Source organism: Actinoallomurus vinaceus (assembly GCF_039542055.1).
Classification (GTDB): Bacteria; Actinomycetota; Actinomycetes; order Streptosporangiales; family Streptosporangiaceae; genus Actinoallomurus; species Actinoallomurus vinaceus.
Map to the genome: position 1 here is coordinate 115,344 of NZ_BAABHK010000009.1, position 114,268 is coordinate 229,611.

Annotated in this window: 106 protein-coding genes and 1 pseudogene (2 of these 107 only partly in view); 71 read left to right on the forward strand and 36 right to left on the reverse strand. The window is 69.8% G+C overall.

The genetic code is table 11. From position 1 onward, the window contains the following. Positions 1-920 carry the 5' portion of a hypothetical protein gene (locus ABEA24_RS29420; protein WP_345434407.1) on the reverse strand. Its footprint begins 637 nt before the window's first position, so 920 of the gene's 1,557 nt are visible here — the first part of the coding sequence; its start codon is at positions 918-920; its stop codon lies beyond the left edge, outside the window. 377 nt (positions 921-1,297) lie between these two features. Between ABEA24_RS29420 and ABEA24_RS29425 the strand changes: the two genes are divergently transcribed. Beyond that, positions 1,298-2,329: a hypothetical protein gene (locus ABEA24_RS29425; protein ID WP_345434408.1), complete on the forward strand. Its 1,032-nt coding sequence runs from the start codon at positions 1,298-1,300 to the stop codon at positions 2,327-2,329. 85 nt (positions 2,330-2,414) lie between these two features. On the opposite strand, the gene ABEA24_RS29430 is transcribed toward ABEA24_RS29425, so the two are convergent. Further along, positions 2,415-2,792 (reverse strand): hypothetical protein, encoded by a 378-nt coding sequence (locus ABEA24_RS29430; RefSeq protein WP_345434409.1) that lies wholly within the window; start codon positions 2,790-2,792, stop codon positions 2,415-2,417. A gap of 166 nt (positions 2,793-2,958) precedes the next feature. Next, positions 2,959-3,369, reverse strand: a complete 411-nt coding sequence (locus ABEA24_RS29435; RefSeq protein WP_345434410.1) for a hypothetical protein — start codon at positions 3,367-3,369, stop codon at positions 2,959-2,961. Between the two features lie 454 nt (positions 3,370-3,823). On the opposite strand from ABEA24_RS29435, the gene ABEA24_RS29440 reads away from it, so the two are divergent. From ABEA24_RS29440 to ABEA24_RS29450, 3 genes are all read left to right on the forward strand, one after another. Further along, positions 3,824-4,810, forward strand: coding sequence for an SDR family NAD(P)-dependent oxidoreductase (locus tag ABEA24_RS29440; protein WP_345434411.1), 987 nt, complete (start codon positions 3,824-3,826; stop codon positions 4,808-4,810). Between the two features lie 76 nt (positions 4,811-4,886). Next, positions 4,887-6,872 (forward strand): thioredoxin domain-containing protein, encoded by a 1,986-nt coding sequence (locus ABEA24_RS29445; protein ID WP_345434412.1) that lies wholly within the window; start codon positions 4,887-4,889, stop codon positions 6,870-6,872. A gap of 279 nt (positions 6,873-7,151) precedes the next feature. After that, on the forward strand, positions 7,152-8,303 hold the full coding sequence (locus ABEA24_RS29450) for a C40 family peptidase (protein WP_345434413.1): 1,152 nt from the start codon (positions 7,152-7,154) through the stop codon (positions 8,301-8,303). Positions 8,304-8,357: 54 nt separating this feature from the next. On the opposite strand, the gene ABEA24_RS29455 is transcribed toward ABEA24_RS29450, so the two are convergent. Together ABEA24_RS29455 and ABEA24_RS29460 are read right to left on the reverse strand one after the other, a co-directional pair. Then, complete coding sequence (locus tag ABEA24_RS29455) at positions 8,358-8,975, reverse strand: acyl-CoA-like ligand-binding transcription factor (RefSeq protein WP_345434414.1); 618 nt, start codon at positions 8,973-8,975, stop codon at positions 8,358-8,360. Then, positions 8,956-10,485, reverse strand: a complete 1,530-nt coding sequence (locus tag ABEA24_RS29460; protein ID WP_345434415.1) for a DHA2 family efflux MFS transporter permease subunit — start codon at positions 10,483-10,485, stop codon at positions 8,956-8,958. Before ABEA24_RS29460 ends, ABEA24_RS29455 begins: the two co-directional genes overlap by 20 nt. Before the next feature lie 114 nt (positions 10,486-10,599). Here ABEA24_RS29460 and ABEA24_RS29465 point away from each other — a divergent pair, with 114 nt between their 5' ends. The 8 genes from ABEA24_RS29465 to ABEA24_RS29500 all read left to right on the forward strand — a co-directional run bounded on the left by ABEA24_RS29465 (position 10,600) and on the right by ABEA24_RS29500 (position 19,062). Continuing rightward, positions 10,600-11,124, forward strand: a complete 525-nt coding sequence (locus ABEA24_RS29465) for a hypothetical protein (RefSeq protein ID WP_345434416.1) — start codon at positions 10,600-10,602, stop codon at positions 11,122-11,124. A gap of 412 nt (positions 11,125-11,536) precedes the next feature. Then, complete coding sequence (locus tag ABEA24_RS29470; protein WP_345434417.1) at positions 11,537-13,072, forward strand: phosphoenolpyruvate carboxykinase; 1,536 nt, start codon at positions 11,537-11,539, stop codon at positions 13,070-13,072. Between the two features lie 181 nt (positions 13,073-13,253). Beyond that, positions 13,254-13,877: a hypothetical protein gene (locus ABEA24_RS29475; protein ID WP_345434418.1), complete on the forward strand. Its 624-nt coding sequence runs from the start codon at positions 13,254-13,256 to the stop codon at positions 13,875-13,877. 34 nt (positions 13,878-13,911) lie between these two features. Continuing rightward, positions 13,912-14,673: an isoprenyl transferase gene (locus tag ABEA24_RS29480; RefSeq protein WP_345434419.1), complete on the forward strand. Its 762-nt coding sequence runs from the start codon at positions 13,912-13,914 to the stop codon at positions 14,671-14,673. Positions 14,674-14,835: 162 nt separating this feature from the next. Beyond that, the gene (gene phoH2 / locus ABEA24_RS29485) at positions 14,836-16,143 is read left to right on the forward strand and encodes an RNA 5'-3' helicase PhoH2 (RefSeq protein WP_345434420.1); all 1,308 of its coding nucleotides are present in this window, start codon (positions 14,836-14,838) and stop codon (positions 16,141-16,143) included. 603 nt (positions 16,144-16,746) lie between these two features. After that, positions 16,747-17,547 carry an aggregation-promoting factor C-terminal-like domain-containing protein gene (locus tag ABEA24_RS29490; protein ID WP_345434421.1) on the forward strand — a complete coding sequence of 267 codons (801 nt, stop codon included), beginning with the start codon at positions 16,747-16,749 and terminating at the stop codon, positions 17,545-17,547. A gap of 258 nt (positions 17,548-17,805) precedes the next feature. Continuing rightward, positions 17,806-18,294 (forward strand): aggregation-promoting factor C-terminal-like domain-containing protein, encoded by a 489-nt coding sequence (locus ABEA24_RS29495; protein WP_345434422.1) that lies wholly within the window; start codon positions 17,806-17,808, stop codon positions 18,292-18,294. A gap of 303 nt (positions 18,295-18,597) precedes the next feature. Next, a complete protein-coding gene (locus ABEA24_RS29500; protein ID WP_345434423.1) occupies positions 18,598-19,062 on the forward strand; it encodes an aggregation-promoting factor C-terminal-like domain-containing protein in 465 nt (154 codons plus the stop codon). Positions 19,063-19,114: 52 nt separating this feature from the next. On the opposite strand, the gene ABEA24_RS29505 is transcribed toward ABEA24_RS29500, so the two are convergent. After that, the gene (locus tag ABEA24_RS29505; protein WP_345434424.1) at positions 19,115-20,518 is read right to left on the reverse strand and encodes a class II fumarate hydratase; all 1,404 of its coding nucleotides are present in this window, start codon (positions 20,516-20,518) and stop codon (positions 19,115-19,117) included. A 533-nt stretch (positions 20,519-21,051) separates the two neighbouring features. Continuing rightward, positions 21,052-22,971: a serine/threonine-protein kinase gene (locus ABEA24_RS29510; protein WP_345434425.1), complete on the reverse strand. Its 1,920-nt coding sequence runs from the start codon at positions 22,969-22,971 to the stop codon at positions 21,052-21,054. Positions 22,972-23,105: 134 nt separating this feature from the next. Between ABEA24_RS29510 and ABEA24_RS29515 the strand changes: the two genes are divergently transcribed. Both ABEA24_RS29515 and ABEA24_RS29520 read left to right on the forward strand, forming a co-directional pair. After that, positions 23,106-24,362: a serine/threonine-protein kinase gene (locus tag ABEA24_RS29515; RefSeq protein WP_345434426.1), complete on the forward strand. Its 1,257-nt coding sequence runs from the start codon at positions 23,106-23,108 to the stop codon at positions 24,360-24,362. A gap of 268 nt (positions 24,363-24,630) precedes the next feature. Beyond that, positions 24,631-25,146 (forward strand): hypothetical protein, encoded by a 516-nt coding sequence (locus ABEA24_RS29520; protein ID WP_345434427.1) that lies wholly within the window; start codon positions 24,631-24,633, stop codon positions 25,144-25,146. A gap of 110 nt (positions 25,147-25,256) precedes the next feature. Here ABEA24_RS29520 and ABEA24_RS29525 read toward each other — a convergent pair whose 3' ends face one another. Beyond that, positions 25,257-26,897: a fumarate hydratase gene (locus tag ABEA24_RS29525; RefSeq protein WP_345434428.1), complete on the reverse strand. Its 1,641-nt coding sequence runs from the start codon at positions 26,895-26,897 to the stop codon at positions 25,257-25,259. Positions 26,898-27,037: 140 nt separating this feature from the next. On the opposite strand from ABEA24_RS29525, the gene ABEA24_RS29530 reads away from it, so the two are divergent. Continuing rightward, on the forward strand, positions 27,038-27,199 hold the full coding sequence (locus ABEA24_RS29530; protein ID WP_345434429.1) for a hypothetical protein: 162 nt from the start codon (positions 27,038-27,040) through the stop codon (positions 27,197-27,199). Between the two features lie 82 nt (positions 27,200-27,281). Here the strand turns inward: ABEA24_RS29530 and ABEA24_RS29535 are convergent, their stop codons facing one another. Both ABEA24_RS29535 and ABEA24_RS29540 read right to left on the reverse strand, forming a co-directional pair. Next, positions 27,282-28,226, reverse strand: coding sequence for a DMT family transporter (locus ABEA24_RS29535; protein ID WP_345434430.1), 945 nt, complete (start codon positions 28,224-28,226; stop codon positions 27,282-27,284). A gap of 252 nt (positions 28,227-28,478) precedes the next feature. Next, complete coding sequence (locus tag ABEA24_RS29540; RefSeq protein WP_345434431.1) at positions 28,479-29,813, reverse strand: DMT family transporter; 1,335 nt, start codon at positions 29,811-29,813, stop codon at positions 28,479-28,481. An 86-nt stretch (positions 29,814-29,899) separates the two neighbouring features. Between ABEA24_RS29540 and pdxR the strand changes: the two genes are divergently transcribed. From pdxR to ABEA24_RS29560, 4 genes are all read left to right on the forward strand, one after another. Beyond that, complete coding sequence (pdxR, locus tag ABEA24_RS29545; RefSeq protein WP_345434432.1) at positions 29,900-31,366, forward strand: MocR-like pyridoxine biosynthesis transcription factor PdxR; 1,467 nt, start codon at positions 29,900-29,902, stop codon at positions 31,364-31,366. Between the two features lie 236 nt (positions 31,367-31,602). Next, a complete protein-coding gene (locus ABEA24_RS29550) occupies positions 31,603-31,860 on the forward strand; it encodes a hypothetical protein (RefSeq protein WP_345434433.1) in 258 nt (85 codons plus the stop codon). A gap of 270 nt (positions 31,861-32,130) precedes the next feature. Then, positions 32,131-32,955: a helix-turn-helix domain-containing protein gene (locus ABEA24_RS29555; protein WP_345434434.1), complete on the forward strand. Its 825-nt coding sequence runs from the start codon at positions 32,131-32,133 to the stop codon at positions 32,953-32,955. A 78-nt stretch (positions 32,956-33,033) separates the two neighbouring features. Next, a complete protein-coding gene (locus ABEA24_RS29560; RefSeq protein WP_345434435.1) occupies positions 33,034-33,465 on the forward strand; it encodes a VOC family protein in 432 nt (143 codons plus the stop codon). Between the two features lie 333 nt (positions 33,466-33,798). Here the strand turns inward: ABEA24_RS29560 and ABEA24_RS29565 are convergent, their stop codons facing one another. Then, positions 33,799-34,161: a hypothetical protein gene (locus tag ABEA24_RS29565; protein ID WP_345434436.1), complete on the reverse strand. Its 363-nt coding sequence runs from the start codon at positions 34,159-34,161 to the stop codon at positions 33,799-33,801. Between the two features lie 177 nt (positions 34,162-34,338). Between ABEA24_RS29565 and ABEA24_RS29570 the strand changes: the two genes are divergently transcribed. Next, positions 34,339-35,148 carry a helix-turn-helix domain-containing protein gene (locus ABEA24_RS29570; RefSeq protein WP_345434437.1) on the forward strand — a complete coding sequence of 270 codons (810 nt, stop codon included), beginning with the start codon at positions 34,339-34,341 and terminating at the stop codon, positions 35,146-35,148. Beyond that, positions 35,145-35,243: a DUF397 domain-containing protein gene (locus tag ABEA24_RS29575; protein WP_345434438.1), complete on the forward strand. Its 99-nt coding sequence runs from the start codon at positions 35,145-35,147 to the stop codon at positions 35,241-35,243. Before ABEA24_RS29570 ends, ABEA24_RS29575 begins: the two co-directional genes overlap by 4 nt. Positions 35,244-35,309: 66 nt before the next feature. Here the strand turns inward: ABEA24_RS29575 and ABEA24_RS29580 are convergent, their stop codons facing one another. Then, positions 35,310-36,521 (reverse strand): MFS transporter, encoded by a 1,212-nt coding sequence (locus ABEA24_RS29580; RefSeq protein ID WP_345434439.1) that lies wholly within the window; start codon positions 36,519-36,521, stop codon positions 35,310-35,312. Positions 36,522-36,666: 145 nt separating this feature from the next. On the opposite strand from ABEA24_RS29580, the gene ABEA24_RS29585 reads away from it, so the two are divergent. Both ABEA24_RS29585 and ABEA24_RS29590 read left to right on the forward strand, forming a co-directional pair. After that, the gene (locus ABEA24_RS29585; protein WP_345434440.1) at positions 36,667-37,314 is read left to right on the forward strand and encodes an RNA polymerase sigma factor; all 648 of its coding nucleotides are present in this window, start codon (positions 36,667-36,669) and stop codon (positions 37,312-37,314) included. After that, complete coding sequence (locus tag ABEA24_RS29590; protein WP_345434441.1) at positions 37,311-38,336, forward strand: CU044_5270 family protein; 1,026 nt, start codon at positions 37,311-37,313, stop codon at positions 38,334-38,336. The genes ABEA24_RS29585 and ABEA24_RS29590 overlap by 4 nt, the downstream gene beginning before the upstream one ends. Positions 38,337-38,400: 64 nt before the next feature. On the opposite strand, the gene ABEA24_RS29595 is transcribed toward ABEA24_RS29590, so the two are convergent. Beyond that, positions 38,401-39,183 (reverse strand): ABC transporter permease, encoded by a 783-nt coding sequence (locus ABEA24_RS29595; RefSeq protein WP_345434442.1) that lies wholly within the window; start codon positions 39,181-39,183, stop codon positions 38,401-38,403. Beyond that, the gene (locus ABEA24_RS29600) at positions 39,176-40,111 is read right to left on the reverse strand and encodes an ABC transporter ATP-binding protein (protein WP_345434443.1); all 936 of its coding nucleotides are present in this window, start codon (positions 40,109-40,111) and stop codon (positions 39,176-39,178) included. Before ABEA24_RS29600 ends, ABEA24_RS29595 begins: the two co-directional genes overlap by 8 nt. Positions 40,112-40,165: 54 nt before the next feature. On the opposite strand from ABEA24_RS29600, the gene ABEA24_RS29605 reads away from it, so the two are divergent. From ABEA24_RS29605 to ABEA24_RS29620, 4 genes are all read left to right on the forward strand, one after another. Continuing rightward, positions 40,166-40,771 carry a DUF1707 SHOCT-like domain-containing protein gene (locus ABEA24_RS29605; protein ID WP_345434444.1) on the forward strand — a complete coding sequence of 202 codons (606 nt, stop codon included), beginning with the start codon at positions 40,166-40,168 and terminating at the stop codon, positions 40,769-40,771. A 336-nt stretch (positions 40,772-41,107) separates the two neighbouring features. Then, entirely contained in the window at positions 41,108-42,361 is a 1,254-nt protein-coding gene (locus ABEA24_RS29610; RefSeq protein ID WP_345434445.1) for an extracellular solute-binding protein, read from the forward strand. A 10-nt stretch (positions 42,362-42,371) separates the two neighbouring features. Continuing rightward, complete coding sequence (locus tag ABEA24_RS29615; RefSeq protein ID WP_345434446.1) at positions 42,372-43,331, forward strand: carbohydrate ABC transporter permease; 960 nt, start codon at positions 42,372-42,374, stop codon at positions 43,329-43,331. Continuing rightward, a complete protein-coding gene (locus ABEA24_RS29620; protein WP_345434447.1) occupies positions 43,328-44,245 on the forward strand; it encodes a carbohydrate ABC transporter permease in 918 nt (305 codons plus the stop codon). The genes ABEA24_RS29615 and ABEA24_RS29620 overlap by 4 nt, the downstream gene beginning before the upstream one ends. Positions 44,246-44,292: 47 nt before the next feature. Here the strand turns inward: ABEA24_RS29620 and glpX are convergent, their stop codons facing one another. Further along, entirely contained in the window at positions 44,293-45,327 is a 1,035-nt protein-coding gene (gene glpX / locus ABEA24_RS29625) for a class II fructose-bisphosphatase (protein ID WP_345434448.1), read from the reverse strand. Positions 45,328-45,427: 100 nt separating this feature from the next. On the opposite strand from glpX, the gene ABEA24_RS29630 reads away from it, so the two are divergent. The 6 genes from ABEA24_RS29630 (at position 45,428) to ABEA24_RS29655 (ending at position 50,493) form a co-directional block, all read left to right on the forward strand. Then, complete coding sequence (locus tag ABEA24_RS29630; protein WP_345434449.1) at positions 45,428-45,553, forward strand: hypothetical protein; 126 nt, start codon at positions 45,428-45,430, stop codon at positions 45,551-45,553. 20 nt (positions 45,554-45,573) lie between these two features. Further along, positions 45,574-46,161, forward strand: coding sequence for a TetR/AcrR family transcriptional regulator (locus ABEA24_RS29635; RefSeq protein ID WP_345434807.1), 588 nt, complete (start codon positions 45,574-45,576; stop codon positions 46,159-46,161). Beyond that, positions 46,145-46,891, forward strand: coding sequence for a DUF4245 domain-containing protein (locus ABEA24_RS29640; protein ID WP_345434450.1), 747 nt, complete (start codon positions 46,145-46,147; stop codon positions 46,889-46,891). Before ABEA24_RS29635 ends, ABEA24_RS29640 begins: the two co-directional genes overlap by 17 nt. Positions 46,892-47,041: 150 nt before the next feature. Continuing rightward, the gene (locus tag ABEA24_RS29645; RefSeq protein ID WP_345434451.1) at positions 47,042-48,673 is read left to right on the forward strand and encodes a substrate-binding and VWA domain-containing protein; all 1,632 of its coding nucleotides are present in this window, start codon (positions 47,042-47,044) and stop codon (positions 48,671-48,673) included. A 3-nt stretch (positions 48,674-48,676) separates the two neighbouring features. Continuing rightward, positions 48,677-49,858 carry a sensor histidine kinase gene (locus ABEA24_RS29650; protein ID WP_345434452.1) on the forward strand — a complete coding sequence of 394 codons (1,182 nt, stop codon included), beginning with the start codon at positions 48,677-48,679 and terminating at the stop codon, positions 49,856-49,858. Beyond that, entirely contained in the window at positions 49,855-50,493 is a 639-nt protein-coding gene (locus tag ABEA24_RS29655) for a response regulator (protein ID WP_345434453.1), read from the forward strand. Before ABEA24_RS29650 ends, ABEA24_RS29655 begins: the two co-directional genes overlap by 4 nt. 22 nt (positions 50,494-50,515) lie before the next feature. Here ABEA24_RS29655 and ABEA24_RS29660 read toward each other — a convergent pair whose 3' ends face one another. Further along, positions 50,516-50,752 (reverse strand): exodeoxyribonuclease VII small subunit, encoded by a 237-nt coding sequence (locus ABEA24_RS29660; RefSeq protein WP_345434454.1) that lies wholly within the window; start codon positions 50,750-50,752, stop codon positions 50,516-50,518. A gap of 38 nt (positions 50,753-50,790) precedes the next feature. Here ABEA24_RS29660 and ABEA24_RS29665 point away from each other — a divergent pair, with 38 nt between their 5' ends. Then, positions 50,791-51,261 carry a GNAT family N-acetyltransferase gene (locus tag ABEA24_RS29665; protein ID WP_345434455.1) on the forward strand — a complete coding sequence of 157 codons (471 nt, stop codon included), beginning with the start codon at positions 50,791-50,793 and terminating at the stop codon, positions 51,259-51,261. A gap of 12 nt (positions 51,262-51,273) precedes the next feature. On the opposite strand, the gene ABEA24_RS29670 is transcribed toward ABEA24_RS29665, so the two are convergent. Both ABEA24_RS29670 and xseA read right to left on the reverse strand, forming a co-directional pair. Next, on the reverse strand, positions 51,274-52,020 hold the full coding sequence (locus ABEA24_RS29670) for a hypothetical protein (RefSeq protein ID WP_345434456.1): 747 nt from the start codon (positions 52,018-52,020) through the stop codon (positions 51,274-51,276). A gap of 138 nt (positions 52,021-52,158) precedes the next feature. Then, positions 52,159-53,364: an exodeoxyribonuclease VII large subunit gene (xseA, locus tag ABEA24_RS29675; protein ID WP_345434457.1), complete on the reverse strand. Its 1,206-nt coding sequence runs from the start codon at positions 53,362-53,364 to the stop codon at positions 52,159-52,161. A gap of 57 nt (positions 53,365-53,421) precedes the next feature. Between xseA and ABEA24_RS29680 the strand changes: the two genes are divergently transcribed. From ABEA24_RS29680 to ABEA24_RS29700, 5 genes are all read left to right on the forward strand, one after another. Then, positions 53,422-53,733: a PadR family transcriptional regulator gene (locus ABEA24_RS29680; protein ID WP_345434458.1), complete on the forward strand. Its 312-nt coding sequence runs from the start codon at positions 53,422-53,424 to the stop codon at positions 53,731-53,733. Beyond that, entirely contained in the window at positions 53,730-54,716 is a 987-nt protein-coding gene (locus tag ABEA24_RS29685; protein WP_345434459.1) for a hypothetical protein, read from the forward strand. The genes ABEA24_RS29680 and ABEA24_RS29685 overlap by 4 nt, the downstream gene beginning before the upstream one ends. A 242-nt stretch (positions 54,717-54,958) precedes the next feature. After that, the gene (locus tag ABEA24_RS29690) at positions 54,959-55,189 is read left to right on the forward strand and encodes a hypothetical protein (protein ID WP_345434460.1); all 231 of its coding nucleotides are present in this window, start codon (positions 54,959-54,961) and stop codon (positions 55,187-55,189) included. Positions 55,190-55,733: 544 nt separating this feature from the next. Beyond that, positions 55,734-55,973, forward strand: a complete 240-nt coding sequence (locus ABEA24_RS29695) for a hypothetical protein (protein ID WP_345434461.1) — start codon at positions 55,734-55,736, stop codon at positions 55,971-55,973. Between the two features lie 2 nt (positions 55,974-55,975). After that, a complete protein-coding gene (locus ABEA24_RS29700) occupies positions 55,976-56,917 on the forward strand; it encodes a hypothetical protein (RefSeq protein ID WP_345434462.1) in 942 nt (313 codons plus the stop codon). 141 nt (positions 56,918-57,058) lie between these two features. Here ABEA24_RS29700 and ABEA24_RS29705 read toward each other — a convergent pair whose 3' ends face one another. Then, positions 57,059-57,946 carry a hypothetical protein gene (locus ABEA24_RS29705; RefSeq protein WP_345434463.1) on the reverse strand — a complete coding sequence of 296 codons (888 nt, stop codon included), beginning with the start codon at positions 57,944-57,946 and terminating at the stop codon, positions 57,059-57,061. Positions 57,947-58,106: 160 nt separating this feature from the next. On the opposite strand from ABEA24_RS29705, the gene ABEA24_RS29710 reads away from it, so the two are divergent. Beyond that, on the forward strand, positions 58,107-59,054 hold the full coding sequence (locus ABEA24_RS29710; protein WP_345434464.1) for a 4-hydroxy-3-methylbut-2-enyl diphosphate reductase: 948 nt from the start codon (positions 58,107-58,109) through the stop codon (positions 59,052-59,054). 71 nt (positions 59,055-59,125) lie between these two features. Here ABEA24_RS29710 and ABEA24_RS29715 read toward each other — a convergent pair whose 3' ends face one another. After that, positions 59,126-59,776 carry a DUF6542 domain-containing protein gene (locus ABEA24_RS29715; RefSeq protein ID WP_345434465.1) on the reverse strand — a complete coding sequence of 217 codons (651 nt, stop codon included), beginning with the start codon at positions 59,774-59,776 and terminating at the stop codon, positions 59,126-59,128. Positions 59,777-59,850: 74 nt separating this feature from the next. Next, positions 59,851-61,065: a DNA recombination protein RmuC gene (locus ABEA24_RS29720; protein ID WP_345434466.1), complete on the reverse strand. Its 1,215-nt coding sequence runs from the start codon at positions 61,063-61,065 to the stop codon at positions 59,851-59,853. A 311-nt stretch (positions 61,066-61,376) separates the two neighbouring features. Between ABEA24_RS29720 and ychF the strand changes: the two genes are divergently transcribed. From ychF to ABEA24_RS29770, 10 genes are all read left to right on the forward strand, one after another. After that, positions 61,377-62,456: a redox-regulated ATPase YchF gene (gene ychF / locus ABEA24_RS29725; protein ID WP_345434467.1), complete on the forward strand. Its 1,080-nt coding sequence runs from the start codon at positions 61,377-61,379 to the stop codon at positions 62,454-62,456. Positions 62,457-62,646: 190 nt separating this feature from the next. Beyond that, positions 62,647-63,657: a conjugal transfer protein gene (locus ABEA24_RS29730; RefSeq protein WP_345434468.1), complete on the forward strand. Its 1,011-nt coding sequence runs from the start codon at positions 62,647-62,649 to the stop codon at positions 63,655-63,657. A gap of 82 nt (positions 63,658-63,739) precedes the next feature. Beyond that, positions 63,740-64,015, forward strand: a complete 276-nt coding sequence (locus ABEA24_RS29735; RefSeq protein WP_425551252.1) for a hypothetical protein — start codon at positions 63,740-63,742, stop codon at positions 64,013-64,015. A 61-nt stretch (positions 64,016-64,076) separates the two neighbouring features. After that, the gene (locus ABEA24_RS29740) at positions 64,077-67,364 is read left to right on the forward strand and encodes a TcpE family conjugal transfer membrane protein (RefSeq protein ID WP_345434470.1); all 3,288 of its coding nucleotides are present in this window, start codon (positions 64,077-64,079) and stop codon (positions 67,362-67,364) included. 163 nt (positions 67,365-67,527) lie between these two features. After that, the gene (locus ABEA24_RS29745) at positions 67,528-70,065 is read left to right on the forward strand and encodes an ATP-binding protein (protein WP_345434471.1); all 2,538 of its coding nucleotides are present in this window, start codon (positions 67,528-67,530) and stop codon (positions 70,063-70,065) included. An 83-nt stretch (positions 70,066-70,148) separates the two neighbouring features. Continuing rightward, a complete protein-coding gene (locus ABEA24_RS29750) occupies positions 70,149-72,443 on the forward strand; it encodes a type IV secretion system protein (protein WP_345434472.1) in 2,295 nt (764 codons plus the stop codon). 7 nt (positions 72,444-72,450) lie between these two features. Then, complete coding sequence (locus ABEA24_RS29755) at positions 72,451-73,071, forward strand: hypothetical protein (RefSeq protein ID WP_345434473.1); 621 nt, start codon at positions 72,451-72,453, stop codon at positions 73,069-73,071. 11 nt (positions 73,072-73,082) lie between these two features. After that, a complete protein-coding gene (locus tag ABEA24_RS29760; RefSeq protein WP_345434474.1) occupies positions 73,083-74,222 on the forward strand; it encodes a C40 family peptidase in 1,140 nt (379 codons plus the stop codon). Then, entirely contained in the window at positions 74,223-74,636 is a 414-nt protein-coding gene (locus tag ABEA24_RS29765; RefSeq protein WP_345434475.1) for a (deoxy)nucleoside triphosphate pyrophosphohydrolase, read from the forward strand. After that, entirely contained in the window at positions 74,633-74,932 is a 300-nt protein-coding gene (locus ABEA24_RS29770) for an MTH1187 family thiamine-binding protein (protein ID WP_345434476.1), read from the forward strand. Before ABEA24_RS29765 ends, ABEA24_RS29770 begins: the two co-directional genes overlap by 4 nt. 30 nt (positions 74,933-74,962) lie before the next feature. Here the strand turns inward: ABEA24_RS29770 and ABEA24_RS29775 are convergent, their stop codons facing one another. Continuing rightward, positions 74,963-76,807: a serine/threonine-protein kinase gene (locus ABEA24_RS29775; RefSeq protein WP_345434477.1), complete on the reverse strand. Its 1,845-nt coding sequence runs from the start codon at positions 76,805-76,807 to the stop codon at positions 74,963-74,965. Between the two features lie 275 nt (positions 76,808-77,082). Between ABEA24_RS29775 and typA the strand changes: the two genes are divergently transcribed. Beyond that, a complete protein-coding gene (gene typA / locus ABEA24_RS29780; protein ID WP_345434478.1) occupies positions 77,083-78,939 on the forward strand; it encodes a translational GTPase TypA in 1,857 nt (618 codons plus the stop codon). A 139-nt stretch (positions 78,940-79,078) separates the two neighbouring features. On the opposite strand, the gene ABEA24_RS53725 is transcribed toward typA, so the two are convergent. Then, positions 79,079-79,219 carry a DUF397 domain-containing protein gene (locus ABEA24_RS53725; protein WP_425551246.1) on the reverse strand — a complete coding sequence of 47 codons (141 nt, stop codon included), beginning with the start codon at positions 79,217-79,219 and terminating at the stop codon, positions 79,079-79,081. Between the two features lie 8 nt (positions 79,220-79,227). Continuing rightward, positions 79,228-80,088 carry a helix-turn-helix domain-containing protein gene (locus tag ABEA24_RS29785; protein WP_345434479.1) on the reverse strand — a complete coding sequence of 287 codons (861 nt, stop codon included), beginning with the start codon at positions 80,086-80,088 and terminating at the stop codon, positions 79,228-79,230. A gap of 109 nt (positions 80,089-80,197) precedes the next feature. Here ABEA24_RS29785 and ABEA24_RS29790 point away from each other — a divergent pair, with 109 nt between their 5' ends. Beyond that, positions 80,198-80,485 (forward strand): hypothetical protein, encoded by a 288-nt coding sequence (locus tag ABEA24_RS29790; protein ID WP_345434480.1) that lies wholly within the window; start codon positions 80,198-80,200, stop codon positions 80,483-80,485. Between the two features lie 46 nt (positions 80,486-80,531). Here ABEA24_RS29790 and ABEA24_RS29795 read toward each other — a convergent pair whose 3' ends face one another. Then, a complete protein-coding gene (locus ABEA24_RS29795) occupies positions 80,532-80,918 on the reverse strand; it encodes a hypothetical protein (protein ID WP_345434481.1) in 387 nt (128 codons plus the stop codon). Positions 80,919-81,321: 403 nt separating this feature from the next. On the opposite strand from ABEA24_RS29795, the gene ABEA24_RS29800 reads away from it, so the two are divergent. Beyond that, positions 81,322-81,846, forward strand: a complete 525-nt coding sequence (locus ABEA24_RS29800) for a hypothetical protein (protein WP_345434483.1) — start codon at positions 81,322-81,324, stop codon at positions 81,844-81,846. Positions 81,847-81,901: 55 nt separating this feature from the next. Next, a complete protein-coding gene (locus ABEA24_RS29805; protein ID WP_345434484.1) occupies positions 81,902-82,228 on the forward strand; it encodes a DUF4282 domain-containing protein in 327 nt (108 codons plus the stop codon). A 155-nt stretch (positions 82,229-82,383) separates the two neighbouring features. Here the strand turns inward: ABEA24_RS29805 and ABEA24_RS29810 are convergent, their stop codons facing one another. From ABEA24_RS29810 to ABEA24_RS29820, 3 genes are all read right to left on the reverse strand, one after another. Beyond that, positions 82,384-83,616: a coiled-coil domain-containing protein gene (locus ABEA24_RS29810; protein ID WP_345434485.1), complete on the reverse strand. Its 1,233-nt coding sequence runs from the start codon at positions 83,614-83,616 to the stop codon at positions 82,384-82,386. Continuing rightward, positions 83,613-85,985: a protein kinase domain-containing protein gene (locus ABEA24_RS29815; protein WP_345434486.1), complete on the reverse strand. Its 2,373-nt coding sequence runs from the start codon at positions 85,983-85,985 to the stop codon at positions 83,613-83,615. Before ABEA24_RS29815 ends, ABEA24_RS29810 begins: the two co-directional genes overlap by 4 nt. A 70-nt stretch (positions 85,986-86,055) precedes the next feature. Continuing rightward, positions 86,056-86,352, reverse strand: a complete 297-nt coding sequence (locus ABEA24_RS29820; protein WP_345434487.1) for a DUF4282 domain-containing protein — start codon at positions 86,350-86,352, stop codon at positions 86,056-86,058. An 802-nt stretch (positions 86,353-87,154) separates the two neighbouring features. Between ABEA24_RS29820 and ABEA24_RS29825 the strand changes: the two genes are divergently transcribed. The 5 genes from ABEA24_RS29825 to ABEA24_RS29845 all read left to right on the forward strand — a co-directional run bounded on the left by ABEA24_RS29825 (position 87,155) and on the right by ABEA24_RS29845 (position 90,695). Further along, positions 87,155-87,907 carry a hypothetical protein gene (locus ABEA24_RS29825; RefSeq protein WP_345434488.1) on the forward strand — a complete coding sequence of 251 codons (753 nt, stop codon included), beginning with the start codon at positions 87,155-87,157 and terminating at the stop codon, positions 87,905-87,907. 390 nt (positions 87,908-88,297) lie between these two features. Further along, a complete protein-coding gene (locus ABEA24_RS29830; protein ID WP_345434489.1) occupies positions 88,298-88,579 on the forward strand; it encodes a WXG100 family type VII secretion target in 282 nt (93 codons plus the stop codon). A 50-nt stretch (positions 88,580-88,629) separates the two neighbouring features. Then, positions 88,630-89,916 (forward strand): WXG100-like domain-containing protein, encoded by a 1,287-nt coding sequence (locus tag ABEA24_RS29835; RefSeq protein WP_345434490.1) that lies wholly within the window; start codon positions 88,630-88,632, stop codon positions 89,914-89,916. 10 nt (positions 89,917-89,926) lie between these two features. Further along, positions 89,927-90,343 carry a DUF6188 family protein gene (locus ABEA24_RS29840; RefSeq protein WP_345434491.1) on the forward strand — a complete coding sequence of 139 codons (417 nt, stop codon included), beginning with the start codon at positions 89,927-89,929 and terminating at the stop codon, positions 90,341-90,343. Positions 90,344-90,461: 118 nt separating this feature from the next. Beyond that, positions 90,462-90,695, forward strand: a complete 234-nt coding sequence (locus tag ABEA24_RS29845) for a hypothetical protein (protein ID WP_345434492.1) — start codon at positions 90,462-90,464, stop codon at positions 90,693-90,695. A 324-nt stretch (positions 90,696-91,019) separates the two neighbouring features. Here ABEA24_RS29845 and ABEA24_RS29850 read toward each other — a convergent pair whose 3' ends face one another. Genes ABEA24_RS29850 through ABEA24_RS29860 form a run of 3 tightly spaced genes read right to left on the reverse strand, consistent with a single transcriptional unit; the run spans position 91,020 to position 94,546 of the window. Beyond that, the gene (locus tag ABEA24_RS29850) at positions 91,020-91,790 is read right to left on the reverse strand and encodes a succinate dehydrogenase/fumarate reductase iron-sulfur subunit (RefSeq protein WP_345434494.1); all 771 of its coding nucleotides are present in this window, start codon (positions 91,788-91,790) and stop codon (positions 91,020-91,022) included. A 1-nt stretch (position 91,791) separates the two neighbouring features. Next, positions 91,792-93,702, reverse strand: a complete 1,911-nt coding sequence (locus tag ABEA24_RS29855) for a fumarate reductase/succinate dehydrogenase flavoprotein subunit (protein ID WP_345434495.1) — start codon at positions 93,700-93,702, stop codon at positions 91,792-91,794. Positions 93,703-93,715: 13 nt separating this feature from the next. Next, complete coding sequence (locus tag ABEA24_RS29860; RefSeq protein ID WP_345434496.1) at positions 93,716-94,546, reverse strand: hypothetical protein; 831 nt, start codon at positions 94,544-94,546, stop codon at positions 93,716-93,718. A 264-nt stretch (positions 94,547-94,810) separates the two neighbouring features. Here ABEA24_RS29860 and ABEA24_RS29865 point away from each other — a divergent pair, with 264 nt between their 5' ends. Continuing rightward, complete coding sequence (locus tag ABEA24_RS29865; protein WP_345434497.1) at positions 94,811-95,380, forward strand: hypothetical protein; 570 nt, start codon at positions 94,811-94,813, stop codon at positions 95,378-95,380. 62 nt (positions 95,381-95,442) lie between these two features. Here the strand turns inward: ABEA24_RS29865 and ABEA24_RS29870 are convergent, their stop codons facing one another. Continuing rightward, positions 95,443-96,369: a LysR substrate-binding domain-containing protein gene (locus tag ABEA24_RS29870; protein ID WP_345434498.1), complete on the reverse strand. Its 927-nt coding sequence runs from the start codon at positions 96,367-96,369 to the stop codon at positions 95,443-95,445. A gap of 88 nt (positions 96,370-96,457) precedes the next feature. On the opposite strand from ABEA24_RS29870, the gene ABEA24_RS29875 reads away from it, so the two are divergent. Genes ABEA24_RS29875 through ABEA24_RS29885 form a run of 3 tightly spaced genes read left to right on the forward strand, consistent with a single transcriptional unit; the run spans position 96,458 to position 99,875 of the window. Then, positions 96,458-97,198, forward strand: coding sequence for a succinate dehydrogenase cytochrome b subunit (locus ABEA24_RS29875; RefSeq protein WP_345434500.1), 741 nt, complete (start codon positions 96,458-96,460; stop codon positions 97,196-97,198). A gap of 2 nt (positions 97,199-97,200) precedes the next feature. Further along, complete coding sequence (locus tag ABEA24_RS29880) at positions 97,201-99,135, forward strand: fumarate reductase/succinate dehydrogenase flavoprotein subunit (RefSeq protein WP_345434501.1); 1,935 nt, start codon at positions 97,201-97,203, stop codon at positions 99,133-99,135. Then, complete coding sequence (locus ABEA24_RS29885; RefSeq protein ID WP_345434502.1) at positions 99,135-99,875, forward strand: succinate dehydrogenase/fumarate reductase iron-sulfur subunit; 741 nt, start codon at positions 99,135-99,137, stop codon at positions 99,873-99,875. The genes ABEA24_RS29880 and ABEA24_RS29885 overlap by 1 nt, the downstream gene beginning before the upstream one ends. A gap of 73 nt (positions 99,876-99,948) precedes the next feature. Here ABEA24_RS29885 and ABEA24_RS29890 read toward each other — a convergent pair whose 3' ends face one another. Further along, positions 99,949-101,322, reverse strand: a complete 1,374-nt coding sequence (locus ABEA24_RS29890) for a GH39 family glycosyl hydrolase (RefSeq protein WP_345434503.1) — start codon at positions 101,320-101,322, stop codon at positions 99,949-99,951. 290 nt (positions 101,323-101,612) lie between these two features. Here ABEA24_RS29890 and ABEA24_RS29895 point away from each other — a divergent pair, with 290 nt between their 5' ends. From ABEA24_RS29895 to ABEA24_RS29925, 7 genes are read left to right on the forward strand one after another with little or no spacing between them, the layout of a single operon-like run. Next, entirely contained in the window at positions 101,613-103,205 is a 1,593-nt protein-coding gene (locus tag ABEA24_RS29895) for a peptide ABC transporter substrate-binding protein (protein WP_345434504.1), read from the forward strand. Between the two features lies 1 nt (position 103,206). Continuing rightward, positions 103,207-104,133, forward strand: a complete 927-nt coding sequence (locus ABEA24_RS29900; RefSeq protein ID WP_345434505.1) for an ABC transporter permease — start codon at positions 103,207-103,209, stop codon at positions 104,131-104,133. Beyond that, entirely contained in the window at positions 104,126-105,052 is a 927-nt protein-coding gene (locus tag ABEA24_RS29905) for an ABC transporter permease (RefSeq protein WP_345434506.1), read from the forward strand. Before ABEA24_RS29900 ends, ABEA24_RS29905 begins: the two co-directional genes overlap by 8 nt. Further along, positions 105,052-106,062, forward strand: a complete 1,011-nt coding sequence (locus ABEA24_RS29910) for an ABC transporter ATP-binding protein (RefSeq protein ID WP_345434507.1) — start codon at positions 105,052-105,054, stop codon at positions 106,060-106,062. The genes ABEA24_RS29905 and ABEA24_RS29910 overlap by 1 nt, the downstream gene beginning before the upstream one ends. Further along, positions 106,055-107,089 (forward strand): ABC transporter ATP-binding protein, encoded by a 1,035-nt coding sequence (locus ABEA24_RS29915; protein WP_345434508.1) that lies wholly within the window; start codon positions 106,055-106,057, stop codon positions 107,087-107,089. Before ABEA24_RS29910 ends, ABEA24_RS29915 begins: the two co-directional genes overlap by 8 nt. 48 nt (positions 107,090-107,137) lie before the next feature. Beyond that, positions 107,138-108,832, forward strand: a complete 1,695-nt coding sequence (locus ABEA24_RS29920; protein ID WP_345434509.1) for an ABC transporter ATP-binding protein — start codon at positions 107,138-107,140, stop codon at positions 108,830-108,832. Further along, the gene (locus ABEA24_RS29925; protein WP_345434510.1) at positions 108,829-110,661 is read left to right on the forward strand and encodes an ABC transporter ATP-binding protein; all 1,833 of its coding nucleotides are present in this window, start codon (positions 108,829-108,831) and stop codon (positions 110,659-110,661) included. The genes ABEA24_RS29920 and ABEA24_RS29925 overlap by 4 nt, the downstream gene beginning before the upstream one ends. Before the next feature lie 522 nt (positions 110,662-111,183). Here ABEA24_RS29925 and ABEA24_RS29930 read toward each other — a convergent pair. After that, positions 111,184-111,888 (reverse strand): hypothetical protein, encoded by a 705-nt coding sequence (locus ABEA24_RS29930; protein WP_345434511.1) that lies wholly within the window; start codon positions 111,886-111,888, stop codon positions 111,184-111,186. Positions 111,889-112,101: 213 nt separating this feature from the next. On the opposite strand from ABEA24_RS29930, the pseudogene ABEA24_RS29935 reads away from it, so the two are divergent. Continuing rightward, positions 112,102-112,206 (forward strand): annotated as a pseudogene (locus ABEA24_RS29935) (IS5/IS1182 family transposase); the annotation flags it as partial. Between the two features lie 345 nt (positions 112,207-112,551). Here the strand turns inward: ABEA24_RS29935 and ABEA24_RS29940 are convergent. Then, on the reverse strand, positions 112,552-112,995 hold the full coding sequence (locus ABEA24_RS29940; protein ID WP_345434512.1) for a response regulator: 444 nt from the start codon (positions 112,993-112,995) through the stop codon (positions 112,552-112,554). Next, a protein-coding gene (locus ABEA24_RS29945; protein WP_345434513.1) for a sensor histidine kinase crosses the window boundary here: on the reverse strand, positions 112,995-114,268 show its 3' portion. Its footprint extends 322 nt past the window's final position; the window shows 1,274 of its 1,596 coding nt (coding positions 323-1,596); its start codon lies beyond the right edge, outside the window; the stop codon is at positions 112,995-112,997. The genes ABEA24_RS29940 and ABEA24_RS29945 overlap by 1 nt, the downstream gene beginning before the upstream one ends.

A 114,268-nucleotide genomic window follows, 5' to 3' on the forward strand; every position in this document is an offset into this window, starting at 1 on the left:
AGCGCCTTCCCCACCGACACGAATCTGAGGTCCAGGGACAGGCCGGGACCCGCGACCCCACCCTCATCGCAGACGAGATGCCCGCCGACCCGCGCGCCGATCAGGGACACCGTCGCGTCCGGCCCGGCACGGCCGGCGCGCAGTCCGGAAAGGATGACGTCGTCATCAGTCTGAAGTCCGTCGGCGACGAGGCCGTCAATCTCGGCGTTCTTGCAGTTCAACTGGCCGCGCACCGACGCCCTTTGGAGGATGACGTCGCCTCGGGACCGTATCGACCGGAGGATGATGTTGCCGCCTACGCGGGCGCGTTCGCCGTCGAACGCCGCTGCCTGGGCGGAGTTGAACACGGCCCTCTCGCAGTCCAGGTTGCCACCGATCTCGGCGGCCAGCAGACGCACCGCTCCGTCCTTGTCTCCCCGCGCGACGAAGGGACGCCCCGATGGCGCCTGTCGGAGCAGAGCGTCCCCGCCGACCCGCATGCCATCGGCGAGCAGACCGGAGTGGCCGTCTCCGATGATCGTGGCCCCGGCCAGGTTGAGCTGGCCTTCGATCGTCGAGCCGATCAGCCGGAATGCCCCCTCGCAGTGGACGTCCTGAGCGTTGATCCCTTTCTGGACCTGAACACCGTCCGCTCTCAGGTCGCGGATGCGGGAGCCCTGGAGGATGAGACGGATGAGCTGGGCCCCCTGCAGGCAAAGCGAGCCGGTCAGTTCGCAGCGGATCAGATGAAGCCCGACCGGCAGGGTCACGTCGACCAGATCGAGATCGCCGGTTAGGCGCGCGCCGGTGATCTCTATCCCGCGAGGATCGATCTTGTTCTTATCGAGTTCCAGGAGCAGCTCACGGAGGATCGAATTACGGATTGTCCGCTTTTCGGCCGGAAGACTGTCCGAAAAGTGGATGACCTCACGTGTAGCCATACGTGCGCGCAGTTCGGCTTCAGCTACGCTATCGTTACTCACGGTGACGCAGTTTATCCATGTGAATGGGGAGAAGTCGGCCTTTTGGGGTGGGGAGGAGTTGACTCATCACCTTCGGGTGACGGCAGGGTGCGTGCCCGGAGCGATTGGCAGGGGCATCGATGGTCAATGTGCCGTACCGTCCTGATTGGCCGGGCGTGGGGGGCCATAGTGGGGCGACATGGGACTATAACCGTCTCATCGCTGGAGCCGGAGAGTTGGCAGGCCTCGTCGCCCACCTTCGGTCGTCGGATCCGGGGGCTCTCGCTTCGGTTCAAGCCGCTTCTTTCGCCTTCGACCGTCCCGATGTGAGAAATCGCGCATTCGGCGATTGGTGTATGGCATCCGCCCTCTGGATCGCATACCGACAGTCTCTAGAACATGCTTCCGCGGTCTTTATGGCGGTGGCGGGAAACCTGGCGACTGCGGCGGGCCGTCTTGAGGAGAACGCCGCGAACTATCGTGATCACGAGCGAGTGATCGAGGCGGCGATCGCCGAACTCGGCCGGGACTTCGCCCAGGGATGGGGCGGCCGCGAGATGCATGAGTGGCAAAAGGTGACAAGTACGGAAAGGTGGGTGCCTCGGTCTGGCGATCCGGCGGAGAGTACCATTCCGGACCTCCCACTGCCCGGCTCGGATGTCGCGCTGCCGTCTCGACATATGCGAGGAATTCTCACCTCATCCGTCGCGCTGCCCGGCAGCGAGCCCCCATTCCTCCACGTCGAAGAGATCGCAGAGCGCCTGCGCGTACTGCAGCGGACCCCGGCATGGGCCGAGCATTATTCGCTCAGCATGATGTCGCGCGGTATGGCCGATCACCTCGATTCGCTGGGTTTGGAGATCTACCGGGTAGCGGTCGAGCTGAGCAGATCATGGAGCGGCACCGCCGCGGCGGCGGCACAGACGGCTTTGTGGCGAATCGAGGGCACCGTGCGGAGCCTAGGGGGTTTCGCCCGCTCGCTCTCGACCACCGCTGAGGAATCAGGGAAGGCGATCGAGGAGATCGTTGCGCCGATCCAGCTGAAAGGTCTCCTCAAGCTGTTCCCCAGCGGCCGCGCCAACGCCGTGACGGACGCCTTCGACCGACTGAACGAGCGGTACCGCCAGGTCGACCATCGGCGTCCTCGGACGCTGGCGTACGACCTGCCCTTCGGCGGACTTCCCGTTCGGCTTCTGGGCGGATCTCCTCCGGTCTCCCCGCGCCGACCGACGCCTGAGACGTCGAGGCCGGCGTCCCCGCCGTTCGCCGACGGGCAGACCACACTTACACCGCCGGTGATCGGCGGATCGCTCCAGGGCCCGGGGACCGAGAACTGGCGTTCGGATCCGTGGTTTGACGACGGGGCGGTTCCAGGCGTCATCGGCTAGCCAGGCCGACTTGGCGACGGCCACTCGTTGACGCGGGTGCGGCCTTGCTCTGTGCGCGGCGAGCGTGTCCCGGTGGACGTTCCGGTCAGAACGTGATGTCGCCGTGGATGTCGCGGGTACCGACGACGTTGCGGCGGGCGTCGTCGACGGTGGTTTCGCCGAAGGCGTCGTCGTCGACCAGCGTGCGCTCGGCCCGGGCCACCCAGTGGCGGACCTGAACCGCTCCCTGCGGGTCGCGGGCCGAGTCGGCGATCAGGGCCTCGGCCAGGGCCCTGATCGAGTCGGCGTCGCCGGGGCGCTCCCCGAGGCGCTTGGCGGCCTCGACGGACGTGCTGCGGCGGCCGAACGCGCGTCGTACGACCGAGGTCAGGTTGTCCCAGAGCTGCTCACCGACCTTGCCGGTCGTCCCGTCGAAGATCTTCGACAGGAGAGTGACGAGCGCCGATACCGATAGCGGATCCACTGCGCACCCTCCGACGCTGATGAGACGCTCCTGACAGGTTAAACCGCCGAAGTGGGCGATGTGCGGATTCCGGTCCCCGTCACCGGTGGACGTGGTGCCGGCGCCGTGGGCTGCTCCGGACGCACGTGGCGTGCGTCCGGGGCAGCCCCCCTGGTCGGGTCGAGAATCAGCGGTAGGCGCGGATGTTGAGGCCGTCCAGGTGCCTCACGAACCGCCACGCGCCGTCGCGCCAGTAGTACAGCCGGTGTCCGCTGAGGCGGTAAAGCCGACCGTGGTCGACGAAGTACCGGATGCCGTCGTGCTTCCAGTGGCGGTGACCGTACCAGCGGCGACCCCCGAGATCGCCGTGGTGCCGGTCGTCGCCGCGGTAGCGGTCGCCGGATCGGTCATCGTCGTGTCGGCCACCGGCCCTGTAGCCGTGCTCGACCGTGACCGTCGATCGGGACACGACCGTGGTGGGGTGCGTGTCCTTGATCGGTGCCGCCGACGCGGTGCCGCTGATCGCGAACACGGCGGCGCCCGTGGCGGCGAGAGCGGCGGCCGCGGTGGCGACGCGCCGTCCGAAGGCGTGATTCATGATCATTCCTCCTATGTCGACCCGAAGCCCTCTTGTGGTGGGCCCGGGGCTCGTGTCCCGGGGTGGCGGGACGAAAAGCGACAGTAGGCGACATCTAGTTTAAATTTCAAAATCTTGATAGGTGAGCTATCCCACATCGGATACGGCTCTGACCTGGGAATACTCGTCGTTCTCGACGGTCTGGGCCATCCCAATAGCTGCGAGCGGGATGCGTCCGCGACCGGCGCAGGGTGTGTGAGGGGCGGGGGTCAGGGACATCGGTTGCAGAGGCGGTAATGCACGAGACTTTGCATTAACCTCCTCCCGGGCCTATGCTGCCCATAACGCACAGATTCTGGCCTTAGGTGGCTTTGAGGTGCGGACAGCGCGATCCTGCATCGGTCCGCCGGACCGAGCGTCCCTCGCCCATTCAGGTGAGGGACGGGCAGCCGCCAAGAGACGAACACTTGAGGCCATGACATCCACCCAACGCATTCAAACCCCATTCGGAGAAGAGTCGACGGCCGCCGAGGTGATCGAAGGCGTCGACCTTTCCGGCAAGCACGCGGTCGTCACCGGCGCCTCGTCGGGGCTCGGTGCCGAGACCGCCCGCGCCCTCGCGAGCGCCGGTGCCTCGGTCACGCTCGCGGTCCGCAACACGGACGCCGGCGAGCGCACCGCGACCGACATCCGTAAGGCGACCGGCAATGACGCCGTCCATGTCAGACCACTCGACCTCGTCGATCAGGCGTCGATCGCCGCCTTCACGAGCGCCTGGGCCGGGCCACTGCACATCCTGGTCAACAACGCCGGCGTGATGGCGCTGCCCGCGCTCGACCGCACTCCGGACGGCTGGGAGCTCCAGTTCGCGTCCAACCATCTCGGCCACTTCGCGCTCGCGCTCGGCCTCCACGACGCGCTCGCGGCAGCCGGCAACGCGCGAATCGTGTCGCTGAGCTCCCGCGGCCACCACGCCTCGCCGGTCGAGTTCGACGACATCAACTTCACCTCCCGCCCGTACGACCCGTGGCTCGCCTACGGGCAGTCGAAGACCGCCAACGTTCTCTTCGCGGTCGGAGCGACCGGCCACTGGGCCGCCGACGGGATCACCGCCAACGCCGTCCACCCCGGCGTGATCATGCGGACGAACCTGTCTCGCCACATGGATCCGGAACAAGCCGCACAGCTGCGCGCCGCCGAGGCGGCCGGGGAACTCGGCTCGATCCAAGGCGCGCCGTTCCGGTTCAAGACGATCGCCCAGGGCGCCGCGACGAGCGTGGTCGTCGCGACCTCCCCCCAACTGGAGGGCATCGGCGGTCGCTACTTCGAGGACAACAACGAGGCGGAGACGCTGAAGCCCGAGGCAGTGGGAAGCTCCTCCGGCGGAGTAGCCCCATACGCGCTCGACCCAGACGCCGCCGAGCGCCTTTGGGCGCTGTCGCTCGCCGCAGTGGGCGCGTGATCAGACGGCGTGCCATCGATGGCCGTTGGAGGGCGGACCCCGCGATCGACATGTCCTCGTATGGCACGCTGGGCTTATGAATCGCCTGGCGCGGGCAACGTCGCCGTACCTGCTGCAGCACGCGGACAACCCCGTTCACTGGTTCCCGTGGGGCGATGAGGCATTTGAGGAGGCGCGGCGCAGGGACGTGCCCATCCTGCTGAGCGTCGGTTACTCCGCCTGTCACTGGTGTCACGTGATGGCGCACGAGTCCTTCGAGGACGAGGAGACGGCGCAGCTGATGAACGAGCTGTTCGTCAGCGTCAAGGTGGACCGCGAGGAGCGCCCCGACGTCGACGCGGTGTACATGGAGGCCACCCAGGCGATGACGGGTCAGGGCGGCTGGCCGATGACCGTCTTCATGACGCCCGGCGGCGAGCCGTTCTACTGCGGCACCTACTTCCCCCGGCCGCACTTCCAGCAACTCCTGCGCGCGGTCGACGAGGCCTGGCGGGACAAGCGTGACGACGTGATCGCCCAGGGGCGGAAGGTCGTCGGAGCGCTCGCCGGCCAAGACGTCATCGGGGGCGAGGGCGCCCCGGAGCCGGAGGTGCTCGACGCCGCGGTGCGCGACCTGGCGCGGTCGTACGACGAGGCGGACGGCGGGTTCGGCGCGGCGCCGAAGTTCCCGCCGTCGATGGCCTTGGAGTTCCTGCTCCGCCACGCCGCCCGGGGCGGCGACGGCCTGCCGATGGCCGAGGGCACGCTCGAGGCGATGGCGCGGGGCGGCATGTACGACCAGCTCGGCGGAGGGTTCGCCCGCTACTCGGTGGACGCCCACTGGGCCGTGCCGCACTTCGAGAAGATGCTGTACGACAACGCCCTGCTGGCGCGCGTGTACGCGCACTGGTGGCGGCTGTCCGGTGGCCCGCTCGCCCGCCGCGTCGCCCTGGAGACGTGCGACTGGATGCTGCGGGACCTGCGTACGCCGGAGGGCGGGTTCGCCAGTGCCCTCGACGCGGACAGCGAGAACGCCGAGGGCCGCCACGAGGAGGGCGCGTACTACGTCTGGACGCCGGCGGAGCTGACGGAGATCCTCGGCGAGGAGGACGGGGCGTTCGCGGCGGTGCTGTTCCAGGTGACCGGCGCCGGCACGTTCGAGCACGGCACGTCCGTCCTGCAGCTGCGCGCGAACCCCGATGACGAGGAGCGGTACGCGCGGATCCGGGCCACGCTGCTGGACGCGCGGTCCCGGCGGGTCCCGCCGGGCCGCGACGACAAGGTGGTCGCCGCCTGGAACGGCCTGGCGATCGCGGCGCTGGCGGAGTGCGGCGCGTACTTCGAGCGGCCGGATCTCGTGGCCGCGGCGGAGGACGCGGTCCGGCTGCTGCGGGAGACGCACTGGCGGGACGGGCGGCTGCTGCGCACCTCGCGCGCCGGCCAGGCCGGGACCAACGCGGGCGTCCTCGAGGACTACGCGGACCTGGCCGAGGGGCTGATCGCGCTGTACGGCGTGACGGGCGAGGCGGCCCACGCGCGGTTCGCCGGGGAGCTGCTGGACGTCGTCCTGGAGCGGTTCGCCGACGGGCACGGCGGCTTCTACGACACCGCCGACGACGCCGAGCGCCTGTGGAAACGCCCGCAGGACCCCACCGACAACGCCACGCCTTCCGGCCGGTTCGCGGCTGCGGGCGCGCTGCTGTCGTACGCCGCGCTCACCGGTTCGGCCCGGCACCGGGAGGCCGCCCTCGCCGCCCTCGGCCCCGTGGCGCCGCTCGCCCAGCGCCACTCGCGCTTCGCCGGGTGGGGGCTCGCCGTGGCGGAGGCGGTCGTCGCCGGACCGCTGGAGATCGCGATCGCAGGCCCGGCGGACGATCCGCGCACGCGCGACCTGCACCGGGCGGCGCTGCTCGGCCCGCTGCCCGCGGTCGTCGCCGCCGGAACCGGCGTGCCGCTGCTGGAGGGCCGGACGCCCGTCGACGGGAGGCCCGCCGCGTACGTCTGCCGCGACTTCACGTGCCGGCTTCCGGTCACGGAGGTCGGCGCCCTGCAGGAGCAGATCCGGGCCGCCGCGAAGCACTGAACCACGACGGGCGGCTACCGATATCGCGCAGGGGTGGATCCGGACGGCCCATAACGCCGCGATCCGTCCATTCCGCGGGCGGACTCATTGGAATCTCTGTCAATATTGATCCGCTGCGGGCTTGATCTTTCCGTTACGGCAGTGTTACCTCAGAACGAGCGCCCGCACGGCGTGCCGAACGGGCGGACACCAGTGGCCGATGAGGCGCGTGGGCATCTGGACGACCATCGCCGTCGTAGGTCATAGTCGTACAACGCACTGGGGACGAGGGAGGGCGCCGTGCGCTGGGCGAGCCGCCGCATGCTGCCGACGGTCGTTGGCGTTTCACTGGCCACTACCATCGCCGCCGATTTCGCGATGGTGCTGGCCGGGCCGTTCAAGCCACCGGCGCAGCTCATCGGCGGGCGCTACGTCGCCGCGGCGGAGAGCACGAGCTACCGGGTGGCCGCGCTCCAGAAGACCATCACCCCGCACCTCCTGATCGCCTCCCCGCAGACCCTTCCCGCGGACGCCGTCGAGAAGGTGCGCCAGGCCAAGGGCGTCAAGGCCGCCGAGGTCGTCGACGCGGCGCGCGCGCTCGTGGGCGGAAAGCGCGTGGGCGTTCTGGGCGTCGAGCCGTCGACGTTCCGTGCCTACACCCCTGAGGCGAGCGCCAGGTCCGACGCCCTGTGGAACAACGTCGCGAGCGGTGACGTCGCGATCTCCTTCACGATGGGCCAGGACGGCGGCATCCCGCTGGCGTCCCAGACGCAGATCGGCGGCCAGAGCCACCAGACGTCCGTACGCGTCGGCGCCTACGCCACGATGGGCATCGACCAGGTCGACGCGGTGGTCTCGCACTACACCGCGCAGACGATCGGCATGCCGTCCGGCAACGCCCTGCTCGTCAGCGCTCCGCACGCGAACCTCGTCAAGCTCCGCAAGCAGCTGGCCAAGCTCCTTCCCAAGGGCACGAAGATGGCCACGCTCGAGTCGCGGTTCGACGCCCCGACCGTTCCCGGCGGCACGGCCGGCGCCCCGGGCCGGGTGATGACCGCCGACCAGGTCAACACGGTCATCCGGGCCGCCGAGTCCAAGATCGGCATGCCGTACGTCTGGGGTGGCGAGTCGGACCGCGAAGGCGGCTACGACTGCTCCGGCCTCGTGCAGTACGCCTTCGCCCAGGCCGGCATCAAGATGCCGCGCACGGCCGACATCCAGGCGTTCACCGGCTGGCGGCTGCCGTACGACCAGGCCCAGCCGGGCGACCTGCTGACGTGGAAGAACGACCCGACCTTCAACGGCGTCTCGCACATCGCGATCTACCTCGGCAACAACAAGATGGTCGTCGCGCGGCACACCGGCACCCTGATCCAGATCCAGGACGTCTACCTGAACAACTTCTGGGGTGCCATCCGCGTCAACCCCCAGCTCTCCGCCACCAAGGCCTGACCCTCCCCGGGCCGGCGCGACCTGCCGCACGCCGCGTGAGCGGCGCACGGCGGATCACAGGGGGCAGCCCGCGATGAGGAAGTCGACCCCGCGGTCGAGCAGCTCGACGATGTCGGTCTTGCCGTCGGCCTCCACCCAGCCGAGCACGGCCGTCTCCCAGACGGCGATGACGGCCGCGGCGAACGCCTGAAGCTCGAAGTCGCTCGCCGGTCGGCCGACCCGGTCGGCGAGCGACTCGAGGATCGCCTGCTGGGTGACCTTCGTCTGGTCCCACTGCCGGGACCGCAGAGCCGGGACGGACATCATCAGCCGCGTCCGGTCGAGCATCCGCTTCCGGTCGGCCGCCACCATGTCGCTCACCATCTCGCGCATGACGTTGCGCAGCGCCTCCATGGGGGGCAGCTCCGGCGGCTGCGCGCGGATGGCGTCGACGATCAACGCGTCGTACTCGTCGGTGAGCACGGTGTCTTCTTTGGTGGGGAAGTACCGGAAGAACGTGCTCGGTGAGACCTCCGCCGCCTCGGCGATCTGCTCGACGGTCGTCGCGTCGTATCCCTGTTCCTGAAAGAGCCGGAGCGCGTGCTCCTGGATGGAACGCCGGGTCTTCAGCTTCTTCCGCTCGCGCAGGCCGAGGCGTTGTTCGAGCGACCGTTCAAGCGGAGGCGTACTCATGAGTCGATTGTCCGTTACCCAGCGGGTCGGTGGCACCTCGACGCGGCAGGAGGATGACGGCGAGGACCGCCGCGGCCGCCATGATCCCCGCTCCTGCCAGGAGGGTGAGGTCCATGCCGTGCGTGAACGCCGCCCGCGCCGAGTGGAGCAGGTGCGGGTCGTGCAGGCGCCCGGCCACCGCGAGCCCGCCGCCGACCCCGCCCCGCGCCGCCTCGGCGGCCGCGGGAGGCAGCCCGGCCACGTCCACGTGCCCGCGGTAGCCGGCGGACAGCAGGCTGCCCAGGATCGCGGCTCCGAACGCCCCGCCGACGAGACGGACGGTCATGAGAACGGCGGAGCCGACGCCCGCCCGTTCGGCCGACAGTGCGCCCATGGCCGCCGTCATCGAGGCGGGCAGCATCAGGCCCATGCCGAGGCCCGCGACGGTCAGCCAGGCGGCGGCCAGGCCGTACCCCGATCCGGCGTTGGTGGTGGCACCGGCGACCATCGCCCCGGCCATCACCAGCCCGCCGGCGGCGATGGTGACGCGGGCGCCGAGCCGCTTGACGAGCAGCGCGCTCAGCCGGGAGGCCACCAGCAGACCGCCGATGAGGGGCAGAAGGCGGACCCCGGATCCCAGCGGGCCCGTCCCGAGGACGGCCTGGAAGTACTGCGGGCCGACGAAGAGCACGCCGAACATAGCGAAGGTCATCAGCGTGGCCGGGACGAGGCCTCCGGTGAAGCTCCGGTCGGCGAACAGGCGCAGGTCGATCAGGGGATGGCGCACGCGCCGGGTCCAGACCACGAAGGCCACGAGGGCGACGGCGCCGGCGGTCATCACGCCCCACACGCCAGGGCTCGACCAGCCGTAGTCCTCCTCCTGGATGGTGCCGTACACGAGGGCGATCAGGCCGCCGGTCGACAGCAGGAGGCCGGCGAAGTCCGGCCGGGGCGCCGTGGCGGACCGGGACTCGGGGATCAGGACGAGACCGAGCACCAGGGCCACCGCCGAGACGGGGATGTTGATGAAGAAGATCGAACCCCACCAGAAGTGATCGAGCAGCCAGCCGCCGATGATCGGGCCGAGCGGCAGGCCCAGGAAGGACGCGCCGGTCCAGGCGGCGAGCGCCTTCGGCCGCTCCTCGGGCGGGAAGACGACGAGCAGCACCGACATGGCCAGCGGCGTGATGGCCGCCGAGCCGACGCCCATGAGCGTACGGGCGGTGATCAGGCCGGCGGGGCTGGAGACGAGCGTGGCGAGCACCGAGCCGGCCAGGAACAGCGCCAGACCGCCGAGCAGCGTCTTCTTGCGGCCGTACCGGTCGCCGATCAGGCCTGCGGGGATGAGGAGGGTCGCGGAGACCAGGGTGTACGACGCGACGATCCACTGGAGGGCGCTGGTGCCGGCGTCCAGCTGGGCGGCGAGGGTCGGGAGGGCGACGTTGAGCGCGGTCAGGTCGAGGCTGACGGCGAGGAGGATGACGACGAGGGCGCCGAGCACCCACCACCGCCGGGATCCGAGGGAGGTCATGACAGTTTCTCCTCAATGAGTGTTCCCATGAAAAGAAAGTAACTATCAAAAACGAGTCGTTGTCAACCTCTCGCACCTCTTGGCGCAGCTCCGATACCGTGTAATCATGATTACATGACTACGACAGAAGCTGCGGAGGAGAAGCTCCGCGGATGGTTCACCGGCCGTCTGCCCGAGGATTGGTTCGACGGCCCGCCCCACGTCGTCCTCGACCGGGAGGAGATCAGCGTCGTCGGCCGGCTCGCCGAGCCGGAGCTCGCCGAGGGCGCGTCCGACGCCGAGCGGGCCGAGGCCGTCGCCGGGCAGATCCAGCGCTTCCGCGAGGAGACTCGTGAGCAGCGGATCGGCATCGCGCGTGAGGCCGAGCACCGCTTCGCCCGCAAGGTGTCCTGGGGCGTCGAGTGCGGCGACGAGAAGCTCATGTTCACCACGCTGTCCGTGCCCGTGATGACCCGGCTCCGCCAGCCCGAGCGCCGCGTCCTTGACACGCTGGTCGACGCCGGGGTGGCGCGCAGCCGCAGCGACGCGCTCGCCTGGTGCGTCCGTCTCGTCGGGAAGAACGCCGACGAGTGGCTGGCCGAGTTGCGTGACGCGCTGCTGCACGTGGAGCGGGCGAGGGCCGCCGGCCCTCAGGTCTGACGTGCCGCCGACGGGGGTCGCCGATCTCGGGCCTGACGCCGGGCGCGCACGGGTCGCCGGCGCCGGGCCTGAACCGAGCGCGCACGGGGCGCGAGGTCCGGGCCTGAGCGCGGACGGCGGGCCTCGATCTGAGACTGCCGAGGCTCGCCCATCGGCCCTCGCATTCGAGAAAGTCCGAAACACACGTGAAACAACGAGGAATTGTCGAGTCGGCCGATCAAGAGACGCCGATCGGTCCAGACCAAAGGTCTAATCCAGTGGTCTAATCCAATGGTCTACACCAATTCGCCATAAACGACCTTCCTTCCGCTGACAAGTGCTTGACGGGGGGATGTTCAAAATGCCGTACGTGGGTACACTCACGAAATCCCGACCAACAACCCATCGGGTGTCCCCGTGCGAAGGAGCGATCGTGGCGTACGAGGTCAAGGCCAGGTCCGTCGAGTGGAATCCGACCGCGGCCCGACTGCGTGAACTCACCGAGAAGATGCCCAACTCCCGGCTGACGGAGTTCGGCAACGTCGTAGTGAAGGCCCGGGTGGACAGCCGGAGCGCCAAGTCCACCTACATCGTCGAGGACTCCACCAACACCACCAAGCAGACGATCACCCGGGCCGAGTACGACCGCGTCGCGACCGCCCAGGACGCCCACCTCGCCGGGCAGGACGTGGTCGTGGTGGACGGCTACATCGGCAGTGACCCCGCCTTCCGCACGAAGGCGCGGCTGGTCATCGAGGCCGCGAACGCCAACATCGCCGGGATGCAGAAGCAGCTCTACTACCCGGCCGGGGAGGACTACGACCCGGCGACCTGGGACCCCGACACCACCGTCGTGTACACCCCGAACCTCCCGATGGGGGGCTACCCCAACGACCGGCTCATCGCGGTCGATCTCAATGCGAACATCACGCGGGTCTTCAATTCGGACTACTTCGGTGAGTCCAAGAAGGGCGGCCTGCGGATGTGGAACAACATCGTTTATGAGCGTGGCGGCCTTTCCCTGCACGCCGGCTGCAAAGTGATCCCGGTGGGCGGTGACAACAAGACGGTCCTCATCGTGGGCCTGTCCGGTACGGGCAAGACGACGACGACTTTCACCACCCAGCTCGGCAGTAAGCCGGTCCAGGACGACTTCCTCGCGTTGATGCCGGAAGGTCGTGTCTACACCACCGAGAACGGTTGTTTCGCCAAGACATTCGGCCTGGACCCGAAATTCGAGCCGACGATCTACAACGCCACGGTGAAGCCCGACGCCTATCTTGAGAATGTCTCGGTCGACGCCGACGGCAAGGTCGACTTCTTCGACACCTCCTACACCAAGAACGGGCGGACGACCTGGCCGTTCAAGTACGTCGACCCGTGGCCGGCCGACCAGGTGGAGCCCGCCGAGTTCCTGCTGATCCTCAACCGCAACGAGAACATCGTTCCGGGCGTGGCCCGGCTCGACCGGGCGCAGGCGGCCGCGTACTTCATGCTCGGCGAGACGACGGGCACGAGCGCCGGCGGCAAGGACGAGGAGGGCAGGTTCCTGCGGGTGCCCGGCACCAACCCGTTCTTCCCGCGCGACATGGCCGACATGGGCAACCGGATGCTCGAGCTGCTCGACAGCCGCGAGCTGAAGGTGTTCGTGCTCAACACCGGCCGTGTCGGCGGCGGTGAGGGCGACGACCGCGCCAAGAAGGTCACGATCCCCCATTCGTCGGCGATCGTGCAGGCCATCGTGGAGGACACGATCGAGTGGGAGGACGACCCCGACTTCGGGTACGAGATCGCGTCGTCCCTGCCCGGCATCGACGACCTCGAGATCCTCCAGCCCCGGCGGCTGTACGAACGGCAGGGCCGGATGAAGGAGTACGACGCCATGGTCGAGCGTTTGAAAGCCGAGCGGCGGGAATACCTTTCGTCCTTCGCCGGCCTGGACGAGGCGATCGTCAAATCGATCGGCTGACCAATCTCGGGGATGGGTACGCCCCGGTGGCGGAGCACCGCCACCGGGGCGTTTCACGACCGGCGGCGGACCGTCACCAGACGTTTCACAACCGCTGATGGCGCGAGGTCAGTTTGAACGTCCGGTCAAGTATCCCGTGAGCTCTCGATTTGCTCCAAAACAGCAATCTACGCTTACCCATGTGGCAGAGCTACGCTGCGTCGACGGATCGCGGCTCGAGGTGATCATGGTCCCGGCCCGGGACAGGGGCGGCACCCCGTACGAGGTGACGCTCGAGCTCCGGCGCGACGGGCGGTCGTTCGGCGCGGTGGGCGAGCGCTGCGGGTACTTCCTGGCCACGCTCACCCGCCGGGTGAGCGCCGCGCGCGTCGACGGCTCGCCGGAGGCCCGCTCCTGGCCCGACGAGTCCGACCGCTTCCCCGATCCGGTCCCCGCGGACGCGGGCATGCCGGGGCGGGTTCCGCTCGTCTCCCGCGAGCCCGAGCTCTTCGCGTTCCGGCGCCGTGAGCGTACGGACACGGCCGGTGCGGGCGAGCTCCGGTGCACCCTGCGCACGTCCTGTATCTGGCTGTCCGGCCCGGGGGACCGCGGCGGAGAGTGGCGGCGGTCCCGCAGAGCCGTCGTGGAGGCCTGGGGTTCGGACGGCCACGGCGTGCGCGCGGTACTGACCTCCGGGGAGCTCGCGGACTTCCTGGCGACCCTGGTGCGCGAGGCGCGCCGGGTGGGCGCCGATTACCGAGACGTCCTCACGAGTTCACCGGTACGCGCCCGGCATGCGCCCTCCGGGGCGATAATTGACTGCTGATCCCCCCTTGGCGTCGATGAAGAAGGTGCGGCATATGGGCTTGCGAGACCTGGTCTACAAGCTTTACGAGCGACGGCTCGAGACGAGGCTCAGCCCCGACACCACGCCGCGTCACATCGGCGTCATCCTCGACGGCAACCGCCGATGGGCGCGGTCGATGGGCCTCGCCGACGTCGCCACGGGCCACCAGCGGGGCGCCGACAAGATCTCCGAACTCGTCCAGTGGTCGCAGGAGACGGGCGTCGAGGTGGTCACCCTGTGGCTGCTGTCGACGGACAACCTCTCCCGCCCGGCGGAGGAGCTGGAGCCCCTGCTGCAGATCATCGAGAACACCGTGGAGGGCCTGGCCGGCCAGGGCTGGCGCGTCCAGCCCGTCGGCGCGCTCGACCTCCTGCCCGACAAAACCGCACGTGTGCTGAAGCAGGCCGCCGAAAGCACATCTGACGCTCCTGGTCTGATTGTGAACGTCGCGGTTGGGTATGGAGGTAGACGTGAGATCGCTGATGCGGTGCGCTCACTCCTGCACGAGCACGCCAGCAGGGGCACCAGCATCGAGGAACTGGCCGAGATCCTCGATGTCGAGCACATCGCGGAGCATCTGTACACCCGCGGCCAGCCCGACCCGGATCTCGTCATCCGTACGTCGGGAGAGCAACGCCTGTCCGGCTTCATGCTCTGGCAGAGCGCCCACTCGGAGTTCTACTTCTGCGAGGCCTTCTGGCCTAACTTCCGCAAAGTCGACTTCCTGCGGGCGATTCGTTCCTATGCCGCGCGGCATCGGCGCTACGGCTCCTGAACCGTCTGTTACGCGTCTCCGAGCGGCCGGTAACGGCCGTGTAAGCAATCGGTGCGCATCTGTTCTCGGGCGGTTCCTTCGGCCTAGCGTCGTACCAGGTCCCCCCGAGGAAAGGGCGCTTTCCCAGGCGACCCGCCTGGGCAGGTGCCCGAAGGAGAACGAGTGGCCACACCTTCCGCCACCCGGCGCACGTACGTCCTCGACACCAGCGTTCTGCTCGCGGACCCGGGGGCGTTGACCCGGTTCGCCGAGCACGAGGTCGTACTCCCGATCGTCGTGATCACCGAACTCGAGGCCAAGCGCCACCACCCGGAGCTCGGCTACTTCGCGCGGAACGCCCTACGCACGCTGGACGACCTCCGGGTCGCCCACGGCCGCCTGGACGAGCCGCTCCCCGTCGGTGATCAGGGTGGAACGGTCCGAGTCGAGCTCAACCACTCCGACCCGTCCGTCCTGCCGGCCGGATTCCGGCTCGGGGACAACGACACCCGGATCCTCTCGGTGGCGCTGTCGCTGTCCCACGAGGGCCACGACGTGGTGCTCGTGTCCAAGGACCTGCCGCTGCGGGTCAAGGCGGCGTCGGTCGGCCTCGCGGCCGAGGAGTACCGCGCCGAGTCGGTCGTCGAGACCGGCCACACGGGCATGGCGGAGCTCGAGATCGGCTCCGAGCAGCTGGAGGAGCTGTACGACGGCGGCCGGCTCGACCTGGAGGAGGCGCGGGACCTGCTGTGCCACACGGGTCTCCGGCTGATCTCGGCGGGCGGCTCCGCGCTCGGGCGGGTGATGCCCGACAAGTCGGTGCACCTCGTCCGGGGCGACCGGGAGGTCTTCGGCCTGCGCGGGCGGTCGGCGGAGCAGCGGGTGGCGCTCGACCTGCTCATGGACGAGGACATCGGCATCATCTCGCTCGGCGGGCGGGCCGGCACCGGCAAGTCCGCGCTGGCGCTGTGCGCGGGCCTGGAGGCCGTCCTCGAACGCCGCAGCCACCGCAAGGTCATGGTGTTCCGGCCGCTGTACGCCGTCGGTGGGCAGGAGCTCGGCTACCTCCCCGGCACCGAGAACGAGAAGATGTCGCCGTGGGGACAGGCGGTGTACGACACCCTGTCCGCGATGACGACGCCGGAGGTCGTCGAGGAGGTCCTCGACCGGGGCATGCTCGAGGTGCTTCCGCTGACCCACATCCGCGGCCGTTCGCTGCACGACTCCTTCGTGATCGTCGACGAGGCGCAGTCCCTCGAACGCGGGGTGCTGCTCACAGTGCTCTCGCGCATCGGCACCGGCTCGCGCGTGGTGCTCACCCATGACATCGCCCAGCGGGACAACCTGCGGGTCGGCCGCCACGACGGTGTTGTCGCGGTGGTCGAGAAGCTCAAGGGCCACCCGCTGTTCGCGCACGTGACCCTCACCCGGTCCGAGCGCTCGCCGATCGCCGCTCTCGTCACGGACCAGCTCGGCGACGTCGGCGTCTGATCCGCGCACGACCTCACGGGGCTCCCTCGATCCGTTCGGGGGAGCCCTTTTCGTCACGTGCTGGAGTCGCCCGAGCGGCCACTGTCATGGTGTGATCAACGTCACATAACGATAGTGGCACTTCGGAATCCCCTGCTAGGAGTGCACATTCGGGTGTCTGTGACCGGTGTGACGTGATTAGGCGTGAGATCAGTCACGCCGTTCCGGTTGCGGAGTACCCCCCGTCTTAATGCAGTGTTGTCCGCCGTAAGCACTCCTGCGGGACACCCCCCGGTCCCGGCGTGACCCCCTACGCCATGTCTCGGGAGGCCGCCCCGCCCAGGGAGCCGTGAGTACCACGACGGCACCGGGGGTGAAGGCACTCGTACGCGTGCCCATGCGCGTGCGACCGTCGGAAGGACCGCCTTGTACGGAGACCGTTTCGGGTCCCCCGGGCGAGACGATCGACAAGACGGCACGGAGCCTCGTGGACCGTGGGACGACGCTCGTTTCCCCCAGAACCAGCCCTCGTCCGAGGACGTGAAGGTGGCGGGTACTCCCATCGCGTCGGAGCCCGAGCGGCCTGATCTCTCGGGTGCCACTTCCGCAATTCCCGTCCCGGGGATGGCCGAAACCGCGATGCCGGACGAATTCGAGGCCACCCGCCAGGACTTCGGCGCTCCTCCCCCTCCCGGCGGCCCGCTGCCGCCGAACCCCTCCGGCTCCGGAGACGACGACTTCGAGTCGATGCGCCGTAACCCCCGTCCGTCGGGCAAGCTCCTCAAGGTCGGCGTGATCGCGGCAGCTGCGGCCGTCGTCGTGGGCGGCGGCACCGCCGCGTTCGCCCTCACCGGCGGCGGTGGTTCCAAGCCCACCGCGAAGGCCGCCGAGCCGTCCACCTCGGTGGAGGCACAGGCGCAGCAGCCGGCCCCGCTCACCGACGCGCAGCGCAAGAACATCGAGAGCCAGCGCCGCAAGACGCTCAAGCAGCGCGCCCTGCGCGCCGCGCGCAGCGAGAAGGACCGGCCGAAGCTGCTGGCGAAGGGCGAGCCGATCCCGACCAAGACGCCGACCACCGACCCGGGCGGCGGGGGCGGCGGGGGCGCCGGCGACCCGGTTCCGGCAGGCGATGCCCAGAAGATCGCCCGGTCGATGCTGTCGAGCTACGGCTGGAGCCCGAGCTCCCAGTTCGGCTGCCTGGTCAACCTGTGGAACCGCGAGAGCGGCTGGAACACGCACGCGGCCAACCCCTCGGGCGCCTACGGCATCCCGCAGGCGCTGCCCGGTTCGAAGATGTCCAGCGCCGGGCCCGACTGGCAGAACAACGCCACCACCCAGATCAAGTGGGGTCTCGGCTACATCAAGAGCCGTTACAGCACCCCCTGCGGTGCGTGGGGCCACTCCCAGTCCACCGGCTGGTACTGACAGACCCTCTCCTGCCCGGCGGCCACCCGGCCGCCGGGCCTTTCCACGGGATCGTGAGACGCCCCGTGGGAGCCGACTGCGGCGGATCACCGCCGCACCGCCTCGGATGCCCGGCCGTCCCTCACGGCCGGACACGACGTCCCGCAGGGACGCCGACCGGTCGCCCGGTCGCCTTCACCCCGCTCCACGGAGGCAGCTTCGGCCGAGACGGACACCGCTCGTCGCGCGACCGGCGCGGCGGCCGATGAAAGGTCCTTCTTGTTCTCAAAGCGCCCACGTGGGCTTTCCGCGGTCAAGGCCGCAGCACTCGCGCTCGGCATGTGCCTCGCCATCGGCGTCGCTGCCGAGGCACCGGTCCAGGCCGCGTCGCCGACCACGGCGGCCGAACGCGTCGTCGCCGCCAGCGCGCACAAGAAGCTGAGCCGCAAGCAGCGGAATCAGCGCATCGCCAAGCCGCTCCTGAAGAAGCGCTGGGCTCACCACTCCTCCCGCTGGTACGACAAGCAGTTCAAATGCCTCGCCAAGCTGTGGGACCGCGAGAGCAACTGGAACCACAAGGCGCACAACCCCTGGTCGGGCGCCTACGGCATCCCGCAGGCGCTGCCCGGCAAGAAGATGCGCACCGCCGGCAAGGACTGGAAGTCGAACCCGGCGACCCAGGTCAAATGGGGCCTGAAGTACATCAAGGGCCGCTACAAGACGCCGTGCGGCGCCTGGTCGTACATGCACGCCCACGGCTACTACTAAAGCCCCAAGGCCGCCGAAGCATCTCGACACTCCTTATCGGCGGCAAGAAGTCGGTAAAACAACGGCACAAACGCGGCCGGGAGCGGTGTCGAACCCCGCGCGGCACGGAACGTGTCATGGCGTGGTGACGGACCGTCATCTTCGATGACGGTCCGTCACCGTCACTCCGAAGCGCGAACCTCGCGTACGGCGGCCCCTAAGGGGGCCGCCGTCCGATGGCCCGGTCGCCCTCACGGCAGCCGAACGGCGGGGTGAAGGCCTGCTCGGGGCGCGACCGGCGCTCCGGCTGACGGAAGAGCCGACTTGGATCTCAAACTGACGGGACTCTCCCGGAGCAGCGTGGCCGTGCTCGGCAGCGCCGCCGCTCTCATCACCGGCCTGGCGGGGGAGTCACCCGCCCGCGGTGCCGTCACCGCCCACGCGTGGCCCGCGATGGTGCCGCACCGGCCGCCGGAGCTGACCATCGCGGAGCGCAACCGGGTGCTCGCCCTGCCGTTCCTCGTCGAACACGGCTGGTCGTTCCGGCAGTACCAGTGCCTGGACCGGTTGTGGATGCACGAGAGCAGCTGGAACCACCGGGCCCGCAACCCGTGGTCGGGGGCGTACGGCATCCCGCAGGCCCTCCCGGCGGCGAAGATGCGCACCGCCGGGTCGGACTGGAAGACCAGCCCGGCCACCCAGATCAAGTGGGGCCTGGGCTACATCCAGAGCCGGTACGGAAGTCCCTGCGCGGCATGGGGCCACTCGGCCTCCAGCGGCTGGTACTGATCCGGGCGTCCCTTCCCGGCCGGCCCTGGAACGGGGCCGGCCGGAGAACGGTCTACGAACCGGCGGGACGGGTCATCGCCAGAACGTCGAGAGCGGCGTCGAGCTGCTCGATCGTCAACCGGCCCGCGTCGACGTGCCCGCGCTCGAGGACGACCTCGCGGATGGTCTTGCGCTCGCGCAGCGCCTGCTTGGCGACGGCTGCGGCCTCCTCGTAGCCGATGTAGCGGTTCAGCGGCGTGACGATCGACGGCGACGACTCGGCGTACTCGCGGCACCGGTCGGCGTCGGCCTCGATGCCCTCGACGCACCGGTCGGCGAAGAGCCGGGAGACGTTCGCCAGCAGGCGGATCGACTCCAGGAGGTTGCGGGCGAACATCGGCAGCATCACGTTGAGTTCGAAGTTGCCCGCCGCGCCGCCGAACGCGATGGCGGCGTCATTGCCGATCACCTGCGCGGCGACCTGGCACACCGCCTCGGGGATCACCGGATTCACCTTGCCCGGCATGATCGACGAGCCGGGCTGGAGGTCGGGCAGCCGGATCTCGCCCAGCCCCGCACGCGGCCCCGAGCCCATCCAGCGCAGGTCATTGGCGATCTTCGTCAGGCCGACCGCGATCGTCTTGAGCGCACCGCTGGTCTCCACGAGGGCGTCGCGCGCGCCCTGCGCCTCGAAGTGGTTCCGGGCCTCGGTGAGCGGCAGGCCGGTGGCCCGGGCCAGCTCGGCGATGACGCGTTCGGCGAAGCCCGGGGAGGTGTTGATGCCGGTGCCCACGGCAGTGCCCCCGAGCGGTAGCTCGGCGAGCCGCGGCAGCACCGCCTCCAGCCGCTCGACGCCGTACCGCACCTGCGCGGCGTAGCCGCCGAACTCCTGGCCCAGCGTGACCGGGGTGGCGTCCATCAGATGCGTCCGGCCCGCCTTCACGATGGACGCGAACTCCTCGGCCTTGCGGTCCAGGGCTCCCTCGAGGTGACACAGGGCGGGGATGAGCTCGTGCACGACCAGGCCGGTCGCCGCGATGTGGATGGACGAGGGGAACACGTCGTTGGACGACTGCGAGGCGTTGACGTGGTCGTTCGGGTGCACGGGCCCGCCCAGCCGCTCCTGGGCGAGGGTGGCGATGACCTCGTTGGTGTTCATGTTCGACGAGGTGCCGGACCCGGTCTGGAACACGTCGACCGGGAAGTGCTCGTCGTACTCGCCCGCCGCGACCTCCAGGGCGGCCTCCGCGATCGCGTCGGCCATCCCCTTGTCGATCACCTCGAGCTCGGCGTTGACCTTGGCGGCGGCCGCCTTGATGTGACCGAGCGCGGCGACGTGCGCGCGGTCCAGCCGCTGCCCCGAGATGGGGAAGTTCTCCACCGCCCGCTGGGTCTGGGCCCGCCACTTCGCCCACGCGGGCACGCGCACCTCTCCCATGGAGTCGTGCTCGATCCGGAACTCCTGCTCTTCGCTCATCGCCCTCTCCCGCGCCGGTCGCTTCGTCCCCATCGCTACCGACTCTAGAGACGGCGGCGCTCCGTGAATCGGCGGGGCACCCGCGGACGCCTCAGCGCGCCAGGGACTCGTACGCCCCGGCGGCGAGGCAGATCGGCGGGCTTCAGCGCACCAGAGATTCGTATGCCTCGACGAGCCGCGGCGCTCCGCGGCGGCGGGGCACCCGGGGAGGGCTCAGCGCGCCGGGCATTCGTACGCCCCGGCGCCTCCTCGGCGGTCGGCCAGACCCGGGGGCCTCAGCGCGCGTCGTACGCCTGGACCAGCTGCGGCGCCCTGCGGTGGCGGGGCAGACCTGCGGGCCTGCGTGCGCCAGAGATTCCTACGCCCCGATGTCTCGCCGGCAGCGGGCCAGATCCGTGGCCTCAGCGCGCCAGGACTCATACGCCCCGCCGCCGCGGCGCTCCGCGGTGGCGGGGCACCCCAGGAGGGCTCAGCGCGCCAGGGACTCGTACGTGTCCCGGCACCCTGGGGTGGCGGGGCAGGCTCGAGGGGCCTCAGCGCGCCAGGGACTCGTACGCGCCGACGAGCCACTCGATCGGGCCGGTGGGGGCCTCCGGGCCGCGGCGCAGGCGTACCTGGATCCGGGCGCGGGAGGAGCCGGAGGGAAGGCTCAGTGTGGCCGGCAGCGTGAGCCGGTGCCCGCTCGCGGCGCAGTCGCCGCTCACCGTCCGGCCGGGGGCGCCCAGCGCGTAGGCCGTGAAGGACAGCCGGCGGGCACCGGGCCGGCAGACGACGAGCACGCCGACGCGGCGACCGCGGTCGGGAACGCTGAGGGTGATGGCGGGAGTGCCCGGCCAGGTGCCGCTCTTCTTCGCGACCCGGCGCGACACCGGCCGGTCCGACGCGTCCAGCAGCGTGGCGGGCAGGACCCCCCGCGATCGCGCGGCGATGGGAGGCGGCGCGGAGGACGCGACGGAGGGGGTGCTCGGCGCCGACGTGCCTACGGCGGGCGTACGGTCGCCGGACGTCGTGTCGCGGCGTCCGGCGCCCCAGCCGTTGAGCCCGGCGAACACACCGGCCCCGACCGCGAGCGCCAGCACGGCGGCCGTCACGGCGGGAAGCATGCCCGGCCGGTCCAGCAGCCGCCGGCCCCGTGCGGATCCCGAACCCGGCGCCCCGGGAGGCTCCGGCCGCGCGGGCGGCAGCCATCCGGCCGTCTGCCGCGCCGGTCCGCCCTCCGGGCCTTCGCCCGCCGGCCGATCCTGTCTCGTGCGGTTCTGGCCGGACCACCCGAAGCCGGGCGGTGTGGCCTGGGCGGACCCGGACCGGTCGAGGCGAGGGGAAGCCGCTTCGGAGCGCCGCGACCGGTCGAGGCCGGGAGGAGCCGGTTCGGAGCGCTGCGAAGGGTCGAGGCCCGAGGGAGCCGGGTCTGAACGCCGTGACGGGTCGAGGCCGGGCGGAGTCGGTTCGGAGCGCCGGGACCGGTCGAGGTCGGGCGGTACGGACCGGGATCGCCCGGACCGCCCGAGAGCGGGAGGCGCGGGCTGGGCCCGGCCGGGCCGCCGGGGACCGGACAGATCCCGGCTCGACCATTCATGGCTGGAGCGTCGGCCCGACCGCACCCGTGACGCCTCGACCGGCCGGGGCGGCAGCGGCGGGGCGGTGGTGGCGGCCAGCAGAGCGGCGGCGCGTTCGGGCGTGAGCCGCCGCGCCGGGTCCTTCTGCAGGAGCCCCTCGAGCAGCGGGGTCAGCGGCCCGGCGCGTACCGGCGGGTCGGGCTCCGCCGTGACGAGCGCGCTGAGGGTGGCCATCGCCGTGTCGAAGTCGTACGGGGGCCGTCCCTCGACGGCGGCGTAGAGGGTGGCGCCGAGCGACCACAGGTCGGACGCCGGCGACGCCCGCTCGCCCCGGGCGACCTCCGGGGCGACGTACGCGGGCGAGCCCATGAACGTGCCCGACTGGGTGAGCGTGGTGGCGCCGTCGTACGTCGCGATGCCGAAGTCGGTCAGCACCACTCGCCCGGACGTCTCCAGCAGGACGTTGCTGGGCTTGACGTCACGGTGGACGATGCCGGCCTCGTGCGCCGCCCGCAGCGCGTCGAGCAGCTGCCGGCCGATCTCCGCGACGCGTACGGGGGAGATCGGGCCGTCGTCGACGAAGACGTCCTCCAGCGACCGGGCCGGGACGTACTCCATGACCAGCCATGGGCGGTCGTCCTCGACCACCACGTCGTACATGGCGATGAGGTTCGGGTGGTCCAGCCGGCCCGCGGACATCGCCTCGCGGTTCGTCCGCTTGATGAGGTTGATCCGCTCTCGGGGCCTCAGGCTGGGCGGGAGGTGAACCTCCTTGACAGCGACTTCACGCTCTTCGGTCTCGTCGTACGCCCACCAGACCGTGCCCATGCCGCCCCGGCCGATCTCCTCGCGAAGCCGGTAACGGCCGGAGAGCAAGCGATCCTGGGACTCGGCCACGAAGCGCAAGATACCCGCGTGTGCCGGTCGCGGCACGCGGATCCTTACCGTGATCTTGCACTCAGGTCGGCTCCGCTGCAAGATCGGAGCTGACAGGCATGTCTTGTGTCGACGCCGTCGGAAGAGGCGTGGGGATGGAAACCTATTCGGCTTCGGGGGTCGGCGGACCCACGGTCCTCGCTTCAGGTGTGCTGCCGCTCGAGACCGACGATCCCGCTTCCATCGGGGGACACCGTCTGGTCGCGCGGCTGGGCTCGGGCGGGATGGGCGTCGTCTACCTGGGGCGCGATCGGGACGGCAGGCTCGTCGCGGTCAAGACCGCGCGCCCCGAGGACGCCGACGACTCCGACGTGCGTCTCCGCTTCCAGAGCGAGGCGGACTGCGCGCGGCGCGTTCCGGCGGGGTGGACGGCACGGGTGCTCGCCGACGGCACCGCCGAGAAACCGCCCTACCTGATCACCGAGTACGTCGAGGGTCCCTCGCTGGCGCACATCGTCGACACGAGCGGCCCTCTGCGACCCGAGCAGCTGAGCGCGCTCGCCACCGGCGTCGCGCGGGCGCTGGCCGCGATCCACGGGGCCGGCCTGGTGCACCGGGACCTCAAGCCCGCCAATGTGCTGCTGACCCCGACGGGGCCGCGCATCATCGACTTCGGCATCGCGCAGCGCCTCCCCGCGTCGGGCGGGCTCACGAGGGACGGCGTGGTGATGGGCAGCCCCGGCTGGATCCCGCCCGAGCGGCTGACCGGCCGGCCCGCGACCAGCGCGTCCGACGTCTTCGGCTGGGGCTGCCTCGTGGCCTACGCCGGGACCGGCCGCAACCCGTTCGGCCAGGGCGACGGCGACGAAGTGGCGGGGCGGACGATCCACGACCCGCCCGACCTCGACGGGCTGCACGAGCCGCTCCGCCCTCTGGTCGCCGAGACGCTGGCGAAGGACCCGGCGGAGCGGCCGCGGACCGCGGAACTGCTGGCGAGGCTCGGGGCCGGCGTCACGACGCCCACCGAGGTCCGGCACACCCGGCGGGCGGTGGTGCCCACCCTGACCGCCGTCGCGCTCGCCGCCGCGGCGGTGGCGGTGGCCGTCATGGCCACGGTCGGCTCCGGACCCGACGAGAAGGACAAGCGGCCGACCCCCGGCGGCGGCACGGTCGCGTCGCCGCACCCGGGAACGCCGAGTCTCCGAACCGGCGGTCACCTGCCGCCACGGCCCGAGTCCGCCGGCACGGCGCCGCCCACTCGCCGCGCCGTGTCGCTTCACAAGCGGGCGAAGACGAGCCCGGCCTTGGCCGCTCCGACGACCAAGGCCGCCAATCCCGGCAACGGCCAGGCCGGCAACAAGAACAAGGGCAAGGGCAACGGAAACGACAAGGGGAAGGGCAAGGTCAAGTAGCCGCCCGCCCCGGAGAGCGCGCCAACGCGGCAGCCGGCGGCGCTTGCCGATCGGCGGCGGCCCACTTCTCGGCCAGGTCGTGGACGAGGTTGAGGAAACACGCGGTGGCGGCGGACGGTCCTCTCGACGCGACGGCGACGCACTACGGCGACCCTGGCCGCAACTCGGGGCATTAAGGGCGTTTTATGACTGTCCTTCCGGCATGATGATCTTGATGTCGCGTCGCTCCCCCCGGAGCGGCCCCCAGCGACAACTCGGAAGGAAGACCATGGCCTTCGCGCGAATCGTCCGTTCCCTGACCGCGGTCGCCGTCAGCGCCGCCGCCGTCACCGCCCTTGCGCCGGCCGCGTATGCGGCCGGGGACAAGGAACACTGCCTCCGCAGCGACAACCCGAAGATGATGAAGACCCTCCCGACGCCCGGTAAGGACACCAAGTTCGCCATCAACCTCTGCGTGGTCAAGCTCGCCAACGGCAAGCACTGGGCCTACGCGGACGTCCACTGGCACAACGGCGGCAACTCCGACGTCGATGACCACCGCAAGTTCGACCAGGTCTACTTCTTCGTCCGCCTCAAGCGCAACGGTGCCAAGAGGCAGGGCCAGTTGTGCGAGGCCCGCCACAAGGTGAACACACAGCAGAACGGCGACGTGTTCTGCTCGACCGAGGTCGACCCCTCGAAGGCCAACGGAGGCTGGACCGCCGACGGCTATGTCCAGTACGACATCGACCGCGACGGCAAGGGCGCCATGCGGTGGAACTGGCCCCATCCACAGGCGCTCTGATCCCGCCATCAGGCCAGGCCCGTCACAACGGCAAGGGGAAGGGCAAGATCAAATAGCCGTCCGCGCCGGCGCGCTCCGGCGAGCGCGCCCGCCCGGCCGGCGAAGGCGCGTCAGCGTCGCCCGATGGTCAGCAGTGGCCCGGTCGTGTCCGCGAAGAAGTCGTCTCCCTTGTCGTTCACGACGATGAACGCCGGGAAGTCCTCGACCTCGATCTTCCAGACCGCCTCCATGCCCAGCTCGGGGTACTCCAGTACCTCGACCTTCTTGATGCAGTCCTGGGCCAGGCGGGCGGCCGGGCCGCCGATCGACCCGAGGTAGAAGCCGCCGTGCTTCTTGCACGCCTCGGTCACCTGCTTGCTGCGGTTGCCCTTGGCCAGCATCACGAAGGAGCCTCCGGCCGCCTGGAACTGCTCGACGTAGGAGTCCATCCGGCCGGCCGTCGTCGGGCCGAACGACCCGCTCGCGTACCCCTCCGGGGTCTTGGCCGGGCCGGCGTAGTAGACCGCGTGGTCGCGGAGGTACTGCGGCATCGGCTCGCCGGCGTCCAGCCGCTCCTTGATCTTGGCGTGGGCGATGTCCCTGGCGACGACGAGCGGTCCGGTCAGGGCGAGCCGCGTCTTGACGGGGTACCGGCCGAGCTCGGCGCGGATCTCGTCCATGGGGCGGTTCAGGTCGATGCGGACGACGTCGCCATCGAGGTCGTCGTCGGTGGTCTCGGGGAGGTACCGCGCCGGATCGCTCTCGAGCTGCTCGAGGAAGACGCCGTCCCGGGTGATCTTCGCCAGGGCCTGCCGGTCGGCGCTGCACGACACGGCGATCGCCACCGGGCAGGACGCTCCGTGACGCGGCAGCCGCACCACACGGACGTCGTGGCAGAAGTACTTCCCGCCGAACTGCGCGCCGATCCCGAGCTTCTGCGTCAACTCGAAGACCTGCTGCTCCAGCTCCAGATCGCGGAACCCGTGGCCGGTGGGACTCCCCTCGGTCGGCAGCGTGTCGAGGTAGTGCGCGGAGGCGTACTTGGCGGTCTTGAGGGCGTACTCGGCGCTCGTGCCGCCCACGACGATCGCGAGGTGGTACGGCGGGCAGGCGGCGGTGCCCAGCGACCGGATCTTCTCCTCCAGGAAGGTCAGCATCCGGTTCGGGTTCAGGACGGCCTTGGTCTCCTGGTACAGGAAGGACTTGTTCGCGCTGCCGCCGCCCTTCGCCATGAACAGGAACTTGTACGCGTCGCCGGGCGCGGCGTACAGCTCGATCTGGGCGGGCAGGTTGCTGCCGGTGTTCTTCTCCTCCCACATGGTCAGCGGCGCCATCTGGGAGTAGCGGAGGTTCAGCCGCGTGTACGCGTCGTACACGCCTTGCGCGATGTGGCGTTCGTCGTCGCCGTCGGTCAGAACGTGCTGGCCGCGCTTGCCCATGACGATCGCGGTGCCGGTGTCCTGGCACATGGGCAGAACGCCGGCCGCCGCGATGTTGGCGTTCTTGAGCAGGTCGAGGGCCACGAACCGGTCGTTCGGCGACGACTCGGGGTCGTCGAGGATCTTCCGGAGCTGGGTCAGGTGGGCGGGCCGGAGCAGGTGCGAGATGTCGTGGATCGCGGTCTCGGTGAGCAGCCGGAGCACCTCGGGCTCGACCTGGAGGAAGGTGCGGCCGCCTGCCTCGAACTCGCTGATCCCGTCGCTCGTCAGCAGGCGGTACTCGGTCTCGTCCGGGCCCTGGGGGAGAAGCTCGGTGAAGGCGAATTCGGGCATCGACTTCCTCGCTGATGACGCGGTCATGGGTGTGGTCCCCAAGACTAGAGCGGCGTGCCGGCGGTACCGAACGCGCCTCGGCGCCAAACGCCCCTTGCCCTGGCGCGCCGGCGGAGGTATGACGGCAAAAGGGGGAAGTAATGCTGCTCAACGTCTATGCCGGGCCAGCGGGAACGTTCCACCACCCGGGCATCTTCTACATCGTGATCGCCATCGTTGGTGTGGCGCTCGTCGCCGGCATCGTCGTGAGCCTGCTCATGCTGGTGCTGCGGAACATCAACCGCGAGTGGCCGATCCGCTGATCCGCGGCGACGGTCACGGCGCCGCACTCGACGAGGCGGCGCCGTAGTTTTCTATGCCCACGCGCCCGTACGGTGACCGTGTTCAGGCCGCGGGACGCGCGCTGCGGGAGCGGGGCGCCCCCAGGTCCGCCACACCGAGGACCACCCCAAGGCCCACGAGCACGGACCCGACGAACTCCGCCGGCCGGATCGTGCGGACGCCCAGCAACACCGTGGTGGCCAGCGCGCTCACGGGGGTCAGCCCGGAGAACAGGCCGGCCAGGTCCGCGCCGATCAGATTGATCGCGTCGTACCAGAGGATGAAGGCGGTGATGGCGACGAACGTCGCCAAATAGCCGATACTCACGGCCTCACTCACGCTCGGACGCCGTACGACGGCGGTGCCGTCCACGGCCAGACCGATGGCGAAGAGGATCATTGCCGCCGCAGCCGAGGAGTACGCCGACACGAGGATCGGCCCGAACTTCGGCAGCAGCGGCACGGCCAGCAGGGAGAAGGCAACCTGCCCGAGGAGAGCGCCCACGGCCAGCACCAGGCCGAGTGGCCGGTTGCCGCACAGCCCGCTGGTCAGCCCCGCGCCGACGGTGACGATGACGGCGGCGGTGACGAGCCGCGCGGTCGGGCGTCTGCGTTCCATCAAGGGCCCGATCAGCGCGAAGATGATCGGGGCGGATCCGATGACCGTGCCGATCGTCGCGGGGCTGGTGTAGTGCGTCGCCTCGACGACACAGAGGTTGAATCCCGCCAGGCCGGTGGCGGCCAGGACGGTGAACAGCAGTCCTTCGCGGACGGTCGGCCGGACGAGGAGGGCATCGGGTTCGACGGGCGAGAGCCGCGCCGCCCGGCGGCGCCTGCGCCACTGGGCGACACCGAGGAGGAAGACGGTGGCCACGGCATAACGGATGGCCTGGCCACCGTAGACGGGATAGTGGGCGATCACCGCCGCGACGGCGGCGATGGTTCCGGTGGCGACCATGGCGAGGGCTGCCTGCGCCATGCCACGGGCACGGGCTGCGGACTGTTCCATGTCCGTTACGCTAAGTAGCAAATGGTCCTCTCGCGAGGGTCAGCTGAAGATCTTTACAGCGGGCCATATGTTCGAACGCGGCACCGGGCCGAAGCCCCCGATTCAGGGGTTTAGCCTGGTCAGGCCGTTCGACGGCGGCGGCGGACCGTCCGGCGCGACCCCGTGCCGCTCGGTTTCCACGACGTGCCGCTCGCATGCCGCCGCCCGCGCGCGGCCGCGTCCGCGGAGGGGCTCGCCGCGCGCACCCCCACGTCACGAACACGGCGCGCCGCCGACACGCACTTGTCCCTGATCAGCCGGCGGCGTGACGGCCGCCCCCGACCGGCCCCGCGTGTCCATGGTCGCGCCCGTCTTCTCACTCGCTCCGCGGCCGGCTCCTGCCTCACCGACCACTCCGCTCACGCGGCGGCTCGCCGCTCCGTCCACGGCCACGCCCACCTCCTCACCCGCTCCGCGGTCGGCTCGTGCCTCACCGGCCGCCTGCTGGTCTCCGGACCGCTGTCGGGAGCCCACCCCCGGCCTCGTGCTCGCTCGGGGGCTCGCCGCTCTGTCCACGGTCGCGCCCGCCTCCTCACCCGCTCCGCGGTCGGCTCGTGCCTCACCGGCCGCCTGCTGGTCTCCGGACCCCCGTCGGGGGCCCACCGGCGGCCTCTCGCTCGCGCTGCTCGCCGTTCCTCCTCCGAGACCGGCCGCGACACCGCATCCGACGAGGAGGGATCCGGCGAGTTCCGCGCCGCTCGGTGTGCCGAGCCCGAGCGCCATCGTGGTGACCGCCGCGCTGACCGGAATGAGACCGGCGAACAGCCCGGCCCGGTCGGCACCGATCCGGCCCAGCGCGTCGTACCACAGGACGAACGCCCCCACCGTGACGACGATCGCGAGGTACGCGAACCCCGCCACCTCGCCCGGAGTCGGCATCCGTACGACGCCGGTGCCGTCCACGAGCAGGCCGACGGCGAGCAGCATCGGGGTGGCGGCCGCCGCCGAGTACGCGGAGACCCGGACCGGCCCGAGCCGGGGCAGGAGCGGCAGGGCCAGCAGCGAGAAGGCCATCTCGCCGGCGAGCGCTCCGACGGCCAGCAGCAGGCCGGTGAGGCTGCCGCCCCCGAGCCCGTTGGCCGCCGCCGCGCCCAGCGCCACGACGACCGCGGCGGCCACCAGGCGCGGCGCGGGACGGCGGCGCTCCGCCAGCGGCGCGACGACCGCCAGCAGGACCGGGACGGCGCCCACCACCGTGCCGATCATCGCGGGAGTGGTGTGCCGCGTCCCCTCGACGATGCAGATGTTGAATCCGGCCAGGCCGGTCGCGGCGAGCGCGGTGATGAGCGCCCACTCCCGGAGCGTGAGGCGGGTGCGGGGCCGCCCGGGCCCGGTCCCATGCCCCGCCGGCCGGCCGCCGGCGGCGCCGGGGCGCTCGCGCAGCCGCGCGACGGCCAGGAGGATGAGCGCGGCGACGGCGTAGCGTACGGCCTGGCCGCCGTACACCGGATACCGGGAGATCGCCGCGGACACGGCGGTCAGCGTGCCGACGAGGGTCATCGCGAGGCCGGCCTGGACGACGCCGCGTGGACTGGTGGTCTGCTCCATGGGCTGAGACGCTAAGCACTGATTGGTCCGCGAACGAGGACCAATCGGCCGCCGACGATAAGGACCATTGCGAAGGGGGACGCGGGGTGGACCTGCACCTGACGCTCGATCGCTCCGCCGGACGGCTGGCCGGGCAGCTCGCCGACCGGCTGCGCGACCTCGTACGGCGCGGAGTGCTCGTCCCCGGCCACCGCCTGCCGTCCACCCGCGACCTCGCCGGTGACCTGAACGTCTCCCGGGGCGTCGTGGTCACGGCGTACGAGCAACTCGTCGCCGAGGGGTTCCTCGTCTCACGTCAGGGCGACGGGACGCGGGTGGCTCGCGCCCCCGTCGCCGAACCCGCGCCGGCGTCCGGCAGCGCGGCGCACCGGCGCGTGCTCCGGCTCGCCGCCGGCATGGACGCCGGTCCGGCCGACCCGCCGGGCATCGCGTACGACCTGCGGCCCGGCAAGCCCGACCTGGCGTCGTTCCCGCGGGAACGCTGGGCGACGGCCATGCGCGACGTACTGCGCGAGCTCCCGCACGTCGAGCTGAACTATCCGGACCCGGCCGGCACCCGGGCGCTGCGGACGGAGCTCGCCGGCTACCTGGCGCGCGTCCGCGCCGCCGTGGCCGAACCGGGGACGGTCGTGGTCACCGCCGGGGTCGCCCACGCGCTGTCGGCCGTCCCGCGCATCCTCCTGGAGGAGGGGCACCGGCTGCTCGCGGTCGAGGACCCGCTCGCCCATCAGCAGCTCCCGCTGATCCGCGCGACCGGCGTCCGCGTCGTCGGCGTGCCGGTGGACGAGGAGGGCATCGACGTCGCCGCGCTGGCCCGGACCCGGGCACGGGCGCTGCTCATCACCCCGGCGCACCAGTTCCCCACCGGGGTGGTGCTGTCGCCGGGGCGGCGCGCGGCCCTCGTCGAGTGGGCGCGGGCCGCCGACGCGCTGATCATCGAGGACGACTACGACGGGGAGTTCCGGTACGACCGGGAGCCGGTCGGCTGCCTGCAGGGCCTCGCTCCCGAGCGCGTGGTCCTGGCCGGGTCGGTGAGCAAGGCACTGTCCCCGGCGCTGCGGCTCGGCTGGGCGGTCGCGCCGCCGTGGCTGGCGATCCGGCTGCGCGCCGCGCGGGCGCTGTACGACCTCGGCTCGTCAGTGCCGGACCAGCACGTACTCGCCCGGATGATCGCGACCGGCGCGTACGACCGGCACCTGCGCCTCATGCGGCGGCGCTACCGGGACCGCCGCGACGCGTTCATCTCCACCCTGACCCGGCGCCTGCCGGAGATCCGGGTGCACGGCGTGTCCGCCGGGCTGCACGCCTACCTCGAGCTGCCCGCCGGCACCGACGAGGCCGAGGTCGTCGCCCAGGCGTCGGCGCTCGGCGTCGCCGTCGAAGGCGTCGCCCCGATGCGCCTGCGGCACCCGGGGCCGCCCGCGATCGTCGTCGGCTATGCCCGCGTTCCGGAGCGCAGGCTGGCCGAGGCGGTCGACCTCCTCGCGCAGGCCGTGTCCGACGCGGGCCGCGCCGAACCCACGCCCCGGGAGCGTACGGACCGGGCCCGGTGAGGCGACGGCCCGTCCTCGCCCCAGGAGACCGCCTCCGCTCCCGGGTTCACCGTCCGGCGAGGCCCGCCCTCGCTGTACCGAGGAGACCGCGACCGCTCCCGGGATTCACGCTCGGCGATCGGCGTTCGCCGTATCGGGTGCCGCAGGTCCCTCCTGTGTCCCTTATGACACCTGGGGAATCGGCTGTGTCGATCGTTCGTCGGCGGGTACGACGTGCTGCGATGAGGAGGATGACAATGAGTCTTGACGAAGCCGCCCGCCAGCTCGAACTCGCCGCCCACGACACCCAGGTCGCCTTTGACTGCATCGGCCTCGGTGACATCGAACGCGCCCACACCCATACCATCACCGCCCGTGCGGCGGCCGACGCGGCCGAGGCCGCACTGCGAATCGCTCTCACTCAGCTGAAGACTCCCGAAGAGGCCGAACGCGCCGGCGAGGAGGCCATACAGCGCCTCCAGCGGGAGATGAGCCCGCACGCCTCCCAGCCCTAGAGTCCGCCGCCGACCGCGTCACCGCCATCAGCGGGACGCGGTCGTCTCTTACCCGATCCTCGGGCGGCCAGGTGCGCCCGGCCGCAGCTGGCGGGCAGGCAGCCGGATCGATCAGTCACTGTGACGCCGGTAGTGACGTCACAGGCCCGACGAACCGGTCATTCATCCGTCAACGTCGGCGGCAATGTGAGCACAACGACGGCAATGAGATGACGGCGGCGGCCTCACCGAGCATTACGCACGCCTCTGGAGGCCGCCTACGATCGCCTTGTGCGTGTGGGACCACAGCCCATGGAAAGCTCCGGCGGACGCCGCGCCTCAGTCGACGGCCGTCCAGCCCCGGCTCTGCGTGGCCGCGTCCTCGCCTACACGGGCTACCGGGAGACGGCCCCGACACCGGTCCGCCGGCGGGAGACACCCGCCGGCGAGTTGATCCTCATCCTCGGATTCGGAAAAGCGCACCACGCGCAGCCCGCACCGGACGCCTACGACCTGCGCCCGTTCACCTCGTTCGTCGCCGGGTTCCACGACCGGCCGACTCTGACCGGCCACGACGGCGGCCAGTTCGGCCTCCAGGTCCGACTCGATCCTCTCGGTGCCTTCGCCCTGTTCGGCGTGCCCGCCCATGAGCTGAGCAACCGGATCGTGGCCCTGTCGGACCTGTTCGGCGCGGCCGCCGAGCACTGGACGGAGCGCCTGGCGGATCTGCGATCCTGGCCGGCACGCTTCGCGCTCCTCGACGCGCTTCTCGCCGAGAGGATCGCGGCGGGCCCGGCACCGTCGTCGGAGGTCGCGTCGGCGTGGCAGGCGATGCGCCGCGTCCACGGCGCGGTAAGGATCGCAGAGCTGGCCACCCGGACCGGGCGCAGCGACCGGTACCTCGCCGCCCGCTTCCGGCAGCAGATCGGCACGACGCCCAAGAGCGCCGCGCGCGTACTGCGCTACGAGCACGCGGCGCGACTGTTGGCACGCGGCGATCTGCCTCCGGCCCACGTCGCGGTGGTGTGCGGGTACGCCGACCAGGCCCACCTGACGCGGGAGTTCACCCGGTTCGCGGCCACGACCCCGGCCGTCGTCCGCCGGTGGGCCGCGTAAGCGGTCGATTTCCTTCAAGACCCGGACCCCGGACTCCTCCTACGGTCGTCGCGTCGGTCCGGAAGAAAGGAATCGATCATGTACGACCCGCGACGCGGCTATCCGATCATCGTTCCCTGTGTCCTGTACGACGATCCGCCGGCGGCGGCTCGGTGGCTCTCGGCCGTCATCGGAGTCCGCGAGGTGGTCCGGGCGTCGCTGCCGGATGGCTGGGTCGGCCACGTGGAGATGGAACGCGACGGCCTGATCATCCTGCTCGGGCGTCGTGGTGGGCAGTTCGCCGGCACGTCCAGCCTCACTCAGGTCTTCGTCGAAGACCTCGACAGGGCGTGCGAGCAGGCGGTCGCCGGAGGAGGCGTGATCCTGGAACCGCCGGAGGACCGGCCCTGGGGCGTTCGTCAGACGGTGGTCGCCGACCCGGAGGGGCAACGTTGGGCCCTGACCCGGCATGTCCGCGACACCGACCCGGCGACCTGGTACGGCAGGGTCCTCGGGCCGGTGCCCGGCTGAGCGATCGGTAGCGCTCGCCCCGGCTTCAGGCGACGGGGGAGTCGGGCATCGCCCCGTCCACAGGCACAGGTACGAAACCGCGCGCCGTGAGGGCGTCATGAAGCGCGATCGCCGTCGAGGCGACCTCGATATCGTGTCGTCCTCGTACGGCGATCCAGGTGGATCTCCACGGGTCGAACAGGACGCCCCAGCGAGGGAAGTCGGCTCGCAGGCGTGCGAGCCAGGGCCCGGTCCCCGCTCCGTACGGCTGCGCGGCCGGTAAGAACGCCGAATCGACGCGAGTGACAGGTTCCGCCGGGGCCGCAGGACCTTGGCGGTACGGCCACGGGGTGCTCACGGGCGGCCTTCGACGTCGACGTGCAGGACCTTTCTGATGAGGGTGGTGGCCCGGTCGATCTGCTCGGCCGGGCACATGTACTCCGCCTCCAGTGGTGAGTCGCGGGCGGGGCCGGTCCAGCACCAGTACCAGTTCAGTGATCCACCGTCGGGGGCGATGGCCACGTACTGGGAGAGACCCGGATTCATCGCCTCCCCGCGCGGATCGTCGGTCATCGATGCCTTGGGGGCCCAGGCCATCAGGGCGCTGGTCCCTATCCGCACCTCCAGCCCGTGGCATCGCAGGGCCATGGCGAGTTCGTTCAGCCGGGTACGGATTACCCGCTCCTGCCAGAGGATGCCATTCCCTGATGTAGACATTTCTGCCTTGGTCGCTGGTCCCTCGGCACTATCGACCCCTGAAATATCGGACAATTTCTCGATCCTTTCCCTTGACTCGCGATGCCTTGATATGAATTCCCAGAATGCATTCCCACGGCATGGATGTCGCTGTTCCACGGCACATCGGGATAGCGCTGGAAATGAGGAGGGACCGCCATGCAGGCCAAGCCGTCGCCGGATCCGAAGTCGTCCATGTGGGCGTGGATGGCCCACGACCTGCGCTTTCATCGTGCCCAGCGCAATCTGACCGGGGACGCCGTGGCGAAGCTCCTCAACTGCGCGCGGTCCAGCATTTCCAGGCTGGAGAACGCCGAGGCGAAGCTGGACGACGGGCAGGCGGCGGCCCTCGACCGGGCCTGGCGCACGGGCGGCCACTTCTCCATCCAGTTGTGGTACGCCCAACGGGGCCACGACCCGAACTGGCATCAGCAGCATCTGGACATCGAGGCCCGGTCCTCGGTGATCAAGGTCTTCGAGGCGCTGGTCGTGCCCGGCCTGCTGCAGACTCCGGAGTACGCTCACGCACTCATCGCGGCGGGAGGCGTGCCGAACATCGATCGCCTGGTGGAGGAACGGATGTCCCGGCAAGCGATATTGACGCGGGACGACCCGCCCGTATTGTTGATATTGATCACGGAAAGCGTGCTCGACTGGCCGATAGGAAGCCCTGCGGTGATGCGGAATCAGCTCGCCCGCCTCTTGGAGGCGTCAGAGCTGCCGGATGTCGGGATTCGTGTCGTCCCCCGGTCCGCAGGCGCCCATTACGGACTCGACGGCAGCTTCAAGATCATGTCGGGTCCGTCGGGCGACGTCGCCTACACCGAGTCCCCGGGCGGCGGGCGGCTGGTGCCGTCGGCGGACGAGGTCCGCTCGTACCTCCTCCGGTACGACCGCATCGGCCAGCAGGCCCTACCCGAGGACCAGTCCCGGGAATTCATCAAGCGAGTCATGGAGACGGTGAAATGAACATTCCGGTCTGGCGGAAGAGCGGCCGCAGCGGGGTGCAGCAGGGCGACTGCGTCGAGGTCGCGGTCGTCGAGACGGACGCGCGGCCGTCCTGAGGCGCTCTTCTGGGACCGCCGCGCCGGTCAGCTCACCCGGCGGCGGCGCCGGCATGTGCCGCCCGCTCAGGCGACGGGGCGTTCGGCGACCGCCGGGTTGGGCGTCGCGCCGGCGACCGGCGTCGGCTCGAACCCCCGGGCCGTCCCGACGACGACGAGGCAGAGCGCGGCGCCGATGGCGTACGCGATCCACAGGTCGGAGGCGACCGCGCCCGCGACGACCGCCCCGAGCACGAAGCCGGCGTAGTTGAAGACGTTGACCCGTGACACGGCGATGCCCAGCCCCGTCGGATCGAGCCGGCCCGCCGCCGAGAACGAGGTGGGTACCACGACGGACAGGCCGAGGCCCGCGACGGCGAATCCGGCGATGGCGACGGCGGGGTTCGGCGCGGCGGCCGCGGTGAGCAGCCCGACACCGCCGATCAGCCCGCCCACCGCGACGACCTTCGCCGCGCCGCGCGCGCGGACCAGCAGGTCCGCGCCGGTCCGGCTCAGCATCATGAAGATCTGGTACGCGACGTATCCCAGCGGGGCGACGAAGCCGGAGGCGTGCAGATCGTCCTTAAGGTACTTCGCGCTGTAGCTCGACGTCGCCGAGTCCGCGATGTACATGCAGGTCACGGCCGCGCCGATGATGATGATCGGCTTCCAGGGCACCCTCTTGGCCGCGGCCTTCAGCTGCTCGTCGCTGGGCCCGGTGGCCTCCATCGCCTTCGGGTACAGGCGGCGGCCGGTCCAGACGGACACCGCGATGCCGAGCACCGCGGGGATGGCGAAGCCGGTGCCCAGCCCCATGTCGATCTTGTTGGCGAGCGCGCTCCACAGGCCCGCGAGGATGCCCGCCGCGCTCCACACGGCGTGGAACCCGGTGAGCAGGCTCTTGCCGTACCGCGTCTCGGCGGTCACCGCCTGGGCGTTCATCGACGCGTCCACCGCGCCGACGAACAGGCCGAACAGCGCCGTCGCGCCGTACAGCGGGAGGTTCCCGGGCGCGATCCCGATCGCGACGATCGACAGGAGGACGAGCGGCTGGGCGATGCGCAGCACCGGGCCGCTGCCGTGCCGTGGCATGAGTGAGCCGGCGAGCACGCTGCCCAGCCCGGCGACCACCGGGACGGCCAGGAGCACCAGCGCGAGGGTGGCGTCGCTGAGGTTGTGCGCCTTCTGGATCTCCGGGATGCGGGTCACGAGAGCGGCGAAGGAGAGCCCTTGGACCCCGAACGCCGCGTACGCCGCGCGCCGACCGCGCCGAGTCCGTTGATCGATTTCCGCCGCCACGCTGTCCTCCGGAACGTGAAATACGTTCGCGTCAGCGTAGGTAGTGGATCTCGGCAGGTCAATAGGCCCGAAATGATCCCACGGAGTGGCAAGCCCGAGGTGAACGAGGTGACCGAACACTATCCGGGCGATCGGTGAAAGAGAGGTGACCATCCCCCTGCGGAAGGCAGACGATGAGACGAAGGACCTGGACATGGCCGCGGTGATGCGGGCGCTCCCCACGGAGGAGGCCACCGACGCCGCGATCATCGAGCAGTCCTTGCGTGAGCCGGAGACCTTCGCGGCGATCTTCGACCGGTATTACGCGCTGATCCACGGGTACGCCGCCCGCCGGCTCGGCGCGAGCCTGGCCGACGACGTGGCCGCCGAGACGTTCCTGATCGCGTTCGACGGCCGGACGAAGTACGAGCTCTCCCGCCCGGACGCCCGGCCGTGGCTGTACGGGATCGCCTCCAATCTCATTTCCCGGCACCACCGGGCGGAGGTCCGGCAGTACCGCGCGCTGGCCCGTACCGGCGTCGACGAGGCCACCGAGGGCCACGCGGACCGCGTCGCGGTCCGGCTCGACGCGCAGGCCCATCGGGGGCGGCTGGCGGAGGCACTGGCCGAGATCCCCGACGCCGACCGGGACGTGCTCCTCCTGGTCGCCTGGGCCGAACTGACCTCGGAGAAGGCGGGGGAGGCCCTCGGCATCCCCGCCGGAACGGCACGCTCGCGGCTGCACCGCGCCCGCAAGCGGATCCGCGCCGCCCTGGGCCGGACCGACCCGACGACCACCCGAGAGGACCGATGACGATGGACGACCTCACCACGCTGCGCGACGCCTGGGATCGCCCGGCGCCTCCGTCGGCGGCCGCGCACGCGGCGGCCCGCGCCGCCCTCCTCGAGCGGGCCTCCGCCCGTGGCACGGCTCCGGTGGCGAGACGCCGGCTCCGCCTGCCCCGGATGGGCGTCCGGCTCGCCGCGGTCGGCGCACTGGCCGTCACGATCGCGGCCGGCGTCACCGTGGTCCAGAACCTCGGCGGCACGGACAAGAACGGCCACCCCCGCCCGGTCGTGCCCGGCCTGCCCGGCGGCTCGGTGGCCGACGCCCAGACCGTGCTGTACAAGGCGGCCGAGCGCGCGCAGGGCCGCGCGTTCACTCCGCCCCGGCCCGGCCAGTGGAGCTACACCGAGACGCGGTACACCTCCCCGGGCAACCCGGAGATCGGCGCCGTGCAGACGCCGCAGTCGCCGTTGAAGACCCGGGTGGACCGCCTTTGGATCCGGTCCGACGGCAGGAAGATCGCCTTCTACCGCAATGGCAGGTTCACGATCTCCCAGCCCATCACCTCCCAGACGGGCAGCATGCCGCCTGACGGCTACGCCGCCTCGGCGGCGTTGCCGCGTGACCCGGACGCGCTGCTGGCGTTGGTCGCGAAGAAGGTTCCGCACGCGACGGAGGCGGAACGCCAGGACAACACCTTCGACATCCTCGGCGGGCTTCTGAACAAGAATGCCGTCCTGCCGCCGCAACTGGAGGCCACCGTCTACCGGGCGCTGGCGAAGATCCCCGACGTGACCCTGAACCGGGAGGCCGTGGATGTCGAGGGGCGCCCGGCGCTGGCCGTCTCCCGCGTCATCGAGGGCTGGCTACGCCAGGAGATCCTGCTGGACCGGAAGACGTACGCCCTGCTGGGCGAGCGGTCCATCGCGGTCAAGGACCACACCGGCAAGGGCGACGACGGCAGTTGGGCGATCAAGAAGGGAACGATCGGCGTCCTGTCCGTCCGCCTCGCGGCCGGAATCGTCGACAAGCCGGGCCAACGCCCCTGAGCGATCGGGGATCCGCCCGTGGGAGCGGCGGACGGGCGGTTGCGCCCGTCCGCCGCAGCCGCGGTCAGTCGATGAGGCGGCGGCGCATGCCGCGTACGGCGAGGACCCACATCAGCGCCGCGAACAGGACGAGCGCGCCCACGTGGCCGAGGTCGGCCAGGGGCCGGAAGCCGAACGCCGCGTGCCGGACGAGCTCCACGCAGTGGTACAGCGGGTTGAACCGGGCGGCCGTGCGAGCCCAGCCCGGCAGCCCGTCGACCGGGAAGAACGTGCCCGCGACCAGGAAGATCGGGGTGAGCACCCCGCTGATCACGTAGTCGAAGCTGTTGATCGACGGGACGACCGTGGACATCCAGACGCCGAACAGCGCGAACCCGATCGCCGTGAGGATCGTGAAGACCGGCACGGCGAGCATGCCGGCGCTCGGGTGCAGTCCGAAGGCCAGCGCGACGAGCAGCGGCACGCAGGAGAACAGCCCGCCCTTGACCGCGATCCACGACGTCTCGCCGGCGACCAGCTCGTGCACGTCCACCGGCGCCGCCAGCACCGCGTCGTACGAATGCTGATAAGTCCGCCTGATGTAGGTGTTGAACATCCCGGGGAACGCCGACGTGAACAGCGACGCGGTCGCCACCACGCCGGTGCCGACGAAGTCGACGTAGCGGTAGCCGGCGATGTGACCCAGCAGCGACCCGAACCCGAAGCCGAACGCCAGCAGGTAGATCGTCGGTTCGACGGTCGCGGCGAAGGACGTGGAGGTCCAGTAGCGCCGGAACAGCGCCAGCTCGCGCCGCCACACGCCGCGTACCGGGGCCCACTCGAACCGGCGGAGTCTCGTGTCAGCCAACGTTCTCTCCGGTCAGGACGACGAACACGTCCTCGAGGTTGGCCGCCCGCCGTACGACCCGGTCCCCGTTGCCGAGGGCGTCGGCCAGCGACGGCGGGATGTGCTCGGCGCGCAGCACCGACACGGTCGGTCCGGTGCGGCGGCTGGGCAGGCCGGCCCGCCGCACGAGGTCCTCGATCTCCGCGAGCCGGTCGGGCGGGCCGTGGTGCTCCTCGACGCTGCCGCCCGCGTGGTGGGCGATGAGGTCTCCGGGGCTGCCCTCGGCGACGATCCGGCCGCCGGACATCAGCGCGCAGGAGTCGGCGAGCCGCTCGGCCTCCTCGATGTAGTGCGTGGACATCAGCACGGTGGTGCCCTCGTCGCGCAGCGCGGCGACCAGACCCCACAGGTCGGCGCGGACCTGCGGGTCGAGGCCGACGGTGGGCTCGTCGAGCAGGACGAGGCGGGGCGAGTGGACGAGCCCGCGGGCGACGAGGAGGCGCCGGCGCATGCCGCCCGAGAGGTTCACGACGCGGGTCCCGGCGCGGTCGGTGAGCTGGGCGATCTCCAGGGCACGGTCGACGGCCCGGTGCCGCCCGGCCCGGGGCACGCGGTACAGGTGGGCGAAGACCTCGAGGTTCTGCCGGACGGTGAGCTCTTCGTCGAGGTTGTCGGTCTGCGGCACGACGCCCATGAGGGCGCGCGCCTCTTTGGACTCGGCCGGGACGGGATGACCCAGGACGGTGATCTCGCCCTCGTCGGCGCGGGACTGGGCGGTGAGCATCCGCATCGTCGTCGACTTGCCCGCGCCGTTCGGGCCGAGCAGCCCGAGGCAGACTCCGGCCGGGACCTCCAGCGTGAGCCCGTCGACTGCGGTGATCTGCGACCCGTCCTTGTCGGGGTACCGCTTGACGACGTCGCGCAGGGTGATCGCCGGGAGGTCCGCCATGGCCCCCACGCTACGAAGCGCCCCCATCGGCACGCCAGCGAATATCGTCGAGCCGTGGAGTTGCCGTGGAGACCGAACGACCAGCACGTGCCGGCGCGTGACCTGCGCGCCTCCGACGCCGACCGGGAGCGGGTGGTCGAGCTGCTGCGCGAAGCCCACGGCGACGGCCGGCTGACCGCCGACGAGCACGCCGAGCGCGTCGAGGGCGCGTACGCCGCCCGCACGCTGGGCGAGCTGTCCGGGCTGACCGCCGATCTCACCCCCGCCGAGCAGCAGCCGATCCAGATCGAGCACCGGCCGCTGGTCGCCCTCTTCGGCACCGTACGGCGTGGCGGGCGCTGGGTGGTGCCGGTGAGCCTGCCGGTGTCCGCGCTCTTCGGGACCGTGGAGATCGACCTGCGGGAGGCCCTCCTGCAGCGCCGGCACGTCGTCGTGCGGGCGGCGATGCTCGGCGGGCGGCTCCGCCTCGTCGTACCGGAGGGGGTGCGCGTGGAGTTCACCGGCCGCTCCGTCCTCGGTTCGCGGGACCTGCGGGTGCGGGCGCCGTACGCCGACGACGCCCCGGTGGTCGAGGTCAGCGGCGTGGTCGTCCTCGGATCGGTGGGCGCCCGTACGCCCAAGCGGCGCCGGCTCTGGCGGGTGACCCGCCGCCGATCGTGACGGAGCGACGGCAAGACCAGCAGGTCATGGCCGTTCGATAACGGTTAAGACTCCTCCCTCTGCCGCCTCTTGAACTGGTACGGACCAGCTCCTATCGTTCAGAGCCATGCGCGATTTTGCTCAATGAGCGGCTCAATCGTGCACAACCTTTCATGCAGGTGAAAGGAGGCGGCGGCGCGAGCCGCACAGCTGTGCCACGCCAAACGGCTGCTCGAAGGGTGACGGTCGAGGGGTCGGGCCGGGGGATTGGCGAACCCAAAAGAAGACAGTTACCGGGGACGTCGCGCGCACCCGCGTGGCCCCGGAAGCCAAAGCAGGAGCAGAAGGCGGGGACAGGTGAAACGGCATCTCAAGGGCGCCATCGCCGCGGGTCTCACGGTGGCCCTCGGTGTGACCGGATGTAGCAAGGGCAGTTCGTCCGGCGGTGGCGGTGATAACAAGACGATCAGGTTCGTCGCCGCGATCTACGATGACAAGACCAAGGGCCTCTGGGACAGTCTGATCAAGACGTTCGAGGCGCAGAACAAGGGTTACAAGGTCAACCTGGAGATGGTCGACTGGACCCAGATGGACGCCAAGGTCAAGACCTACGTCCAGACGAAGCAGACGCCCGACATCCTGAACTACAACGCGTTCGCCGACTTCGCCCGCGACGGTCTGCTCTTCCAGGCCTCGGACGTGCTGTCCTCGCAGGTGTCCAGCGACATCCTCCCGTCGTTCGTCGACGGCGACAAGTACAAGGGCACGCAGTACGCCGTGCCGCTGCTGTCCAGCGTCCGGCTGTTCTTCTACAACAAGGACGTCTTCAGCAAGGCGGGCATCACCGCGCCGCCCAAGACGTGGGACGAGGTTCAGTCCGACGCCCAGAAGATCAAGGACAAGGTGAAGGGCGTCTTCCCCTTGGGCCTGCCGCTCGGCGCCGAGGAGTCCCAGGCCGAGTTCTTCATGTGGGCGATGAACAACGGCGGCGGCTACGTCGACCAGTCCGGCAACTGGGCGATCGACAGCCAGGCCAACGTGGACACGGTCAACTACCTCAAGGGCCTGACCAAGAGCGGCCTCACCCAGCCGAACCCGGAGACGACCGACCGTAAGGACGTCTTCAACGAGTTCGCGCAGGGCAAGATCGGCATGCTCAACGGCGCGGTCTTCATGCCCGCGGGCTTCATCAACAAGGTCAACGCCAAGCTGCCGTACGGCATCGCGCCGCTGCCCAGCAAGTCGGGATCGGCGTCCAGCACGCTCGGCGTGCAGGACTTCCTGGTGGCCTTCAAGAACAACGGCGGCAAGAAGAAGGACGCCGTCTCGAAGTTCCTGAACTTCTTCTACCAGACGAACAACGTGGCCAACTTCCAGAAGGAAGAGGGCTTCCTGCCGGTGACCAAATCGGCCGGCGACGTGATCGGGAGCGCCGTTCCGTACGACAAGCCCTTCATCGACGCCCTGCCGAACGCGAAGTTCTACCCCACGGGCAACGCCGCCTGGGGGCCGCTGGCGAACACGATCAAGGAGAAGCTCGGCACCGCCATCACCGGCGACCCGAAGAGCGTCCTGAGTGAGCTCCAGCAGACCGCGCAGAAGAACGGCTGACGGACCGCCCGTGCACGACACCATCGAGGCGCACGGCGCCGGGGCCACGACCCCGGCGCCGGCGCCGCCGTCGACGAGCGCTCTCCGCCGGCTCGGCCGGGCACTCGCCCCGCTTCCGTGGATCGGCCCCGCCGTCATCCTGATCGGGGCCGTGGTCCTGTGGCCGGTGATCGAGATGGTCCGGACGTCGCTGCTGAGGATCAGCTCGTCCGGGGCGACGCTCGGCAGCCGTGGGACCGGCAACTACCGTGACCTGTTCGACGAGTCGGACCTCGTCAGCGTGCTGCTGCGCACCGTGGTGTGGGTGGTCGGCGTCGTCCTGGTGACGATCGTGGTGTCGCTGGCGCTCGGGCAGTTGCTCAACGCCCGCTTCCCGGGCCGGCGCGTGGTGCGCTGGGCGGTCATCGTGCCCTGGGCCGCGTCGGTCCTGATGACCGCGCTGACGTGGAAGTGGATGCTCAACTACTACTACGGCGTGGTCAACAAGGTCCTTCAGGGCCTGGGGCTCATCGACCATCCGGTGAACTGGCTGTCGCACCCCACGCAGGCGCTGATGTGGATGATGTGGGTGGCGGTCTTCGTCTCGCTGCCGTTCACCTCGTTCGTCATCCTGGCCGGCCTGCAGACCATCCCGGACGACGTCTATGAGGCGGCCCGGGTCGACGGCGCCGGCCGCGCACGGACCTACTTCCGCATCACGCTGCCGCTGTTGCGGCCGTCCCTGCTGGTCGCGGCGATCATCAACGTGATCAACGTCTTCAACTCCTTCCCGATCATCTACGCGATGACCGGGGGCGGGCCCGGGAGCAAGACCGACACCAGCACGACCTTCATGTACAAGCTCGCCTTCACCGGCACCGGTGACGTCGGGGAGTCCGCCGCGATGGCGGTCGTGAACTTCGCGCTGATCCTGATCCTGGTGCTGGTGTACCTGCGGGTCGTCGGCTGGCGCGGGGAGGCGCAAGCATGAGCAGCCTGAGCACGCCGCGCCGGCAAGGCCGCCCGGGAGGTCGGTCGGGGTCGGTTGGTCGGGGAAGACAGCGGTCCTCCGGGGTCGACTGGTCGAAGCTGGCCCGCCGGACCATCCTCGCCGGTGTCGGCTACCTGGTCGCGTTCGTCTTCGTCGCGCCGTACCTGGAGATGGCGCTGACCGCGCTCAAGCCCGACCGCGAGCTGACCAAGTCGCCGACCACCTTCCTGCCGAAGCACTGGGACTTCGCCAACTTCGTCAACGTGTGGAAAGCAGCGCCGATCTGGAAGAACATGCAGGTGTCGCTCATCGTCGCCGCCGTGGCGACGCTGATCGCACTGGTGGTGGCGCTGCCGGCGGCGTACTACACGGCGCGTAACCGGTTCCGCGGACGTGGCGCGTTCCTGCTGCTCGTGCTCGTCACCCAGATGTTCGCGCCGACCGCCCTGGTGATCGGCATCTACCGCGAGATGGTGGCGCTCAACCTGACCGACACGCTGTTCGGGCTGATCCTGGTCAACGCCGCGTTCAACCTGCCGTTCTGCGTGTGGATCCTGCACGGGTACTTCTCCAGCATTCCGAAGGCGCTGGAGGAGGCCGCCTACCTGGACGGGGCGGGCAAGGTCAAGGCGTTGACGCGGGTGACGCTGCCGCTGTCCCTGCCCGGTCTGGTCACCGCGGTGATCTACACGTTCATCGGGGCGTGGAACGAGTACGTGGTCGCCCTGACGATCACGTCGTCGCCCAACCGCCAGCCGCTGACCGTGGCCGTCCCCGGATTCGTCACGTCGTACCAGCAGCACTGGCAGTATCTGTTCGCGACCTCACTGATCGCGATCGTGCCGGTGGTCGTCCTGTTCGTCTTCATCGAGCGCTACCTCATCGGCGGCCTCACCGCCGGCTCGGTGAAGTAGGCGCCGCGCGGGTGGTGGGGGACCGCGCCGGCCCCCCACCACGACCGTCAGGAAGCGGCGTCGAAATCGATCGCGGAGTAGGCCCGGAGCTTGGACAGCCGGTGCTCGCTGTGGATCCGGCGGATCGTCCCGCTGCGCGAGCGCATGACCAGCGAGTGCGTGGACGTGATCCCCTTGCCGTACCGGACGCCCTCGACCAGCTCGCCGTCGGTGATGCCGGTCGCGGCGAAGAACACGTCGTCGGAGGTCACCAGGTCCTCGGTGGTGAGCACCCGCGACAGGTCGTGCCCGGCGTCGATCGCCTTCTGCCGCTCCGCGTCGTCCTTCGGCCACAGTCTGCCCTGGAGGACGCCGCCGAGGGCCTTGATCGCACAGGCCGCGATGATGCCCTCCGGGGTGCCGCCGATGCCGAGCATCAGGTCGATGCCGGTGCCCTCACGGGCCGCCATGATCGCACCGGCCACGTCGCCGTCGGTGATGAACTTGATGCGCGCTCCCGCCTCGCGGATCTCCTTCACGATGCCCTCGTGCCGCGGCCGGTCGAGGATCACGACCGTCACGTCACCGGCCGAGCAGTTCTTGGCCCGGGCGACGGCGCGGATGTTGTCGGCGACGGGCGCCTCGATGTTCACCGCGTCGGCCGCTTCCGGCCCCGTCGCCAGCTTCTCCATGTAGAACACGGCGGACGGGTCGTACATCGTGCCCCGGGGGGCCACCGCGATCACTGCGATCGCGTTGTTCTGCCCCAGCGCGGTCAGCCGCGTCCCGTCGATCGGGTCGACGGCCACGTCGCAGTCGGCGCCGCTGCCGTCTCCGACCTGCTCGCCGTTGAACAGCATCGGCGCGCGGTCCTTCTCACCCTCGCCGATCACCACGACGCCGTTCATCGACACGGTGTTGATGAGCTGGCGCATGGCGTTCACGGCGGCCCCGTCGGCGCCGTTCTTGTCGCCCCGGCCGACCCATCGGGCCGCGGCCATCGCCGCCGCCTCCGTCACGCGCACCAGTTCCAGGGCGAGGTTGCGATCGGGGGCGTGGGCTTCGGTGGCCAGCGGGGACGATACGGTCGTTTCTTCAGTCATGGCGATCCGGGCCTTTCCTGCGGGCTTTACCTGACGGGTCACCCCGGCGGGTCTCCTCCGATCGTATTTCCGAGCAGACAGGGCGTAATCTAGGGCCGTCATGAGCAGCGACATCGAGTGGCAGGCCGACGAGCGGCCGGCGCCGGCCGCCGGGCGTCCCCGCGGCGGGCCGTCCGCCCGGCGCGTGTTCGGCGTGCCGCCGACCCGACGAGGAGCGCGCCAGTGAGCGTCGAACCGGTTTCGCGTATGTCGGATCGAGGCGCCGCCACGCGGAGCGCGCTGCTTCAGGCCGCCCGCGAGGTGTTCTCCGAGGCCGGGTTCGCCCAGGCCGCGGTCACCGACATCGTCGCCAAGGCGGGGGCCAGCGTCGGCAGCCTCTACCACCACTTCAGCGGCAAGGCCGATCTCTATCTGACGCTGTTCGGCGAGTTCCAGGCCCGCCAGCAGGAGCGCACCCGCGAGGCCGTCCACACGGCCCGCGACGCGGGCGAGACCGACCCGATGCGCGTGTTCATCGCCGGGGCGCGCGCCTACCTCGACGGTTGCCTCGCCGAGCCGGACCTGTCCCGGCTGTTCGTGTCCGGTGACGGCCCGCCCGGGTTCGACCGGGTGCTGCACGAACGGCTGCGGACCTGGGCCCGGCGCAACGCCGCGCTGTTCGACGCGGGCGACGGCGACGTCGACGAGGCGCTCGTGGTCGTGCTGACCGGCGCGGTGTCCGGCGCCGTCGCGGAGGTCGCCCTGTCGGAGGACGAAGAGGCCTCCCGGCGGCTGGCCGACGACGTTCTCGCGATCATTTCGAGTATGGAGAGCCGGCGTGAGCGAAAGCCGTGAGACGGCTGTGACGAACGACCTCGTGACCTCCCCGGAGGACGCGCGTGCGGCCGCCCAGGAGTCGCCGGTGAGCACCGCCGCCCCGGGGCCGGCGACCGCCTCCGGGGCGGACGCGGCGTCGGAGGGCCCGGGCCGGGACGGCGCCACGCCGGCCGGCGAGGGGCCCATCGTCGTGTCGCCGTCGGTGTACCGGCGTCTCATGTCCGGGTTTCCGGGATTCGCGATGGCGATGCTCTCCTGCCTGGTGATCGTCGGGTTCGTCCTGCTGGTCACGCCCCGGCGCAACCCGAACGCCACGCCGCAGGTGGACTACCACGGCGACCTGAACGGCCTGGTGGCGACCGCGCCGTTCACCGTGCAGGCGCCCCAGGGGCTGGGCCCGAAGTGGTATCCCACGAGTTCGCGGCTGACGGGCCGGGCGAACGGCCCGGTGGGCTGGCATCTCGGCTTCTACACGCCGGACAAGCAGTACGCCGCGCTGGAGCAGAGCAACGAACGGCCCGACGGCAGCGCGGGGTTCGTCGCCCGCATGACGAGCCAGGGCAGGCCGGACGGCTCGCTGCAGGTGGCCGGTGCGTCCTGGGACAGGACGTTCCGGAAGGACAAGCACCAGCGGTCGCTGGTGCGGCGCCTGCCCGGCCTCACCCTGGTGGTCACCGGCACGGCCTCGTACGAGGAACTGGCCACACTGGCGGGCTCCCTCCGGCCCCAGCCGAAGAGCCACTCCTAGGATGTCCGTAACCCCCCGATAGCGGGGAAATTCATGTAGCTTGTGGGGCTATGGGGACCCTACTGATCGTCGCGCTTGCGGAATGCAATGCAGGCACACACCTCCCCATGGAGACACACCACGGTGGACTCCTCATTCGCAGAACATGAAGTGCTTTCGGATTCCGCGGGCGGGCGCTTCACGTCCCTGAGCGGACGCGAACGCACGAGCATGGCGGCGGCGGTCGCCCTCGTCGTCGGTCTTGCCCTCGGCGGTGGAGGCTGGCTCGTATACCGGAACCAGACCGCCTGCCAGGACAGGACCCTCACCGTGACGGCCGATCCGGCCATCGCGGCGGCGGTGACCGAAGTGGCGACCCGCTACAACGCGTCGAAGTGCGCGGACGTGAACGTCGTGACCGGGGACTCCGCGCAGACGGCGCGGGTCCTGGCCGCCGGCGACACGAAGGCCGACGCCCGGCCCGACGTCTGGATCGCCGACTCCTCGCTGTGGTTCGACGGCGTCAACGATCCGGCGGTCCGCTCCGCGACGTCCGTGGCCTCGTCTCCGGTCGTGTTCGCCATGACGCCGGCCGGCGCCAGGCACTACGGGTCCGCGCTGACGAAACAGGGCTGGGGCGGCTTCCGCGACGACACCTACCGCCTGCGGTTGCTCGACCCCGAGTCCTCCGCGACGGGAATGGCGTCGCTGCTGGCGCTCTCGTCCGCCGCGGGGAAGGGCACGGCCGGTCTTCAGGCGTTCAGCCGCATGCTGGAGGACGTCAAGCCGTCGTCCGACGCGACCGACGCCATCAACGCCCTCGGAGACCAGGGCGCCCCGCCCGTACTGCCCCTATCGGAGCAGACGATCTGGCGGCAGCGGCAGCAGGGACGCCAGGTGGCGGCGGTCTACCCGTCGGCGGCGCCGGCGCTCGACTTCCCGTACGCCGTCCTCACAGCGGACCGGGAGCGCAGGCGGATCGCGGCGGGCCTGCTCACCGCGCTGCGCTCGCCCGACGGAGTGGCCCGGCTGCACGACGCATGGCTCCGTACGCCCGACGGCGCCGCCGGCAGCCTCGTCTCTTCGGGCCTGCCGGCCGCCGCGCCGCGCGTACTCCCGGTGGCGAGCCCCGGAGCGGCGCGCGCGATGCGCGACACGTGGCAGAAGATGCGCACCAGTCTGCGGGCGCTCGCCCTCGTCGACGTGTCCGACGCCACGCTCGCCCGCCTGGGGTCCAGCACGCGCACGCAGATGATGGCGGGGTCGCTGAACAGCGGCTTCTCGATGCTGGACGACGACACCGAGTTCGGGTTGTGGTCCTTCCCCGGGACCGGTTCCCACCCGTACCGGCGGCTGGTCGAGCTCGGCCGGCTGGGGGAGATCGGAACCGGCGGCAACCGCAGGGCGCGGCTGCAGAAGCAGATTTCGGAGGTGCGGCCGCAGAAGGGAAGAGACGGCGGCCTGTACGACGCGATCCTCGACGCGTACCACGAACTGTCGCGGGACTACCGGCCCGGCATGCTCAACGAGGTGCTCGTCTTCACCGGCGGCGCCACCGGCGAGCACGACAAGATCTCACTAGACCGGCTGGTCTCCGAGCTCCAGAAGGACTTCGACCCGGAACAGCAGGTGAACATCACCCTCGTCGCCTTCGGGAAGGGCGTCAAGATGGCGCCGCTCAGGAGGATCGCCGGGGCCACGGAGGGCGTCGCCTACAACATCCAGAACGATAAACAGGTCCTGACGCTGTTCCGGTGCGCCACCGCCCTGCGGGTCCAGGACGACCTGCACTGTTCACAGTGACCCATGAACGGCACTCTGTCCTCGCGGCTGACCGTCACCGTCCGGCTGCTCATGTACGCGCGTCTCCTGCTGCTCGCGATGGCCGTCGTCCTCGTGCCGAGCGCGGAGTTCACCCGCACGGTGCTCATCACGATGGGCGTCGTCGCCGCGATCTCGCTCGCGGTCGCCCAGGCGCCCCGGCGGCTGCTGCCGCTGCTGGCCCGCAGGCCGGTCACGCTCGCCGTGGACGCCGCGGCGGCCTACTTCGTGCTGGAGGCCGCCGGGGCCTTCGGCCCGTACTTCCTGTTCAGCGTGGTCACGTCGGCCCTCGCCGGAGTGCTGTACGAGTGGCGGGGACTGCTGTTCGTCTGCGCGCTGCAGGTCGCCCTGTACGACCTCGCCGCCCGCTCGATCCAGAGCGTCAACATCCAGGCGGTGATCGCGCTGCCCGTCTTCTACCCGGTGGCGGGGTGCATCGGCATCGCCGTGCACCGGCTGCTCGTGCAGTTCGCCGACGCGGAGGAGGCCCGCCGCAGGGCCGAGGTGGTGGCGGCGTCCGCGGAGGAACGCCTGAGGCTCGCTCGTGACATGCACGACTCACTGGCCAAGACGCTGCACGGCGTCGCGCTCTCGGCGGCCGCGCTGCCCGCCTGGGTGCGCAAGTCCCCGGCCCGCGCCGAGCAGGAGGCAGAGAACATCGCCGCCGGGGTGAAGGTCGCGGTGGCCGAGGCCCGCGAGCTCATCGCCGGCCTGCGGGACGGCGGGGAGAACCGGCCTCTCGCCGCCGCCGTCCGCCAGATGGCGGAGGACTGGGCGGCGGGCACCGGCATCACGGTGGTGGTCGTCACCGAAGACGACGTGGAGCTTCCGTCCGTCCGGCGGGCGGAGACGCTGGCGATCCTGAAAGAGGCGCTGACCAACGTGGAACGACACGCCGCCGCCGAGACGGTGCAGGTCGGCCTGACCACGGACGACCGCGGCGTGCGGCTCTGGGTGCGCGACGACGGGAAGGGCTTCGAATGCCCGCCCGAAATGACGGATCTGACGGCGGACCTGGCGCGCAACGGTCACTACGGGGTCGTCGGAATGGGAGAACGAGCCAGGCGGGTCGGCGGCGCGCTCACGCTGGAGTCCTCGCCCGGCAAGGGCAGCACCCTCACGGTCAGCCTGCCGGAGGTTCACGGAGCACGGGAGACGGTTCGATGATCAGCGTCATGGTGGCGGACGACAACCCGGTGGTCCTCATGGGGCTCGTCGCCCTTCTCGAGACCGCCGACGACGTCAAGGTGGTCGCGACGGCCGGAGACGGCCGCCAGGCCATCGACCTGGCGCGTCAGCTGCGCCCCGACCTCGTCCTCCTCGACGTGCGCATGCCCGACGTCGACGGCGTACGGGCGGCCCGGACGCTCAGCACCCTCACCCGGGTGCTGATGCTCTCCTACAGCGACGACGCCGAGTCGATCCGCTCGTCCATCCAGGCCGGCGCCGTCGGCTACCTCATCCACGGGTCCTTCTCCCCGGACGAACTCGTCGTGGCGATCCGCGACGTCGTCGCGGGCCGGGCCAACCCACTGTCCGCGGTGGCGGCCCGGGTCGTGGTACAGACTCTGCAGTCCGCGTCGGGGGCCTCACCGGCGGGCGACGAGTGCCTGGGCCTGTCCACGCGCGAGGTCGAGGTGATGCGGCTCATCACGCAGGGCCGCTCGAACGTCGAGATCGCCGACGAGCTCGTCCTCTCCGAGAAGACCGTCAAGAACCACGTCAGCCGCATCTACGCGAAGCTCGGCGTCCGGACGAGGGCGGCGGCGATCGCCCGCTGGCTGGGCACGGCGAACTCCTGACCGCCGCGCCCGTCCCCGCGGGTTAGAACGGTGCGTTCTCCGGGCGTTCCGCGGGCTCGGCGCGCTCGGCCATGGCGGCCGCGAGCCGGGCCCGGGCCCCCTCGAGCCACTCCTCGCAGATCGCGGCGAGTCTCTCGCCGCGCTCCCAGAGTGCCAGGGACTCCTCCAGCGTGAGCCCGCCCGCCTCAAGCCGCCGCACGACGTCCGTCAGCTCGTCGCGCGCCTGTTCGTAGGACAGCTCCGGTTTCTCCTCCGCCACATTCCCCACCCTAAGGGCGGCGGACCTAGGATCCCGCCATGCCCCTCATACGCGCCGCGACCGTCCCCGACATCCCCGAGCTCGTACGGCTCAGGGCGCTGCTCTTCGCCGGCCTGGGCGACCACGGTTGGGGAGCCCCGCCATCCGGCGAGGAGTGGCGGCGGGCCTGCGCGGACGCGTTGGGAGAGCGGCTCACCGACGACTCGGCGAAGATCCTCGTCATCGACGGGGACGCGGGCCTGGCCGCGTGCGGCATCGGCACCATCGACCGGCGGCTGCCCAGCCCGTACACCCCGTCCGGCCTGATCGGGCACGTGTACGGCGTGGTCACCGACCCGGCGTACCGCCGGCGCGGGCACAGCCGCTCGATCATGCACGGGCTGCTCGACTGGTTCACCGAGCGGGGGATCCGCAGGGTCGATCTGACCGCCAGCCCGGACGGCGAGCCGCTGTACCGTTCCCTCGGCTTCACCGAGCACCCCGACCCGACGCTCAGCCGCAAACGGTAGAGCGCCCTCAGGTCAGCTGCTGGACAGGCTCCCGACGAGCAGCAACATCAGGAACAAAAAGAAGATCACCGGATAGATGTACGCGAGCGGCCGCGCGAACACCGACGGGCCCGGGTCCAGGGGCGCCCGGCCGCTGGTCGGCTGTGGGGCCGGCAGGTTCGCGACCTTGCCGTGAGCGATCATGTTGAGCAGCAGGAAGATCGGAGCCAGGACGAAGGCGCCGATGCTGCACCAGCCGCCGGCGAGTGTCTTGGCCGTCTGCTTGCGGAACGTCGCCAGGCCGCAGTCACGGCAGAACGGCCCGGTCGCCGTCCAGATCGTGTGCATGACGACGGCGCCCACGACACCCCGGAAGGTCGCCTGCGCGGCGGGCCCGTTGCCGCAGACGCGGCAGGTCACGCCATTGTTGTACGACGCGGCCGGGTAGTCCTGCGGCTCCTGCTGGTAGCCGGCCTGATACCCCTGGGGCTGCGCCTGGTACCCCTGGTGCTGCTGTCCCTGGTAGCCCTGCTGCGGTCCCGGGTAGCCCTGGGGTTGCCCCTGGTACCCCTGCGGCTGCCCCTGGTAGGGCTGCTGGTAGCCCTGTCCGGCCGGGTACGGCTGCTGGTATCCCGCCGGCTGCCCCTGCGCGGGCGGGTATCCCTGCGGCGCCTGATAGGGCTGCTGGCCCTGGTACTGCTGCTGGTATCCCTGCTGGCCATAGGGCTGCTGACCATAGGGGCCGGGGGAGGGCTGCTGGTACGGCGGAGGCTGGGTCAACGGAGGTCCTTAAGCGACGATCTCGGGCCCTTGCCGCTGTCCACGATCGGCCCGAAGGGGGAAATACTGGGACAAGACCCTATCTTCGCGACCTGTGTGACCGGTGCGCATCCCGTTTCAAAGAGTTGCGACCGTCCCTTAGACCGCGTCGACCCGCACCGTGATCCGGCCGTCCTTGAACCGGAGCAGCAGCTCGTCGTCCTTGCTCACGTCCGCCGCCGCGCGTACGACGGACTCGTCGGTACGCTGCGCGATCGCGTAGCCCCGCTCGAGCGTGGCCGCCGGCGACAGGGCGACGAGCCGCGCGCGGGTGTGGGAGAGACCGTCCTCCGCCCGGTCCAGCGCAGCGGACAGGCAGCGTCGCGACCGGTCCCGCAGCGTCGCCACGCCCTCCGCCTGACGTTCGATCTCGCGGGCCGGATCGGCCAGCGCGGGCCGGGAGCGCATCCCCGCCAGCCACTGGAGCTCGCGCTCGACCCGTCCGGACAGGCACCGGCGCCCCCGGTCGCGCAGCTGCCCGATCAGCGCGAGCTGCTCGCGCACGTCGGGCACGGTCTTCTTGGCCGCGTCCGTCGGGGTCGAGGCGCGAACGTCGGCGACGTAGTCGAGCAGGGGCGTGTCCTGCTCGTGGCCGATCGCGGAGACCACGGGCGTACGGGCGGCCGCCACCGCGCGGACCAGTGCCTCGTCGGAGAACGGGAGCAGATCCTCGAGGGACCCGCCGCCACGGGCGATGATGATCACATCGACGTCGGGGGCGGCGTCCAGCCGGTGGAGCGCGTCGATGATCTCGTTCACCGCGTACGACCCCTGCACGGCGGTGTTCTCGACCGTGAACCGGACGGCGGGCCAGCGGCGACGGGAGTTGTCCAGCACGTCGCGCTCGGCGGCGGAGTCGCGGCCGCAGATCAGCCCGATCGTGCCGGGCAGGAAGGGCAGCGGCCGCTTCCGCTCGGCGTTGAACACGCCTTCGGCGGTGAGGAGCTGCTTGAGACGTTCGAGCCGGGCCAGCAGCTCGCCGACGCCGACCGGCCGGATCTCGAACGCCGACAGCGCGAACGAGCCCCGGTTGATGTAGAAGTCCGGTTTGGCGTGCACGACGACCCGCGCGCCGTCGACGACGGCCGGACCGGCGTTGTCGCACACCGCCCGGGGGCACACGACCCGCACCGAGACGTTGGCGACCGGGTCGCGCAGCGTGAAGTACACCGTGCCGGCCCGGCGGTTCAGCTCGGTGATCTGACCCTCGACCCAGATGCGGCCGAGCTTGGCGATCCAGCCGCCGACCAGCTGCAGAACGGTGCGGACCGGAGTGGGCGACTCCGGTGAGGTCTCCAACGCCATGGCCGAAGCGTAGCGAATACTTCGGCGTCCGATATATGGTTCGGTCTCATGCGGTCGATGAGCGAACCCACGTACTTCATTCTGACGGCGCTCCTCGACGGTCCCCTGCACGGCTACGCGATCATCAAGCGCGCCGAGGAGCAGTCCGGCGGCCGGGTGCGGCTCGCGGTCGGCACGCTGTACGGCGCGCTCGACCGGCTCGCCGGCACCGGCCTGATCGCCGTGGACCGTGAGGAGACCGTCGGCGGACGGCCTCGCCGTTACTTCCGGATCACCGAGGACGGCGCCGAGGCCGTCACCGAGGAGGCGAAACGCATGGCCCGAGCGGCCAGGATCGTGTTCGGACGACCCGGAACGGCGCTGTCGTGAGCGGCCCGGAGCCGCGCGACGCCGAGCGGATCGAGGGGCGCCCGGGCGTGGCGGAGCGGTGCTACCGCCGCCTGCTGCGGACGTACCCGCCCGCCTACCGCGCCGCGCACGGAGAGGAGTTCGTCGGAACACTCCTGGAGGTCTCGGCGGGGCGCGGGCGGCCGTCCGTCCGCGAGTCCGCCGGCCTGGTGCGCGGCGGTCTGGCGGCCCGCCTCCGCGAGCGCACCGCGCACCCCACGCCGTGGTGGGCCGACGGCCTGGCCCTGGGCGCCTTCCTCATCGCCCTGAGCAACCTGGTCGCGGACCTCGGGAGCCTCGACGGCGGCGTGGGGAACGCCGCGTGGCTGGCGTGCTCGCTGGTCCTGGTCGGGGCACTCTTCCGCGGCCGGTTCCAGGTGGCGCTGACCGTGACGTTGCTCCAGGTGCTCCAGCTGATCTGCCCGCTGATCGGCGCCGACGACCTCACGGGCGGCCTCCTGCCGCTCTTCGGCCCGGTAAACGGCGGCGTGATGGACCTCATGGGGTACGCCCCCATGGCGGTCGCCCTGACCGTCCTCGTGGTGCGCCGTCCATCCAGGCCGCGGAGTCGTTCGTGGTGGTGGGCGGCCGGGGCGGTCGTCCTGTCGGCAGCCTGGCACGTGCAGGTCCCGTGGGCCGCCCACCGCGAGACGATCTGCACCGCCGACGACATCTGCCAGAGGGTCTGGGTGGTCAATCGGGTCGAACTCTACGGGGACGTCTACCTCGCCCTCATGGTCCTCCTGCTGTCCTGCGGGATCTGGGTGACCGCGGTGACCAGGGACCTGCGCTGGTCGCTGGCCGCGGCGTTCTTCCTGCTGGCGAGCGCCGTCCCTTATGTCGCCCTCACGATGACCAGCGCCATCGGCGCGATGCTGATCCCGATCGCGCTCTGGGCCGTCCAGGCCGTGATGGTGGCGGCGATGGTCGTCACGGCCCGCCGAGGCGTCCGCGCCCGGGCCTGAACCGACGGTCGACCCGAACTCTCCGGCGAGGCGGTATGGCCAGGCGGCGACCACGGCGGTCGCCGCCATCAGGCCCGCCCCACCGGACGTCGCGGCCGGCAGCATGCAACTCACCGCGAGCGCCATGCCCGCCCACGAGTCGGTCCGCGCGGCGCTCGCGTGCTCAGCCGCCCGCCTTCACCCCGCCCGCCGCCCGGCGGGACGGCGCGTTTCCGCTCGGGGAATCCGACGCGCCCCGGCCGGTGGCCTCGGCCGGCTACAACTTCGTCCGGTGGCTCGGCGGTGCCATCGCCCCGTACGCCGCGAGCAGGCTCGGTGACGGAATCGATCCCGCCCTGCCGTACTACGCCGACGCCCTGTGCTGCCTCGCCGGCATGGCGGTGCTGTACGCGAGGCGCCACCACCTGCGGACCCTGGACCGGGCCGACATCGACCACACGTTCCAGGACGCCCGCGTGCTCGTACGGCACTGACCTCGGCCCGCCCGGCCCGCCGCAGACAAGGCCGGACCCGCGGGGCGCGGACGTCGACCTCTCGACCCGCTCGGCGTACGGCGCGCAGGACGCCGGTGCGGAACGGCCGTGACCGGGTTCCCGGTCACGGCCGTCGTGGTCTCAGCGTCGGCCCGCTTCCACCCGGGTCGCCGCCGCTGGTTCCCGATGCCCGCCCATAGCACGAGTCGAAGCGAAGGGAACTAACCAGACGCCATAGTGACGTCGATGTATTACACCGCAGTCTCTCCGCGCTTCACGACTGTCGGAAACGCTTGTACACGCTCGTGAACGTCATTCATCGCTTTTCAACACCGTACATCAACCTGAAACCGGCATATTACGTGCAGTCGTATCACAATGGTATGTGCTGGGACAGTTTACGTAGCGGCAAACGTGATCATGCGGCATGATGACCGTGAAGATGTTCCCCGAAGATCTTCCACTTCCACGTCCGCTCTTCGGGAACCTTTAACGAAGCACCGCCCATAGCACGGCAAATTAGTGAAGTGATCGGAGTATCTCCATGGGATACAAGCCCTCTGTCGGCCTGCCCGACAAGGTTCCCGGCCGCCACGATCCGCATCGGGACGCCGTCCCGCTCGCCGCCCTCACGATGATCGTCGTCGTATTCCTCGCCCTCGTCGGCCAGGGATGCGCCCCACGCGAGGCGGTGACCGTCACCATCACCCTGGGCATGGGCGCGGCCGAGACGGCCAGGCGCCTCGTGAAACACCGGGACCACCGGTCCGGGAGCCGACGGTAGGCATGTCCGGCCAGCCACCCGCCGAGGACACATCGATCGACAGTCTCGACGGCGACGAGATCCGCATCCAGGCCATCAAACTGAGCGAGGAAATGGCCCCGTGGCGGGCGAAACTCAGCCTGATCCTGAACGCCGCGGTTCAGTACGAACTGGATCGCGTGGCCGGCGACGATGGAATTGAGGTCATCGCCTCGGTCGCGTCCATGACCCCGGCGTCCCTGTCCAAGTTGTTAGCAGGCGACTATCGGCCGACACTCAAAACGTGGATGCAGATCGAGCGCATCCTCATGGTGTGCCAGCCCAGCCGAGGAGTGGAGAGGCTCACGGCCGCAAAACTCTACTTCGAGCGAATCACCGAGCTGAGCGAGAAAAGAGATCGGCTCCTGAATCGCCGTGTCGAGTTGGCTCGCCGCTCGCACGGCGGAGAGGTCGGCAAGGGGGCCGCGGCCGGTCCCCGAAGACTCGGGTCCGGTCTGGAGCCACCGACCGTCGCGAGCCAGACCACGGCGGTCGACTCGGTCGAAGGTAAGCAAGCGGTCGTCAAGGACGAGACGGCGGAGGAGGCCTCCGACACGGAGCCTCCCTACCCGCCGCCGGCGATCCCGGATCTTCTCGGCCACGAGCAACGACCCGATCCGCTCCTCGCCAAGACGCCCGCGAAGTTCGTCGCCGCGATGCGTGCCTACCACGTGTGGGCGGGAAGCCCGAGCTACCGGGAGATGGAGCGCCGATGCGCCAAGCAGATCTCCTACTCCACGTTCCGGAACATGCTGAACAGCGACGCTCTGCCGAAGCTGCCCGCACTGGAGATCTTCGTCAAGGTGCTCGGCGGATCGGCCGAGGATCTGCAGGCATGGGCCACCGCCTGGCGGCAGATCACCATGGGCGACTTCAAGATGATCGGCCGCGAACGCAAGAGGCCAAGGCCTGAGAACGGAACGTGACCGAGGCCGGGCACCCGCGGTCGTCCGACCGGCCGCGACCGTCCGGGCACGACGACCGGGTCGCGCACACGCCGCCTCCCCGAGTGCGCTGAACGTGCCCTCGGGGAGGCGCCGGCGATCAACTACCCGCCGCGGTGCCGCTCAGCCCTGGCCGCGCAGCTTGGCGATGCGGTTCTCGTACATGCGCAGAAACTCGGCGCGGGCGGCGTGCGCCCGCTCGTAGTCGCGCAGCTCGTTGACCTGACGCACGTTGAGGTTGCGCAGCCGGGCCCGTACGGACGCGATCGAGGCCTGGTCGTAGTCGGGGATCGGCAGCTCCGCTCCGGTGCTCGGCGCGGTCGTACCCGCCTTCCGGGCGGCCTCCGCCTTCGCCGGAGCGCTCGCCGACGTCTCCTTGACCGGGGCGGCGGGCGCGCTCTTGGCCGGAGCGGTCTTCTCCTTGGCCGGAGCCGCGGGCGAGGCCGTCGCCTTAGCGGGAGCGGCCGCGGTCGTGCCCTTCGCGGCCGGCGTCGCGGGCTTGGCCGGCTTCGCTTCCGCTCCCTTGGCCTCGGCGGCCTTGGTCCGGTCCGCGGCCGTGTCGGACCGCGAGGCCGGCGCGGTGGCGCCCTTCGTCCGGGACGCGGCCGGTTTGCCCTTCGCCGGAGCGGGCTTGGCCGGCGGGGCGGTCGACGGCTTCGTACGGCCCGCGGCCGGGCGCGTACGTCCGGCCCCGCTCGGCTTGCCCACGGCGATCTCGGAGCTCGCCGCGGCCGGCGCGGGGCCTTCCCCGGAGTCCGTCCGCCCATCGGGAGCGGTTCGTCCGGTCACCTTGCCCACGATGCGGCCGGTGAGGCCCTCCGCGTCGCCGCGCAGCCGGCCGAGCACGGGTCCCAGGCCCGCCTCACGGGCCTCCTTGTAATCCTTGCGGACACGGTCGGTGAGCAGCAGCGCCTGGCCGACGCCCATCACGGCCAGCCGGGCGGCGTGGATGGGGAGCTCGCTGACGGTCTCCCGTACTTGCTCCGTCAAGCGGCGCGGCGATCGTGTCATCGTTGTTTCAGCTCCCTCCAGCCCCGCGGACGCGGACTGGTCGGTATGACGGATCTGTTATCCACCACTCTGCCCTACGGTGCAGTGGCGTTCACGCGCCGTGGTCGGGTTTTTCTTCGCCCGAAACCGGCGCACTCCGATCAGACCTACCATGGAACACATGACTCGTCGGGTTCTTCTGGCCAAGCCGCGCGGCTACTGCGCGGGCGTCGATCGTGCGGTGCAGACGGTGGAGCAGGCGCTCAAGCGCTATGGCGCGCCCATCTACGTCCGTAAGCAGATCGTGCACAACGTCCACGTGGTGAAGACCCTCGAAGAACGCGGCGCCGTCTTCGTCGAGGAGACCGAAGAGGTGCCGGAGGGCGCCATCGTCGTCTTCTCCGCGCACGGGGTCGCCCCGGTCGTCCACGATGAGGCCGCCGGGCTGAACCTCCGTACGATCGACGCCACCTGCCCGCTGGTCACCAAGGTCCACAAGGAGGCCAGGCGGTTCGCCTCCGACGAGTACGACATCCTCCTGATCGGGCACGAGGGGCACGAAGAGGTCATCGGCACCAGCGGCGAGGCCCCCGAGCACATCCAGCTCGTCGACGGCCCCGACGACGTCGCCAACGTTCAGGTCCGCGACCCGGAGAAGGTCGTGTGGCTCTCCCAGACCACGCTGTCGGTCGATGAGACGAACGCCACGGTCGAGGCCCTCCGCGCCCGCTTCCCGAAGCTCCTCGACCCGCCGTCCGACGACATCTGCTACGCCACGCAGAACCGCCAGGTCGCGGTGAAGGAGATCGCCGCCGAGTCGCAGCTGGTCATCGTGGTCGGCTCACAGAACTCCTCCAACTCCAAGCGCCTCGTCGAGGTGGCCAAGGACCACGGCGCCGACGCCGCGTACCTCGTCGACTACGCCGACCAGATCGACCCGGCATGGCTCGAGGGGGTCGACACCATCGGGCTGACCAGCGGCGCGTCGGTGCCGGAGGAGCTGATCGAGGGCGTGCTGGCCCGCCTCGCGGAGTTCGGCTTCGACGGCGTCGAAGAGGTCGAGTCCGTGCGTGAGCGGATGGTCTTCGCGCTGCCCCACGAACTCCGCCGCGACCTGCGCTCGGCGTAGGGGGCGTCGGGTGGATCTCCGTCCGGCTGCCGTTCGCCACGAACAAGATCCACAGGACATCCTCTAGCCCGTCACTCGTCCGCGGACTCCTCCGCGGGCGGGGCCTCCGCGGGTGGCGCCTTCGCGGCCGGGAGCCGACCTCCGGGGCTCTCGTCCCAGCGGACCGGGTCGTCGTCCTGATTCTTCTTCCGGCCGCGCAGCGAGGTGCGGCCGCGGAACGGGTTGTCGGCCGCGACCCGGGCGCTCAGGTCGCGCAGGTTCGCGGGAAGCCCCCGCGGAACGGCGATCAGCACGACGAGCACCGCGCCGACGAAGAGCCACGGCACGCTCGAGGTCAGCTTCGCCGCCACGGCCACCGCCGTGCTCAGCAGGAACGACTTCTCCCCGATCGATCCGGTGAGCGCCGACATCAGCGTCACCAGGAAGAACAGCAGCGGCGGGCTGACCACGAGCGTCAGCAGGTCCGTACGGCGGGTCGCCAGCACCGCCAGCAGGCACCCGACGACGAAGAGGAGCCCCTGCGCCGACCGCAGCCCGAACATCCCGCCGATCACCGCGCCGAGCAGCGTGCACACGAGCACCACGACGGCGCCGCCTCGGCCGGTCAGCGTGATGGCCGTGCGGGCCCGTGAGCGCTCCGCCGGGGTCGCGGCCGGACGCCGCGTCAGCCCACGTCGCCGAGCGGAGACCGTCTCAGGATCTCCGCGCGTGTCCGTTGCCACCAGCCCGCCCCAGGGTCGACAGTGCCTTCCTCCACGGTAAACCCGTTCAGTACGCCGCGTCTCGCGACACGGCGTCAGGGCAGCAGGCGGATCTGACGATCTTGCTCGGCGTCGTCGGCGAGTTCCGCGGCGGACGGGGAGCGGGCCGGTTCGTTCACGGAGGCGGGCGGGTCGAGGTCGGCGTCGGTCACGCCCAGCTCGTTGAGCCGGCGCGCGGTGACCAGCACCCGGCTCTCCAGCGACCCGATCGTCCGGTTGTAGGCGACGACGGCGTTCGTCAGGGACTTGCCGAGCTGGTCGACGTGGCGGCCCAGCGTCCCGAGCCGCTCGTACAGCTCCCGGCCCAGGTCGAACACCGCGCGGGCGTTCTCCGACAACGCCTGCTGCTGCCAGGCGTAGTGGGCCGTGCGCAGCAGGCTGACCAGCGTCGTCGGCGTGGCGATGTGCACGCGGCGGCGCATCGCGTACTCCAGCAGGCCGGGGTCCCGGTCCAGCGCCGGCGCCAGGAACGCCTCGCCCGGCACGAACAGCACCACGAACTCCGGGGCCGGGCTGAACGCCTGCCAGTACGACTTGGCCGCCAGCCGGTCCACGTGCTCACGCAGGTGCCGCGCGTGCGCGTCCAGCCGTGCCTCCCACACCGCCGGGTCGTCCGCCCCCGCGGCGTCCAGGTAGGCGGCCAGGGACACCTTCGAGTCGACGACGACGTTCTTGCCGCCCGCCAGCCGTACGACCATGTCGGGCCGGAGGCCGTTCCCTGCGGTGGCCTGCTCGTCGAAGTCGCAGTGCCGGGTCATCCCGGAGATCTCCACCACCCGGCGCAGCTGAAGCTCCCCCCACCGGCCGCGCGCCTCCGGCCGCTGCAGGGCCCGTACGAGCGTCTGCGTCTCCCGGCGGAGCTGGTCGGAGCTCTGCCGTACGAACTCCACCTGCTTGGCCAGCATGGCGTGCGACTCACGCCGCCCGGTCTCGACCTCGCGCAGCTGCGCCTCGACCTTGTTCAGCGTGTCCTTGAGCGGGGCGATGCGCTTGTCCAGCTCCCCGGCGGCCTCGGCGTTGGCGGTCGCCAGACGGGTCCCGGCCAGTTCGAGGAAACGCTGGTTGCTCGCGTCGAGCGCCTCCGCCGACAACGCCTGGAACCGCTCGGTCAGCCCCTCCTCGACGTAGGCGAGCTTCTCCTCGGCGGCCTTCGCCCGCGCGGTGATCACGGCGGTCCGGCTCCGCGCCCACGCGACGCCGAGCACGGTACCCACGACCAGACCGACCACGAGCCCGAGGAGAACGTCCATGTCCGCATCGTGACAAAGCAGCACCAGAATGTCGGCCCGACGCGCGGACGAGACCCCACCCGCCCGGGACGAGCGGAGCGGCTCACGGGCTCTCTGCGCGGGCTGCCCTTGCCGGGCCCACGATGAGTGAAGGATCACTCCAAGATCAGTGATCGACCGGCCCACGATGAGCGGAGGATCACAGCGGGATCGTTGATCGACCGGTCCGCGCCGACGATCCTTTCCCGGTCCGCGACGGTCCGCGCACCCCGTTGACCCCGCGCCGCACGGGCCGTCCGGCCAGTCACCGGGGGCCCGTAGACTCTGCGTCCGTGAGCCTGTCCATCGGAATCGTCGGGCTGCCCAACGTGGGCAAGTCGACCCTGTTCAACGCACTGACCAAGAACACCGCACTCGCGGCGAACTACCCGTTCGCGACGATCGAGCCGAACGTCGGTGTCGTGGCCGTGCCCGACCCTCGCCTCGACGAGCTGGCCAGGCTGTACGACTCGGCCAAGATCGTCCACGCGACGATGCAGTTCGTCGACATCGCGGGCATCGTGAAAGGCGCGTCCGAGGGGCAGGGGCTCGGCAACCAGTTCCTCGCCAACATCCGGGAGACCGACGCGATCTGCCAGGTCATCCGGGTGTTCGATGATCCGGACGTCACCCACGTCGACGGCGACATCGCCCCGCCGCGCGACATCGAGACCATCAACACCGAGCTGATCCTCGCCGACCTCCAGACGCTGGAGAAGGCCCTGCCGCGCCTGGAGAAGGAGGCGCGGACGACGAAGGACCGCGACAAGCTCGCCGTCGTCGAAGCGGCCCAGGTGGCGCAGAAGACCCTCAACGAGGGCACCACGATCTACGCCTCCGGCCTCGACCCGGCGCCGCTGCGCGAGCTGCACCTGCTGACCGCCAAGCCCTTCCTCTACGTCTTCAACGTGGACGAGGACGAGCTCGGCGACGAGGCGTTGCGCGCACGGCTGCAGGAGCTCGTCGCCCCTGCCGAGGCCATCTTCCTCGACGCCAAGATCGAGTCGGAGCTCATCGAGCTGCCCGACGAGGAGGCGCTGGAGCTCCTGCGGTCCACCGGGCAGGAGGAGCCGGGTCTGCTGCAGCTCGTCCGCGTCGGCTTCGACACGCTCGGGCTGCAGACGTTCCTCACCGCCGGTCCCAAGGAGGCCCGCGCCTGGACCATCCGCAAGGGCGCCACCGCCCCGGAGGCCGCAGGTGTGATCCACACGGACTTCCAGAAGGGCTTCATCAAGGCCGAGATCGTCTCGTACGAGGACCTGGTGGCCGAGGGGTCCGTCGCCGCCGCCCGCGCGGCCGGAAAGGCCAGGATGGAGGGCAAAGAGTACGTCATGCAGGACGGCGACGTGGTCGAGTTCCGCTTCAACGTGTAGCAGGGGAGACGAACCTCGCTGTCCGGTAATGCTCCGCCGGCTACCGAGTTGTCCACAACCGCGCGGCGGGGCTGTGCATCCTCGCTCGGCACTGGAACAATTGACCGCCGTGGTTAAGGTGGTAAACCGAACTCGACCAGACGGATAAGACGGCGCGCCGATCCGGGGGGAAGGCGCGAGCGGAGGCAAGATGGCTCGCAGGTCGTCCGGCGTTGTAGACGCCGGCGCGTCCGGTTACCCGCCGGGCGGATTCCCGCCCGCCGACCCTTGGGACACTCCGGACGAGAAAGGGCGCCGCGGCAAGCGCCGTGGCGGTTCCCGCGACGGCGGCGGCGACCGTGGCGGGTGGGGTGGCTCCGGTGGGCGCTGGTTCATCTACGTCGGCCGGGCCATCCTCTGGGCGTTCCTCATCGTCGTGCTGGTCAACGGCGTCCGGGCACCGTTCGAGCGGTTCACCTCGGAGCGGTCCAATACTCCGGCGACCGGTGACGCCGCCAAGCCGCGGTTTCCGGAGGCGGCGGCCTCCGCGTACGCCCTGTCATTCGCCCAGGTCTATCTGAATTACGACCAGGCGACGGCGTCGAATCGACAGCAACAGCTCGCCCAGTTCGTCGCCGGTGGGATCGATCCGCAGCTCGGCTGGGACGGCACCGGCAAATCGGTGCTGCAGTCCGCGTACGTCGCGTCGGTGCGGGCGAATGACGATCAGCACGGCATCGTCACCCTTCTCGTGCGGGCCAACGAACGGCTTTTCCAGCTCGCCGTCCCCGTCTATGCCAAGGACGGGGCGATGGCGATAACGGGGCGTCCCGCCACGCTCCCGCCGCCTCCCACGGCGTCGGTTCCCCAAGCGGCCCAGGACCGCGACTCCGCGCTGGAGGCCGAGCTCCGGCAACCACTGACGGACTTCTTCAAGGCCTATGCGGCCAGCGACGCCGGTTCGCTCCAGCGCTACTCCGATCCGCCCGCGACCGGACTGGGCAACACCGTCACCTTCGGCCAGATCAAAGACGTCGCCGCCCCGCGCGGCGACGTCGCGTCCCGGACGGTGACCGCGACCGTCGTCTGGCAGATTCCCGCTGGTCAGGGCAAGCCTGCGGGCGGCACGCTCGAGCAGACGTACCAGCTCGCAATGGTGAAGAAGGGCGGATATTGGTTCGTCAGGGACATTCAAGGTTCTACGCTTCCGGCCGGATCATGACGTCCCGGCTACCCCGTCCCGAACGTTACGATTCACTCCCCGACCAAGGAAGGCCAGCCCGATGATCCAACACATGTTGGCGATGCTGCCTCAACATGTCGGCGCGGCGCCTAGCCCCAGTCCGACCCCCGGTCTGGACACCGACAATCTCGCGAAATGGCTGCGGGATATCTTCGGGCCGCTGTTCCTGGTCGTCGTCTCCATTGTTGCGATTTTCTTTCTCTTCACGCGAGAGATAACGCGATTCGTGCAGTTCATTCTGTTGGCGATCGGAATCGGAGTCATCTTCTACGTCCCCAATATCATCGAGACGACGGCCAAAGCGATTGCAGTGGCGCTTGGAATCAAAACATCCTGAACGCGGCCGGTGTCATGCCGGTCTAGTCATGGCTGGTCTCAATTAGGGGAGTGGGGACCGGGTGGATCTGCCTACGTACACCAACATCTGGCGCATCGAGAAGCGGCTTTACAAGCTCTACGACCTGCGGCTGCCGATGCCGTTGCCGCTGGTGCAGATCGGTGTGTTCGTCGGTATCTTCCTGCCCTGGATCGTCCTGCTCCAGGTGGTCGGCCTGCCGTTCCACGCGCCGTGGCACGTCGTCTATCTCGTGCCGCCCGGCGTTCTGACCTGGCTGGCCACCCGTCCCGTCATCGAAGGCAAACGCCTCACCGAGCTGCTGATCTCCCAGATGCGCTACCTCACCGAGGCCCGCACCTGGGCCCGGTTGACGCCCATCCACGAGCCGGACGAGGTCGCCGTCATCGGCCGCGTTTGGCGGCGCGGCCACCTGTCCGGCCGGCGCGTGCACGCCGCCCGCCCGGCGGCCGAACCGGTCGAGCCCGCACCCGCGCTGGAGGCCACGGCGACGCCGGTGGTGACCGCCCCGCCGATGCCCGAGCGCGCCGGTGCCGGACCCGCGCCGCACGGCGCCTCCCGCCGCCCCGCCGCCGCCCAGCGCCCGCCCGCGCCGAGCCTGCAACCGACACCCCACGACGGCACCGCGGTCGTGCCGCCGGCCGCGCTCGGCGGACGCCGGCTCACCTCGCCCCGCGTCGAGCCGACACGGCCGCAGCCGGTCCGCGCCGAGCCCGCCGCCCGGCCCACGCCGACCCGGTCGCCCCGCCCTCAGCCCACGGCGCCCCACGCAGTCCCCGGCCTGCCCGCGTCCGATACTCCCGCGGCACCGGGCACGCCCGGGAGGCCCGGCACGCCCGCGCGGCCCGGCACGCCGGCGCGGCCCGGTCTCCCGGCCGCACCGGCCGCCCACGCCACCGGTCCGGCGTCCGCCGAGCCGGAGACCGCGGACGGGCGCGCGACCGAGCGCGGACGTCCCGCGGAGGGCCGTCCCGAGACCACTCCCCAGGGGCCGGGGCGAGAGCCCGATGCGCCACGCCGCGTGACCCGGCAGCGCAACGCCTCCCACGAGCCGGAGGCATCGGCGGCCACCACCCGGCCGACGCCGACCCTGCCGCCGTCGGCGTCAACGGGGCGGTCCTCGGACACACCCACGGCCAAGCCCGGCGGCCCGGCCACCCCCGCTCGCCCCGACGCGCCGGCACGCCCGGACGAACCGGCACGCCTCGACGCACTGACGCGTCCCGACGCACCCGCTCGCCCTGACGCGTCCGCCGTCCCGAACGCGCCGGCTCACCCCGACACCGCGGCAAAGCCGGCCGAGTCCCCTGCCGCCGGCCGGCACGCCGCTCCGCCGAGGTCACCCGCGGCGCATCCCGGCACCTCGCCCACGACCACCCCAGGCGGTCCCGGCACAGCCCGTCCGAGAGGCGCCACGCCCGCGCGGCCCTCGGAGACCGGCCGGTCCGACCGGCCGGTCGAGACCGGTGAGCCCGGACGGCCGGGCCGGCCCGCCGTGCCTGAGCAGGCCGGTCAGAGCAGGCCGCCGGCACCCGTGATCCCGCTGCCGCACGGGCGGCACGCCAGGCCCGCCGACGACCCCGCCGCCCACGGCTCCGCCGAGCCGCCGACCGGGACCGGCGGACCGGCACGGCCCGGCGGCGAACGACCGGCCGAGCCGGCAGCGGACCGCGGCGCGGCGGAGATGAGCGACGAAGAGCAGGCCATCGCCGAGGCCCGTACCGACCAGATCGTCTGGCCGACACCGTCCCGGCGCAGCCGCGCGCCGCGTCCCGACGCGGGCACCGCCGCTCCACCGCCGGCGGACGCGAGCACCGCTCAACCGCGATCGGACGCGGGCGCCGCTCCACCTCAGGCGGAGAAGGGCATACCCCAACCGCGGACGGACCCGGGCACGGCTCAACCGCGGACGGATGCGGCCGCCGCTTCGGCTCAGGCGGAGAAAGGCATCGCCCAGCCGCGGACGGACGCGGGGTCCGCCCCATCGCGCGACGCCTCTGCCGGCCGGCCGGGCAGGCCCGCGGCGGCCCCTCGAGGCCGGTCGCACGGGGAGGAGACGACTCCTCCCCGCGAGGCACGGCCACCGGCCGCCCGCGAGACGTCCACCCCGGCACCGGGGTGGACACCGCCCGCGCCCGGAGTACTCCCGTCCCGCCCGGCGACGCCGCCCGTACCTCCACGGGCTCCGGCGGCCGGGCATGCGTCGCCGCCCGCCGCGTCACCGCGGCCGGCCTCGCCGCAGGCGCCCGCCCAGCCGCCTCGCACGCAGCCGGCCAGGCCGGCGCAGGTTCCGGCGGCGCGGCCCGCCCGTCCCACGACGCCGCCACGGCAGGGCGCGGACCAGCAGGCCTGGCCAGGCCGGCCGGATGCCGCCGCGGCGGCATCACCGGAGTCGCCTCCCCGCGCCGTTCGCTCCGGCCCCGCCTCACCGGTGCGTCCCGGGCCGATGCCCCAGACCGGGCACGAGGACGAGGGACGCGACGACGGCCGCGGCCGCCGGCGGATCTTCTCGGGTGGCGGCAGCGGCGACGGCGACTACGAGCAGCGCGTGCGGACCGCGTTCGCGGGCGCGCGGCGTGTCGTCGTGCTCGGCTGCACCGGCGGCGCGGGGCAGACGGTCACCGGCCTCATGCTCGGTCACACCTTCGCCCAGCACCGCGGCGACCGGATCGTGGCGGTCGACGTCAACCCCGGCCCGGGCGCCATGGCCCGTCGCACCAAGACCGAGACCCGGGAGACGCTCACCTCGCTGATCACCCATGCCGAGCAGGTCACCGGCTACCAGATGATGCGCCGCTACACCTCCATCTCCAAGTCGGGGCTGGAGGTCGTCGCGGCCGGCAAGAACCCGGTCCAGGCCCTCGACGACCGCGACTACGCCCTCGCGATGCGGACGCTCGACCGGTTCTACTCGATCACGCTGCTCGACGCCGCGGCCGCCGTGGTCGCCCGCGTGCTGCCGTACGCCGACCAGATCGTGCTGGTCGCTCCGGCCAGTTCCGACGCGCCGCGGGCGGTGGCCATGACCTTCGAGTGGCTCGACGGCCACGGCTACGAGGACCTGCGCTCCCGGGCCGTCACCGTGATCAACGGAGTGAGCCGCCGCAGCATGGACGACGTGGAACAGGCCGAGGCGGTGGCCCGCGGGCGGTGCCGCGCGCTCGTGCGCATCCCCTGGGACGACCATCTCAGCCTCGACCGCGCCCCGCGCAACGAGCTGCGTTCCCTGCGAGCGCCCACCCGGAAGGCGTACATCGCGCTCGGCGGCGTCGTCGCCGGCGGCCTTGTCCAGACGCCGGGCCGCTACCCACAGCAGGAGGTCTCACGATGAGCCGGCAGCGTCGGGCGGACGTTCACCCGGTGCGGCGGGATGCGCCGTCGAGCGGTGTGCCGCGGGTCGGCCCGGAGAAGGCGGCCCGCAGGCGACGGGCCGGCGATGCGAGACGACCGGGCCGTGCACGATCAGCGTGTTCGGTGAGGACGGGGAGTGACCGATGAGCAAGGCATCCAAGGCCCGCAGCCGGCTGGCCGTGCGGTATTTCGACGACCGGATCCTCCTCACCGACAATGCCGCCTGGGCGTACTTCCGGCTGCCCACGGTCTCGTACGAATTCACGACGAACGAAGAGCGTGAGGCGCTCGCCACCAACATCACCATCGCGATGGCCGGCATCCGCATGCAGGACGCCGAGATCCACCTGCGGATCGCGCACCGCACCTACCCGGCGGCGGAATGGGCGCTCGCGCTGGACGAGACCTCCGACGGCGGCCCCGGGTGGCGCGAGTACCTCGAGGAGATGTACGCCCACGTCTGGTCCAAGGACTTCTGGACCAAGGAGGTCTACCTCGGCGTGCGCCTCGGCCAGCGCGGCGTCGGCGCCCAGCTGTCCGGCGGGGCGTTCAAGCAGCTCTTCGGGCTCTACAAGCGCAGCGAGGAGGTCCTCGGCCTGCACGACGACGCGATCCCGGAGAAGGAGATCGCCCGCTGGACCGAACAGGCCGAGCGGCTCGGCCGGTCCCTCGGGGGCAGCGCGCTGTACGCCCGGCACGCCTCGTCCACCGAGATCGCCTGGCTGTTCCAGCACGCGGCAACCGGCGCCCTGACCGACCCGCCGCCTTCGGCCACACCCCGCCGCACCTGGGGTGTCGGCGAGATCGAGAGCCTCGTCGAGGGCACGATCGTCAACGGCCGCTCGAACCTCCGCATGGAGCAGCCGAGCGGATCGTCACACGTCGCATACCTGTCCTTCGCGCGCTTCCCCGACCTGATGCCCTTCCCGGACGGCGAGCCGTGGATGCACTTCGCCGACGCGCTGCCGTTCCCGGTCGAGGTGTCGGCGCGGATGAAGCTCGTACCCCCCGCGAAGGCGTCCAAGGACGTCTCCCGCAAGCTCGCCCACGCCCGGGACATGGACCAGCACATCCGGGAGGCGGGAGCCGAGGCCCCCATCGCGCTGGCGGAACAGATCGACGCCGCGCGCATGCTCGAGCACGGCATCACCAAGGAGCGCCTGCCGTTCGTGTACGGCTGGCACCGGCTCATCGTCTCCGCGCCGACCGAGGAGCTCCTGCAGCAGCGCGTCGACGCGGTCGTCGAGCACTACCGCGACCTCGGCATCGACATCGTCTGCTCGACCGGCGACCAGTTCTCGCTGTTCTGCGAGTCGCTGCCCGGCGACCGGATCCGCGTCAACGCCTACGCCCAGCGGCAGCCGCTCCGGACGATCGCGGGCGGCATGCCCACCGCAACGGTCGACCTGGGGGACCGGAGGGACGACACCTCCTCCGGTTGGGTCGGGCCGTACATCGGGGAGACCCTCGGCCGCGCCCGTTCCATCGTGCACTTCGACCCTCTCGTCGCCGCCGCCCGCAACCGCCCCACCGCCGTCGCGATCACCGGCGAGCCCGGCGGCGGAAAGACGACGCTCGCGCTCCTGCTGCTGTACCAGATGGCGCTGCGCGGGGTGACGATCGCGGCGATCGACCCGAAGGGCGACGCGGAGTCCCTCGTCGAGCTCCTGCGCCGACGCGGACGCCGCGCCCGCACCCTGCCGCTGGGCTCGGCCGCTCCCGGCCTGCTCGACCCGTTCAGCTTCGGCGACGACCTCGCCGCCAAGAAGACCATGGCGACCGAGACGCTCCGGCTGCTGCTCCCACGCATGTCCGAAGAGCGCGAGTCCGCCATGATCCAGGCGGTCGGCGCGGTCGCCAACCAGCCACAGCCGTCTCTCGGCAAGGTCGTCGACTACCTCGACGCCTCCGAGGACCCCGCGTCGAAGAACCTGGGCGCCGTCCTGCGGTCCATGTCGGAGATGCGCCTCGCCCGGCTCTGCTTCGACCCGTCCGGCGGCGAACGGATCGACACGGCCGGCTGGACGACCGTCTTCACCCTCGGCGGCCTCACCCTGCCGGACGTCGCGATCAACCGCGAGGACTACTCGTACGAGCAGCGGCTCTCCGTGGCCCTGATGTACCTCGTGTCGCAGTTCGCCCGCCGCCTGATGCACGGCCTGGACCGCCACCTCCCGAAGACGATCTTCCTAGACGAGGCGTGGGCGATCACGCAGACGCCCGAGGGCGCCAAGCTGATCCCCGAGGTCTCCCGGATGGGCCGCTCCCGCAACACCGCCCTGATCCTCGTCTCGCAGAACGCCGGTGACCTGCTGAACGAACAGGTGACCAACTGCCTCTCATCCGTCTACTCGTTCCGCTCGACCGAACGCAACGAGGTCGGCAACGTCATGGCCCTCCTCGGCGTCGAGAACTCCGACGAGCACCGCGCGGTCCTGCGCAACCTCGGCAACGGCGAATGCATATTCCGCGACCTCGACGGCCGCGCCGGCCGCATCGGCGTGGACCTCGTCTCCGAGGAACTGCTCCGCTGGCTCGACACCAACCCGACACGCTCCAAGCCCGGCGAAACCGGTGCGCAGGAGCCGTCCGACGCGCATAGTGGGAACGAGCGACCAACTCGTCCCTCCACCGCCCCCCGCGACCCCGCCACAGAGGTCACCCAGGAGGTCCCCCGATGAGGGTGCCAGGCATCCGCCGCCGACGAACAGCGGCAACCGCCCGACCACGGGGGAAGCGCCGGTCGCTCCTCATCCTCATCCTGATGGCCGTGTTCGTCCTCAGCCCCTTGGGCATCGCGAGCGCCGATCCGGTTGGCCCTGACCCAAACAACGCGTGCGCGCCCGCGGACCATCCGGCTCCCGAGCAATATGGTACGGGGATCGACGGCATGGTCAAACCTCCAAATTATCCGAGCGACCAACTGAAGAAGACGCCACCGGAGAAGCTCACCTATTACGATCGGTACGGAACGCGCGGCCAGTCATGGCACGCGGTGGACATGAACTGTTCCGATGTGCCGGCGCTGATCGGCAACAACATTGCGAACACGGTGTTCGTCTTCGCTCAGGCGATAGACCGGACGACCATCACGATTTATCAGGCGGCGGCGTCCGAGTCCCTCCTGGGATGGTTGAAGAAGACGGTCGACGGCGTAATCCGAGGGATGGGAAATACCTTCGGCGCCAAGTACTGGTCCTGGGTCGTCATTCTTGGCGCCTTGTGGTTGGCCTGGTGGGGATTGATTCGTCGGCGGGCCAGTCGGGTGGCGGAAGGTACCATCTGGATGGTCCTGGCGATGGTCGCATTGATTTGGTTGGTCGGCAGGCCAGGCGACTTCACTACATTGGGAACGAAAGTCTCGAACGGGGCGACCGCGGCGTTCAACGCCGCTCTTCCGCAGAGTGATGGCAGCAGCACCTGCATCCCACCTGGGCCGAATACGCCGCAACCCGTCTCCAACGATGCCGTGACGCGTAACGCCAACGGGCTTTGGGTAACGCTCGTTTGTAAGCCATGGCTGATGGGCGAGTTCGGCACCGACGATCCCAAGGACAAGACCGTTCGAGACGAAGCGGCGAAGCTCTTGTCTTCCCAGGCGTTTGACCTACATGAGCGTAACCTCGCCGAGAGTAAAGGCGGCGATAAGAAAGATCTTGACCAAAAGGCTGATATCTACAAAGCTGTTGCGAACGATGTCAAGGGCCACCATCAGGAGGTGTACCCCCTATTCCAAGGGAAGGACTGGCAGTCGCGCCTCGCGGTCGGATTCGGAGCCCTGTTCGCCGCCCTGGTCGCCGGTTTGTTGGTCCTAGTGGTCTCGGTCATGCTGATCATCTTGAAGATCTCATTCCTGCTGCTTCTCGTCGCGGGGCCGATCTTCTTGGGCATCGGTATTCATCCCGGAATCGGTCGAGTCATCGCGGTGCGCTGGTTCGAGCTGCTCCTGTCGACCCTGTTGAAGCAGGCGGCGCTGATCGGTGTGTTGGCTCTCCTGCTGTGGTGTTACGGGTTGGTCATGGCCGAGAGCCTTCCTTGGGGTCTGCAGATCCTGTTGATCTCCCTGGTCACCCTGGCGGCCTTCGTCTATCGGAAGCCGTTCCAGCACCTGTTCGCCGCGGTCGGTTACTCGGCCGTCGGCTCTCGCAAGGGCGAACAGTATGTCGAGGAGGCGATCCGGGAGACGCGGAAGCGGACCACTGCGGTCGCGACCGCGGCCGTTCCCGGAGCGGCGGGCTACCGGCTCGGTCGCTGGGGCAAGCGTGACTCCGGCAACCTTGCGGGCGCACCCGCGCTCAGGGGCGACGAATCGGCCGACTTCGACACGGCGGGTCGTGAGGTGGTCGGCGCATCCGACCGCCGTGGGCGAGCCACCCAGCTCGCGGCGAAGGCCGCCGGTGCGGCGCGAGGCAGCGCTCCTCCTTTGAACCTCTCCCCCCGCGCTCAGGCCGCCGCATCACCGCCGGTCGGAAGGGCGAACGGCGGCAGCCTGTGGGGCTCGCGCCCCTCCGGATCGGCTGGAGGGGTCCGTCCGCCGGCTCCGCGCCCGCCGACGGATTCACCGGCGCGCGAGGAGCGGCGTCCGAGCGCTGCCGCGGGAGGCGGAGGTTCGCGTCCGCCTGCGGCGCCGACCGGCCCGAGCTGGGGTGCTGCCGGGAAGACCGGCGCGGGACAAGGGTCTGGTATCCGCACACCGCCTCGCAGACCGGCTGGTGGAGGCGAGAGTGGCGGCGGCAGGCCCGGCGGCGGGAACGACGGCGCGGCGAGCGGCGGTGCCGGTGGCGGTGGCCGGAGCTGGTTCGGCGGCGGGTCCGGCGGCCGTACGACTCCGCGACGAGACTCCGGTGGTTCGGGGGAGCGGCAGAAGAATTCTCCGGCGCGCGGAGCAGCGCCCGGAGCCAGGCCCGACTCGGCGTCCGCGGCCAACCGGCGTGAGGAGAGCCCTTCCGAGCGGAAGGCGCCGCCGCCGCTGTGGTCGGGCAGGTCGCGGGATGACGGCCCGTCCATGCCGTTCTGGCTACGCCCGGTGAAGCACGAAGACGGTGACGACGAACGATGAGGGGCCGATGGACCTGACCGACCGCCAGCGGAAGTTCCTGTTCGCCGCGCTGGTGGTGCTCCTTGTCGCGGCCGGAGTGATCCTGACCATCGGCACCGGAAGCGGTGGACACAAGAGCAAGGCTGGGGGGAGGGCGGCCACGTCGCCCTCCCCGTCGGCCGTACCGTCGACGCTGGCACCCGTTCCGACCGGGCCACCGCCGTCGCCCGGCTCGTACGACATCTACTCGATGCTGCCGTTCTCGCAGAACGACTTCAAGACGGCGGCTGATGTGGCACGTCGCTTCACCATCGCGTATGGCACCTATCGGTACGACGAGGATCCCAAGGCCTACCTCGGCCGGCTACAGAGTCTGGTGACCGCAGAACTGGCGCCCCAACTGCAGCCGACCCCGGCCACGCTGCAGCAGCGTCAGCAGGACCAGGAGGTCTCCACCTCGGACGCACGGCTCGACTCGCTTCGCTTCTTCAGCAAGGACCAGCTCATCTTCGTGGTGACCGGTACGCAGCACATCACGAAGGGAGGAAAGACCAGCGACAAGACCGAGCAGTACGCCGTCACGACGACGAGGTCCGGTGGGGGCTGGGTGGTGTACGCGTTCCGGCCAGCGGATGAGGGCGACAACTAGAGAGGTGGGAGATGAGGCTTCGCCGGCAGCTGACGAGCGGCGTCGGCTTCGGTGGCCGTAACGGCGGCCGTCGCATTATCTCTCTTCGTCATTTCGAACTGTCGGACCAGGGATCGGTCCGCCTACCGATCATCATCGCCGGAGGCGCCGCAGCGCTCTTCTTCATGAGCCTGGTGGCGATCCCGCTCTTCTTCGGCGCGAACACGCTCTATCAAAGCGCGGGTGGAGGCGGCGACTGCACGGACACCTCCGGTGCCGCCTCCCAGCCGCAGCAGTCCGGCGATGCCAATGGCATTCCGTCGAACTATCTGCAGCTCTACAAGAAAGCCGGTCAGCAGTACGGCGTTCCCTGGAACCTGCTGGCCGGCATCGGCAAGATCGAGACCGATCACGGGCGGTCGAACCTTCCCGGCGTCCACAGCGGCAGTAACTCGGTGGGAGCCGGTGGCCCGATGCAGTTCATGCCCGGCACCTGGGCGTCATTCGGGATCGATGGCGACGGCGACCACAAGAGGGACAGGTACGACCCGGCGGATGCGATTCCCGGCGCGGCCAACTATCTCAAGCACAGTGGTGCGCCGACCCGGACCCGAACAGCGGTCTTCGCCTACAACCATTCGGTGCAGTACGTCAACGACGTCTTGTCATGGGCCAAGCGGTACGCCGGCGGCAGCTTCGACGTCACCCAGGCCAACGGACCGACCTGCGTTGACATGAACGGTGCGCCCGCCGCGCCGAACGAGGTCATCGCCAAGGTCCTGACCTGGGCCAAGGCCCAGATCGGCAAGCCCTACATTTTCGGCGGGATGGGGCCGAACGGGTACGACTGCTCCAGCTACACGATGTTCGCGTACAGGTCCGCGGGAGTCAGCATTCCCCGCCTGTCCGACGAGCAGTACTGGTGGGGTGCCTCCATTCCCAAGGGGCAGGAGCAGCCCGGCGACCTGGTGTTCTTCGACTACAAGCCCGGTCACACCGGTCCCGGCCACGTCGGAATGGTCTACAACCCGCAGAAGGGAATCATGGTCGTCGCACCCCATACCGGCGACGTGATCAAGTTCCAGAACTACAAGACCTACCCTGGTGGTGCTGTGGGCTTCACCCGTCCGACCGCCCACAACGGTCACAACGGTCCGACGAAGAGGCTGTAGGTGGAGATTCCTCCGAGCGACGCGCCGACGGTTGTCGTGGGAGCGGCGATCATTCACGAGGGGCGGCTGCTGGCCGCCCAGCGTGCCGAGCCGCCGGAGTTGTCCGGCGGCTGGGAGTTCCCTGGCGGCAAGGTCGAACCAGGGGAGACGGAGACGGACGCCCTTGTCCGGGAATGCCGTGAGGAGCTCGGGATCGACGTGGCGATCGGCCGGCGCATCGGTGAGGACTGCCGACTGCACAACGGGATGGTCATGCGAGTCTGGACGGCGACGGTCGTACGCGGCGAGGCGCGCGCTCTCGAGCACTCTGAGCTGCGCTGGCTCGCCGAAGCCGAACTGGCCGACGTGCCATGGCTGCCGGCCGATGTACCCGTGGTCGAGGCCGTACGCCGCTACCTGAAGGAGCTCCGATGATCGTCGCTTTCTCGGTCACCCCGCTCGGCGTCGGAGAGTCGGTAGGTGAACACGTCGCCGAGGCCGTCCGGGTCGTGCGGGAAAGCGGGCTGCCCAACCGCACCGACGCCATGTTCACCAGCATTGAGGGCGAATGGGACGAGGTGATGGAGGTCGTCAAGCGAGCCGTCGACGCCGTGGCCGCCCGCGCGCCCCGCGTCAGCCTGGTCCTGAAGGCGGACATCCGCGTGGGCGTCACGGACGGCCTCAACGCGAAGGTGCAGACCGTCGAGCGGCATCTCGGTGGACCGGAGTGAGAGACCCGGGCTGAGAAGCATCGCCGGGGCTCACGATGGTGAGGGCACCGGAAGGGCACTCGCCGAACGTTGGGCGTCAGCCCGAAACGCCGGGACGACGAGATCGGACAGTTTGGCGTACGGGACCGACACGAATGATTCGGCGCACGCCATATCGTAGCCCATCATGTACAGCAACACGTTGAACTCGATCCCGGTCGCCGTGGGCAGCAGGTCGAGGTATCGCACGTCCTTATCGTCGCTGTCGATTCCGGCGGGGGACAGCCGCGGGGACCATATTTTTCCGCCTTCACACAAGGAACCGCCAGGGGACAGCCTGCCGATGCGCTGAATTAGGCGCCTCACGCCTGATGGAGTCAGTACCTCTGGTCGGAGGATGTCCTGTGCGCGAAGACGTCGACCTGTCGTCAGATTCACGGTCACCGAACGAGACACGAAGCTCTCCACGCGATCGCCCATCGCCATACCGGCCGCCTCGAACCGGTAGCGCACCGACAGCAGGTGAGGGCCCCGCAATCCAACTTCGATCGTCGTTGTGACCTTTCGTTGCTCCGATATCGGCGTCGCAGCGCTGTGCGTCCGATACCGCTCCATCTGCTGGTCCAAGGGCAACCGCAGAAAGCGGTTGACCTCCCGTTCGATCGTCGGGTTCGGCAGCCCGCCGACCTTTACGTACTTGCCCATGATGTCGAACGCCGGCTTCGTGAACCGCTGGTGCAGGGGAACGTACGAGATTGTTAGAGGCGTTGCCGCGTGCGTCGGAGGCGGCTGATGGTGTCGCTTCTCCTTAGGCATTAGCACGACAGTCCCTGCAGCACCGATGATCGCTGCGCCCGTGATCGCGATCGTTACCTTGGTACCTGTCTTGCCCAGCAATCTTCGGCCCGTCGTTCGGCCGATCCTTGCGCCCGGGGCACCGATACCGGGACCGGTGCCTCCGCTGCCCGCGCCCGCCCCGGCTCCTCCGCCGCCCGCGCCGACACCGCCTGGGGCGGTGCCGAGAAGGAAGGCGAAGGGCAGCAGCACGGCCAGCCCCGCGACGGCCTCGGCGAGGCGCCTCCGGCCGTTGCGCTCCCAGTCCGGGCCGTACGTCTCTCTGGCCGCCGCCTCCAACTCGGCCACGAACTCGAGCGCTCCCGGTGGCCGATCGGCCGGGGCCTTCGCCATGCCGCGCGTGACGAGCGGCCGCACCGCCTCGGGGAGATCGTCGAGCGGAACCGGTGCCGTCAGGTGCTGACGCCGTAGCGTCGCCTGATCATCGCCGTCGTACGGCCGATGGCCCGTGACGCACTCGAAGAAGACGCAGGTCGCCGCGTAGACATCGGTCGCGGGACCGGCCGGCCCGCCCTCCCACTGCTCCGGTGCCATGTAGGACGGCGTGCCGGCCGGCCGGCTGGATTCCCCCGACCACACGGCGATCCCGAAGTCGGCGACCTTGCTCTGGCCGTCCTGCTGGACCAGGACGTTCGCGGGCTTGTAGTCGCGGTGCACGACCGAGGCGGCATGAGCCGCGGCGAGTCCGAGCAGAGAACCCCTCAGCACCGACAGGGCCGCCTCCGGCCCCGCCGGCCCGTGTGCGTCCAGCACCGCACGGAGGGACGCGCCGTCGACCGCCTCCATGACGATCGCGGCCTGGTCGTCTCCCTCGACGTACTCGTACAACCGGGTCACGTGCGGGCTGTCCAGCATCGCCAGGACACGTGCCTCGTCCCGGAACCGGGCGAAGAAGGCCTCACCGCCAAGCCGTTCGGCATCCAGGTACTTGATGGCGACGGTGGTGCCGGAATCGTCATGACGGGCCAGTACGACCCGTCCGAAGCCGCCGGAGCCGAGTTCGCCGAGTTCGGTGTAGCCCGGCACCGTCCAGTGGCTCACGTACGCTCCTCGCACTCACGGACGACCCATGATGCGGCGCGACGGCAGGGTGTGCAAGATCGATAGGGCGGGACGCCCCGGTGAATGCTCCGGCCAGGATCGGGGCGTCCCACCCATGGTTTGACGCGGCGTCCCGTGATTCGGTTGCCATGACATTCCGCTCGGAAAACGGGCCGGACGGCTGCCCGATCGGTGTCCTCTGCGAGCCAAGTAGACTGGATGACGCCGCGCGGATCCCGCGGCGACTCCCACACCACGAAGCGAGACCCGCACGTATGCCCATCGCCACTCGGGACGATCTCCGTAACGTCGCGATCGTCGCTCACGTCGACCACGGCAAGACGACGCTCGTTGACGCCATGCTCTGGCAGTCCGGCGCGTTCCGTGAGAACCAGGACGTCGACGAGCGGGTCATGGACTCCAACGACCTCGAACGCGAGAAGGGCATCACCATTCTCGCGAAGAACACCGCCGTGCTGCACGGGGGCATGACGATCAACATCATCGACACCCCCGGCCACGCCGACTTCGGCGGTGAGGTCGAGCGCGGCCTGTCGATGGTCGACGGCGTGGTCCTCCTCGTCGACGCCTCCGAGGGGCCGCTGCCGCAGACCCGGTTCGTCCTGCGCAAGGCCCTTGCTGCCAAGCTGCCGGTCATCCTCGTGGTCAACAAGGTCGACCGGCCGGACGCCCGCATCTCCGAAGTGGTCGACGAGACGTACGAGCTGTTCATGGACCTCGACGCGTCCGAGGACCAGATCGACTTCCCGATCGTGTACGCCTCGGCGAAGGCCGGGCGGGCGAGTCTCAACAAGCCCGCGGACGGCGGGCTGCCGGACGCCGAGGACCTTGAGCCGCTGTTCCAGGTCATCCGGGGGACGATTCCCGCGCCGGCGTACGACCCGAACACACCGCTACAGGCGCACGTGACCAACCTCGACGCCAGCTCCTACCTCGGCCGTATCGCGCTGTGCCGGGTGCACGCCGGTGTGATCAAGAAGGGGCAGCAGGTCGCCTGGTGCAAGCACGACGGCACCATCGAGCGCGTCAAGATCACCGAGCTGCTGATGACGGAGGCGCTGGAGCGTAAGGCGGCCGAACAAGCCGGGCCGGGCGACATCATCGCCATCGCCGGCATTCCGGACATCATGATCGGTGACACCCTCGCCGACCCGGAGGACCCGCGCCCGCTGCCGTTCATCACGGTTGACGAGCCGGCCATCTCGATGACCCTCGGCACGAACACCGGTCCGCTGGCCGGCCGCGAGAAGGGCACCAAGGTCACCGCCCGGCTGGTCAAGGACCGGCTCGACCGCGAGCTCATCGGCAACGTCTCCATCCGTGTGCTGCCGACCGACCGCCCGGACTCCTGGGAGGTCCAGGGCCGCGGCGAGCTCGCGCTGGCCATCCTGGTCGAGACCATGCGCCGGGAGGGCTACGAGCTCACGATCGGCAAGCCCCGCGTCGTCACCAAGGAGATCGACGGGAAGCTGCACGAGCCCGTCGAGCGCCTCACCGTCGACGCTCCGGAGGAGTACCTCGGCGCGATCACCCAGCTGCTCGCCGTCCGCAAGGGCCGCATGGAGCAGATGACCAACCACGGCACCGGCTGGATCCGGATGGAGTTCGTGGTCCCGGCCCGTGGACTGATCGGATTCCGCACCGAGTTCCTCACCGAGACGCGCGGTACGGGCATCGCGCACCAGGTCTTCGAGGGCTACGAGCCCTGGTTCGGTGAGCTGCGCACCCGGCCGACGGGCTCGCTGGTCTCCGACCGGGTCGGTGCCGCGACCGCATACGCGATGTTCAACCTGCAGGAGCGCGGTTCGCTCTTCGTCGAGCCCGGCGCCGAGGTGTACGAAGGAATGATCGTCGGGGAGAACTCCCGCGCCGACGACATGGACGTCAACATCACCAAGGAGAAGCAGAAGACGAACATCCGGTCCTCGACGGCGGAGACGTTCGAGCGGCTCACCCCGCCGCGCGTCCTCAGCCTGGAGGCCGCCCTGGAGTTCGTCGCCGACGACGAATGCGTCGAGCTGACCCCCGCCGCGATCCGGCTGCGCAAGGTCATCCTCGACTCGAAGGAACGCGAGCGCACCCGCGCCCGCGCCAAGCGCGGCCAGGCCTGACGCGGTAGCCGCTACCCCGATCGGGGGATGCCCGTAGGGCGTCTCCCTCGACCCTCTAGGGAAAGTCGTCACAGCAGGCGTGGCCCGTAGAACCTCGAAAGGTCCTACGGGCCATTTCAACGGTGTGTCCCGGCGGTCGTTACCGCTCTACTGCGGTGGAAGGGGCGGATCCTGATAGGTCGACGGCGGCCACCTCGACGCATGAGCCGCCATTGTTGCTGCGACGGCTCTTACGCCATAGGGCGCGAGATAGGTCCGTTTGCGTGGGCATCTCGCACATCCTTCGTTCTAGAACTCGCTCGCCACCTGGGCGATCAGTGCTCGGGACTCGTCTGGATCGAGTGCCTTAGCGATCATAGCTGTGAACATCGTCGTGTACCGCTGAAGCTCTGCTTCCTTCTCAAGGTAGAGGCTGCCTGTCTGGCTCTCCAAGTACACGACATCGGGGTCTGCCGGTTCCGGAAAGCCAAGGATCTCGAACGATCCGTCCATCGCGGGGTGCGCTCCAGCTTTGAAGGGGAGCACTTGGACGTCGACGTGCGGCAGCTCGGCCATCTTCGCGATGTGCTGCAGCTGTGTGCGCATCGTCTCGGAGCCTCCGACGACGCGCCGGATGACGGCTTCGTTCAACACGGCCCAGTACTTCGGCGGGTCGTCACTTGTCAGGCGCTCCTGACGTGCCGTCCGAACGGCGATCTTGCGTTCGATCTCCTCCGCCTGGGCAGCGGCGGGACCGACGCGTAGGAAGGCGCGGTAGTACTCCGGCGTCTGAAGCAAGCCGTGAACCAACTCAGCCTCGTAGACGTGGATGGACGTGGCTTCGGTTTCGAGCCCAATGTAGAACTCGAACCAGGACGGGATGGCTCCGCCGAACGAGTGCCACCATCCCTTCTCGCGGGCTTGCCGGGCGAACGTCAGGAGCACTTCGCGGTGCTCGTCTTGAATGTCGTAGAGGTCGAGCAGCGCGCGTAGATCGACCGGCCGTATCCGGCGTTCGCCGGTCTCCCAGCGGCTGAGAGCCGAAGCGCTCCAGTCCCCGCCTGCCTGGCGTACGACGTCGTCGATGGTCAGGCCGCGTTCCTCGCGGATGCGCCGGAGTTCGTAACGCAGACGACGAGCCCGGACGGTCGGACTGGGGCGAACAGACATATGGAACCTTTCGGGAAGTTGCCATCGGGGACTTGCCAAGAGGGAGCTACCGTAGGAGGCTGAGGCCAGCATCTCAGACATCGGCTAACCGCGTGTCAGGAGCCGCGATATGGACGACGAAACGACGATGGGAATGGCGCTCCAGTTACTAAATGAACTGAAGCGGGAGGCCGAGACGGTCGGGCTCGCCTGCCGAGTCATCCAAACCACTCGATCGAGTCCGCCCGTTCTGGTGCTGGTAAATCCGGAAGCGCGGCAATTGTCCGAAGAGATCAGTTGTCGCGAACTCGCTGGCGTCTGGTGGCTCTACTGGTCATGGGGCGACGCGATCGGAAGAGCTAGCGATAAGGGCAACATCATAGTCGCCATACGGCGAGTGCTGGGAGTGCACGCGTGAGCGCTAAGCACGCTATTCACGCGCGTCCCCCCGAGCCGTATCAGCCTCAACGGAATTTCCGCGCTGCGGAGATCGCCGCCAGTCTGGAGAGCAGGTGCCCTGGCTGGGTCATCATCTGGTCGGCTTGGCGGCGAACGTTCACCGCGTTCTCGGCCGTTACCGCCGAGTGCTTGGTGATCGACGACCAGTCCGTGACTCGGCTTCTACAGCGGATCAGCGCGAGCCAACACGCTGCGGCGTACGGGCAAGCGGCGGTCGCACCAGCATCGAGAACGAGTACCGGGGACTGCTCGATGCGCTCGCGCTTCCAACAACCAGACATCCGGACAAAGCTGCGGAACTGATCGACCCAGATCATTTGATCGAGCGATATCCGGAAGACGGCAATCCTGAGGCGGCTCGAAGCGACGTCGTCGACGTGGGTGCGCGGCACGGGACGGAATCTCGCAACCGTCATTCAGCCGTCGCGCGCCTACCGTCCCGGTTGGGCGACCGGGATGTTGGGCCGTTGGGGTGCGGGTATGAGGGACCTGCACTCCAACGGTCTCTTTCTTGCCTATACGCCGTCGGCCTTTGCGCGCGCGTACTGGATGGCGCTGCGGTCAGCGCGGCGGACCTGGTCAATGCGAGTCGCGCGGTGGGCGATGTGTAGGCGGCCTGGACCGAATGCCGGGGACAGCGGCGGGCGGTCGTCGTCGGCTCATAGTGGTTCTTGGGCGCGGGCTTCGCAGGGTTGGGTGATGCGGATTTGGCCACGACGCTGGTGCGTGAGCACGCGGCGGTCGATGAGAACAAGCGACACGGCGAAGGACGCGAGTCGGGCGGGGGTGACCGCGATGTGGAGTGAGCGTGTGCGGGCGGCGGGCCGCGCTGTCTGGTGGACGGGGCTGATGTCGCCCGTGTGGCTGGGCGCGGGCTGGCTGATGAGCCTGGCCGTCTGGGCGTTGGTCGGCTGGGCGGTGATGCTGGCGTGTGAGCTGGCGCTCGCTCTCATCCAGGAGGCGGAGTATGCGGTGCTGGGGCCGTGGGAGTGGATCTTGGTGACGCGGCTTCGTATTGGGCGGGTGGTGCCGTGGATGCGCCGGGCGGTGCCGTTCGATGCGGTCGGCTGCCTGCTCGTGTTGTCTGGGCCTGCGGCATTGTTCGGCCTGCTCACGATGGGCTGGTGGATGCCCCTGGCGTTCCGCCTGGTGATGACGGCCCTCCCAGCGGCGGGCGTGGTCATGGCGGGTGTTCGCCTCCGCCGCTGGCACGCCGGACGCGTGAGGCAGAGCACTGCGGGTCCCGCGGAGACCACGGTGCCGGATGCGTACCTGCCCAGTTGGGAGGAACTGGGCGGGCCGGGGCGGTGGTCGGTGTGAAGGCGCTGGCCATGTTCGTGCTCGTGGCGATCTGGTCGAAGCTGTGAGGAGCGACGTGCCGGAACGACGGATGACATTTCTTGGCGCCCTGCTTGATACCCGCTTTGAGAATTACGCGACGGCGCATCTCGTGCGGGCCGCCTACGGTGCAACGCTCGTCCTGGCGTCAATGCAGTGCTGTTTCTGGTTCCTGACCGGGCACTGGATGGCAGGCGGCCACCTGTGGCCTTTCGCGGGCTGGGTCATGATGCTCAGCACCCCTGCCGTGTGGGTCGGAGAAATCACGGCGGTGCGCGTCGCGCTGGAATACGTCGTCGTCATGTTCCGAATGAGTGAGGACCTGCGGGCGCTGAGGGATCAGGCGGAATGGCGCGAGAAGTGAGTTCCGGCAGGATGGACGGGTCGAATGTGGAGAAGCAGGGGAGGGGCTGGCCGTCTGCCTCGGCGAGCAGCCAATTCGGTTGCTTGCTGGGCGATGGGGTCCGCTGGGCCGACCATTAGTGGGCTGCCGTCGGGCCGTGTTGTCCGCCAGCAGCCTCACCTGCCGAGTTCATGACGGCGTTCGTCTTGCTGCCGACCTGAGCGCCGGCGCTGTGTGACCGGGAGACGCTGCGTACCCGGCTCGACGCGCCACCGTACGTCAGCATGGACGCCGGCCTCGGCCAGGCGTTCTCTGGCTGCGTCGAAGGAGGCGCACCACTGCTCCTCCCGCTCGACGTCGAGACGCCGCTGCTCGTCGCTCTCCGCCGGTTCGGTCCGCAGCAGCGCCATCCGCACCTGCCGCGCGTCGTCGACGCGGACCTTGACGGCGTGCTGCGGCCAGTCGCCTCGCGTGAGCACCGCCTCACCGTCCTGAGCGGTGAGCGTCTCGAAGCCGTCGCCGACCTCGTAGCCCAGCGCGCCGAACGCTTCGCGAAGCACCGTGGCGACGTACTCCTGCTCGGCCTGCCGCTGAACGTCCTCGACGAGACGAACGGCCTCGGTACGCAGCTCCTCGTCGAAGAGACGCATGCCGTCCGCGACCTCGCGGAGCCGGACTCGTACGTCTTCCGCGGCCGGATGCGCCTCCAGCTCTCGAAGGAACCGCAGCGCGGCGGTCCTTCCGTCACGGCGCTCACGGGCCCGTTCGTTCGCCTCCTGGATACGGATCCGGACCTCGGTGAGCCGTCCTTCGGCCTCTGACACGGTGGACGCGTCCGCGGCCTGTTCCGCGGCCTCGGTAACGGCTTGCCGATCCTCATCGGTGGCGTCCGGCGCCAGTCGTTTGAGGAGACGGGTGAGGTCGGCCGGGGACGCCGTGGGAGGAGGGGCGGCCGCCGACCGGCCGTCCGCCGGTTTCGCCCGAATCGATGTCGAGAGGGCGTCGAAGATACGCCCGGCGGCGGCCTCGGCGATCGCCTCCGCCAGCGACTCCTCAGCCACCGCGATCCGTGTATCGGTCTCGGTGATCCATGCGGCGAGCTCCTCGGCGGAGCGGCCGGAGACCTCCACTGGAACAGGGAGTTCGACGGCTACGCCGTGGCGGCGAGCCGCTTGCGCCAGCGCGGCGATCCGGGCGCTCCTGTCCAGCGCCTCGCCCACCGCCTTCTCCAGCTCCTGCGCCTCCTGTAGTTCTTGCGCCCGCACTTCGGCACGCCCCTCCGCGAGAGCGGCGAGCGCGCCAGCCCCGGCCGCCGCAAGGCCGGCCGCACCCCCCATTACCCGCACGAGCCCGAGAGACGCGATCACCGCCGCGTCCAGGGCGATGTCCGCCTCGACACCGCTGCTCACAGTCGTCCTCCTACAGCCTGTTCCCGAGCCCGTTCATGTGCCTGCCACCAGCGCTGCATGCGTACCCCCACCATGACGACGTGCCCGAGCGGGACCAGTACCAGCACCGCCAGCCAGAGCAGCCACGAGACGGCGATCAATGCGGGGATCAGAATGAGAAGCATGAGGAGAGGTAGGACGCAGAGCAGAACCGCGAGCCCGCAGCCGCGGTCGCCGGTTCTCCGGCTCCTCTGAGACACCGCCTGAGAAGCACCGGACAATACCCGACTCGTCGAACCGAAGATTTTTGCCAGTCCTGACCACGGCCCGGAGGCCGTGTAGTCGGCACCCAGCTTTGACGCGAGGAAGACTTCGGATCCAGCCTCGACGGCCCAGGCAATGGCACCGATCGCGAGAAATGGCGCAGTGAAGGAGGAAATGTCGACCGCTTGGCTGCCCCGCTCGGAAGATGCCAGCCGGACGATACTCAAGATCACCCAACTGCCGCCGATCCAGAGGACGGCCAGCGGGAGTGTCCACAGGATGGCGCGGATCACGGCCGCCCGGCGTCCGGACAGCCGATGCCGTTCGCGTTCCTCCCAGCGCCGGTGTCCCTCGGCGGCTCGCTGTTCCGACTCGTATCTCTGGCGAGCTGCGGCCTCGACCTCCAGTACCGCGTCCGGGGCTGCCCGAACCAGCGCGAACAGCCGGAGAGCATCGTCGCCTGCCTGGTCGGAGAGCCAGGAGAACCAGGGGACCGGTTCCCGCACCGAGTCGCGGGCACGACCGGCTGCCGTGGCCAGTGATTCCTCCGCCTGGTCAGGCCGACCGGCGAGGGCGAGCAGGGTGGCCAGCACCACCGGGGGTTCGTCCAGGCCTCTCGTTCCGGCGTCGGGAAGGCGGCCGGCGGATCGGGGGAGCTGAGAACGCAGCCATTCCGCCTGCCGGTTCCAGGACGTCACCAGCCCCTGCCAGCGATGGTCGATGGCTGTCAGTTCCTCGGTCCCGGAGAAGCCGGCGAGGACGGGGAGCAGCCGATCCTCCCACAGGGCCCGGGCCGTGCTCGCCGCCGTGCGGTGGTCCGGATGGTGCTGATCGTTGACGATGGCCGCGAGGACCGGGAGGTCGTCCGGGAGCAGGCGCAGCCCGAGGAAGTGGGGCTCGAGGGTGGGATCTAGCCAGCGCAGCAGGTACAGCAGCTTGACATCGGGCGAGTGGTCGCCGGTCAGGCGCTCGTCGATGAGGCGGATGCGGCCTTCCGGGTCGTCTTCGAAGCCGTTCAGCCAGCCGCGTAGTGCCTGCCATGCTTCGCTCGGGCCGACAGGGGTGTACATCGTTCCGAAGAAGTAGCGTGCCGCGGACTCCCAGTCGGTGAGCAACGCGCGTGCCAGCTCGCCGCGGTCGGTGTACGTCCGGCCGCCGAAGGCCAGCGCGCCCGCAGCGGTGCCCGCGGTGAGCGGCGACGTGCTGAGCGGGGTCGGCGGGGCTACCGCCGGACTCGCTCCGTCGAGCCACTGCCTGACCTCTTCGCCGCCCCATCGCCGACGTGGGTCCCGGGTCAGCAGGCCCCGACAGAGGAGGCGCATCCGCGGGTCGGCGATGTCGTCGCAGTCGATGGTGCGGGTCGCGAGATGGTCGACGACCGCCGTCTCGCTCATGCCCGCGAACGGGGTACGGCCGGTCAGCAGCTCGCGCGCGATGATGCCGAGCGACCACCAGTCGCGGGCGGGGGAGACCTGGCCGGACAGCGACTCCGGCGCGGCGTACGCGAGAGTGCGTGACGAGGACGCGAACACGACGCTCTGCTCGATCACTCGGCTCAGACCGAAGTCGGTGATGGCGAGACGGAGTGGAGTGGTCCCGCGAACCAGGACGTTCTCCGGCTTCAGGTCGCGGTGCACGATCCCGGCCGCGTGCAGCCGGTCCAGCCCGGCCGCGAGCTGTGCGACGACCTCAGCGACGAGGGCGGGGGGCAGTTGGGCGCCGAGTACCCGCAGGTTGCCCTCCGGGACGTACTCGATGACCTCGTAGTCGCGTCCCTCCGCGTGTCCGGTATCGATGATGCGCACGACATGCGGGGAGTCGAGCGTCGGCACTTCCCGCCACACCGAACGGTCGGCCGTGAAGCCCCGCCGGAAGATTTTGACGACGAGCTCCGTGCCCACGGCGTCGCGGACGTGCAGCAGGTCGGATTCGGCCCCCTGAGCGGGGAGTTCGCCGAGGACGGTGAAGCGGTCGGCGAGGTCGGCGGGAAGCCGGACGAGCGACGGGCCGGGCGCATCGCTGTCACGACGGGTGAAGCTGGACGGGTCGTTTTGGGATGGAACGGTGTCCCGGCGTGTCTCGAAATCCTCGCGCCGTGTCTCGGACGGCCCTTCGATGCCCGCCACTACCCGTTCCTCGCCCCGTCAGTAGGTGCCTCCGAGAGCCTAACGTGCTCACCACGGAGGGAAACGGCGATCAGCGCAGTTCCTCCCGTTCTCGTATTGCCTTCAGATGCTCGGTGATCTTGAACTGGTTGATCGCGAACTCAAGGGTGATGCGCACGCCGACGATTTCGAACAACCACAGCAGAGGAGCGGCTGGGACCAGGAATATGCCGAAGTACTTGCCCCAGCTGAACTGCAGCGCCCACAGGCCGACCAGCAACACGAAGAGCGAGGTCAGGCTGACGAGTAGGAACGCGGCGATGTAGATCACTTTGATCAGCCTGGGCGTGACCATATGGTTGAAGTTGAAGTCCAGCAGCGCTCCCATGAAGCCCTTACCGACGGGGCGGGGCTGGTACCTCGGCGGGGGCGGTGGATACGGATCAAAGCCCGGAGGCGTGCCTTGCCAAGGGCCTGCGGGCACCGGGGGCTGGTTCGGGGGTGGCGGCGCGTATGGGCCGTACGGTGGTTGTCCACCGGCGTGCGGCTGAGGAGGGCCTTGATACGGCTGGGGATCGCCCTGGTAGGGCTGGGGGTCGCCCTGGCGGGGGGGTGGGGGGCGGTGCCCGGGGTCGTCGGGGGCGTTGGACATCTCTGTCTCCTCGGCTTCCACCCGTCAAAGGCTAGAGCGCCAAGGGGCTCAGTTCACATGACCAGGCCGTGCTGATCCCGTTTGTCCGCTTCATCCGGTCAAGTTGTCGGCCGGCCCTCGTACGGCGCCCGGTTGGAAGACGGCCATGCGCGGCGGCACGTCCGACCGGGACACGGGTGCGTCCCGGCCATCGGCCGGGGCATGAGCGGGGATCGGTCGAGTCGGGCCTTGGGGGTCGCCTTGGCCTGCGCATCCATCGTGCGGGAGGTCACGAGCGGTCACGTTCTTTTCTGGGATAGTGCGTAGTGGCATAAGACGAGATCTTCCGCTGCACATCCGCACTGCTGACCTCGGGTATTCACCGATCAACGCCGTGATTGATCGTTTACGCGCGGAAGGTGCACCTGGCCTGCGAGGATCCGATTGCTGAAGTCAGATCTTGTGCGGGAACGGGTGCACCTTCGGGTGAACAGTACGCGATGGGACCACCGGCCGTCTGTGGCTGGGACCGGTAAGGGCCGTCGGGTATGCGGGCGCGGTGCTGCTGCGTAAATGCGCTGATCAGACCGGGTTGACGGGTGTGCTGGGGTCAGCGTTGGCGCGGGTGGAGCGGTCTGCGGTGTGGGACTGTCAGCGTGGTGCTGGTGCAGCTGGCGGTCACGATCGCGCTCGGGGCCACCAGCATGCGGCAGATCGCGTTGCTGCCCACGAGGCCGAGGTGTTCGGGGATCCGCCGTCGGACTCGACGGTGCGGCGCGTGCTGGGAGAGACCTGCGATCCGATCACGGTGACTCGCGTGGCCAGGGCGCGCGCCCGGGTCCGTGCGCAGGTGTGGAAGCTGATCGAGGCTGGCCAGATGGGGTTCCCGTGGCTGCGGGTGGCGGGCAAGCCGCTGTGCGGCTGGATCGTGATCGACATCGACGCCACGTTGATCACGGCGCATTCGGCCAAGCAGGGCGCGGCCGCCACCTTCAAGAAGGGTTTCGGGTTCCATCCACTGGCGGCTGGTGAACCAACACCGCCGAGTGCCTGGCGATGTTGGGGAGACCGGGGAACGCCGGCTCAGGCGATGTGGCCGATCATCTGGCCGTGCTGGCCGAGGCGATCGGTCAGATCCCCGCGACCCGCCCGCGCCGAATCCGCCACCATGCGGTACTGCCCGTGGCACCTACCCGCACGCCTCGTCCACCACGCCCGGCAGCGGACGCTGAAGATCAGCGCCACCTGGCCCTGGAAGGAGGCATTCCTCACCTGCTGGCACCGGCTATGCGCCCTGCCGAAATCGGGCTGACCAGCACCAACAACCCCGACAACCCCAGAAAGAAGACCCCGAGCGGCCTGTGGAACCGCCGCCCACCCGAGCGCCACGGGCGACCGTCCAAGACCAGCCAACAACAGAAACAGACGAACAGACACGAACCGCCAAGCCGTCGAATCACTCACCCCACCCAGTTGCCCCGTGAGTCATCGTGGTTGACGATATGTTCGACATTTCGGTTACCTGGTCTGAAATGGCCATGCTAAAGGCGCTGATCGGATGACGACGCCCCCTCTGACAGATACTGACCTGTCATGACATCATGTGACCCTAGGCAGCGAGTCTCCGATCGGGCGGACCGCTGGATACCGGGAATCAATACGTGCGCTGATTCGTGAGCTGAGGTTCATGGGAGATCGGATCGTGGCCGAGCTCGCGGCCATGGAGAAGGCCGCCGCTGGCTTCGGACAGGTGCTGGAGGCGGTACGGCGAGCGCTGGCCGACCTGGACCGTGACCTTCAGGCGTCGCTGGTCCGGTGGGAGGGCGACGCCGCCCGTGCGTACCGGATCGCTCACGGCGAATGGAAGGCCGCCGCTCATGACATGGCCGAACAGCTGGCGGGGCTTCGGAAAGTGATCACGACTGCGCACGCTAATTACCACGTTTCCCTGGATACGAACGTCACGATGTGGGACGTCGTGTGACTGGCAGCGGAACCCTTCCCTGGCAGCCGAAACAACCGTGGCGTCCGCCAATGGTGGCCCCGCGTCGTGTCGACGTCTCCCCGGCGATGGTGGACGGCGCCGCGAAGAACTTCGCAGTGGGGCAGCACGACCTCATCGACACGTGGATGCGCCTGCTCGGCGGTCTGGACGGCAACCACGGCATGGCGGGCAACGACAAGGCCGCCAATATCTTCAACGCCAAGTACGCCCCCGCCGTACAGGCCGCATGGAAGGCGTTCCGGCAGGCGATCGTCGTCATCGGTGGCGCCTCGCTCGGCCTCACACAGACGGCCAATAACCACCTAGCCGCCGATCACCGGTCGCGTGCCGATGCGAGCGGCGGCGCATCGGCTCTTCTGGGCCCCAACGAGGTCTACCCGGACATGTCGCTGGCAGAGCCGCAAAGCGCCATCGGTCCGGCGGCGACGGGCCCCTATCTCGGTGCCAACCGGATTCTGGCTACCTTGCTGGTCGGGTACTGGCCGGCCGCGCACCCGAACAACCTCGAAAACGCCGCCGGCAAGTGGTACGCCGCGGCGAACGAGGTGAACAAGGTCGCCGAGTGGCTGAACTGGAGTATCGGCCAACTGGCCGATTCCAGCAAGACGCGGGACTTCGCCGCCATCCAGCGGTACTGGCACAAGGTCTACCAAGCCGGTGACGGGCACAGCCTGCTGGGCGGTCTCATCAAGCTGTGCAACGCCCTCGGTGACGCCTGCGATCGCTACGCGAACGTCACCTGGGCCACCCAGAACAAGATCAACCTGATCGTGAGTTCGCAGGAAGTGCTCGTCTTGCTCAGCGCGGGCAGCGAGGGCGTCATCACACGGCTCCGTGGCGTCTTCAACCGGATCGCCGCCGGGGGTGCGGCTGCGGTCGGCCGCGAGGTCGGTGCCGCCGTCACAGAAGATGTAGTCGCCGAAGCGGTGGCCGCCGCAGCGGAAACCCCCAAGATCGAACCTATCGCGGCCGACTTCGAGGCCACGGCAGGCAAGGCCGTCGCCGACGAGATCGGAGACGGCTTCGCCGGTAAGGTGACCTCAGCAGAGCAGCAGCTTCCGCGGCCGGTGCCGGATGGATGGGCCCCGCGGGTTTCTGATAACGGCAAGGGCATCGTTTTTCAGGATCCGAACGCAACAGGAAACGCCAATATGATCCGTGTCATGGATCCAACTCCTAAATATCCAAACGGCTATATTCGGGTGTACAACTCACATGGTCAGCCGGTCGACGTCTATGGGAAGCCAGGCCCGCCCTCGGCCACTCATATCCCGGTAGATTATGATGGCAAATGGCCAGGGTGGCCCGGGGGGTAGGTGATTTCGTATGGCGCTTGTCGAGCACGAGGACCGCTGGTCGACGGTATCGCAAGGTGGGTCGATCGAACGGGTCTGTATCGACTGGGCCATCACGCTCTTGATTCGTGCCGACGATGAGGAGTTCACGGTCAGGATCGAAGAGTCGGTATCGCTGAGGGATCCAGCGGGAGTCGATGCCAGGCTGACCCCAACTGATGAGCCGTCCAATCTTGCCCCTATCCTCCGTCTACTTCGTCGGAGTGCGGTGAGAGTGGATGCATTCAAGGATGGACGTCTAGAAATCGAAACATCCGAGGGTGACCTTCTCACCGTTCTCGCGTCCGAGGACTTTGAGCCATGGGAGATCTCCGGACCCTACGACACACGTCTTGTCTCAACACCCGATAAGGCTGTTTCTGTTTGGAGACCGTCTAAAGCGGGCTAGGGCTGGTTCTCGATAAAAGGGTCGACCCACTTCAGAAGGCGATATAGACGGATCATCGCGCAGCGCGCGCCGCGAGGAGCGGGATTTCCAGGAGTAGCTCTTCGCTGAGGCCGATGGGGTGCCTCGGCCGTCAGCGGCAGAGGCGCTGGCGCGGATCTGGCCAGGGCTGGTCGCGGTCAGAGTGATCGCCGCCGGCGCACTCGCCGACCGCCTCATCACCTCGGTCACCGTCAGCGTCGCGGGCACCCCAAACGTCCGCATCCTCCAAGCCGCGACCGAAGGAGAAGATTTCGACACGGTCCTGCGCGAATGGAAAGCATCCACTCCATCGGCCCCACCGTGGATGCTGTGACCCGGCCTCTCACTGCTCTGCCTGCTGAGGCTCTCTCCACCCTGATCTCGGCAAGGCCGCTCTCGTGGGTCGCCTTCAACTCGGGGTTCCAGCGGATCATGTTCTCTAACAAATGGTTCCTGACCATGGAACCCGGCCCGGACGACACATGGCGACTGGACCTGGGGGACGGCCGCGTCACCTACCCGCCTCAATAACGGTCAGTCAGTCGCCGGCGCAGGTCACGGTGACGCACAACCGAGTGAATCGGGTCTTCACGTTTGTGCTTCGATCTGATGGTGCCTCGGCCTCGCGCGGTCCCATGAGGCCGAGGCACCGAGGCGGTCAGGCCTTGGGGGTCTCCTTGTCGCGCTTCACGATGCCGATCTTGGAGCCGAGCCAGACCAGGGGGTCGTAGCGGCGGCCCACGACGCGCTCCTTCATGGGAATGAGCGCGTTATCGGTGATCTTGATGTGCTCGGGGCAGACCTCGGTGCAGCACTTGGTGATGTTGCAGTAGCCGAGCCCGAAGTCGTCCTGGGCGATCTGCCGGCGGTCGGCGACGTCGGCGGGGTGCATCTCCAGCTCCGCGACGCGCATGAGGAAGCGCGGGCCGGAGAAGTGCTCCTTGTTCTCCTCGTGGTCGCGGATGACGTGGCAGGTGTTGTTGCACAGGAAGCATTCGATGCACTTGCGGAACTCCTGCGAGCGCTCGACGTCCACCTGCTGCATCCGGAACTCGCCGGGCTCGACCTCGCCGCCGTCGAAGGCCGGGACCTCGCGGGCCTTCTCGTAGTTGTACGAGACGTCGGTGACCAGGTCGCGGATGACGGGGAACGTGCGCATCGGCGTGACCGTGACGGTCTCGTCCTCGGTGAACGTCGACATCCGCGTCATGCACATCAGCCGCGGCCGGCCGTTGATCTCCGCGGAACAGGAGCCGCACTTGCCGGCCTTGCAGTTCCAGCGGACGGCCAGGTCGGGCGCCTCGGTGGCCTGGAGCCGGTGGATGACGTCGAGGACGACCTCGCCCTCGTTGACCTCGACGGTGTAGTCCTTGAGCTCGCCCTCGCCGGCGTCGCCGCGCCAGACCCGGAACTTCGCCTTGTAGCCCATCTCAGTTCTTCTCCTCAGCGGGGAGCTCGCTCTCGGTCAGGTACTTCTTCAGCTCGTCGAGTTCGAAGAGCGAGAGGAGGTCCTCGCGCATCGGCTCCATGTCCTGGCGCTTGAGTTCGACGACGCCGTCGGTGAGGCGGCACACGAGGTTGAGCTTGCGCCAGTCGGCGGACATCTTCGGGTAGTCGTCGCGGGTGTGGCCGCCGCGGCTCTCCTGGCGTTCGAGGGCGGCGCGGGCGACGCACTCCGAGACGATCATCATGTTGCGCAGGTCCAGCGCCAGGTGCCAGCCGGGGTGGTACGCGGGGCCCTGCCCCTCCGTGACCGTCGCACCTGCGGACGGCGCGACGGCGACGTTGCCCACGCGCTCGCGGAGCTTGCCGAGCGCCTCGATGGCCTGCTCGAGCTCGTCCTCGCGGCGGATGATGCCGACGAGGTCGTTCATGGTCTGCTGGAGCTCCTGGTGGACCGCGTAGGGGTTCTCCCCGGTCTCCCGCTCGTACGGCTCGAGGGCCTCGGCGATCGCGGCCTCGATCTCGGACTCGGGCACCGACACGGTGGTGGCGGAGGCGTACTCGGAGGCGCCCAGGCCGGCCCGGCGTCCGAAGACGAGCAGGTCGGACAGGGAGTTTCCGCCGAGGCGGTTGGATCCGTGCATGCCGCCGGAGACCTCGCCGGCCGCGAACAGGCCGGGGACGAGCGCGGCGCCGGTGTCGGGGTCGACCTCGACACCGCCCATGACGTAGTGGCAGGTCGGCCCGACCTCCATGGGCTCGGCCGTGATGTCGACGTCGGCCAGCTCCTTGAACTGGTGGTGCATCGACGGCAGCCGCTTGATGATCTGCTCCGGCTTCAGCCGGGAGGCGATGTCGAGGAAGACGCCGCCGTGGGGTGAGCCGCGGCCGGCCTTCACCTCGGAGTTGATCGCGCGGGCGACCTCGTCACGGGGCAGCAGCTCGGGCGGGCGCCGGTTGTTGTCCGGGTCCTCGTACCAGCGGTCGCCCTCTTCCTCCGTCGTCGCGTACTTGTCCTTGAAGACCTCGGGGATGTACTCGAACATGAACCGCTTGCCGTCGGAGTTCTTCAGCACGCCGCCGTCGCCGCGTACGGACTCGGTGACGAGGATGCCCTTGACCGACGGCGGCCAGACCATGCCGGTCGGGTGGAACTGCACGAACTCCATGTTGATCAGCGATGCCCCGGCGAGCAGAGCGAGCGCGTGGCCGTCCCCGGTGTACTCCCAGGAGTTGGAGGTCACCTTGAAGGACTTGCCGATGCCGCCGGTGGCGAGCACCACGGCGGGGGCCTCGAAGACCACGAACTTCCCGGTCTCGCGGATGTAGCCGAACGCGCCGCAGATCTTGCCCTCGTCGTCCTTGAGGAGCCGGGTGACGGTCGTCTCGGCGAAGACCTTCAGCCGGGCGTCATAGTCGCCGAACTCCCGGTGGTCCTCCTGCTGGAGCGCGACGACCTTCTGCTGGCAGGTGCGGATCAGCTCCAGGCCCGTACGGTCGCCGACGTGCGCCAGGCGCGGGTACTCGTGCCCGCCGAAGTTGCGCTGGCTGATTTTGCCGTCCTTGGTGCGGTCGAACAGCGCGCCCCAGGCCTCCAGCTCCCAGATGCGGTCGGGGGCCTCCTTGGCGTGCAGCTCGGCCATGCGCCAGTTGTTGAGGAACTTCCCGCCGCGCATGGTGTCGCGGTAGTGGACCTGCCAGTTGTCGTTCGGGTTGGCGTTGCCCATCGCGGCCGCGGCGCCGCCCTCGGCCATGACCGTGTGGGCCTTGCCGAACAGCGACTTGGAGATGATCGCGGTCTTCTTGCCCTGCAGCCGCGCCTCGATCGCGGCGCGCAGCCCGGCGCCGCCGGCGCCGATGACGACGACGTCGTACTGCAGCCTCTCGATGTCAGTCACTTTGTGGTCGTCCTTAGTTGAAGATCCGCAGGTCGGAGAATGTTCCGTGCGCGACGAGCGCGACGTACGCGTCGGTCAGCGCGAGCGTGCCGAGTGTGATCAGGGCGAACTGCCCGTGCCGGGTGTTCAGCTTGCTGATCTGCGTCCAGAGCCAGTAGCGGACGGGGTGCTTGGAGAAGCTCTTCAGGCGTCCGCCCATGACGTGCCGGCAGGAGTGGCAGGACAGGGTGTAGGCCCACAGCAGGATCACGTTGACCCACAGGATGATGGTGCCGAGCCCGATGCCGAAGCCGCCGTCCTTGCCGTGGAAGGCGTTGATGGCGTCCCAGGTGTTGACGAGGGAGATGAGCCCGGCGATCACCCAGAAGTAGCGGTGGGCGTTCTGCAGGATGAGCGGAAGACGCGTCTCGCCGCTGTAGGCGCCCGGGGTCTTGCGGGCGGGGCTCTTGTCCGGCACCGCGCACGCCGACGGCGTGAGCCAGAACGCCCGGTAGTACGACTTGCGGTAGTAATAGCAGGTCAGCCGGAACCCGAGCAGGAACGGCAGCGAGATCAAGGCGTACGGGATGAAGAACGGCAGGTGGTCAGGGACGAACCTGCCGAAGTCCGCGGCCCCTGCCGGGCAAGCCTTGCTGACGCACGGCGAGTAGAACGGCGTCAGGTAGTGGTACTTCTCAACCCAGAAACTGCTGCCCATCATCGATCGCACGGTCGCGTAGATCACCCACGCCGTGAACACGATGAACGTGATCAGGGGGCTGGTCCAGTAGCGGTCCGTGCGTAGGGTGCGCGCCGGGATCCGGGCCCGATCCTTGGCCGGCGCGTCCACCGTAGTCTGCGTCATCCGGAGTCTCCATCGAAGGCACATCGCCTGGGAGGGCCGCTTATACTCCAGCCTCTCCTCTGCGGGGCGCACTACGTTATTAGGGAGTTGTCACGAGCAAGATACGAGGCGCGAACACGCAATGTGAAACTGCCCACTTACCCACGAGTAACAGGGCTAATTATGCGCCTAATGTGCCGCAAATCGGCATTTGCGAATTATGGTATCTAACGAGTGCTTGTTCCGCTAGTGTCCGGTTGTGAGTCGCGAGGTTAGGATCGTCGCATGGGACAGCGGTCACAGGGAACGAGGCAGCGGTCGAGCTTCGGCCCGGGCGCGTACGTCGTGCGCTACGCGTGGTGGAGTCCGCTCGTCCCCACCTTCGTGGGCGCGGCCCTCGTCGCCGGATTCGTGATCGTCGAGCTGCGCCGCCCGGCGGACGAGCGCTGGCGGCCGGCCGCCCATCCGGGCGTCGGCGACTGGATCAACTTCGGGGCCCGCTGCCTGATGCCGCTCGCCGGTGTCGCCCTCTTCGTGCTCGCGGTCGTCTACCTGCGCCGTGTCGTACGGGGCCGGGTGGCGTTCGCCGTCACGCGCGACGGCGTCTACTGGTGCCCCTCCGGGGACCGCGCCAAGGGCGAGTGGTTCTCCTGGGACGACGTCGCGGCGATCGAGTTCCACGCGGCCGAAGGCGGCTCCACCGGCCATGGCGCCGTGGCGCTGTGCGGGTACGCGCCGCCGGACGAGGATCCGCCGCGCCTGGTCTCCACCCGTCTCGGCGGCTGGCGGATCGGCAGGCGCCGGCTGGTCCGGGCGCTTCGCGAGTTCGCCCCGCACGTCGAACTGATCAGATGACGAGCCGTTAGGGCCTGTCTCGAAGTCCCGCTGTCCTACGGACGGGGACTTCGAGACAGGCCCTAGTCGAGCCGCTGGACCCCTGGCGGCAGGGCGTTGCCGGCCTCGGCGTCGCGCAGGAACCCGAGCAGCGTCTCGCGGAACGCCCGCGCCGCGTGCGTCGGGTCGACGTCCTTGCGGTGGGCCAGCGCGATCGTGCGCTGCAGCCCGGGCGGGGCCAGGGGAGTGCCCACGAGGCCGGGCCGCCCGGCGAGGACCATCGACGGCACGACGGCCGCGCCGAGGCCGGCCTCGACGAACCGCAGCACCGCGTCCATCTCCCCGCCCTCGACGGCGAACCGCGGCTCGAACCCCGCCTGCCGGCAGGCCGCCTGCGTCGCCTCCCGCAGGTCGTACCCGCGGCGGAACATCACCAGCGGCCGCGACCGCAGGTCCTCGATCCGCAGCGGGGAGCGCTTCGGCGCGTCCGCGTGCGAGGAGACGACGACGAGGTCCTCGCGCAGGATCGGCGTCGTCTCCAGGGCCGGGTCCGTGCTCTGCAGCGGCAGGATGATCAGGGCCAGGTCCAGCTGCCCGCGCGCCAGGTCCCGTACGAGGTCGCGGGAGCCGCCCTCCTCGACGCGCAGCTCGATCCCGGGGTAGCGGGTGCGGAAGCGCATCAGCGCGTCGGCGAGCAGCCCGGCGAACAGCGACGGGGTCGCGCCCAGCCGCACCCGCCCGCGCCGCAGCCCCGTCAGGTCCTGCACCTCCCGGCGGGCCGTCTCGACGTCGGCGAGGATGCGCCGGGCGAGTGGCAGCAGCGCCTCGCCGGCCGGAGTCAGCGTGATGTTGCCCCGGGCACGGCTGAACAGCGGGGCGCCCAGCTCCGACTCCAGCGTCCTGATCTGCTTGGACAGGGACGGCTGTGCGACGCGCAGAGTTTCCGCCGCTTGTGTGAAGTGCCTCACCTCGGCCACCGCGACGAAGTACGAAAGCTGCTGTAGCTGCATGGTTCATAGCCTACGGCTATGGAAACGAGCGTCGTCATGTCTTGGACGTGAGCATAGAACCGGACATACGTTCCGCGATGTGTCGTCCGTGACCCGATCCACGCCGGTGGCCACCCGTCCCCGCCCGAAGACGCCCTCGTCGGCGCCAGGTCCGCTGAAGCGGTACCGCTCGTCCGTCGGCCGGAAGGCCGTCATGGCGGTGACCGGCGCCATCCTCTTCCTGTTCGTGATCGCCCACATGCTCGGCGACCTCAAGGCCTTCCTGGGCCGGGAGGACTTCAACCACTACTCCTACTGGCTGCGATCGGTCGGCTCGCCGGCGCTCCCGCACCGCGTCTTCCTGAGCATCCTGGAAGCCGGCCTCGTCGTCGCCGTGATCGTGCACATCTGGGCGGCGGTCTCCCTGGCCCGCCAGGCGCGCCGAGCCCGCCCCGTCAGGTACGCCGCGCGGCGCAAGACGCATGAGAACGGGTACGCCACGTACGTCATGCGGTACGGCGGGGTCGTCATCCTGCTGTTCGTCATCTGGCACCTGCTGGACCTGACCTTCGGAGCCGTCAACCCGAAGGGCGAGAACGCCACGCCGTACGACAAGGTCATCGCGGACTTCGACCCAGCCCGCTGGTACATCACCCTCTTCTACATCGTCGCCGTCATCCTGGTCGGCTTCCACCTGCGCCACGGCCTGTTCAGCGCCGTCCAGACGCTCGGCTGGGGCCGCCAGGGCCGTTACCCCGCCATCCGCCTGGTCGCCGACGTCACCGCCGCGCTGGTGGTGCTCGGCTTCGTGGCCGTTCCCGTCGGGGTCACGATCGGAGTGTTGAAGTAGCCATGGACGAACTGTTCACCGAGGGCGCCCCCATCGAGGACACCAAGGCGCCGGACGGCCCGCTCGAGGAGCGCTGGGACAAGCGCCGTTTCGGCGGCAAGCTGGTCAACCCGGCCAACCGCCGGAAGCTGTCGGTCATCGTGGTGGGCACCGGCCTGGCCGGCGGCTCGGCCGCCGCGACGCTCGGCGAGCTGGGCTACCACGTCAAGTCGTTCTGCTACCAGGACAGCCCGCGGCGCGCGCACAGCATCGCGGCGCAGGGCGGCATCAACGCCGCCAAGAACTACCGCAACGACGGCGACAGCATCCAGCGGCTCTTCTACGACACGATCAAGGGCGGCGACTACCGGTCCCGCGAGTCGAACGTCTACCGCCTCGCCCAGGTCAGCGTCGAGATCATCGACCAGTGCGTGGCGCAGGGCGTGCCGTTCGCCCGCGACTACGGCGGCCTGCTGGACACCCGGTCGTTCGGCGGCGTGCAGGTCTCCCGGACGTTCTACGCCCGGGGCCAGACGGGCCAGCAGCTGCTGCTCGGCGCGTACCAGGCGCTCGAGCGGCAGGTCGCGGCCGGCACCGTGGAGATGTTCGCCCGGCACGAGATGCTCGAGGTGATCGTCGTCGACGGCGTGGCGCGCGGCATCGTCGCCCGTGACATGGTCACCGGCGAGATCGAGACGCACACCGCCGACGCGGTCGTGCTGGCGTCCGGCGGGTACGGCAACGTCTTCTTCCTGTCGACCAACGCCAAGGGCTGCAACGTCACGGCGACCTGGCGGGCGCACCGCAAGGGCGCGCTGTTCGCCAACCCCTGCTTCACGCAGATCCACCCGACCTGCATCCCGCCGAGCGGCGATCACCAGTCGAAGCTGACCCTGATGTCGGAGTCGCTGCGTAACGACGGCCGCGTCTGGGTGCCGGCGAAGAAGGGCGACACCCGCAGGCCGGGCGACATCCCCGAGGACGAGCGCGACTACTACCTGGAGCGCATCTACCCGTCGTTCGGCAACCTGGTGCCGCGGGACATCGCCTCCCGCGCCGCCAAGAACGTCTGCGACGAGGGCCGGGGCGTCGGCCCGGGAGGGCTGGGCGTCTACCTGGACTTCGCCGACGCGATCGCGCGGCTCGGCCGGGACGCCGTCGCGGCCAAGTACGGGAACCTGTTCGAGATGTACGAGCGCATCACCGGCGAGGACCCGTTCGACGTCCCGATGCGCATCTACCCGGCGGTGCACTACACGATGGGCGGCCTGTGGGTCGACTACGACCTGCAGTCGACCATCCCCGGCCTGTTCGTGATCGGTGAGGCGAACTTCTCCGACCACGGCGCGAACCGCCTCGGCGCGTCCGCGCTGATGCAGGGCCTGGCCGACGGCTACTTCGTGCTGCCGAACACCATCAGCGACTACCTGGCCAAGGGCCCGTTCGAGAAGATCGGCGAGGACCACGAGGCCGTCGTCGAGGCCCGCGAGGCGGTCGAGAGCCGCATCGAGAAGCTCCTGTCGATCGACGGCGACCGTACGCCCGACTCCTTCCACCGCGAGCTCGGCGCGGTCATGTGGGAGTACTGCGGGATGGAGCGCAATGAGGCCGGCCTCCTCAAGGCGATCGACCGGATCCGCGAGCTGCGCGAGGAGTTCTGGACCCGCGTCAAGGTCCCGGGCGAGAACGAGGAGCTCAACCAGAACCTCGAGAAGGCCGGCCGCATCGCCGACTTCTTCGAGCTGGCCGAGCTGATGTGCATCGACGCGCTCCACCGCGAGGAGTCCTGCGGCGGCCACTTCTGCACCGCGTCGCAGACCCCCGACGGCGAGGCGCTCCGCGACGACGAGAGGTTCGCCTACGTGGCGGCGTGGGAGTACACGGGCCACGCGCCCGTCCTCCACAAGGAGGACCTCGAGTACGAGTACGTCAAGATGACCCAGAGGTCGTACAAGTAATGAAGCTCACGCTGAAGATCTGGCGGCAGAAGAACGCCGCCGACAAGGGCCGGATGACCTCGTACGAGCTCGACGACGTCTCGCCGGACATGTCGTTCCTGGAGATGCTCGACGTCCTCAACGAGCGGCTGATCCTCGAGGGCGAGGACCCGGTCGCTTTCGACCACGACTGCCGCGAGGGCATCTGCGGCATGTGCTCGCTGGTGATCGACGGCACGCCGCACGGGCCGGAGAAGGCCACGACCACCTGCCAGCTGCACATGCGGAAGTTCAAGGACGGCGACGTCATCACGATCGAGCCGTGGCGGGCGCGGGCGTTCCCGGTCATCAAGGACCTGGTGGTGGACCGGTCCTCCTTCGACCGCATCATCCAGGCGGGCGGCTACATCAGCGCCCCGACCGGCTCGGCGCCCGAGGCCGCGGCCCTCCCGGTGCCGAAGGACGACGCGAACGACGCGTTCGACGCCGCGACCTGCATCGGCTGCGGCGCGTGCGTGGCGGCCTGCCCGAACGCCTCCGCGATGCTGTTCACCGCCGCGAAGATCACCCACCTGGGCCTGCTGCCGCAGGGCCAGCCGGAGCGGTACGACCGGGTCACGGCGATGGTGGACCAGATGGACGCCGAGGGCTTCGGCGGCTGCACGAACACCGGCGAGTGCACCGCGGTCTGCCCGAAGGGCATCCCGTTCGAGACGATCTCCCGGCTCAACGCCGACCTGCTCAAGGCCGCGCGCGGCTGAGCGCTCGGCACCCGGACGTCACGGCCCGGGCGGAAGGTACGTCCCCCTTTCCGCCCGGGCCGTGATCTTTGTTCTAGCCGACGACGAGCTGCGTCACGGAGGGCCCCGGCAGGGTGAGGCTGATCTGCCCGGACTGGACGGGCAGGGAGCCGAGCGACGTGGGCGTGGCGTAGGAGACGGTGCTGCCGTCCTTCTGGAAGGCGGTCGCCGTCGTCCCGCTGTCGACCCCGATGACGGCCTGTCGGCTCGTGGTGCCCTTGTTCACGACCACGATGACCTTCGGGTTCGCGGACGCGTACACCTCGACGTCCGGCAGGGTCGTCGACGAGGAGACCAGGCTGGTGCCGAAGTGCTGGAGGGACGTGCCCTGCTGCCCGGTGAAGAAGCCGAGGCCGCTGTAGATCGGCATCCGCTCGTCCAGGCCGGCGCCGTTCTGGGCGTACGACGGCCGGTCCGCGTTGGCCCGGTCGTACAGCAGGCCGAGGTCGCCGTTCTTGTCGGCGTAGGCCAGGCCGGTCCCGCCGGCGTCGACCACGTGGCCGAAGGCGCTGGCGGCCCACCAGATGGCGGCGTTGCGGTACTGCACGGGCTCGGTGCCGACGTTCCCGCAGCTGCTCGGGGCGGTGTGCACGCTCCAGTCGGAGTTCATCTCACCGACCTCGATGCCGATCGACGATGCCCGGCTGGGGACGGTCGCCTGGATCATGCCACGGAGGCGGGTGACGTCGTTCTCCCACTCGAGGGTATCGGCCAGCAGCCGGTCGTCGCAGAGGAACGTGTCGCCGCCCATGCCGTACTTGTGGAAGTCGACGAAGTCCGCCCGTGAGCCGCTGCCCGTGAGGAAGGTCTGGAGGAAGTCCCAGTTCGGGTAGGCCGTGGCGGGTCCGCCGACCTTGATGGTGGGGTCGACGGCCTTCATCGCGTCGTAGGCGGCGTTGAACTTCGCGGAGTAGTCCGCCGCGTCCATCTGGGCCCCGTCGGGCTCGTTGCCGAGGATCCAGCGGGTGACCCTGTTCGGGGCGGTCCCCGTGTTGAAGTGACGGACCAGCCCGGCGGCGTCGACAGGGTCGAGGGGCGCGATCACGACGGGCGCCGAGCCGAGGTTCTTGATGGCCGACACCCACTGGTCGCCGGTCGGCCCGCGGTCGGCGCCGTCTCCGCCGGCCACGATCTTGCTGGTGGTGTCGCCGGGGACGCTGTAGACGAGCTGCATGCGCGCCAGGCCGTACCGGCCGCCACCGAGCATGGCCTGCTGGGTGGCGTCATTCGTGATGTAGTTCCCGTAGCCGTATCCGGAGATGTCGATGCCGAAGGTCTCCGGCGGCACGGAGCGGACCGTGGTGCCGAAGGCGACGGTGACGTTGGCCGTCGCCGCGCCGGCGGGCGCGGCGGACAGCAGGGCGGTGGCGACCGTCGCGGTCGACAGCAGGGCTTTGAGCGTTCTCATGTGTGGACCGGCTCCGACGGGGAAATGATCTTGAGGGGTGCGGGCGGCTGATCCGCTCCGCGCGGTGATCCTCGCACTCGCGGATGTCCTCCGACAGGGACCTGCGGCCCAATCACGAGCCGTACGGACGTGGTCGCCGCCGGTCAGAGTCGGTGCGGTGCCCGAATTGCAACGATCGTTGGTAGGTATATTTCAATATCAAAACGGTTGACGTAAAGATCTACCACCGCCGGGCCGTATTGCCCCACGCTAGGGCCGATCCCCGTACGACCCCGGAGGTGGACGGCCCGATGTCCGTGAAAAAGAGCCGCTGGCTCGTCTCCTTGACCGCGGTGGCGCTCGCGGCCTCCGCCTGTGGCGGCGGCGGGTCCGGCGGCACCAAGGACAAGTCCTTCAGCTTCGCCATCACCGAGCCGGAGCACCTCACGCCGGGCAATACCAACGATGGCCAGGGCCTCAACGTCGACGAGGCACTGTTCGACCGGCTCATGGCGCTCGACCCGACGGGCAAGCCCGTGCCGCAGGAGGCCGAGTCCCTCACCTCCACGGACCAGAAGGTCTGGACCGCCAAGATCAAGCCAGGGCTCACCTTCCACAACGGCGAGCCGGTCACCGCGCAGAGCTACGCCGACGCGTGGAACCAGGCCGCGTACGGCCCCAACGGCTGGGGCAACAACGCCTACTTCGCCACCATCGACGGCTACGACGACCTGAACCCGTCGGACGAGAAGGCCAAGCCCAAGGCCGACAAGCTCCGCGGGCTGAAGGTCGTCGACGACCACACCCTCCAGATCACGCTCTCCAAGCCGTTCAGCCAGCTGCCGCTGGTGCTGTCCTTCGCCGGCACGGCGCCGCTGCCCAAGGCGGCGCTGAGCGACCTCAAGGGGTTCGAGCAGAAGCCGATCGGCAACGGGCCGTTCATGCTGGACGGCGCCTGGGAGCACAACCGGCAGATCAAGCTCAAGAAGTTCCCGGGCTACAAGGGGCCACGACCCGCCCACGCAGACGGGCTCACCTTCAAGATCTACGCCAGCCGCGACGCCGCGTACACCGACCTGCAAGCCGGGAAGGTGGACTTCGACAGCCAGATCCCGGCGGCCAAGGTCCCGCAGGCCAAGCGCGTGCTCGCCAAGCGCTTCCTGAGCGTGCCGAGCGGCACGATGGACTTCCTCGAGTTCCCGCTGTACGACAAGGCGTTCGCCAACCCGGACCTGCGCAAGGCCATCTCGATGGCCATCGACCGGCAGTCGATCGTGGACTCCGTCTACAACGGCGCGTTCAAGCCGGTCGGGTCACTGCTCGCGCCGATCGTCCCCGGCTATCGGGAGAACGCCTGCGGCGAGGGGTGCACGTACAACCCGCAGGCGGCCAAGCAGCTGTTCGACAAGGCGGGCGGCTTCAACGGCACGCTGCACCTGATGTTCTCCAACGCCGACTCGACGTACGAGCAGTGGATGACCGACATCGCCAACCAGCTCAAGCAGAACCTCGGCATCAAGGACATCGTGTTCGACAAGGTCCAGGTGTCGGACTACCTGACCAAGCTGAGCGACCACAAGGCGACCGGCCCGTACCGCAGCAACTGGATCATGGACTACCCGAGCGCGGAGGACTACCTCACCCCGCGCTGCACGCCGCCGATCCGCTCCGGCTACGACGGTGCGGCCTGCCTCGACCTGATCAAGAAGGGGAACGCCGCCGGTGACCCGCAACAGGCACAGCAGTACTACCAGCAGGCCGAGGACACTGTGCTGAAGGACATGCCGCTCACCCCGCTGTGGAACTGGCGGGACCAGGCCGGCTACTCCAACCGGGTCTCGAACATCGACGTCGACCCGTACACCATGCCTCTGCTGCGGCTGGACAAGGTGACGGTCAAGTAACGTGTGGCGTTTCGTTCTCCGGCGCCTGCTGCAGATGGTGCCGGTCGTCCTGGGCACGACCTTCCTGATCTACGTGCTGGTGTTCGCGCTGCCCGGTGACCCGATCCGGGTCCTGGGCGGCGACAAGCCCATGCCGCCGTCGGTCTACCAGGCGCTCCGGCACCACTACCACCTGGACGAGCCGCTGATCGAGCAGTACTGCCGGTACCTGCTCGGGCTGTTCCGCGGCGACTTCGGGGAGACGCTCAACGGCCAGTCCGTCTCGAGCCTCATGGCCTCGAGCTGGACGGTGACCGTGCAGCTCGCCCTGACCGCGTGGATCTTCGAGCTGGTCGTCGGGATCACGCTCGGCGTGTGGGCGGGGCTGCGTAAGGGCGGGATCGTCGACTCGCTGGTGCTCAGCGGCACGACATTCGTCATCGCGGTCCCGGCCTTCGTGCTCGGCTACTCCGCGCAGTTGGTCTTCGGGCTCAAGCTCGGGTGGTTCCCGACCGTCGGCACCGACGACGGCTTTCCGTACAGCTACCTGCTGCCCGGCATGATCCTCGGTTCGCTGAGCCTGGCGTACATCGCCCGGCTCACCCGCACCAGCCTGATCGAGAACATGCGGGCCGACTATGTGCGGACCGCCCTCGCCAAAGGGCTGCCGCGCCGGCGGATCGTCGTGCGGCACACCCTGCGCAACTCGCTGATCCCCGTGGTGACCTTCCTCGGGATCGACCTGGGGAACCTCCTGGCCGGGGCGATCGTGATCGAGGGCATCTTCAACCTGCCCGGCATCGGCCAGCAGATCTTCCTGGCGATCCAGGTCAAGGACGGGCCGACGGTCGTCGGGATCACGACCTTCCTGGTCCTGATCTACCTGGCGGCCAACCTGGTCGTCGACATCCTGTACGGCGCTCTGGACCCGAGGATCCGGTATGAGTGAGATGACGGACACGCTCGCGGTCGCCCAGACCGGGTCAGAGGTCGTCGGAGCGTCCGCGTCGCTGTGGAGTGACGCGTGGCGCGAGCTCCGGCGACGTGTCATCTTCTGGGTGTCGGTCGCGATCCTCCTGGCGATGGGCCTGATCGCGGCGTTCCCGGCGCTGTTCACCGATCGTGGGTCCAACGACCGGTGCGACGTGAAGCTGTCCAAGCACGGACCGTCGTCGTGGAACCCGTTCGCGACCGGCGGCCACCCGTTCGGGTACGACACGCACGGCTGCGACTACTGGGCCCAGATCGTGCACGGTGCCCGCGCCCCGATGATCGTCGGGTTCGTGGTGACGGGGATCGCGCTGACGCTGGCGACCGTGCTCGGCTCGCTCTCCGGGTACTTCGGACGCTGGCTCGACGCCCTGATCTCCCGGATCACCGACATCGTCTTCGGGCTGCCCCTGGTGCTCGGCGCCCTGGTGATCCTCACCGCGTTCCCCGATCACGGCGTATGGACGATGTCGCTGGTGCTGGGCGTGCTGTGGTGGCCGACGATGACCCGGCTGATGCGCGGGCAGGTCCTGGCGGTCCGCGACGCGGATTATGTCCAGGCGGCCCGGATGCTCGGTGCCGGCGACGTACGGATCATGGCCCGGCACATCCTGCCGAACGCCATCGCGCCCGTCTTCGTCTACGCCATGCTCAACGTGGGTGTGGTCATCGGTTACGAGGCGACGCTCGACTATCTGGGCGTCGGCCTGAGGTACCCGACCGTCTCGTGGGGGCTGCAGCTGAGCCAGGCCCAGGAGCTGTTCACCGATTATCCCTACCTGCTCATCTATCCCGCGGTACTCCTGACGGCGACCGTGCTGAGCTTCCTGTTGCTCGGCGACGCCGTACGCGACGCCCTGGACCCGAAACTGCGCTGATGAACACACCCGACCCCGCTCCGGGGACACCGCTGCTCCAGGTCGAGGACCTGCACGTCGAGTTCCGTATGCGGGGCTCGACGGTGCACGCCGTCAACGGGCTCTCCTACGCGCTCCAGGAGGGCGAGACGCTCGCGATCCTGGGCGAGTCCGGGTCCGGCAAGAGCGTGAGCGCGCAGGCCGTGATGGGCATCCTCGACACCCCGCCCGCGTACGTCACCGAAGGCGCCGTGCGGTTCCGCGGGACCGAGCTGCTCGGCCTGCCGGAGAAGAAGCGCCGGACCTACCGGGGCGCGCACATCGCGATGATCTTCCAGGACGCGCTGTCGGCGCTGAATCCGGTGCACCGGGTCGGCGACCAGATCGCCGAGATGCTGATCGTCCATAAGGGCCTGTCCCGCGGCGACGCCCGGAAGCGGGCGATCGAGCTGATGGACCACGTGCGGATCCCGTCGGCGGCCTCCCGGGCGACCGACTATCCGCACCAGTTCTCGGGCGGCATGCGGCAGCGCGTGATGATCGCGATGGCGCTGGCCCTCGAACCCGACGTGCTCATCGCCGACGAGCCGACCACCGCCCTCGACGTCACCGTGCAGGCGCAGATCATGAAGCTGCTGCGGGACCTGCAGGACGAGATGGCGATGGGGCTGATCCTCATCACGCACGACCTGGGCGTCGTCGCGGACGTCGCCGACCGCATCGTGGTGATGTACGCCGGGCGCGTGGTCGAGCAGGCCGAGGTCAAGGAGCTGTACGCCCGGCCCGCGCACCCGTACACCGAGGGGCTGCTGGCGTCGGTGCCGCGCGTCGACGTGCGCGAGAGCGCGCTGACGCCGATCAAGGGGGCGCCGCCGAACCTGGCCGCGATCCCCTCCGGTTGCCCGTTCCATCCGCGCTGCCCGCGGGCGCGGGAGGAGCGCTGCCCGGACGAGGTGCCCGCGCTGCGCGACGTCACCGGCACCGGGCACGGGAGCGCCTGTCACTACGCGGAGGAGGTGCTCGGTGGCTGACGAGATCCTTCAGGTCGAGAACCTGGTCAAGCACTTCCCGCTCACCCAGGGGGTCGTGCTCAAACGCCAGGTCGGGCAGGTCAAGGCCGTCGACGGAGTCTCATTCGCGCTGCGCAAGGGCGAGACGCTCGGCCTGGTCGGGGAGTCCGGCTGCGGCAAGAGCACCCTCGCCAAGCTTCTCATGGCCCTCGAACGCCCCACTTCCGGCGCCGTGCGGTTCGAGGACCGGGACGTCTTCGCGCTGTCCAAGGCGGAGCTGCGGCGGCTGCGGCGCCGGGTGCAGATGGTCCTGCAGGACCCCTACACCTCGCTGAACCCGCGCATGACCGTCGGCGACATCGTCGGCGAGCCGTTCGCGATCCACGGCGACCCCGAGGGCGGGCGCCGCCGCCGTGTCCAGGAGCTGCTGGAGATCGTCGGCCTCGACCCCGACCACGTCAACCGCTACCCGCACCAGTTCTCCGGCGGGCAGCGGCAGCGGATCGGCATCGCCCGCGCGCTCGCGCTCCGGCCCGATGTGATCATCTGCGACGAGCCGGTGTCCGCGCTGGACGTCTCGGTCCAGGCGCAGGTCATGAACCTCCTCGCCGAGCTGCAGAAGGAGTTCGGCCTGTCGTACGTCTTCATCGCGCACGACCTGGCCGTCGTCCGGCACATCTCCGACCGGGTCGCGGTGATGTACCTCGGGAAGATCGTCGAGATCGGCGACGAGGAGCAGATCTACGACCACCCGACGCACCCGTACACGCAGGCGCTGCTGTCGGCCGTGCCGGTGCCCGACCCGACGCGGCGCGGGACCCCGATCGTGCTCGAGGGCGACGTGCCGAGCCCGACGAACCCGCCGTCGGGCTGCCGGTTCCGTACGCGCTGCTGGAAGGCCCAGGACGTCTGCGCCACCGAGGAGCCCCTCCTGGAGATCAGGGCCGCGCGCGGTCCCGAGGAGGCGCCCGGCGGGGCGACGACGGGCTCGCTCCACCCGAGCGCCTGCCACTTCGCCGACGAGAAAATCAGTCGCGAACGATCGTGACCGCTGGATAGCGTCGAAGGATCTGCCGTCTCCTGATCGGCCGTTCCCATGCGCTCATTTCCCGTGCCCGACCCCGGCACGCCCGACCACCGGTCGCCCGCGCGCTACCTCCTGTGGGCGGCGCGTGCCCAGGCCGGCACGATGGTCGCCGCGGCCTGCAGCGGCGTGGTGTGGATGGTGAGTCAGGCCCTGATGCCCGCCGTGATCGGCCGGGCGATCGACGCGGGCCTGACCGCCCGCGACGCCGGGGCCCTGCTGACCTGGTCCGGAGCGCTGCTGGCCCTCGGCGTGATCCAGGCGATCACCGGCGTGCTGCGGCACCGCTACTCCACGGTCAACTGGCTGGGCGCGGCGTTCCGCACGGTCCAGGTGACGACCCGCCAGGCCGCCCGGCTCGGCGCGACGCTCCCGAAGCGGCTCGCGAGCGGCGAGGTCGTCAGCGTCGGGATCGCCGACATCTCCCACATCGGCGCGGCGATGGACATCTGCGGGCGCGGCAGCGGCGCGGTCGTCTCGATCGCCGTGGCGGGCGTGATCCTGCTGAGCACCTCCTGGCGGCTCGGCCTGATCGTGCTGGCCGGAGTGCCGTTGCTGGCCTTCGTGGTGGGCCCGCTGCTGCGCCCGCTGCACCGGTACCAGCAGCGCCAGCGCGAACTGCAGGGCGAGCTGGCCACCCGGGCCGGCGACATCGTCGCGGGACTGCGCGTGCTGCGCGGGATCGGCGGCGAGCAGGTGTTCGCCGCGCGGTACCGCGAGGAGTCCCAGAGCGTCCGCGCGGCCGGCGTCCGCGTCGCGCGCACCGAGTCTCTCCTCGACGGGGCGCAGGTGCTGCTGCCCGGCCTGCTGGTCGCGCTGGTCACCTGGGCGGGGGCGCGGTTCGCCCTGAACGGCGAGATCACGACCGGTGAGCTGGTCGCCTTCTACGGATACGCGGTCTTCCTCGTCGACCCGCTGCGGACCCTCACCGAGGCGGCCGACAAGCTCACCAAGGCGCACGTCGCGGCCCGCCGGGTCGTGCGGATCCTCCGCATGACCCCCGAGCCGCCCGACCTGGGGACCCGGTCCCCGGCCGGCGGCGACCTGGTCGACGGGGAGTCCGGCGTCGTCGTACGGCCCGGCCGCCTCACCGCGATCGCCGCGACCACGCCGGAGGACGCCCAGGCCATCGCGGACCGGATCGGCCGCTTCGCCGACGGGGCGGTCACGTGGGGCGGCGTCCCCCTGCGCGAGCTGTCCCTGCCGTCCGTACGCGAGGCGGTCCTGGTCGCCGACAACGAGGCGCGGCTGTTCTCCGGGCGGCTGCTGGACGAGCTCGGCGGCCCCGGCGGGGCACCCGAGCCGGCCGTCCGGGCGGCGCTGCGCACGGCGTGCGCGGAGGACGTCGTCGACGAGCTGCCGGACGGCCTGCGCGCCACGGTCGCCGAGGGCGGCCGGGAGTTCTCCGGCGGCCAGCAGCAGCGGCTCCGGCTCGCCCGTGCCCTCGTCGCCGACCCGGACGTCCTCGTCCTCGTCGAGCCGACGTCGGCGGTCGACGCCCACACCGAGGCCCGGATCGCGGGCCGTCTCGGGACGCACCGCGAGGGGCGTACGACGGTCGTGTGCACGACCAGCCCGCTCGTGCTCGACCACGCGGACGAAGTGATCTTCGTCCAGGACGGCAAGGCCACGGCGACGGGCCGCCACCACGAGCTGCTCACCGCCGAGCCCGCCTACGCCACCATCGTGACCCGAGAGGAGCAATGAGCGTGCCGGAGGGGCGCGACGTCACGACCGAACAGCGCGACGACCGGACCGGCGAGGCGACCCGGCGGCCGGGGGAGGGGCACGACGTGTCAGGGGCCGCCGCACGGATCCTGCCGGTCGCCTCGGCCGCCCAGGTGCGGGCGTACGCGCGGCGGCTGACGCTCGCCTATCCGCGTGAGCTCGCGGTCGTGCTCGGCCTGCACGGCCTCGCCGCGATCGCCGGGCTGGTCGCCCCGCGCCTCCTCGGCGAGCTCGTGCAGGAGGTACGCGCTGGGTCCTCGCACGTGACGGTCGACCGGATCGCGATCGCCATCCTGGTCTTCGTCATCGCGCAGGGTGTGCTGCTGCGGTACGCGGTGTACATGTCCGCGCGGCTCGGCGAGAAGGTCCTGGCGCGGCTGCGCGAGGAGTTCGTCGACCGGGTCCTGGAGTTGCCGCTGTCCACGGTCGAGCGGGCGGGCACCGGCGACCTGGTCACCCGCACGGCGCGCGACGTCGACGCCCTCGCCCGTACGGTGCGGCACGCGGTGCCCGAGACGCTGATCGCGATGGTCACCGGCGCGTTCGCGGTCGGCGCGCTGGTCCTCGTCGGGCCGCTGCTGGCCCTGCCGTGCCTCGTCGGGGTGCCGCTGCTGTGGTGCGGTACCCGGTGGTACCTCAAGCGCGCCCGCGACGGGTACCTCCGGGAGAACGAGGCGTGGGGCGGCGTGACCGCCGGGCTCACCGAGACGGTCGACGGCGCGCGCACCATCGAGGCCTTGCGGCTGGAGCGCCGCCGCGTCGCGCGGACCGACGCCGACCTCGCCGGCGCGTGGGGGGCCGAGCGGTACACCCTCGGGCTGCGCATGGTGTGGTTCCCGCTGGTGGAGATCGGCTACGTGCTCCCGGTGGCGGCGACGCTGCTGATCGGCGGGCTCTTCTACCTCCACGGCCTGGCGTCGCTCGCCCAGGTCACCGCCGCCACGCTGTACGTCCAGCAGCTCATCGACCCGCTCGACCGGTTCCTGTCCTGGGTCGACGAGCTGCAGGTCGGCGGCGCGTCCCTGGCCCGGCTGCTGGGCGTCGCAGAGGTGCCGGCGGACCGCGCCCCGAGGGACGACCGGCCCGACGGCGAGCGGATGGCGGTGGACGCGGTGCGGTACTCCTACCGGGACGGCCAGGACGTGCTGCACGGGATCGACCTCCATCTGCGGCCGGGAGAACGGCTCGCCATGGTCGGGCCGAGCGGCGCGGGCAAGTCCACCCTCGGCCGCCTGCTCGCCGGCGTGCTGCGGCCGCGCACCGGGGCGGTCACCGTCGGCGGGGTGCCGCTGGTGGACCTGCCGCTGGAGGACCTGCGCCGCAACGTCGCCCTGGTCACCCAGGAGCACCACGTGTTCCGGGGCACGGTGCGCGACAACCTGGTGCTGGCCCGGCCGGACGCGACCGACGAGGAGCTGGCGCGGGCCCTCGACGCGGTGGACGCGTCGTGGGCGCAGGCGATGCTGGACACCGAGGTGGGCACCGGCAACACGGCGCTGTCACCGGCCCAGGCGCAGCAGCTCGCGCTCGCCCGTCTCGTCCTGGCCGATCCGCACACGCTGGTGCTGGACGAGGCGACCTCGCTGCTGGACCCGCGCGCCGCCCGGCACCTCGAGCGAACCCTGTCGGCGGTGCTCGACGGCCGTACGGTCGTGGCCATCGCGCACCGGCTGCACACCGCGCACGACGCCGACCGCGTCGCCGTCGTGGAGGACGGCCGGATCACCGAGCTCGGCGGCCACCACGAGCTGATCGCCCGGGACGGCTCCTACGCCGCCCTGTGGCGCTCCTGGCACGGCCACGGCTGACCGCCGGTGCGGCAGTTCGCGAGGGCAGCGGCATCCGCCGGGCCGCTGGTGGTCGGCGACTGACATCCCGACGTCTCGAGCGGGCGCGTGCCGCACCCGGTACAGCGCCTCGGCTGCCCTGCTGTCGCTGTTGACGGCTTGCCGTCGTTATTGACTCGCAAATTCGGACGAGTCAGGCCGCATACGGTCCACGTCGGCGGCAAGGTGTCAGCACCGACGGCAGAGTGCCGGATGTGGAGGCCCGGGGCCGGGCCCATCGCGTTGCCGCTCTCGTCCTCTCCACGTCAGCCCAGGAAGATGGCGGTCACCGTGCGGCCTCGTACGTCGCCGTGCCAGCCCCAGCAGGTCGTGAGAGCGTTCAGGATCGCCAGGCCGCGCCCGTTCTCTCCGTCGTCGGTGAGGCGGTCTTGAAGGTGTCGGCTGGTGGCCAGGGGTTGCGCTGGTAGGCGGTCAGTGGAGCGCTGTGTGGCGGACAGATCGAGTGTTGGCAGGCGGACAGCGAATGTGCCGGTCCGCAACCGGTCAGCCGGTGATGCCCAGCGCGCCGCTGTGGAGGACGTCGGTGGCCGCGCTGAGCAGCCGGTGGCACAGGTCGGCCTCGTTCGCCCATGCCTGCTTCACGTCCGGGTCGTCTTCGATGCGTGCGTTCAGGTGCGCGAACGATTCGTCGTCCAGGACGCTGTCGCTGATCCAGTCGTCGCCGCGGGAGTCCGCGTAGCGGAACGCGTATCCCAGCATCACGCTTTCGATGCGCAGCCGGTGGGCGGAGACGAGGAGGCCGTGTGCGACCGGTCGATCGGTGCCGTAGGTGACCTCGTCGAACTGTTGCGGCAAGACGACGGTGTCCATGCCGGTCGCGGTTGCGATGACGTGGTCGAAGGCCAACCGCCGGTCGGGTAGGTCGTTGTAACGCTGTTCGGCGAGGGCGTCGTACGGATGGTCGGCCGGGGGCACAGCGCCAAGGGCGGCCAGGTGCCGGGCGAAGTCGGCGAGCCGCTGGTATTTCTCAGAGCCGTAGAAACCCAACCGGGCACCGAGCAGGCAGGGGTCGGTCTCCGGGTCCAGCGGCGGGTCGATCTCGGCAAGCGTGCGGGGCTCGCGATGCTCCGGCATGCCGAGCTGACGCAATGTCGCGTTGATGTCGGCAAGGAGCTGTTCCTGGCATTCGCCACCCCAGCCCTCGTCTTCCGTGCAGAGAAACATCCCGACGTTTACGTCCAAAGTCACGGTAGCAACCCTAGTCTCAACAGCAGAAACGACCTTGGGCTGGTAGTGGTGGGCCGCCTACCAGCAACTTTCGACTGTCCGCTAGCAATGACACCAATCGCGCGCGAACTTCAGGCGGACCTTAGAGACCTGGCCCGTAAATACGGCCCTCAAGCAGCTTGTCGACTTGAGGCCATAATGGCGACGGTACGGCACCACATCGCATGTAACAAACGGCTTTGCCGTTACGAACGCCGCACGATCGTCGTCGAAGCCCTCTCCGATATGGCCGACGCGATCATCACCGTCCGTAGCCTGATCTGTCGTGCCTGGACCTCCCGCAGTACGGCGATCCTGGGTGCGGTTGACGGCTTGCCGTCGTTGTTGACTCGCAGATCTGGACAAGTCGGGCGCCTCACTGCGGATCGGCGCGGCGGCGGAGTCGCAGAACCGTACGGCGATCTCGGCGTCGTCTCCCGGCTGGAGCCTGAACAGGCCCGGGGCGACTGCCCTCCTTCTGCGCCGTCCCGCCACACGGCAATTTTCCCGCCTGAGCGAACACCGCAGAACAAAGGACCTCGCCCGCCGGCGACATTCAGGCGTTATGCCGGGTCTCGCCTCGGCCGCAGTTCGCCTCACCTCGGGGCAAGTTGCTCGCTCGCCCCCACGGCCCCGTGGACCGTGTCAGGAGCGGGGGAGCTTGACGACGCTGACGAAGAAGTCGTCGATCTGCCGGACGACCCTGATGAACTGGTCGAGGTCGACGGGCTTGGTGACGTAGGCGTTGGCGTGCAGCCGGTAGCTGCGGACGATGTCCTCTTCGGCCTCGGAGGTGGTGAGGACGACGACCGGGATCGTGCGCAGCGTGTCGTCGGCCTTGATCGCCTCGAGCACCTGCCGGCCGTCCATGCGGGGCAGGTTGAGGTCGAGGAGCACCAGGTCGGGGCGCGGTGCGTCGGCGTAGTCGTCCTCCCGCCGCAGGAACCGCATCGCCTCTTCGCCGTCGCTGACGATCGACAGCGTGTTGTTGACCTTGTTGTCCGCGAACGCCTCTTTGGTCAGCACGACGTCACCGGGATCGTCCTCGACGAGGAGCACTTCGATCGGGCGGATGATCACGTCGTTCATCACTCGGTGTTCTCCGTGCTGTCGTCGTCGATTGGAGGCTCGTCGATCGCGGGCAGCGTCCATCGGATCGTCGTGCCCTGCTGATCCGGCTCGGTGTCCAGCCAGATCCGTCCGCCATGGTATTCGACGATTTTCTTGCACAACGCCAGCCCGATCCCCGTACCGGCGTATTCGTCCTTGGGATGCAGGCGCTGGAAGATGAGGAAGATCCGGTCGGCGTACGCGGCGTCGATGCCGATGCCGTTGTCGCTGCAGGCGAACTCCCAGACCTCGTCGGCCCGCCGGGCCGAGACCTGCACACGCGGCGGCTCATCGCTGCGGAACTTGATGGCGTTGCCGATGAGATTCTGGAACAGCTGGGTGAGGAGGGTCGCGTCGCCGGTCACCTTGGGCAGCGGGTTCCAGCTGATCCCCGCGTCCGACTCGGAGCGGGCGAGGCCGAGGTTGTCCATGGCCCGCTGCAGCACCTTCTCGCAGTCCACGACCGCCATGTCGCGGTTCACGCGGCCGACCCGGGAGAAGTTCAGCAGGTCGTTGATGAGCGACTGCATGCGCTTGGCGCCGTCGACCGCGAAGTCGATGTACTGCCGGCCGCGGTCGTCGAGGACGTCGGAGTAGCGGCGTTCGAGCATCTGGCAGAAGCTCGCGACCTTGCGCAGCGGCTCTTGCAGGTCGTGGCTGGCGACGTAGGCGAACTGCTCCAGCTCGGCGTTGGAGCGGCGCAGCTCCTGGGTCTGCTCGTCGAGCATGGCGCGCGCCTCGGTCGCCTCCCGCCACTCCTCCAGCATGTGGTTGCGCATCGCGTCGATGTGCGCGGCCAGCTCGGCGATCTCGGCCGGCCCGGAGACCTGCAGCGGATGCGTCATGTCGCCCTGGGAGACGCGGCGGACCTGGCCGGTCAGCGCGGACACGGGGTTCAGGACGGTGCGCCGGATCAGGAGGGTCAGCCCGAGCGCGCCCATGACCAGGACGATCGCGCCGCCGAGCAGCGTCTCGTACAGCCGGTCCACCTGGTCGTTCAGCCGGTCCGCGGCACGATGCTGCAGTGCGGCGAGCCGGTCGCGCTCGGCCGCGACCGCGTCGCGGACCGCGGCGAACCGCTGCTCTCCGAGGGCCGCGGACGGCTGCCCCGTCTTGCTGATCACCGGGTCGGCGTAGTCGTGCCGCCAGGCGGCCAGCCGGGAGCCGACCTCGGTGAGCCCGGCGCGGGCCGGGCCGGCGTCCCGGGCGCCCTGGAGCAGCCGCGTCATCTCGGCGATGGCGGCGGAGGTCT

Bases quoted from the DNA above. Each gene is read 5' to 3' on its own strand.
- ABEA24_RS29425 (WP_345434408.1), top strand. From the start codon at position 1,298: ATGGCATCCGCCCTCTGGATCGCATACCGACAGTCTCTAGAACATGCT.
- ABEA24_RS29435 (WP_345434410.1), bottom strand. From the start codon at position 3,369: ATGAATCACGCCTTCGGACGGCGCGTCGCCACCGCGGCCGCCGCTCTC.
- ABEA24_RS29440 (WP_345434411.1), top strand. From the start codon at position 3,824: ATGACATCCACCCAACGCATTCAAACCCCATTCGGAGAAGAGTCGACG.
- ABEA24_RS29445 (WP_345434412.1), top strand. From the start codon at position 4,887: ATGAATCGCCTGGCGCGGGCAACGTCGCCGTACCTGCTGCAGCACGCG.
- ABEA24_RS29455 (WP_345434414.1), bottom strand. From the start codon at position 8,975: ATGAGTACGCCTCCGCTTGAACGGTCGCTCGAACAACGCCTCGGCCTG.
- ABEA24_RS29460 (WP_345434415.1), bottom strand. From the start codon at position 10,485: ATGACCTCCCTCGGATCCCGGCGGTGGTGGGTGCTCGGCGCCCTCGTC.
- ABEA24_RS29465 (WP_345434416.1), top strand. From the start codon at position 10,600: ATGACTACGACAGAAGCTGCGGAGGAGAAGCTCCGCGGATGGTTCACC.
- ABEA24_RS29480 (WP_345434419.1), top strand. From the start codon at position 13,912: ATGGGCTTGCGAGACCTGGTCTACAAGCTTTACGAGCGACGGCTCGAG.
- ABEA24_RS29490 (WP_345434421.1), top strand. From the start codon at position 16,747: ATGGCCGAAACCGCGATGCCGGACGAATTCGAGGCCACCCGCCAGGAC.
- ABEA24_RS29505 (WP_345434424.1), bottom strand. From the start codon at position 20,518: ATGAGCGAAGAGCAGGAGTTCCGGATCGAGCACGACTCCATGGGAGAG.
- ABEA24_RS29515 (WP_345434426.1), top strand. From the start codon at position 23,106: ATGGAAACCTATTCGGCTTCGGGGGTCGGCGGACCCACGGTCCTCGCT.
- ABEA24_RS29520 (WP_345434427.1), top strand. From the start codon at position 24,631: ATGGCCTTCGCGCGAATCGTCCGTTCCCTGACCGCGGTCGCCGTCAGC.
- ABEA24_RS29525 (WP_345434428.1), bottom strand. From the start codon at position 26,897: ATGCCCGAATTCGCCTTCACCGAGCTTCTCCCCCAGGGCCCGGACGAG.
- ABEA24_RS29530 (WP_345434429.1), top strand. From the start codon at position 27,038: ATGCTGCTCAACGTCTATGCCGGGCCAGCGGGAACGTTCCACCACCCG.
- ABEA24_RS29535 (WP_345434430.1), bottom strand. From the start codon at position 28,226: ATGGAACAGTCCGCAGCCCGTGCCCGTGGCATGGCGCAGGCAGCCCTC.
- ABEA24_RS29540 (WP_345434431.1), bottom strand. From the start codon at position 29,813: ATGGAGCAGACCACCAGTCCACGCGGCGTCGTCCAGGCCGGCCTCGCG.
- ABEA24_RS29550 (WP_345434433.1), top strand. From the start codon at position 31,603: ATGAGTCTTGACGAAGCCGCCCGCCAGCTCGAACTCGCCGCCCACGAC.
- ABEA24_RS29560 (WP_345434435.1), top strand. From the start codon at position 33,034: ATGTACGACCCGCGACGCGGCTATCCGATCATCGTTCCCTGTGTCCTG.
- ABEA24_RS29565 (WP_345434436.1), bottom strand. From the start codon at position 34,161: ATGTCTACATCAGGGAATGGCATCCTCTGGCAGGAGCGGGTAATCCGT.
- ABEA24_RS29570 (WP_345434437.1), top strand. From the start codon at position 34,339: ATGCAGGCCAAGCCGTCGCCGGATCCGAAGTCGTCCATGTGGGCGTGG.
- ABEA24_RS29575 (WP_345434438.1), top strand. From the start codon at position 35,145: ATGAACATTCCGGTCTGGCGGAAGAGCGGCCGCAGCGGGGTGCAGCAG.
- ABEA24_RS29590 (WP_345434441.1), top strand. From the start codon at position 37,311: ATGACGATGGACGACCTCACCACGCTGCGCGACGCCTGGGATCGCCCG.
- ABEA24_RS29600 (WP_345434443.1), bottom strand. From the start codon at position 40,111: ATGGCGGACCTCCCGGCGATCACCCTGCGCGACGTCGTCAAGCGGTAC.
- ABEA24_RS29620 (WP_345434447.1), top strand. From the start codon at position 43,328: ATGAGCAGCCTGAGCACGCCGCGCCGGCAAGGCCGCCCGGGAGGTCGG.
- glpX (WP_345434448.1), bottom strand. From the start codon at position 45,327: ATGACTGAAGAAACGACCGTATCGTCCCCGCTGGCCACCGAAGCCCAC.
- ABEA24_RS29630 (WP_345434449.1), top strand. From the start codon at position 45,428: ATGAGCAGCGACATCGAGTGGCAGGCCGACGAGCGGCCGGCGCCGGCC.
- ABEA24_RS29635 (WP_345434807.1), top strand. From the start codon at position 45,574: ATGTCGGATCGAGGCGCCGCCACGCGGAGCGCGCTGCTTCAGGCCGCC.
- ABEA24_RS29650 (WP_345434452.1), top strand. From the start codon at position 48,677: ATGAACGGCACTCTGTCCTCGCGGCTGACCGTCACCGTCCGGCTGCTC.
- ABEA24_RS29655 (WP_345434453.1), top strand. From the start codon at position 49,855: ATGATCAGCGTCATGGTGGCGGACGACAACCCGGTGGTCCTCATGGGG.
- ABEA24_RS29665 (WP_345434455.1), top strand. From the start codon at position 50,791: ATGCCCCTCATACGCGCCGCGACCGTCCCCGACATCCCCGAGCTCGTA.
- xseA (WP_345434457.1), bottom strand. From the start codon at position 53,364: ATGGCGTTGGAGACCTCACCGGAGTCGCCCACTCCGGTCCGCACCGTT.
- ABEA24_RS29680 (WP_345434458.1), top strand. From the start codon at position 53,422: ATGAGCGAACCCACGTACTTCATTCTGACGGCGCTCCTCGACGGTCCC.
- ABEA24_RS29695 (WP_345434461.1), top strand. From the start codon at position 55,734: ATGGGATACAAGCCCTCTGTCGGCCTGCCCGACAAGGTTCCCGGCCGC.
- ABEA24_RS29700 (WP_345434462.1), top strand. From the start codon at position 55,976: ATGTCCGGCCAGCCACCCGCCGAGGACACATCGATCGACAGTCTCGAC.
- ABEA24_RS29705 (WP_345434463.1), bottom strand. From the start codon at position 57,946: ATGACACGATCGCCGCGCCGCTTGACGGAGCAAGTACGGGAGACCGTC.
- ABEA24_RS29710 (WP_345434464.1), top strand. From the start codon at position 58,107: ATGACTCGTCGGGTTCTTCTGGCCAAGCCGCGCGGCTACTGCGCGGGC.
- ABEA24_RS29720 (WP_345434466.1), bottom strand. From the start codon at position 61,065: ATGGACGTTCTCCTCGGGCTCGTGGTCGGTCTGGTCGTGGGTACCGTG.
- ABEA24_RS29730 (WP_345434468.1), top strand. From the start codon at position 62,647: ATGGCTCGCAGGTCGTCCGGCGTTGTAGACGCCGGCGCGTCCGGTTAC.
- ABEA24_RS29735 (WP_425551252.1), top strand. From the start codon at position 63,740: ATGCTGCCTCAACATGTCGGCGCGGCGCCTAGCCCCAGTCCGACCCCC.
- ABEA24_RS29745 (WP_345434471.1), top strand. From the start codon at position 67,528: ATGAGCAAGGCATCCAAGGCCCGCAGCCGGCTGGCCGTGCGGTATTTC.
- ABEA24_RS29750 (WP_345434472.1), top strand. From the start codon at position 70,149: ATGGCCGTGTTCGTCCTCAGCCCCTTGGGCATCGCGAGCGCCGATCCG.
- ABEA24_RS29755 (WP_345434473.1), top strand. From the start codon at position 72,451: ATGGACCTGACCGACCGCCAGCGGAAGTTCCTGTTCGCCGCGCTGGTG.
- ABEA24_RS29760 (WP_345434474.1), top strand. From the start codon at position 73,083: ATGAGGCTTCGCCGGCAGCTGACGAGCGGCGTCGGCTTCGGTGGCCGT.
- ABEA24_RS29770 (WP_345434476.1), top strand. From the start codon at position 74,633: ATGATCGTCGCTTTCTCGGTCACCCCGCTCGGCGTCGGAGAGTCGGTA.
- typA (WP_345434478.1), top strand. From the start codon at position 77,083: ATGCCCATCGCCACTCGGGACGATCTCCGTAACGTCGCGATCGTCGCT.
- ABEA24_RS53725 (WP_425551246.1), bottom strand. From the start codon at position 79,219: ATGTGCGAGATGCCCACGCAAACGGACCTATCTCGCGCCCTATGGCGT.
- ABEA24_RS29785 (WP_345434479.1), bottom strand. From the start codon at position 80,088: ATGTCTGTTCGCCCCAGTCCGACCGTCCGGGCTCGTCGTCTGCGTTAC.
- ABEA24_RS29790 (WP_345434480.1), top strand. From the start codon at position 80,198: ATGGACGACGAAACGACGATGGGAATGGCGCTCCAGTTACTAAATGAA.
- ABEA24_RS29800 (WP_345434483.1), top strand. From the start codon at position 81,322: ATGTGGAGTGAGCGTGTGCGGGCGGCGGGCCGCGCTGTCTGGTGGACG.
- ABEA24_RS29820 (WP_345434487.1), bottom strand. From the start codon at position 86,352: ATGGGAGCGCTGCTGGACTTCAACTTCAACCATATGGTCACGCCCAGG.
- ABEA24_RS29835 (WP_345434490.1), top strand. From the start codon at position 88,630: ATGGTGGCCCCGCGTCGTGTCGACGTCTCCCCGGCGATGGTGGACGGC.
- ABEA24_RS29840 (WP_345434491.1), top strand. From the start codon at position 89,927: ATGGCGCTTGTCGAGCACGAGGACCGCTGGTCGACGGTATCGCAAGGT.
- ABEA24_RS29850 (WP_345434494.1), bottom strand. From the start codon at position 91,790: ATGGGCTACAAGGCGAAGTTCCGGGTCTGGCGCGGCGACGCCGGCGAG.
- ABEA24_RS29860 (WP_345434496.1), bottom strand. From the start codon at position 94,546: ATGACGCAGACTACGGTGGACGCGCCGGCCAAGGATCGGGCCCGGATC.
- ABEA24_RS29865 (WP_345434497.1), top strand. From the start codon at position 94,811: ATGGGACAGCGGTCACAGGGAACGAGGCAGCGGTCGAGCTTCGGCCCG.
- ABEA24_RS29870 (WP_345434498.1), bottom strand. From the start codon at position 96,369: ATGCAGCTACAGCAGCTTTCGTACTTCGTCGCGGTGGCCGAGGTGAGG.
- ABEA24_RS29880 (WP_345434501.1), top strand. From the start codon at position 97,201: ATGGACGAACTGTTCACCGAGGGCGCCCCCATCGAGGACACCAAGGCG.
- ABEA24_RS29885 (WP_345434502.1), top strand. From the start codon at position 99,135: ATGAAGCTCACGCTGAAGATCTGGCGGCAGAAGAACGCCGCCGACAAG.
- ABEA24_RS29890 (WP_345434503.1), bottom strand. From the start codon at position 101,322: ATGAGAACGCTCAAAGCCCTGCTGTCGACCGCGACGGTCGCCACCGCC.
- ABEA24_RS29895 (WP_345434504.1), top strand. From the start codon at position 101,613: ATGTCCGTGAAAAAGAGCCGCTGGCTCGTCTCCTTGACCGCGGTGGCG.
- ABEA24_RS29905 (WP_345434506.1), top strand. From the start codon at position 104,126: ATGAGTGAGATGACGGACACGCTCGCGGTCGCCCAGACCGGGTCAGAG.
- ABEA24_RS29910 (WP_345434507.1), top strand. From the start codon at position 105,052: ATGAACACACCCGACCCCGCTCCGGGGACACCGCTGCTCCAGGTCGAG.
- ABEA24_RS29920 (WP_345434509.1), top strand. From the start codon at position 107,138: ATGCGCTCATTTCCCGTGCCCGACCCCGGCACGCCCGACCACCGGTCG.
- ABEA24_RS29925 (WP_345434510.1), top strand. From the start codon at position 108,829: ATGAGCGTGCCGGAGGGGCGCGACGTCACGACCGAACAGCGCGACGAC.
- ABEA24_RS29940 (WP_345434512.1), bottom strand. From the start codon at position 112,995: ATGAACGACGTGATCATCCGCCCGATCGAAGTGCTCCTCGTCGAGGAC.